Origin of the sequence: Rhodococcus sp. 06-221-2 (genome assembly GCF_002258365.1) — a bacterium.
Taxonomy (GTDB): Bacteria; Actinomycetota; Actinomycetes; order Mycobacteriales; family Mycobacteriaceae; genus Rhodococcoides; species Rhodococcoides fascians.
Window position 1 is genome coordinate 1 of the sequence record NZ_NOYJ01000020.1, and the last position, 115343, is coordinate 115343.

The window sequence follows — 115343 nt, forward strand, 5'->3', positions numbered from 1 at the left end:
CCGACCCACCCGACCCACCCGACAACCCGACCCCCGAGCCAGAACCGACCAACGAAGAAGACGAGGAGCCGCCATTCTGAGTATCGGTGCGCTCTTCGGTGCCTACTCATGGCAGCCTCGCGAATTCTGGTCGCTGCCGACCGGCATACTCGATCCATGAGGTATTCACGTGCGCACACCCGCCCGAGGGCGCTGTCGTTGCACGGACGGATTCGAGTGTTGACGATGAGCCTGGCCGCGCTCGCCGTTGCGGTCAGCGCTCTGGCGATCTACCTCGTCGCAGAGCAGTCGCTTCGCTCGCAGATCATCGACCGTGTCGGCCGAAACAGCGATGCACTGATCGCCAGCGCCGCGTCGGGAGTGCCTGCCGATCTCTTCGGGTTCGGGATCGAGGACACCGAAGGAACCGCGGTCAAAGTTGCGTTGATGACCACCGATGGCACCTTGGTGTCCTCGTCCAACGGCACCTACCCCTTCACCAACTCCGATGGTGGGCTCGACGATCCGGAGAAGGCGGTCACCGAGGGCCGCACCGATCGGTCACTGCGGGAGGTTCGCGGCTACTACATATCCGCCGAGCGCACCGATTCCGGTGAGACGATCATGGTGGCCGAAGCCCTGAGCGGTACGTCACCACTGCTCGGAAAACTCACGCTTGCCCTGATCCTCGTCGGGGCGTTCCTCGTCGCCCTCGCTGGTGTGGCCGGCGCAGCCGTCGCTCGCACCGGGCTTCGTCCGGTCAGACGGTTACGCGCCGGAACGGAACGAGTGGCCAGGACGGGTGCCTTCGAGCCCATCGACGTCAACGGAGACGACGAACTGGCGTCTCTCGCCAACAGTTTCAACGAGATGCTGGCTGCGCTCTCGCGGTCGCGGGCACGACAGGGACAGTTGATAGTCGACGCCGGTGCCGAACTGATGGAACCATTGACCGCTCTGCGCACCAACATCGATCTGTTGATGTCCCTCGACGGCCCGAATGCCCCGGTCATGCCCGACGAGCAACAGGACCGACTGCGCGTGGAGGTCATCGAACAGATGGACGTCATCATCGGACTGGTGCACGACTTGGTCGACCATGCCAGAGAGCCCGCACCGACCCAGCAGTGAGAACCCAGCAGTGGGCACCGAGCAGGGCCCGCGACTCAGGATCCGAGTCGTACACCGGTGAGAACCTCGGATGCGTCCCACAGACGTCGCGCATCGTCCATGCTGCGCAACGGCTTCCACATGGAGACCTCGGCCGGCGGACCACCGATCAGGCGTCTGGGTCCTACGAACTGGTCGCCTCGCGACAATGTTCCCGCTGCTGCCACCACAGCCGGCTGCGCGGCGCTGTCCACGCTCCCCGCAATCCCGACGCGAGCCAGAACGCTGATCAGCCCGCGGCCGGCCGAATCCTTGGGTCGTCCCAGGCCCGGTTGAGCCGCAAGCAGATTCGTCGGGGAGATTCCGGGATGCGCCATGTTGCTGGTGATTCCCCACCCGCCGGCCCTACTGCGCGCCTCGAGCTCACGGGCGAACAGCCCCACAGCGATCTTGGATTGGCTGTAGGCCTTCATGACGTCATAGGACTGCTCCCAATTCAAGTCGTCCCAGTTGATGGCCCCCACGCGTGCCGCGATGCTGGTCTGGTGAGTGACCCGTGCTGCGCCTTCTCGGAGCAGTGGGAGCAGGCCGAGGGTGAAGGCGAAGTGACCGAGGTGGTTCGTACCGAATTGCAGCTCGAACCCGTCCTGGGTGACCTGCCGCTGCGGCGGTTGCATGACACCGGCGTTGTTGACGAGAACGTCGATCGGTCGGCCTTCCGACAAGAACTCGTCGACCGATGCGCCAACGGAGGTCAGTGACGACAGATCGAGGAGCCGAGTGCTGACCTTCGCGTTCGGCACGGATGACCGAATCGATTCGACTACCCGCTCTCCCTTGGCGGCTGAGCGCACGGGCATGACGACCTCGGCTCCCGAACGAGCGAGAGAAGTCGCAATCACCGCGCCGAGACCGTCACTCGCTCCGGTGACGACGGCACGCTTTCCAGTGAGATTCCTGATCGATGTATCTGCGATGCGGACCATTGTGAGCTCCTCGGCTGTAGTGATCGAGCGATTTGGATGCGCTGACATCCATGGTCGTGCCACACGCCGCTCTGATCCAGGACTTGCCGATCCACTGATGAGCAGACCTCGTCAGGTCAGTACGTCAGTACCGACAACCGAGAGCAGTTCCAATCTTGCATAGCTCTCGCTGCCCGGCACGGCTGTGTACACCAGCAGTCGATGCGATTGCTCGGGGTCGAGCAGCGTCTGACAATGCAGCTCGATCTGGCCGACCGCCGGATGGATGAAGGTCTTGAACTCGGGGGGACGAACACCCACTTCGCGCCGCTCCCACAACACTCGGAATTCCTCGCTGGACGCTTGGAGTCGAGCGGCCAGTCGAGCCGCCTGCGAGTCCGGGCCGCGCAGGGTCGCGACTTCCCGTAAACCCGAGGCGTATGCCCTCGACAGCAAGGCGCGATCTTCGAGCGGATACGACTGCTGGACAGCAGGATCGGTGAACCAGCGATATCCGAGACTTCTATCCGGCCCGGTCCGGTGCGTTGCGTCTCCGGTCAAGGCTGCTGCCAGAGGCGTCTGTCGAAGGGTCTCTCCGATCTCGGAGATGATCTCGGCCGGCGTGTCGTGCAGGCGATCCATGATGCGCAACAGGCCAGGGCTGACGTGCTCGCTTGCCGCACCGCGTACCGGTGGACTCTGGCCGGCCAAGCGGAAGACGTGGTCGCGCTCGTCCAACGACAGGTGCAGACCCTGCGCTATCGACGCGATCATCTGCTCCGATGGAGCGGGGCCTGTTCCGCGCTCGAGGCGCGCGTAGTAATCGGTCGACATGTGGCACAGGCCGGCTACTTCTTCCCGGCGCAGACCCCGCGTTCGACGCCGTTGTCCACGCGGAAGTCCGACATCCTCGGGCTGTAGCGCCTCTCGGCGCTGCTTGAGAAAAGCGGCCAATTCCGGTCTGTCGATCAACAGAACCCTCCTCTGTCGTGCGTTGCCCGCCATTGTGCTCCTTCGGTACTCGCTATTGTCGAACGATGAATGCCCCTTTGACGATCGTGACCGGCGGCAGCCGTGGAATCGGAGCCGCAGTATCTCGGCGACTCGTGGCCGATGGGCACGACGTCGTGATCGCCTACCGCTCCGATTCTGCGGCCGCCGACGCAGTGGTGAACGAACTGTCGAGCGCCGACCGAACGGTCGTCGCGATACGTGCCGACACCACTGACGAGCGGTCGGTGATCGATCTGTTCGCTGCGGCTGCCGAGATCGGCACTGTCACCGGATTGGTGAACAACGCCGGATCGGCGCGTGCAGTAGGGACCCTGGCGAACAACGACATCGAGACGATCAGGGCAGACTTGGACGTCAACCTGCTCGGCGTCATGACCTGCTGCAAGTACGCCATACACGCGATGGCCGACCACGGCGGTGCCATCGTCAACATCTCCTCCGCGGCAGCCACCATCGGAAGTCCCGGCATGTACGTGCACTACGCCGCGGCCAAGGCAGCCGTCGACACCTTGACGGTCGGTCTGTCCAAAGAGCTTGCCGCGCAGAACATTCGTGTCAACGCCGTCGCGCCGGGGGTCATCGAGACCGAGTTTCACAAAGACCGTGAGCGACCACGGAAGATGGCGCCGAGCATCCCCCTCGGCCGCCCCGGAGTGCCCGACGAGATCGCCGGCGCGGTGTCGTGGCTGTTGTCCGAGGATTCGCGCTACGCCACCGGAACGGTCGTCAGAGTCGCAGGCGGAATGTGACGGACACTCGGCATGCCGATCAGCGAGGCGGAAGTCGATGCAGCTCGACGTCTGTCAGCTCGCCGCCATCGGCAACGGCGGTGAGGTAGGTACAGAACGGCTGCCGACGCCGGTCCGTCGGAGATCCGGGGTTGAGCAGCCGTAGACCGTTGTCGGCCGTCGTATCCCACGGAATGTGACTGTGTCCGAACACGAGGACGTCGGTATCGGGGTATGCGGTCGCCATCCGGCGCTCGCGTCCTGTCGCGGCTCCGGTCTCGTGGACGACGGTGAAGCGCACGCCGCCGAGTACCACGTCGGCACGTTCGGGCATGACCGCACGCAGCTCGTCGCCGTCGTTGTTTCCCCAGCAGGCGACCAGCGAACGAGATCGTTGCGAGAGTGCCTCGAACGTCGCGAGATTCACCCAATCGCCGGCATGGATCACCACATCGGCGTCGTCGACGGCGGCCCACACCTGATCGGGCAGCACTTTCGCTCGGGTGGGCAAGTGAGTGTCCGCAATGATCAGTAGCTTCACGCCTCGATTCTGCACCGGCGTCCTGCTCGATGACGCGCGGGCAGGCCGAGTTCATCAGCGAAAGTCTCTGGATCGGGACGCAACTCGCAGATCCATCAATTGCAGATGGTCTGCCACCACGGTCACCGCTCCCTCGGCATTCTGCACTTTGCCGCGAATGAGCAACGCCGGAGCGGTGATTGCGAGTTTGCGGTACTTCGCCCACAACCCCACCGAGCACACGACGTTGACCATGCCGGTTTCGTCTTCGAGGTTGATGAACGTGACGCCTCCCGCGGTCGCCGGACGTTGACGATGCGTCACTGCACCGCCGACGAGAACCCGGTCGCCATCGGGGATCTTCAGCAGCCGATTCGCGGGCACCACGCCGAGGGAATCCAGCCGATCCCGGAAGAACTGAGTGGGGTAGGAATTGGGTGACACTCCCGTGGCCCAGACATCGGCCGACGCCAGATCGAGGTCCGTCATACCCGGCAGCGCAGGCGCTTTCGTCGATGCGCCGACGCCGGGGAGCAGACCGGGCCGCTCCCCCGCGGCCGCTCCGGCAGCCCACAACGCCTCTCGACGAGTGATGCCGAAACACCCCAGAGCGCCGGCCGTGGCCAGTGCTTCCGCTTGCGCCACCGACAGTTCGACGCGTCCCGTCAGATCCAGAAACGAGGTGTACGGCCCGTGTGCATCTCGCGCGTCGACGATCTTCTGGGCAAGTGTCGTCCCGATGAACTTCACGTCCGCCAAACCCATGCGGATCTCGAGACCGTCTGCCTCGAGATTTGCATGACCGAGACTGGCGTTGACGTCGGCACCGTGCACGATCACGCCGTGCCGTCGGGCATCGGCCACCAGAGACTGAGGTGAGTAGAAGCCCATCGGCTGAGCACGAAGGAGACCAGCACAGAACGCCGCCGGATGGTGCAGCTTGAACCACGACGAGTAGAAGACCAACGAGGCGAAGCTCTGCGAATGGCTCTCGGGAAAGCCGAAGTTGGCGAACGCCGAGAGCTTTTCGTAGATTCGATCCGCGGCTGCACCGGTGATGCCGTGCAGATCACGCATTCCGTCGTAGAACCGTCCACGAAGCAATTCCATCTTCTCCGGAGACCGTTTCGATCCCATGGCTCGACGCAGCTGATCGGCATCGGCGGCGCTGAAGCCCGCGACGTCGATGGCCATCTGCATCAGCTGTTCCTGGAACAGCGGCACGCCGAGAGTTCGATCGAGAGCTTTCTTCAGCGACGGATGATCGAAGGTGACCGGTTCGAGTCCGTTGCGCCGCTTGACGTACGGGTGCACCGAGCCACCTTGGATGGGACCGGGACGAATCAAGGCGACCTCGACGACGAGATCGTAGAAATTACGCGGCTTGAGCCGCGGAAGAGTGGCCATCTGGGCCCGCGACTCGACCTGGAACACACCGACCGAATCGGCCCGTTGCAGCATCTCGTACACCGCATGTTCGGACAGGTCGATCGAGGCGAGGTCGATCTCGATGCCCTTGTGCTCGGCGACCAGGTCGATCATGTAGTGCAGAGCCGAGAGCATCCCGAGCCCGAGCATGTCGAACTTGACCAAACCCACTGCGGCACAATCGTCTTTGTCCCATTGCAGCACACTGCGATTCTCCATCGTCGCCCATTCCACCGGGCACACGTCGGCGATCGGTCGGTCGCAGATCACCATTCCTCCCGAATGGATGCCGAGGTGACGCGGAAAGCCCTCGATCTGACGCGCGAGGTCGAGAACGGAATCGGGGATCCCGTCGCCGTCCTGTTCGCCGATTCCGGACCACCGGGTGATCTGCTTGCTCCACGCGTCCTGTTGCCCCTGGGAGAACCCGAGAGCGCGGGCCATGTCTCGTACCGAGGACTTCCCGCGATAGGTGATGACGTTGGCGACCTGAGCGGCATGGGTACGGCCGTACTTGGCGTACACGTGCTGAATGGCCTCTTCCCGCCGATCCGACTCGATGTCGATGTCGATGTCGGGTGGTCCGTCGCGTTCGGGTGCGAGAAACCGCTCGAACAGCAACTTGTTGGCAACCGGATCGACATTCGTGATTCCGATGGCGTAGCAGACGGCCGAGTTCGCCGCCGAACCTCGCCCCTGGCACAGAATGTCGTGGGTCTTGCAGAAATGAACGATGTCGTGCACCACCAGGAAGTAGCCCGGAAATTCGAGCCGCTCGATGATGTCGAGCTCGTACTCCAACTGCGAATATGCAGCCGGGTTCGCCGACTGCGGGCCGTACCGCCGGGCAGCACCCTCGAACGTGAGCCGCCGCAGGTAACTGATCTCGGTGTAACCGTCGGGCACCTCGAACGGTGGGAGACGAGGCGCAATCAGTTTCAGATCGAACGTGCATTCTCGACCCAGTTCGACGGCACCGCGCACTGCACCGGGATAGTGCTCGAACAACTCCGCCATCTCCGCCCCCGACCGCAGATGTGCACCACCCGTCGGTGCCAGCCACCCTGCCGCCTCGTCCAGACTGCTCCGGGCACGTACCGCAGCCATCGCCATGGCCAACCTTCGGCTACGTGGACTGGCGTAGTGCGCCGCCGTGGTGGCGATCATCGGCAGACCGTACCGGCGAGCCAGCGCCGCGAGAGCGTCGTTGCGCTCGTCGTCGTCGGCAGTACCGTGCCTGGTGAGCTCGACGGTGACGCGCTCGGCCCCGAACCGATCGACCAGATCACGCAGCGCGAGATCGGCCGCCTCCGGCCCACCCCGCGAGAGTGCTTGGCGAACATGCCCTTTGCGACAACCGGTCAGGATCTGCCAGTGCCCTCCCGCCGATTCGGTGAGTTCGTCCACGTCGTACCGCGGCTCACCCTTGACTCCGCCGGCCAGATGCGCGGCCGCGATCCGACGCGACAGCCGCCGATACCCTTCCTGTCCACGAGCGAGCACCAGAAGATGCGTACCGTCGGGATCGGTCGCTCCGGCCCTGGACCGGTGGGTGTCGAGTGACAGCTCGGCACCGAACACTGTTCCGATGCCGAGGGCTCGTGCTGCCTCGGCGAAACGTACGACGCCGTAGAAGCCGTCGTGGTCGGTGATCGCAATGGATTCGAGTCCCAGACGCACCGCTTCCTCGACCATTTCCTCCGGCTGCGATGCTCCGTCGAGAAAGCTGAACGCAGAATGCGCATGCAGTTCTGCGTACGGTGTGGACGGCCCCACCGAATCGGGCCGGCGACCCTGGTAGGCGTCGCGTTTGCGCGACCACGCCGGGCTGTCGCCCCCATCGCCTTCGACGACCGGCTTGGGGCGCCCGGAGAGGACTCGCTCCATTTCCGACCAGGTGGGCGGCCCGTCGTTCCATCCCATCGAGACCACCTCCTTCACACCGTCACACACATCGTCGAACACTTGTTCTAATGAGAACACGAGGGTCCGACACGATCAACTACAGTCGAATCGCTACTCACCCCTTCCACAGAGCCGGAGCACAGTTGTGACGCGTTGGGCATCGTTCGTCGTATCGCACAAGCGATGGGTGCTCGCCGTCGTCGTCGCGGTCGTAGCCGTCGGCGGCGTGCTGGGACTGGGCGTCTTCTCGAAACTGAGCGAGGGCGGATACGCCGACGCAGGCAGCGAATCGTCACAGGTCGCGCGGCTGGTCCAGGGCATCGGCCAACCGACCCCCGACATCGTCGCGATCTACACCGCACCCGACGGACGAACGATCGACGACATCGGACCACAGGTGCAGTCGACACTCGACGAATTCCGCAGCCGCTACACCCTCGGAAACGTGAACTCCTACTGGACCGCAGACCCGGTGACCAAGGAATTCCTGGTCTCGAAAGACCGAACCAAAGCACTGGTGACGATCTCCCTCGGTGCGAAATCGGGAGTTACGTTCAACACGTTCGGTGAGCTACCTCCACAACTCGTCGTCCCCGGCATCGAGTCGCAATTCGCCGGCGCATCGGTCGTGGGAGTCTCGCTCAGCCAAACCCTCGAGCGAGACCTCGTGCGCTCGGAGATCATCGCCGTCCCCATCACACTTCTGCTTCTCGTCTTCATCTTCGGTGGCGTGATCGCCGCAGCGGTACCGGTATTCGTCGGGATTCTCAGTGTGCTCAGCTCGCTGGCAATCCTGCGGGTGCTCACCGAATTCACCGAGGTGAGCTCGTTCTCGATCAACGTCGCGTCGCTGCTCGGCCTCGGCTTGGCCATTGATTACGGACTGTTCATCGTCAGTCGATTCCGCGAGGAACTCCGCACTGGGTCGTCGTCGATGGAGGCGACCGTACGTACCGTGTCCACTGCAGGGCGCACCGTCGTCTTCTCCGGACTGCTCCTGATCTGCGCGTTCGCGGGCATGCTGGTCTTCCCGCAGGCGGTGATCCGATCCCTCGGTTTCGGTGCCATGGCCGCGGTGGCCAGCGCCGCCCTGCTGTCCCTGACCGCGGTGCCCGCCCTGCTCGCCCTTCTCGGCACTCGCATCAACTCCTGGACCTGGTCGCGTACCGCCTCGGACCGCAGCGACGCACGCGCACACAAGTTCTGGGGTGGTGTCGTCACCCGAGTGATGAAGAATCCAGGAATCGTCGCCGCCGTCATCGTCGCCGGCTTGTTGATTGTCGCCACCCCGATTCTGAAGGTCTCCCTGGGGGAGGTCGACTACACCGCACTACCGAAGAACGACCCGGCACGGGCAGCCTTCGAAACCCTCGCCACCGACTTCGAGTCCACCGGCGACGGTGCCACCGTGGTGCTGCGGGGTCTCGACGGCGTCAAGCCTCAGGGCCCGCCCGTTGCGGAACTGACCGCAGCGATGAACACCACCCCCGGCGTGGCCCGAGCCGAATTCCTCGGATCCAAGGACGATTTGGTGGCATTCCAGGCGTCCTACAGCGAACCCAGCGACGGAACGACCGAGGCTCGGTCCCAATCGAATGCGGTGACTGCCCTCCGAGCGATCACTCCACCGGACGGCACCGAAATCCTCGTCGGCGGCGGACGCGCGAACGTCGACGACGGTAATGCCGCGATAGCGAAATGGCTGCCGGTGATGATCGCGATCATGGTGATCTCGACGTTGGTCCTGCTGTTCCTGGCCTTCGGCTCGATAGTGCTGCCGATCAAAGCAGTTCTCATGGCCGGGCTGAGCCTGGCAGCGACCTTCGGAGCACTGACCTGGGTGTTCCAGGAAGGTCACGGTGCAAGCTTGCTGGGAGTGACGCCCGGTCCGCTCGAGTCGACCTTCGTCGTACTCATTCTCGCAGTCATCTTCGGCCTGTCGACCGACTACGAAGTGTTCTTGATGTCTCGGATGGTGGAAGCGCGCTCGGCAGGTGCTTCCACCGAGGAGGCCGTCATTTTCGGAGCCCAACGCACCGGACGCATCGTCACTGCCGCGGCCCTGATCCTGATCGTCGTCACCGGAGCGTTCACGATCTCGGGCCTGTCGATCATGAAGTTCCTCGGCTTCGGCGTGATTCTGGCGCTGATCATCGACGCCACCATCATCCGCATGCTGCTGGTGCCCTCCTTGGTCAAGCTCATGGGCGAAGCCAACTGGTGGGCCCCGGCGTGGATGAAGAAGGTGCACGAGAAGGCCGGTATGGGGCACTAGCCGTCAAACTTACCGAGGAGTAAGGTCGCCTCGCATGGCGAGCTACATCGTGACCGGCGGTACCGGGTTTCTGGGCAAGAACGTGCTGCCCCGACTTCTCGGACGTGATGCGGACGCCCTCGTCCATGTACTCGTTCGACCGCAATCGGTCGCTCGACTCGAGAAGCTGGCCGACGATCTGGACGGCGGCGACAGAATCCGCCCACTGATCGGCGATCTCGTCGAACCCGGGCTCGGTCTGAAAGACGTTCCGGCCGACGTCGATCACATTCTGCATCTCGGTGCCGTCTACGACCTCACGGCGGGAGACGAGCAAACCCCGACCAATGTCGCCGGAACAGCGTCGGTGGTCGAACTGGCAAAAAGGACCGGCGCTCGTCTGCACCACATCTCGTCGATCGCAGTGGCAGGTGACTACCGAGGGACGTTCTCCGAGAACGATTTCGACAAGGGGCAGAACTTTCCGACGGCGTATCACCGCACCAAGTTCGAGTCCGAGAAACTGGTTCGCGGCAGCTCCGCAGACTGGCGGGTGTACCGCCCCGCTGCCGTGGTCGGACACTCCGAGACCGGCGCGACAGACAAGATCGATGGCCCGTACTACTTCTTTCCACTGTTCGCCGAGCTGGCGAAACTGCCTCCGTTCCTGCCGATCACGGTACCCAAGATCGGACACACCAACCTGGTTCCGGTCGACTACGTCGCGGACGCCATCGTGGAACTGGTTCACCGAGACACCGCGTCCGGCAGCGTTTTTCACCTGGTGAATCCGGAGCCTCAGTCGATGGCCGAGGTGTACTCCGCATTCTCTTCGGCTGCCGGATCCCGCGCCAGAATCGTCGACATCCCAGGGAAGCTGGTTGCCCCCGTGGTGTCACCCACATCCGCAGCGGTTCGGAAACAACGCAACGCTGCGCTTCGCGATCTGGGCGTGCCGCCGGTGATGCTCGATCATCTAACTCTGCCGACCGTCTTCGAGTCCGCAACGACACAGAAAGCATTGCAGGGCAGCTCCATCGCACCGCCGCCGCTGCGGACGTACGCCGACCGCCTGTGGCAATACTGGATGGAGAATCTCGACCCCAAACGCAACCGCCGAGACGATCCACGCGGTCCGCTGTTCGGACGCCACATCGTCATCACCGGCGGGTCCTCCGGTATCGGCAGAGCCAGTGCGGAGGCCGCAGCGCGAAAAGGAGCGGTGGTCATCGTGCTCGCGCGCGGCCAAGATCAGTTGGACGAGGTCGTCGAGCAGATTCGCGCCGACGGCCATGTCGCTCATGGGTATTCGTGCGATGTCACCGACAGCGAGTCGGTCGAACGAACAGTGAAAGCAATACTGCACGACCACGGGCATGTGGACATGCTCGTCAACAGCGCGGGCCGATCCATTCGCCGCGCGCTCTACCGTTCCACCGACCGACTGCACGATTACGAACGCACCATGGCCGTCAACTACTTCGGAGCGATTCGTGTGGTGTTGGCGCTACTGCCGCACATGCGCGAACGCAGCTTCGGGCATGTGGTCAACATCTCCAGCGCTGCAGTGCTGGGGCACCCTCCTCGGTTCTCGGCGTACGTGGCGAGCAAGGCAGCACTCGACGGTTTCACCGATGTTGCTGCAGCAGAGACGCTCTCGGACGGAATCACCTACACGACCATTCACATGCCGCTGGTGGACACCCCGATGATCACCCCGACGGGCGACAAGAACGTCGGCACTGTCTTCTCACCGGAGAAGGCGGCCGCGATCGTCATCCGCGCGCTGAGCGACAAGCCGAAGCGAATCGACACCCCACTGGGAACACTCGGACAGTTCGGGGCCATCTTCAGCCCCAAGGGCAAAGATCGCACGATGCATCAGCACTACCGAAAATTCGCCGAGTCGGCCGCCGCCAAGGGCGAAACGCCGGTACCCGTCGAAGACGGGAAAGCGCCCTATCGGGTTCGGCCGTACGACCCGTCGACCCCCAGCGCGCGTATAGGCAAGGTCGTCCGCCGCATCGGCAGGTTGGTACCCGGCACCAGTTGGTGACGTGCACGTCAGGGGGCCACGGCAGTCCACAGGGTCCAGCGATCGCGTTCGATCAACTCACCTTCGGCCAGGCGAGCCCTCAGATGCTCGACCAACTCCGTAAGTTCGACGTCGGAGAGTTCGTGCAGGATCGAGCGGCCTGTTCTGCCCGCGATTTCGTCGAGGTATTCGTCACGGCCGGAGTAGCGGCGACGGGTTTCCCAGAATTGCTGCGTAGCGACATCGACGAATCCAGCTCGGGACAACGCGTCACGGACATCGTCGACGCCATGCCGTCGTCGAAGTTCGATGTCCATCAGCCGTGGAAAGGCGTCGAAAAAATAGCCGCGCGGGTTGGTTGCAGAGCCGGACAGCCCGGCGTCCTCGGCCGTGCGGTCCTGGATGATCACCGTCCCACCCGGTCGTAGAAGCCGAGCAGACTCGAGCGCCAGTGTGTAGGCGTCGGGCAGATGGTGAACGAGGGCGCGAGCGAACACGATGTCGGCTTGTCCGTTGGGCAAGCCGGTGTGCTCGGCACCAGCGCAGACGAATTCGATGTCTTCGGGCGACGAGCGTCGGGCCGATTCGAGGATCGGCGGACTCGAATCGATCGCCGTCACACTCGCCCCCATAGAACGCCATGCCCGCGCATAGGTTCCGCCGCCGCACCCGAGATCGACCACGTGCGCTCCGACCGGATCGACGATACGGACGACGGCGTCGCTCCAAGAGGAGTCGGCCTCACGGTTCGAGTAGGTGTTGTTGTTGCGCGGATCACGAAAGTCGATAGGCATGTGAACGAGTACAGCGAGCCACACCGAGGGCGTCCACCATTTAGTGTGGGGCTACATGTTGGCTCTGCATCTTCGGGCCGCCGACTTGGCGGACACGTCACTGACCGTCTCGCCTCTGTTCGAGACGGTCCTGAGCCTGCGCACATGGACCGCTCCGAACCGGCACCCGCTGCACGAGCCCTGGCGACGACGCGTCCGATCGGCATGGCAGCAGTGTGACACCGAGATGCTGACGGCGCTGGTCTCTCCCGATGGGAGAATCCCGGATTTCCTCGCACCCCGACCGCCCACTCAGTCGCCGGCTTTCGACGACGAGATCGCTGTTGTCGGGGCAACACCGGCAACGGAGATGCGACGCGATATCGCGGCCGCCTTCTCCGCTGACATTCCTGCGGTCCTCGTCGGTCCGGCCCGAGAGGTGCGCACCCGTGCAGTCCATGCGCTCTCGCACTACTGGGCAACGTGCCTCGAACCCGACTGGTCCAGGATCCGAGCAGTATTGGATGGCGATCTGGACTACCGCGCGCAACAGCTTTCGCACTTCGGGGCACGAAAGATGTTCGAGCATCTCGATTCTCGTGTCCGATGGGACGATGGCGTGCTGTGGGTCGACAGGCTAGAGGACCAGGTGTGGGTCGACGTCGACGGACGTGGACTTCCTCTCATTCCGTCGGTGTTCGTGCACGGCGCGATCACGCAGACGAGCCCGACGCGAGCTCCCTCCCTGGTGTATCCGGCCCGCGGGCGAGGCGCAGTGTGGGACATGGGGCGGACAGCTCCGAACCGGGCGCTGACCAATCTTCTCGGCACCCAACGTGCAACGATTCTCACGCTGCTCGATGCGCCCACCACCACCGGGGAACTCGCTGCGGCACTGGCCGTCTCACCCAGCGCAGCGAGCCAGCATCTTCGCGTTCTGCGCGAAGCAGCGGTGGTGCGACGCGTCAGACAGGGACGATCGGTGTTGTACGTACGCACTTCGCTGGGGGACGAGCTGCTCGGGCGGAGTCGATAGACCGCCCACCGTCACGCTGTCAGTCGGTGATTCACCGCGCTGACATCGCATCACTCGATCATGGAGTGGGCGGTCCGGGTGATGTTCCGTTACGGGTCCACGTCTGCGAAGCTGTCACGCGTGATCGCCGAGAAGCTGCCGTTGTTCGTGACCGATCGTGCGGCCGCTGCTGTTCTGGCGGCAGCATTCACCGGTTTCGTGTGGTCGGAATACAAGATGGGAATGCGGAAGCCGCGTGCCGGCTCTTCGAATCGAGACAATGGTTCCGGTCGCGCCGTCGGCCGCGGCCTGGTGCTCTCGTATGGCGGAGGCCTTCTCCTGAGCGTGATCTCGCCTGCCACTGTATGCACCCGCCACCGACGGGCGGTGTTCCTGACAGGGTTGGCCACCGCAACCCTCGGGCAGACACTTCGGGTCTCGGCAGCTCGCACACTCGGAGAGTCCTTCACCTTCGTGGTCCACACACACCCTGAGCAACTCGTGGTTCGGACGGGCCCGTATCGGTTCATTCGCCACCCGTCGTATACCGGCGCACTGATCTGTGCGCTCGGTTTCTGTATTGCGTACGGGAACTGGCTTTCTCCCGCCATGGTGGCATTTCTGGCCGGAGGATACGTACGCAGAATCCCATCGGAGGAGAAGGCCATGCTCGAGGGATTGGGAGACGCGTACGCCGACTACATGGCACGCTCGAAACGATTGGTGCCCTTCGTTTTCTAGCCTGGTTTTTCCTCAGCGCAACAGAGCTCTTGCCCACACTCGCAGAAATCCCTGACTCAGGTATGTCAATGAGCCGATGGCCAGTATCCATTTGACGGTGCTGACCACGGTGGTGGCCCGTACGACGGTGTCGGAGATCTGTTCTCGGTTGTCCACCAGTATCAGCCCGACGATGTTTTCGATGTAGTCACCGGCAGCGGAGGCCACGGGAGCGACGACCAATGCCGTCGTTACTGCAGGGCTCAGCGGAGTCTTCGCAGCCAAGCTCCTCGCACCCGCACGCAGTGCGATGGCATAGATGGCAGGGTGGACGAAGTCGGGCAGATAATGACTGCGGAAGCGGGCGATCTCCGTCTCGTCCATGCTCGCCAGAATCTGCCGGTACCGCTGTTCGGACCAGGCCGTCTGCACGGCAAGCACTTTCGGTGCCGCGGGCCCGAGCAACCGGGCGATATTGGCCTGGGAGACGACGAACAACGCCGACCATCCCAGTAGCTTCCGATCCAGCACAGTCAGCGACATGAGAGCAGATTACTGCGTCAGAAATGGACGAACTACCGCTTCGAAGGCTGAGTAGCCATCGCGGTGGATGCTGTGTCCGGTCCTGAATGCCTCCACTCGACAGTTCGGAATGCTCGCTACCATCGCGTCGAGCCGAACCGGATCGACCATGCCGCCCGGACCTCCACGAAGTACCAACGTCGGAGCAGTGATGTCGGCCAACGACTCCCACCACCGCGGGTTCGGCCGACGGAACTGCTCGAGAGCAGTGGCGGTCATCGATCGATCGAACGCGAGTACTGCACGGGGATGCAGAACAACGCTGGTCGCCGCATGCCAGAGTTCGGTGACCGACGGCATCCGCCCGGTCAGGGTCGGCGGGGCGTCCCCCGGCCTGATCGGTATCGGAAGTTCTTCGAGAACCAGGCGTCGGACGAGAGACGGGCGACGCTGCGCCACGAGCGAGACCGCGTATCCACCGAGTGAATGCCCGACGAGATCGACTTCGGTGAGCCCGAGGTGATCGATCAGGGCGAGAAGATCACCGCCGAACATGTCGAACTCGTACGTGGGCGTATGGGCACTCTTGCCGTGCCCTCGGAGGTCGACGGTGATCACCCGGCGACCGTGCGCGGTCAGAGCCCGAGCGAAGCGATCCCAGGTTCCGCTGTCTCCGCCCATGCCGTGCACCAGCATCACTGGCACCGCGCTCGTGTGTTCCAGCGGCGCGAACGAGCGATACGCGATGTCGACGCCATCGAGGTCGACCGTCTCGGACATCATCTGCATTTCCCCGACGGTAGCGGTTCCTACTCGTAGATTCCTTCCACCCGCCACAGACCGTCGTCGAACACCAGCAGCAACGCTCTCTCGTCGTCGAGCACCACCTGTGCCCGCGCCGTCGGCCCCGTCGATCCTTGCCCGCTGTCCCACCACCGTTCGTCGACGGGCCACGGCCCGGCCAGGCCCGTCAACTCCCATTCCTTGGTCCCCCACCGCAATCTCTTGGGCGGCGCATCGAACACACCGCGGTCGGTGACGCCGATTCCCGAACCCGCTCGATTCATCAGCGTCACTGCCGGGCGTGTCTCGATCACCGCCGCCGGTGCCGGCTCGGGTAGTCGGCCCGGCCACGGGGCCGATGGATCGGACAGCGGCACCAGCTCGTCTCCCAGGGGACGCAACGTGATCCGCTCTGCCGGCCCGCGTCCACCGCTGAGAACACCCCCGAGCACCGATTCGCCGCCGAGCAGACCCTGAACGCGTACCAACGCCCGACGCGCCCTGTCGTCCTCGTCACCGACACTGCCCCACAAACCCAGCTGCAACTCCCCTGCTGCCACCACTTCGATCGGCTCGAGGCGCAGGACGGTGATCGCCGACGTCGGCTTGTTCTCGCTGCGTCCGGTGATCCAGCCGTCGAGTTGCCACCGCACGCGATCGGCCGTGCCCTCCGGCGTCAACGGCTCGGCGCACCGCCAGATTCGCGACAGATTCTCACCGTTGCCGGTACTGGCGTGCACCAGCAACCGAGTGCACGCAACAGCAGCCGCGGCAAGCTTGGTGTGCAGCTGCTCGGCCAATGCGCGCCCGGCGAACGCGGCTGCATCCACCCGGTCGATCGGCGGATCGCACAGATACTCCACATCCAGGTCGGGAGGCAGAGCACGCGCAGACGGCGGCCTTTCGGGCTCACCGCGGGCACTGCGATGCGCCAGCACGGCATCGGTACCGAATCGCGATGCCACATCCGACGGAGACAGGGCAGCGAAGTCCCCGATTCTGCGTAAACCCAAGCGGTGCAACAGATCCACGAGTTCACCACGATCGGCTGCGGCCATACTGGGTTCCGCCGAGAGTTCGGCAATCGGTAACGGCGAAAGAAACCCGGCACCACCACCGCGCGGCACCACCTGTGCGTACCGTGCGGCGACGACTGCGGTGGACAACTCGTCGGCAATCCCGATCTGACATTCGACACCGGCAGCCGACGCTTCGTCGATCAACCGCTCCGCGGCGCGATGCTCGGTACCGAAGTACCGTCCGACACCACGCGCTGCAAGAACCAACAGGCCCGGCCGAAGCACTTCGACGCCGGGGGCGATGGCCGCGACAGCCGAGACCACGGGCTCGAACAGGCGTGCATCACGATCGGTATCGGCAACGGCCACATGCACGTCGGGGCACCGCGCCTGCGCCTCCCGGCGACGTAGGCCACGCTTGATGCCCGACGCCCGTGCCGTGGCCGAGCAGGCGACGACTCGGTTGGCCGACGTGACGACCACCGGGTGCGTCGCCGGTAGATCGGCCTGAGCTGCTGCGGCGACGGCAGGCCAGTCGGGACACCACAGCGCTAGAACACGGTTGGACTGGCCGGTACTCATGTCGAGACCGCGATCGACAACGGATTCGACTCCTGCTGTTCGGCATGCCATTCGATGCGGCCGTTCTCCGCACGCAAGTCGAATCGAACCGTACGAGGACGCATCGCTTTGCCCCGCGCGCACACCGACAATCGAACCCCACGCAGCCGGCCACGCCCCAGCTCACGGCCTGTGCCGAGGCCGTCGTAACCGTGCACCGACGCGTCGAGTCGTAGCTCGGCTCCGTCCCAGTGCCCGTCGGTCACCACCAACGTCGACCCTTTGCTGCGGGCGCGCGCCACTACTGCCCTGGCCCGAGTCGGTGGTACCGACAGGCCGCCGAGACCGAGGACGACGAGATCGACGCCGTCGAGCAGGATCGCCGCCACTTCCACCGGGTCGGGGCCGGGATCGGGAATCAGAGCCAACTTGCTCAGTTGCGCGCCCATCTCCACCGCAGCCAGCAGCCCGAAGCGGGGCTGACCTATGACGGCGACATGGCCACCGGCACCGGTCACCGCGGCCACCAACCCGATCAACAACGAACCGGCACCGGACACCGAGGCCACCGTTCCGCGCACCAGACCACCGTGCGGAAGAACCTCCATCAGCGCCGACGGCACCGGAAGAACAGGCCGCCTACGGGTCGGTATCGACACCTGCTCCGAGCCGTTGACGACGTCGGAATCGGGGTCGGAATCGGGGTCGGTAGGGCGGGGACGAACGGAAGCAGAACTCTCGATGCGCACCGAGGCCGTTTCACCGCGAGACGGTACGGCAGCCATCCGACTGCGTAGCAGCGCCACCCGCTCGGGAAGCGACAACCCGTCGAGCGCATCCGGCGGTACGGAAGCCTGTGCTGCAGCCTCGGAAACAGACATGTCACTCCCCTTCACTGCATGAAAAATCGAGCCGAAACACCGGTGTTCGACGGACGCGGGAAGTGACGTATTCGAACACAATTTCGATCTGCACCCAGTAAAGCCGTTCGGACGGCAACTCGTCAAGGCGATGCCGTAGCCCCTGGTAGAGGCGGTAGTACCGCTGCTGCGGGCACACCGCGGCATCGTCCACTAACCTGTGGACGTGACCGATCAGCAGCGTGTTCGACGGGGAGTCGGGCCCGACTACCTCCTCGCCGGCAGATACCGTCTCGCCGGCAAGCTCGGCGGTGGCGGCATGGGCGCGGTCTGGCTCGCCACCGACACCCTTCTGCACCGGCAGGTGGCCGTCAAACAGGTCACCTCCACCACCCGATTGACCCCGGAACAGGCAGTGGACGTGCGCAACCGGGCCATGCGCGAAGGACGGATCGCGGCCCGCCTGTCGAGCCCACACGCCATCGCGATGCACGACGTCGCTCTCGTCGACGGCGAGCCGTGGTTGATCATGGAATACCTGTCCTCACGCAGCCTCGCGCAGGCGCTCGGCGTCACCGACTCACTACCACCGTTCGAAGTCGCTCAGATCGGTGCGCAGATCGCCGACGCCCTGACCGAAGCACACGACGCCGGAATCGTGCATCGCGACATCAAGCCGGGCAACATTCTGATCGCCGACCGCGGCAAGGATCTGGGCATCGTCAAGATCAGCGATTTCGGCATCTCGCGAGCCAAGGGCGACGTGGAGGAAGCCGACGACAGCGTCATCACCGGCACCCCCGCATACTTCGCCCCCGAGGTCGCGCGCGGCCAGGACCCCACTGCGGCCAGCGATGTGTTCTCCCTCGGCGCCACGTTGTACACCGCAATGGAAGGTGCGCCGCCCTTCGGCATCGATCACGATTCGATTGCGCTCCTGCACCGAGTTGCCAAGGGGCAGATCATCTCTCCCACTCGCAGCGGAGACCTCACCGGCCCACTACTGCACATGCTCGAGCCCGATCCGGCTCGACGTCCCACCATGGCGCAGGCCCGTGACGAGATCATTCTTGCCGCAATAAGCAAGCGCGGCACCATCTCTCAGTTGCGCGGAGTACCTCTGACCTCAGCGGACGGCGTCGTCCCCGCCTGGGCGAGACGGTCGACACCCGTCTCGGAATCTCGCCGACCGTCCCGAGAATTCGGACGCACCATCGCCGGTCTGCCCGCCGTACAACCGGGAGAGAGCCGAACGGATCCGACTCCCTCCTCGTACTCACCGCCGCCGTTCGACCTGCCGAAGAAGAGAAAGAACCCGGTCCAGGACGCACTCATGCGCATCGAGGACGTCATCGGCGACCGGACGTCCATCCCGGCGACGGCCATCCTCGCCGGACTCGTCGTGGTCGTGATTCTTCTGATCCTGGCCGTCGTCCTGTTGCTGTAACAACTCCCGCGCAGTCCGTCCGTTCATCCGAGAACCGGCATCACCAACGTCGTCAGAGTGCCGTCGACCGCGGAACGCACCAGCATCGGTTGATCCGGTGCAGCGATATCGAGCATCAGATCCGGTCCGACGGCCGAGGCAACGGCGGCCTGCAGAACGGCCGCATCGAAGAACACAACGCTCTGTGAACCGGTCACCCGTGCAGGAACCGGAACACCATCGACCGAGAAACCGTCGTGCCCGGCCTCGATGCGCAGGGTACCGCCATCAACGGGAATGAAATCTCGTTGCAGTACAACCCTCGTCACAGTCGGAGCCAGACCGTCCATCATCGTGCGCCAGTCGGGGAATTCACCGTCGACCGTGTTCACCGGCACCCGAGAACCGTCGGAGTCGATCACCATCGACTCCTCGGTTCGCGTCAGCACGAGGGTGCCCGACGCGGGGACGGCCTCGAGAGATCCGACGGCTACGATTCGCGACCACGGTAGGCCGGGCGAGCACTGCGCGACGAGACTGCGCGTGGACAATCGATACCGATCCGTCGCGGTGAGGGTGACACTGCTTCCGTCCACCTCGATCAGTACGCCCTGCAGTACCGGAAATTCTTCGCTCGTCCCGGCCGCCGACGAGACCTGCGCCATCGCCGAGGCCAAATCCTCGGCTGATACCGTTGCCGTGCAGTCTTTCTGGTCGAACAGTCGGCGAATCGACACTGCTGCCTCGGCTGCCGCCCGCGCCTGTGCAGCCAGAGCTTCGACGTGTCGATCCACGATTTCGATGGCGGCAGTTCCATCGCCGTCGAGGGCAGCGGCAACCTTGTCGAGTGGCAGCCCGATCTCGCGCAGCTGGCGAATGATGTTCGCCCGCTGCGATTGTGCGCGGGTGTAGTAGCGATAACCCGATTGTGCATCGATGGACGTCGGGGCCAGCAAGCCGCAATCGTCGTAGAACCGCAGCGCGCTGGGGGTCAGCCCGCTCTCGCGCGCGAACACACCGATGGTCAGGAATTCTTCGTCCGAATCAGTCATGCCGAAATCCTGAAGCTTCGCGTCGGTCGAAGGTCAAGCCCAACGCAGACGGCCTAATCGATTCGACGCTTGTGCGCCCACCGCGTCAGTGCATTCCTGTTCGATTGCTGGGTCTTGCGAAGAACATTGGAGGCGTGCGTTTCGACGGTTTTGACCGAGATGAACAGATCCTCGGCGATCTCGCGATACGTGTAGCCGCGCGCCAGCAACCTCAGCACTTCGAGTTCACGGGGCGTCAAAGAATCCAATTCCGGATCCAACGGCGGCTCGGGAGCTGCGCTGCGGCCGGTGAACGAGTCGAGGACGAAGCCGGCAAGACGCGGGCTGAACACCGCATCTCCCCCGGCTACGCGTCGGACGGAATCGGCCAGTTCCGAGCCGGAGATGGTCTTGGTGACATACCCCCTCGCGCCGGCCCGGATGACGGCGATGACGTCCTCCGCTGCGTCGGACACGCTGAGCGCCAAGCACACCGGGCCCTCGGCGATTCGGTTGAGCACGGCCACTCCACCACCGTCGGGCATGTGCACGTCCAGCAGCACCACGTCGGGCTTGGTGGAATCGATCCCCGACACCGCCTCGGCGACTCCGCCTGCTTCCCCGACGACGTCGATGTCCACCTCACGGCCCAGTTCGGCGCGTACTCCCGAGCGAAACACCGCGTGGTCGTCGACCAGAAAAACGCGGAAAGGGTCGGTCACGTCGGCTGCTCCTGATGGTTGGATTCGGATTCGGTGGTCACTGCCCCGCCGTTGCGAGGCATGAAGATTCGTACTTCGGTTCCCTTACCGACTGTGGACCGCACCTGTACGGAACCGCCGCGGCGTTCGATTCGTCCACGGATGGACTTGGCCAGTCCCTGTCGATCCTCGGGCACCGCGGACTCGTCGAAGCCCGTACCGCGGTCGCGGACGAACACACTGACCTGCTCGGGTTCGGTTTCGGCGAACAGATCGATGTTGGTCTCACCGGAATGTTTGGCCGCGTTGACCAGAGCTTCACGAGTGGCCCCCAGCAGCGCGGTGAAGCTCTCTCGCGACAGCCCCGATTCGACGTCGTCCGGCAACAGATGCACGTCCCCGACCGTGATGGGACGGACCGTCACGCCGTGTTGATCCTCGACCTCGCCGGAGATGGTCTTGAGCGCATCGGCCAAGCTCGAATTGTCTGTGTCGCCGCCGTCGAACAACCACTTGCGCAGTTCTCGCTCCTGCCCACGCGCCAGCCGCATGACCTCCTGCGGCCGATCCGCCTGCTTCTGAATGAGCGCCAACGTCTGCAGCACCGAATCGTGCAGATGCGACGCAATCTCTTCACGTTCGTCGTTTCGGATACGCGCCGATCGCTCGGCCCCGAGCGCACGCCAGGTCCGCAACCAGATCGGCACCGTCAACAGACCGACTCCGACGAGGGTGACCACCACGGCCAACAGGGACGACCGAAGCGACGCGAGATCGACGCGGGCCAACACCACCACGGCCAGGCCCAGGACGATCAACGTCGCGCCGCCGACGACACGAGCCCAGCTGAGCACGGTCGGTTGTTTGGGCAGACCCAGCGCCGTCCGCGGCCCCTCGGCATCGAATTCTCGCCACACCAGGGCAGCACCGACGACGACCACGACGACCGGCACGACAACCGATGCCGCAGTACCGCTGAGCAACCAGGCCAGACCGACGGCGAGTCCGAGGCCGATGGCGGCCAGTCCCAATGCTCGTTGCCGCTCGGTAGCGCTCGGACGTGCCGTGTCGTCGCCGACCGGGGTGAACATCCAAATGAGTCCGTAGGCAACGATCCCTGCACCGGCCGACGCCGCGAGCAACGCGAATGCCACCCGGATCTTGAACACGTCGACACCCAGATGATCGGCGAGTCCGCCCGCGACGCCGCCGACGATACGACCGCCGCCGCGGCGTCGATACGGTGCGGGGGCCGAACGTTCCAACGCTGCACGAGAAGCCGAACCCGACGCAACGACAGGGTGCGTCGGGAGGGGACGGGTCGACGGCGCAGCACCGGGCGCGGCGGACGCGCCGACGGCGGCGTCAACGGCTGGATTGTCGACAGGGTGCACGCCCACGATCCTGGCACGGCCGGGGTCGGTACCGCATCAGGGTTCGCCCTGATCTTTCGGCCTGCAACAGACCCGGGTGCAAGTCCGGGGTACGAGATCAGGGGAATCCCTGATGTGTTCCGAGGTTCGAGCCGACACGATGGTCATCATGAACAACGTGACCGTCTCGGATCAGCTACAGCAGATGTGGCGCACCCGTCCGCACCGCTTGCCGCAACGCGGACACGTGGCGGGTGTAGCAGCCGGTATCGGCTACCGATACGACGTCGACCCCGTACTGATCCGGGTCGCATTCGTCGTGTCCACCCTCTTCGGCGGCACCGGAATCGTGCTGTACCTGGCGGCGTGGCTGGTCCTCAGCCGCGCCGGCGACTCCGCCTCGGGGGTCGAATCCATGGTGGGCCGCGGGCACAGCTCCGATTCGACGACGAAGACCGTCGTCGTGGCGGTCGCGTTGGTGATCGCACTGTCCACGCTCGGTCCGGCCGGTGTGGGACTCGGCGGATCCGGCGTGATCTCTCTCGCGGCGATGCTCGGCGGACTGTGGTTGCTTCACCAGCGCTGCCCCGAGCCGCCGCCCTACCTGCGAACAGCGGAATTCACCCGGCAGCAGTACGCACCGACGCCCTTCGGCTCGTCCACCACCTCCGCGGAGCAGTGGTCCGCCGCGCAATACCGGCCGCCGCAGTTCCAGTACGAGCAGTACACCCCGTACACGACGCTGCCCAAGAGCTACGAGCCGACACCGCAGACAACACAGCCGGTATCGGAATCCGGTACTGCACCGACCGTCGACCTCACCAAGAGCACACGTGCCGAAAGTATTTCTGCCACTGCCGTTCCGACCACACCCCAGGCCGTGACACCTCCGTCGTGGGACCCATTGGGAGTGGCACCGTTTGCGTGGGACCTCCCCGAACCGGCCGGCACCTTCCCACCGGCAGCGATCGAACGTAAGCGTCGATCGCGTTGGACGGCAAGCTTTCTCGGCCTAGCATTGCTCGGCGCTGCCGTCACCACCGGACTCGGAGCGCTGACAGGTTCCGACTGGATCACTCCGGGCCGCGTCGGTGCCGTCGCGTTGTCGATCATCGCAGTGGGTCTGATCCTGGGTGCATTTCTCCGAAAGGGCTACGGCCTGTTGGTCGTCGGCGCGCCGCTGGCCGGGTTCGTCGTTCTCGCATCGGTTGTCGGGCCGGTGAATCTGGACGACAGTGTGTCGGGCGCGCAACGGGTTGCCCCGCTCACCGCCGCCGCACTTGCCCCCGCCTACGACGTCGGCTTCGGTGAACTGGACCTCGACCTCACCGGCCTGACGCTCACCGAGAACAAGACTGTGGCGATCGATGTGACGTTCGGCAGTGCCGTGGTGACCGTACCGAGCACGATGAGCATCGAGACGAAATGCAACGCCGAATTCGGTTCGGCCGAGTGCGGTGATCCCGGCGTCCGCGCCGGAAAGGACGCACGACCCGACGCGCCGGTCTTGACGATCGAAGGCGATGCGACATTCGGAGAACTGAAAGTGGTGCAGCAATGAGCGACAACGGGATTCACACCGAATACGGCCACGGAGACAGTTCTTCGGACACCGCGGCACAGAGTTCGAGCAGGCAGGGCCCATCGGCTCCGTTGTTCCTCGCCGGACTCGCCGCGCTGATCGTGGCGATCGCCGCGCTGATCGGCCAGGACGCCGTCACCGCCCTGGCCGAGGTTCAGTTCCGCTGGGTGTTCGTCATCGCTGCGGTCGTGGTGGGTGCGGCCTTACTGCTGGGTCCCAGCAGAAAGCACTGAACCCGCTACTCCCACTCGATGGTGCCCGGCGGCTTGCTCGTGACGTCGAGTACGACTCGGTTGACCTCCGGAACCTCGTTGGTCACCCGAGTCGAAATCGTTTCCAGCACGTCGTACGGCAACCGGGTCCAGTCCGCGGTCATCGCATCCTCGCTCGACACCGGACGCAACACGATGGGGTGACCGTAGGTCCGACCGTCTCCCTGCACGCCGACGCTGCGCACGTCGGCCAACAGCACCACCGGGCACTGCCAGATCTGCTGATCCAGGCCCGCGACCGTAAGCTCTTCTCGGACAATCGAATCCGCATGACGCAACGTGGCCAGTCGGTCCGCGGTGATCTCTCCGACGATGCGAATGGCCAGTCCCGGTCCCGGGAACGGCTGTCTGCCGACGATGTCCTCGGGCAGGCCCAGCTCGCGTCCGACGGCGCGCACCTCGTCCTTGAACAGCGCACGCAACGGCTCGACCAACGCGAACTGCAGATCGTCGGGCAGTCCGCCGACGTTGTGATGGCTCTTGATGTTCGCGGTACCCGAACCGCCACCGGACTCCACGACGTCCGGGTACAGGGTGCCCTGCACCAGGAACTCGACGGAATCACCGTGCTCGGCGTTCTCGCCCAGCACCTCGGCAACGGCACCCTCGAAACTGCGAATGAACTCGCGGCCGATGATCTTGCGCTTCTCCTCCGGGTCCGACACCCCTTCGAGCGCGCCGAGGAAGGTGTCCACCGCGTCGACGGTGACGAGCTTGGCGCCGGTCGCGGCTACGAAGTCCTGCTGCACCTGCTCGCGCTCGCCTGCGCGCAGCAAGCCGTGGTCGACGAAGACACAGGTGAGCCGATCACCGATCGCACGCTGCACCAGAGCCGCGGCCACCGCGGAATCGACACCACCGGACAGGCCGCAGATCGCCTTGCCCGTCGGACCGACCTGCTCCTGGACGGCGTCGACCAGCGCGTCGGCAATGTTGGCGGCGGTCCAGTCCGGCTTGATTCCGGCGGTCTCGTGCAGGAATCGGCTCAGGACCTGCTGTCCGTGTGGTGAGTGAAGTACCTCGGGGTGGTACTGCACACCCGCCATCCGCTTCTCTTCGTTCTCGAAGGCAGCAACCGGAGCCCCGGCACTGGTCGCGGTGACAGTGAAGCCGTCGGGAGCAGCGGTGACAGCGTCACCGTGACTCATCCAGACCGGCTGGGTGGAAGGCAGACCGTCGTGCAGGCGGCCGCCGTCGACGCTGAGCTGAGTACGCCCGTACTCACGTGTTCCGGTGTGCTCGACGGTTCCGCCGAGCGCCTGCGCCATGGCCTGGAACCCGTAGCAGATACCGAACACCGGGACGCCCAGTTCGAGTAGGGCGGAGTCGAGTTCGGGTGCACCCTCGGCGTAGACGCTGGACGGCCCACCGGACAGCACGAGAGCAACGGGGTCTTTGGCGGCGATCTCCTCGGCGGTCGCGGTGTGCGAGATGACCTCGGAGTACACGCTGGCCTCGCGCACCCGGCGGGCGATCAGCTGTGCGTACTGGGCTCCGAAATCGACGACCAGAACCGGCCGTGCGTGTGCGGGATCGTGTGCAGAGGAGTCGGTCACCTGGTCAGTCTAGTGGGACGGATTCGGTGTGCTCGCAGCACCCGAATCGCTCACGCGACACCCGAATGTTCGACGGGCATGGCCGCCGAACCGGACCTGATCTGCACGATCGGCAGCCGCAGGCCGCCGGGTGCGTCGACGGGCACGACGGGCGAGTTCGGAGCGATCGGATCGAGTCGCTGGTAGGGCTGGCCCTGCGCCGGACGCAGGTCCGACTCGCCCTTGTTCGGCCACAGTGCAGCGGACCGCTCGGCCTGCGCGCTGATGGTCAGCGACGGGTTGACTCCGAGGTTGGCCGAGACTGCCGCACCGTCGACCACGCTGAGGGTCGGGTAGCCGTGGACGCGGTGGTACGGGTCGATGACGCCGTGCTGGGCGTCCTCTCCGATAGCGCACCCGCCGAGGAAGTGTGCGGTGAGCGGGATGTTGAACAGCTCGCCCCACGTCCCGCCCGCGACGCCGCCGATCTTCTTGGCAATTCGCCTGGTGGCGTCGTTGCCCTCGGGAATCCATGTCGGGTTGGGCTGTCCGTGTCCCTGGCGGCTCGAGATCTTGCGGCCGAAGGGGCCCCGCTTGGTGAACGTGGTGATCGAGTTGTCGAGGTTCTGCATCACCAGCGCGATGATGGTCCGCTCGCTCCAGTGCCGGACGTTGACGACGCGGACGAACTGGATCGGATGGGCGATGAGCGCGAAGACGAACTTGAGCCAACGCGGAATCTTCCCTCCGCCGTCGGTCATCAAGGTCTGCAGCATGCCCATCGCGTTGGAGCCCTTGCCGTAGCGGCACGGTTCGATGTGGGTGTTGGGGCTGGGGTGGAACGAGGACGTGATGGCGACGCCGCGCGTGAGATCCATGTTCGGATCGACCGCCAACTTCGCGGCTCCGACGATCGACTCCGAGTTGGTGCGGGTCAGCTCACCGAGAGTGTCCGACAACCGCGGCAACGTGCCCGTGTCCTTCATCTTGTGCAGGAGGTTCTGCGTGCCCCACGTACCGGCTGCCAGCACGACATTGGCAGCGCTGTACGTCTTGCGACCCTTGCGCAGACGCGCTCCGGTGCGCTCGGTGTCGACGTCCCAGGTTCCGTCGGACCGAGGATTCAGGCCGGTGACCGTGGTCATCGGCACGATCTCGGCTCCGGCACGTTCGGCCAGCCCGAGGTAGTTCTTCAGCAGGGTGTTCTTGGCACCGTGGCGGCACCCGGTCATGCACTCGCCGCATTCGATGCATCCGGTGCGCTCGGGGCCGGCACCACCGAAGTACGGGTCCGGGACGGTCTTACCTGGTTCGTCACCGAAGAACACGCCCACCGGTGTCTGAATGAACGTGTCGGCGACGCCCATGTCCTCGGCCACCGACTTCATCACCTCGTCGGCGGGGGTCATGTGCGGGTTGCGCACGACACCCAACATGCGGGTGGCCTGGTCGTAGAACGGGGAGAGCTCACTGCTCCAGTCGGTGATGTGCGCCCACTGCTTGTCCTCGAAGAACGGTGCCTGCGGCTTGTACAGCGTGTTCGCGTAGTTCAGCGATCCGCCGCCGACCCCTGCACCGGCGAGGATCAGGCAGTCGCGCAGCAGATGCACCCGCTGGATGCCGTAGAGACCCAGCTTGGGTGCCCACAGGAAGCGCTTGAGATCCCAGCTGTTCTTGGCGAAGTCCTTGTCCTCGAATCGCTGCCCGGCTTCCAGGATTCCGACGCGGTATCCCTTCTCCACCAGCCGAAGCGCGGTGACGCTTCCACCGAAGCCCGAACCGACGATGAGAACGTCGTAATCCGTTGCGCGTCCAGCTGAACCCATGGTGACCTCCGCTACGTCCGTTACCTGTCGAACAGTATGCACATCGCTGTGTGACTACCGCCACAAGCGATTCTAGCTGTTACGGAAGGTATCACCAACCGAGGGTCGGCTTACCGGTGCCTGCCCGACGAACGACACAGGGCGCGCACCCGAAGATCGAGTGCGCGCCCTGTCGTATGGGGGTTCTGTCAGGCCCGAACGTTCAGGCCGACCTTCTGAAATTCCTTCAGATCGGAGTAGCCCGACTTCGCCATCGAGCGACGCAATCCGCCGACGAGGTTGATCGAGCCGTACGACTCACGCGACGGTCCGTGCAGCACCTGATCGAGGCTCGGACGCTCCCCCGCGGACATCGGCAGCAACGCGCCACGCGGCATCGACGGATGCGCCGCGGCGGACGGCCAGTACCAGCCGCCACCGGGAGCCTCGGCGGCCACGGCCAACGGCGCACCGAGCACCGCAGCATCCGCGCCGCAGGCGATGGCTTTCGCCAGTGCGCCGGACGTGGTGATGTCACCGTCGGCGATGACGTGCACGTAGCGTCCACCGGTCTCGTCCAGGTAGTCCCGACGTGCGGCCGCCGCGTCGGCGATCGCAGTGGCCATCGGAACACCGATGCCGAGCACCTCACCGGTGGTGGTGCCGCCTTCGACCGAGCCGTAGCCCACGATGACGCCGGCCGCACCCGTGCGCATCAGGTGCAACGCGGTCCGGTGATCGCTGACGCCGCCGGCGATGACGGGGACGTCGAGCTCTGCGATGAACGTCTTGAGGTTGAGCGGCTCGTCGTCGCCGTGCGCAACGTGCTCGGCGGAGATGATCGTGCCCTGGATGACCAGCAGATCCAGACCCGATGCGATCAGCGCAGGCGTCAGAGCACGGGCGTTCTGCGGGCTCACTCGTACAGCGACAGTGACGCCTGCATCACGCACCTGGCCCACTGCGGCGGCCAACAGATCGGGCTGCAACGGCGCAGCGTGCAGTTCCTGCAGGAATGCGATCGGCGCGTCGGGATCGAGATCGGTCTCGGCGATGTGGATCAACTGGTCGAGCTTGGCCTGCACGTCGGCGTGCCGCGCCCACAGCCCTTCGCCGTTGATCACCCCGAGCCCGCCTTGCTTACCGAGCTCGATGGCGAACGCAGGCGAGACCAACGCATCGGTCGGATGGGCGAGCACCGGGATGTCGAACCGGTAGGCATCGAGCTGCCAGGCAGTCGACACCTCCTTGGACGACCGGGTGCGCCGAGACGGCACGATATCGACGTCGTCCAGCTGGTAGGTGCGGCGGGCTTCTCTGCCCATGCCGATTTCAACGAGGTCGCGCACGCGCGCACCTTTCTACTTCGAGAGCGAATCGTTCGGCCACCAGGGGCCGACGCGACTATCGGGTGGTGTAGTTCGGAGCCTCAGCGGTCATCGTGATGTCGTGCGGGTGGCTCTCCTTGAGACCGGCCGCGGTGATCTGCACGAACTGAGCCTGCTGCAGGTGCTCGATGGACGTCGACCCGGTGTACCCCATGGCAGCGCGCAACCCACCGGTGAGCTGGTGGATGACCTGGTTCAACGGACCCCGGTACGGGACGCGTCCCTCGATCCCCTCGGGAACCAGCTTGTCCTCGGCCAGCACGTCGTCCTGGAAGTAGCGGTCCTTCGAGAACGACTTCGCTCCCCCGCGTCCCTGCATCGCACCGAGTGAGCCCATGCCACGGTAGCTCTTGAACTGCTTGCCACCGACCAGGATCAGCTCCCCCGGAGACTCGGCGGTGCCGGCCAGCAACGATCCGAGCATCGCGGTCGACGCGCCTGCAGCGAGTGCCTTGGCGATGTCACCGGAGAACTGCATACCGCCGTCGGCGATGACCGGCACACCGTGCGGCTTGCACGCGGCCACGGCTTCGAGGATGGCGGTGATCTGCGGAGCGCCGACGCCGGCGACCACGCGGGTGGTGCAGATCGATCCGGGTCCGACGCCCACCTTCACCGCATCGGCACCGGCCTCGACGAGGGCGAGTGCGCCCGCGCGGGTGGCGACGTTTCCGCCGACGACCTGAACGCGCTCGCCCACCTCTGCTTTGAGCTTGCTGACCATCTCGAGCACCTGAGAATTGTGGCCGTGCGCGGTGTCGACGATGATGACGTCGACGCCGGCATCGGTCAGTGCCATCGACCTGGCCCAGGCATCCTGCCCGACGCCCACTGCTGCTCCGACCAGCAGACGACCGTCACGGTCCTTGGTGGCGTCCGGGTGCTGCTCGGTCTTGACGAAGTCCTTCACCGTGATCAGGCCGGTGAGTGCGCCTTTGCCGTCGACGATCGGTAGCTTCTCGATCTTGTGGCGACGCAGCAGGCCGAGGGCCGCTTCGGCGGTGACCCCCTCCTGCGCGGTGATCAACGGTGCCTTCGTCATGACGTCGGCGACGCGACGGTTCTGATCCACCTCGAACCGCATGTCGCGGTTGGTGATGATGCCGACCAGCGCACCGGTCTCGTCGGTGACCGGGAGCCCCGAGATACGGAAGCGCGCACACATCGCGTCGACCTCGGCCAGCGAGTCGGTGGGCTTGCAGGTGACCGGGTCGGTGACCATACCGGCCTCCGAGCGCTTGACGGTCTCGACCTGAGACGCCTGATCGTGCAGCGAGAGATTGCGGTGCAGCACACCCATGCCGCCTGCACGTGCCATCGCAATGGCCATCCGCGCCTCGGTGACGGTATCCATCGCAGAACTGACCAGCGGGACTCGCAGCCTGATCTCGCGGGTGATCTGACTGGACGTGTCCACGGCGCTGGGGATCAGATCCGAAGCGGCCGGCAGCAGCAGGACGTCGTCGAACGTGAGGCCGAGCATCGCGACCTTGTTGGGATCGTCGCCGCCTGTGCGGACGTGGGCTCCGGGACTACTCATACGAATCTGGCCCTCCCTAGAGCCTGGTTGCATCGTGGGCGCGGCATGCGGCCGGTGAGAGCTCGCAGGCGCACCGCGGTGCGGTGTTGGAGAACGGATGGAGTTTCGGCACTTGCACTCATCTGTTCAGCGCCGGGAACCATGGTATCGGCCTGCGGCACAATCAGTGCGCACGCCTCCCGCTGCGGACGCTCGGAGGCACCGAATCGAAGACCCGACGGGGTCCGGCGGTACGGATCGTCCGGCATGTCGCGCTCGAACGGCTGGCGCAGACCCACCAGTTCTGCGTACCGTGGAGGCGTGCGCGATCAACTGCCTCCCGGTCTACCCCCGGATCCGTTCGCCGGAGACCCCGCCGACCCGTCGGCCGCCCTCGATGCAATCGAGCCCGGCCAGCCTCTCGATCCCCAAGAACGGCTGGCCGTAGAAGAAGACTTGGCGGACCTCGCTGTCTACGAGGCACTCCTCGGCCACCGCGGTATCCGTGGACTCGTCGTGTGCTGCGAGGACTGCCAGCAGGACCACTACCACGACTGGGACATGCTGCGTGCGAATCTGCTGCAGCTGCTCGTCGACGGCACCGTGCGTCCGCACGAGCCGGCCTACGACCCGGTGCCCGACGCGTACGTCACGTGGGATTACTGCCGTGGTTTCGCCGATGCATCCATGAACGACGCTCTGCACGGAGACGGTTTCGAGAGCTGAGACCCCAGACAAACGAAGAAGCCCGACACGATCATCGTGTCGGGCTTCTTCGTTGTTTACGGTCTGCGTCGTCGAACAGTGCCTGTCGCTCAGCTTCCGCCGGACGGAACCGACATGCGGTCGCCGTTCTCGGACGAACTGCCACTGGCAGTGGCCGTCGGCTGATTCGGGTTGTCGAGCACCGTCGGTGTGACGTCGGTGGTCGTCGGACTCGGACTCGTGGTGACGGGCGGGCTAACCGGTGTCGTCGTTTCCGGATTCGGCGTGCTCGGAACCGCGGTGGATTCCGGTGCAACCGTCTCCACCGGAGCCGTCGGAACCAGAGTTGCTTGGCTGGGCACCGACAACGGGGCTGCCGGGGCCGCACCCATCGGAGGTACCACGGGCGGCACCGTCATGGCCTGCAACTCCTGCAGCAAACGGGCCAGCCACTGGTCGAGTTCGGCTCGCTGAGCATCGTCGATGACCGCGGAACTGCGGTTCGATGCGCCGTCGAGAAGAGCGCGGGCAGCGTCGGCATCGCCGGACGACAGAAGGTTCTCCGCCTCCTGCAGCTTCGATGTCGTATCTATCTGCGCGACAGTCGAATCGGCCTGCTCGGAGAACACGACCGACTTGACGCTCCACAGCGGATCCTCGGGCGTCGAGTTGTACGAGATGACCACCAGACCGCCCAACACGACGGCGATCGCGGCGGCGGCACCGGCGAGCGGACGCAACAGACGCATCCGGCCCCCGCGGTTCGCCGCGCTGGATCGCGCCATGTCGGCTGCCATCTTCTCGCGCTCGACGGCCGCCACAACGGTGTCGAGAGAAGGACCGGCCGGCATGGACGGTGTGATCACGTCCGCTCGCCAATTGGCGAGCAGGAGCGCGAGTTGGTAATCGTCCGCATCATCGGTTGCGATCGGTCCGTCACCACTGATCGCGTCGATGAAGGCATCGTCACGACGAACGGCGACGAGGTCCACGGGACCACCGTCTGCGCCGATGTCGGCATAGGGATCGTTCTGCTTCGGTCCAGTGGGTGTCACGTGCTCTCCGATACGCGAGATTCCGCGACGCGGGGTCTCACCGGGGCCACCGTGACCATTGTCCCTAGCCATACATTTCACCTGCTCTCACAACTTCGTTCTTCAGTTTTGCGATAGCTCGGTGCTGAGCCACGCGGATAGCGCCTGCAGTGCTGCCGACCGCAGCTGCCGTCTCCTCGGCCGACAATCCGACGATGAGTCGGAGCACCAGAATCTCTCGGTGCTTGGCGGGCAAGGTGTCCAGTAGTGCAGTCATCTGACGACTCGACTCGGATTCCAGAGCTCGCTGCTCCGGACCGTGTTCTGTCGACACGACATCTGGTACTTCGGCGGCCGGGTCCGATTTGTTACGCGAGGCACTGCGATGAGCATCTGCGACCTTGTGCGCCGCGATGCCGTACACGAATGCCATGAACGGACGACCTTGATCCTGGTAACGCGGCAAGGCGGTCATGACTGCCAAACAGACCTCCTGCGCCACGTCGTCGGCCGAAAGCTGACCACGCTCAGCCGAACCGACTCGAGCCCGGCAATACCGGACGACGAGTGGTCGGATGAATTCCAAGACCCGGGACAGAGCCAGTCGATCGCCTTGCGCTGCGGCAACGACGAAAGAGTCCAACTCCTCACCCGCACTGTTCATCGTCGACAAATTTCCCCGCGTTACAGGTACGCACCCGCCTGGGAGCGCTTCCACGTGGTGGTGGAACGAACCAAGGATAGCGACACCGACGGCCTGCAATCGAACCGCTCGGTCCGTGCCCGGCTGCGGTCCAGGTCAACCGACCGCGGATCCGCCCAGTCGTTGGAGTGCGGCTCCCAGCTCGCGTGCCGACACCATGTCCGAATCCGATCCCCCGGTTCCTTCGCACAGCATCGTCGCGGCCCAACGCAAGGGCAGTAAGCCGTGCATCGCCGCAGCACAGGCCACGTCGACGGCCCCTGCGCATGCACGCTCGGTCGCACCGGCGCAGCTCAGGGCCGCCGCCATCACCAGATCGGTTTTGATGCGGTGCCGTAACGAATCGGTGTCGGCGGCAAGTGCACGAGCGAACTCGGCGTGTCGGAGTGCTCCAGTGCCGTCTCCACGCATCATCGCCAGCTCGGCTGCCACCCACTGCGCGCGGAGTGCCGGACGCCACAGATCCGAGCCGCCACGCGCCGAGAGCAGCTCTGCGTTGCGCGCCAGAAACGCGTCCGCGAACCCGAATCGGCCGGTCCCCAGTGCATCCGCCGCCAATCCGACCAGTGCATCACTGCGCGCCTCCACCGCGTCCGTCGTTCTCGCCTCGCCGGTGAGCCCGATCAGGAACACCGCCCTCCCGTCGAACCCGCGGGCGAGCCGGTGCCGACCGATCTGGCGTAGCCATGACGCCCTGGTCGACTCGTACAGGGACTCGAGCGCCGGCGACGTCGGCCGGAACCGCCGGAGCTCGACCCGAGCAGCGTTGTACCGACCCTGGCCGGCCAGTGCGACGCCGCGGCACCAACTCTGCCGCGCATCGGTGGCCGCCGGAAGGTCGGTTCGACCGGGGTCTGCTCCGAACGCCGCCTTTTTCAGCTCGAGCCCGATGCAGTCGGACTCTCCGGTGACGGGCGAGGACTTCGAAACACTGTGCACGACGTCAGGGTATGGCCACAGCCGGACCGCAGGCACGCGAGTCGGCCGACCGAGAACGCCGGACACCGCAACGCACGAATGCGAATGTCGCGCCGGATAGCTGTCGCATTCACGACGACCTTTCGGGACGCCGCTGCAGTTTTCACAGAATTAACAATGTGAATAGGTGTTGTTTCGGAAACAGTTATCTGAACGCTGTGTGGCGAATGGGTTAAACGGCGGGTCGTTTATCGGAGCCGGACAAGAATGCGTCGGGCACATTCGACACCGCCGATCGGAATCGTTCGGCAACAACGACCGACTCCTCGCTCGATCCGCTCGGCCGCTCGTGCGTCGAGGCCGAACCCGGCCCGCCACTGCTCGACGCTCTGCGACAACACCTTCGAGCTGCAGGTCTTCGAGAAACGCGCGGTGGAATTCGGAGCGACACCGGCTCGCGCCGACACGTCACCGTCGATCCTGCGCCGCGTCGTGCCATGAGCATCGTCTCCCGACTCGGCCGATTTCTCAACCGGAAGCGCACACATGCGAGCGGTTCGAAGTAAATATCGAGCGTGTTAATTCTTCGCCCTCCCGCTATGCATTTGCCCACGATCGAGCTCTATTGACTCGATTTCGTCGACCCACATAACGTTGTCGCTGTTCGGATCACGAATCCGTCGAAGCCACACCACCCTAGGAGTTTCCATGCCGCAGCCGAATCACCTCCCTGGGCCGAACGCCGATATTTGGGATTGGCAGATGCACGGCCTGTGCCGTGGCGTCGACTCGTCCATGTTCTTCCACCCCGACGGCGAGCGGGGTCGGGCGCGAGCACAGCGAGAGATGCGCGCCAAAGAGATGTGCCGCAGCTGTCCGGTACTCGCTCAGTGCCGCACCCACGCACTCAACGTCAGCGAGCCGTACGGCATCTGGGGAGGGATGTCCGAGACGGAGCGCGAATTGCACGCCCGGCACAACCGCCGTCGCATCGCGGTCTGAGCACACGACATTCACAGCTGCACACACGACGAAGCCCCCAACCCGTTCGGGTTGGGGGCTTCGTCGTACTACCCGAAAATCAGTGAGCGTGTCCGTGGCCGGTTGCGGCCTCGGACTCCTCTTCGGGCTTCTCGACGATGGAGCTCTCCGTCGTCAGGATCATGCGCGCGACGGATGCGGCGTTGACCACGGCAGATCGGGTCACCTTCACCGGATCCACCACACCGTCGGCCAGCAGGTCGCCGTACGTCAGGGTCGCGGCGTTGAAACCGTGGCCCTTCGGCAACTCGGCCACCTTGCTGACGACGACGGAACCGTCGATGCCGGCGTTGGTAGCGATCCAGAACAGTGGTGCGTTCAGAGCAGTGCGCACCACTGCGACGCCGGTGGCTTCGTCACCGGTCAGGCCCAGATCGTCGGCAAGCGACAACGCGGCCTGAGTCAGAGCAGAGCCACCGCCGGGAACGATGCCTTCTTCCACCGCAGCCTTGGCCGCTGCAACTGCATCGTCGACGCGGAACTTGCGTTCCTTGAGCTCGGTCTCGGTTGCGGCACCGACCTTGATGACGGCGATGCCGCCGGAGAGCTTCGCGAGCCGCTCTTCGAGCTTTTCACGATCCCACTCGGAGTCGGTGTTCTCGATCTCGCGACGAAGCTGGCCGACGCGGGCATCGATGTCGTCCTGCGAGCCGGCACCGTCGACGATGGTCGTCTCGTCCTTGGTGACGACGACGCGACGCGCCCGGCCGAGCAGCTCGAGGCCGGCTTCCTTCAGGCTCAGGCCGACATCTGCAGTGATGACCTGGCCTGCGGTGACGACTGCGAGGTCGTCGAGGAACGCCTTGCGACGGTCGCCGAAGAACGGAGCCTTGACGGCAACGGCCTTGATCGTCTTGCGGATGGAGTTCACGACCAGAGTCGACAGAACCTCACCCTCGGTGTCCTCGGCGATGATCAGCAACGGCTTGCCGCTCTCGGCAACCTTCTCCAACAGCGGAAGGAAGTCGGGAAGCGAGGTGATCTTCTCGCGGTACAGCAGGACGTAGGCGTCCTCGAGCACAGCTTCCTGCGTGTCGACGTCGGTGACGAAGTACGGCGAGAGGTAGCCCTTGTCGAACTGGACGCCCTCGGTGACCGACAGCTCGGTGAGCAGAGTCGAGGACTCCTCGACGGTGACTACGCCGTCTGCACCGACGCGAGTGAGCGCCTCACCGACGAGTTCGCCGATCTCGGGGTCCCGCGAGGACACGGTGGCAACCTGAGCGATGGCCTGCTTGCCCTCGACCGGGGTGGCGGCGGCGAGCAGTGCCTCGGCAACCTTGTCCGCTGCCTTGGAGATACCGGTGCCCAGCGCGATGGGGTTGGCTCCGGCGGCGATGTTCTTCAGTCCGCCGCGGACGAGAGCCTGTGCGAGAACGGTCGCCGTGGTGGTGCCGTCGCCTGCGACGTCGTTCGTCTTGGTGGCGACGCTCTTGACCAACTGGGCGCCGAGGTTCTCGAACGGATCTTCCAGGTCGATTTCACGAGCGATCGACACACCGTCGTTGGTGACCGTGGGGCCACCGAAGGCCTTGGAGAGGACGACGTGGCGACCACGCGGTCCGAGAGTGACCTTGACTGCGTCGGCGAGCTTGTCGACGCCGCGCTCGAGAGAGCGGCGCGCTTCCTCGTTGAATTGGATTTGCTTTGCCATGTTTCGGTGTTACTCCTTCGAGTAAAGAAACTCGATCGAACGCACTCCGCCCCGGGACCGACACTGAAATCGGATTCCGGGGCGGGATGCGTTGTGGCCTACTTGGCGATGACTGCCAGCACGTCGCGTGCCGACAGAATCAGGTACTCCTCGCCGGCGTACTTGATCTCGGTGCCGCCGTACTTGCTGTAGATGACGGTGTCACCTTCTTTGACGTCGACCGGGATTCGGTTGCCCTTCTCGGTGACACGGCCTTCGCCAACGGCGACGACGGTGCCCTCCTGGGGCTTCTCCTTGGCTGTGTCGGGGATGACCAGACCGGAGGCGGTCGTCGTCTCGGCCTCGTTGGCCTGGACGAGGATCTTGTCCTCGAGCGGCTTGATTTTCACGCTCGCCACGTTGAGCCCTCCAAAGTTATGGGGTACGCGTCCGGGGTCGGATCCCCGGACAGCTGTGTGTAAGTACTTCTCGTGCGGTCCTGACAAACTCGGCACGAAACTCGGTCCCGTCGTCGCGGGTGCCGGGACTTCGCTCGGTGCCAACTAGCACTCTATACACGAGAGTGCCAGCACTCAAGGGCTGGGTTCGCCAGGCTTGCGTTCGGGAGACCGACTCGGCCGGATCGCACTTCCACCCGACCCGCACCGGTCGCCTCGGCACGCGACACGGGGATTCCCACACTTTTTTCTCGACGCCGCGACACTGCCGAAGGTGCAGGTGAGGCCGCACCCGAGCCTGCGAAGTAACCGACCGAGCAGATTATTACGGTCGCGCAACGGGATCGGTAACGTTACGATAACGGAGCTGTCCGAACGATAACGATCGACAGCCGTGCCACGACTCGACAGACGAGAGGCACTGCACGACATCGGCGGAACCGAACGGTTCCCACACACGGACAACGGGGCGGAGGTACACCATGCGGGTAGGAGTCGGTGTATCCACCGGATCCGAGGGCGTGTGCGCAGCCCTGGTCACCGTCGAATCCGACGGCAGCCATGCGGTCGAATACCGCACCGTCTCGGCGGATCGCCAGGCGAAGATCGATGTCGGTGATCTCGTGACGTCCGCGGTCGAGCTGATGGCGTCCCTCGTTCCCGGCGACCGGCAGCCCGATTCCATCGCAGTCACCTTCCGAACCGAAGAACATGCGGCGCGCATCCGCGCTGCACTCGCACACACCACGCGAGACGTTCGGCTCGTTCCGGAAGCCGCCGCCGCGTCGGCACATCTGGCCACCACCGGTCTGGTCGACGGGTACGACACCATCGCCCTGGTGGACCTGGGAGCCAGTGGACTGTCGGTGACCGTGGCCCGCCGTACCGACGGGGTCGTTCTGTCCTACGGCCGATCCGAGGCCATCGGCGGCGTCGTTCTCGACGCACTGGTCAAGGACCTTGTTCAGAACATGACGCTCGACAATCTGCGAGACGACATTCGCGACGACCGCGGAATCGGATCGGCGCGGTACCGGGCGATCAAAGAACTGCTCTCACACGAGAACGAAGCACGCATCGAGCGATACAGCGGTGTACCGCTCACCGTGAGCCGCGCTGCTTTCGAGACCGCTGCGTCGCCCCTCTTCGACGAGGCAGCGCAGTTCGTGCGCAGCGTGTTCGACGAAAGCACCCACGAACCCGAGGCCATCGTGCTGATCGGCGGCGGTGCCCACATCCCGCTGCTGGCTAAGTCTCTGACCGACACGTTCCATGCACGCATCGTTCGCCTCCCCGAGCCGGATGCCGTGCTCGCCGTGGGCGCGGCCGTCGTCGCCGCGTCGGTGACCGACAACGATTACCCCCTGGTCTCGGCCGCACGCCGGACTGCGGGCCGGATGGGTCGCTACTCGGGTGCGATCGCGGCGGCCGTCGTCGCAGGCGGGCTGGTCCTCGCCTACGGGCTGCAGACGATGACCCCGGCAGACGACCCCAGCGTGTCCCCTGCCGGTAGCGCCACCGAACCCGTCGCAGCCGGGGACGCAGGACGACCCGCAGCCGAGGGCTACTCGCCGAGCGATACGCCGACTTCGACCCGTTACTCGGCTGACCCGATCGGCCCCGCAGCGACCACAGCCAATTCCTCGCGTCCGACGTCCCGACTCCCCGCGTCCTCCGCACCGACCACCACGCCGACGTTGCGACCTGCTCCCGACCTCCCGCGGATCGACTGGCCCATGGATCCGGCACCGGAGTCGTCGTCCCCCGACGCGGGCACCAGCGTCACCGTCAAGCCGTCGACGCCGGTCTCGCCCGAGCCCACGACGACGCCCGCGCCGACCACCAGCTCGCCCGTCGAGCCGACCCCGGCCCCGGGTGAGACTTCCGAACCCACCACGCCGTCCGGCCCGATCGAGCTCAGCCCAGGACCGACACCTCGACCCTCGGCAGGGTCGGTTCCGGAAAGCTCGGAAGTCCCGACCGGATCGATCACCGTCCCCACGACGGTCGTCCGTGGCTCGGATTCCACTCCGGAATTGACCGCTCCGCCGACGGTCTGGTCACCACCACCTGCTGTGTCCGGTCAGAGCGTCGAACCCCGGACGTCACCGGACACGGCAGCGCCGCGAACCTCCGAGCCCCCTCAGGACGCTCAGCCGGGAACCTGACTGGTCGCGACCGACAGGCCGGGGTCCGTCACCGCTGTCAGAGCCGACGGTGCCGCGCCCCCGGCAACCAGGTGAGCACCGAGGGCGGCAATCATGACACCGTTGTCGGTACACAGCCGCGGCTTCGGAATTCTCAGCGTCAAACCGTTTTCGGCGCACCGTGATTCGATCAACGAGCGGATCCGCGAGTTGGCCGTTGCACCGCCACCGAGAACGACGGTGTCGACGTTCACGTCGGTCGCGGCGCGTACCGCCTTCATCGTCAACACATCCGCAACGGACTCCTGGAACGACGCCGCGATGTCGGCGACCGGAATCGGATCTCCGGCCTGCTGACGGGCCTCGACGAAGCGGGCGACGGCCGTCTTGACCCCCGAGAACGAGAAGTCGTAGCGCGCGTCCCGTGGGCCGGTCATTCCGCGCGGAAAAGCAATTGCAGTCGGATCGCCTTCGCGCGCCGCATCGTCGAGCGCCGGACCGCCCGGGTAGCCCAGACCGAGCAGGCGGGCCACCTTGTCGAACGCCTCACCGGCCGCGTCGTCGACAGTGGTACCCAGTTCCGCGATGGGCCTGGACAGATCGTCGACGTGCAACAGATGAGTGTGGCCACCGGAGACCAGAAGTGCCACGCACGACGGCATCGGACCGTGCTCGAGGGTGTCGACCGCGACGTGGCCGCCCAGATGATTGACGGCGTAGAAGGGGACGTCCCACGCCGCTGCGTAGGCCTTGGCAGCGGCAACTCCGACCAGCAAGGCGCCGGCCAGTCCTGGTCCGATGGTCACTGCGACCGCGTCGGGACGATCGATGTCGGCGGCGGCGAGAGCGCGGCGCATCGTCGGAACCATGGCCTCGAGGTGGGCCCTCGACGCCACCTCGGGCACCACTCCGCCGTACCGGGCGTGCTCGTCGACACTGGATGCCACCTCGTCGGCCAGCAACTCGCACACACCCGAGTCGCGCCAGCGAACGATGCCGACTCCTGTTTCGTCGCAGGAGCTTTCGATACCCATGACGATCATCGGGCAGCCTCCGTCTTCTCCGGCCGACGCATGGTGAACGCATCGGCTCCGCTGGGCTGGTAGTACTTCGCCCTGGTACCCACGATCTCGAAGCCCTCACGTCGGTACAACTCGATGGCCGGGTCGTTGTCGGTGCGCACCTCGAGAAACACCGGCCCACCGTGATCGTCGGCGACGCGCAACAATTCGCTCAACAGTCGTCCGCCGATCCCCCGGCGATGGTGCGCGGGATCGACTCCGATGGTGTGCACCTCGGCCTCACCGGCGACGAATGCGCCGCGGCTCGGTTGCCCCAGCAGAGAGATTCCCGCATAACCGACGATCTCGCCGGCCTCCTTCGCCGTGACGTAATGATTGTGCGGCGCAGCCAGTTCCGCGACGAATGCGTCTGCCGACCACGGGTCGTCACCCTCGAAGAGCACCGTCTCCAGATACGCGCATCGTGCGCAGTCGTGCACCGTCATCGGTTCGATCGTCACCGTCATCGAGCGGCCTTCTCCGCAGCCCGTTCGGCGAGTGTCTTCGCGTCCGGCCGCCGCAGATAGAGCGGAACGAGCGGTCCCGGTACAGTCCCGCTGCCGATGTCGGTGGCAGCCACCCGGACCAGACCTGCCGGGGACGGGGCCTGCACGTCACGCACCGGCAACCCGAACAGTGCGGCATGCGGCGCGGAACCGGCAACGGCGTCGACACCTCCGTGCTCCAGTTCGGCCGGAGCGATCACGTGGGGGCCCGCTACCCGAACCCCGGCTTCGTAACGTGCCCAATAGATTTCGCGACGACGTGCGTCCGTGACCACCAACAGCGATCCGGATTCGTCGACGTCTGCCGCGATCGCGTCGAGACTGCAGACACCGTGGACCGGCAGTCCGAGCGCATCACCGAATGCAGCCGCGGTCGCCATCCCCACCCGCAGGCCGGTGTACGGACCGGGGCCCACCCCCACGACGACGGCCGCGAGATCGGCAGCCACGATTCCGGCCTCGGCCAGGCACTCGAGGATGTGAGGAGTCAGAACATCGGCGTGCGATCGCGCGTCGACCTTGATGCGGGTGGCGACGGTGGTGACATCGGCTCCGTCGGCAGCGGAGTCGGACAACCGCACCACACCTGCGGTGACGGCAGGGGTAGAGGTGTCCACGGCAAGTACGAGCACGAGGATCAAGGCTACCCGCCCGGTGGCCGCACCCAGCACTCCCGTAGCCGCGGCACCACGAACCCGGGATACCCGCATCGCACGCTTCGTCGAGTGCCGTTACGGGCGCGCCGGGCTTCGGTGCTCACGCGGGTGGGCGGCCGAGCGCATCGCCATTCACCCGTCGAGCACTCACCCTTCGGACGTCCGATTCCGGATCGCGTGACAAGCGCACGGAGACATGCTGATCCGTCAGGGTCTCCACCACGCCCTCGCCCCACTCGACGACGACGACGGCGTGCTCGAGATCGGTATCGAGGTCCAACGCGTCCAGCTCGTCGAACGCGGACTGTCCCGTCATACCCAGACGGTAGGCGTCGACGTGCACGAGGGCGACAGGCGGTAAACCGTTGGGGCGCACGCCTGGTCGATGCTCGCGGGCGATGACGAACGTCGGTGAGGTGACGCGACCGTGCACTCCGAGACCCGCCGCGATCCCCTTGGTCATCGCGGTCTTCCCCGCACCGAGCGGACCGTCGAGTACGACGAGATCGCCGGCGACCAGAATGTCCGCGAGCCGAGCACCGAACTCGGCAGTGTCCGTCGCCGTCGCCAGTTCGGCCTCGACGGGCAGGTCGAGCCGCGAGTTCGGTGGACTCTCGGAATCAGACAACGCCCCACCGCTTCTTCTTGGGCTCCGATGCTCGCGCCACCAGGCGAAGGATCGCACCGTTGACCTGTTCGGGGAACTCCAACTGCACCAGGTGCCCACCTTGACGCACCCGCACCATCTCCGATTTCGGCAGGGCGTCGGTGAGTGCTTCCGAACTCGCGAAGGGAATGATCCAATCCTCGTCGCCGCACACCACCGACACCGGAATGTTCTCGAATTCCGCCAGAGCCGCCGACTCGTCGTGCAGTTCGAGGGTCTCGAGAAAATTCACGATGGTGACAACGGAGGTGTCGTCGATCATCGACTGCGAGAATGCCACCAGCCGAGGAGACACCCGCGTTCCGTACGAGGCCGCGCGCAGCACCGGTGAAATGATGGCGCGCACCGCTCCTCGCCCGAATTGCACCAGGCCGGGTGACGTGCGTACAGCCAGTCGAAAAGCATCGACCGCCGGATTCTGCAGGCTGCGGCCGACTCCCGTCTGTGCGAGGCCGGCAGCCGTAGTGGAGATCAGCACGGCACCGATCACTCGCTGCCGGACGACGGACGACCGCTGGCGCGCCATGGAAAGAATCGACATGCCGCCCATCGAGTGCCCGACCAGGACGATGCGTCCCTTGGGCACGACCGAACGGATGACCGCGTCGAGGTCGAGGCCGAGCTGACCGATGGTGCAACTGCTTGCACTCGGCACCCCGGAGCGGCCATGACCGCGCTGGTCGTAGAACACCATGCGCACGCTCGAACCCCACTGCTGTTCGAGCGCACGTCGTTGGAAATGCCACGACGACATGCGCAGGCAGTATCCATGCACGAACACGACGGTCAGTTGTGCATCCGCCGGCCCCACCTCGCGGACCGCCAGCGGAACACCGTCGTCCGCCGTGACGATACTGCCTCGATCGGCGTCCATCAGGTCGAGATTCTCGGTCGCCAGCGGATCCTTGTTGGATCGAAACGCCGTCTCCCGCACCACTATCGCAAGACTCTCCAGCAATCCCAGCATGGCCTACTTCGTCGCCTCCCCTGAGCGCGTGCCGACGAAACGACGTCGAACACGTCCACGAACGCCGGTGACGACCTCGTAGCCGATGGTGTCGAGCGCATCCGCCCAATCCTGAGCGTGCGGCTCTCCGCTGTCCCCCGGCCCGAACAGTATCGCCTCGTCGCCGATGGCGACACCCGAGCTGTCGCCGCCGAGATCGACGACGAATTGGTCCATGCACACGCGCCCCACCGACGGGTAGCGACGACCGTCGATGGTCACCTCGAAACGACCGCTGAGTCGGCGCACGACCCCGTCGGCGTAACCCAGCGCCACCAGTGCGACCACCGTGTCGGTCGGAGCTGTCCAGGTGTATCCGTACGACACCGATTCACCTCGGTTCACCTTCTTGATGTGGGCCACCTGCGCGGACAATGTCATGACTGGACGCAAGCCGAAATCTCCCATATCGGGCACCGGCGACAGGCCGTACAGCGCAATACCCGGACGCACCATGTCGAAACCGAGGTCCGGCCTGGTCAGCGTTGCCGCCGAGTTGGACAGATGCACGACGGCCGGCGAGATACCGCGCCGGCCGGCGCGGGCAACCGCGTCGCGGAGCCGCTCTGCCTGGGCGTCGTTGGCCGGGTGATTCGGTTCGTCGGCACAGGCGAGATGCGAGAACATCCCCGTCAATCGCACGGACCCCTCGGCGACGGCGGACGCGGTGGCATCCAGGACGACGTCGAGGTCCGCCCGCGCAACGCCGTTGCGATTGAGGCCGGTATCGATCTTGAGCGAGAGGTCGGCGGTGAGACCGGTCCGCCTGGCTGCGGCGATCACCGAGTTCAGCTGGCCGGCCGTGGAGACCCCGACTCCGATGTTCTCGGCGATCGCAGCACCGAAGTCCGAATCGGCCCGGTGCAGCCACGCCAGCACCGGCACGGTGATTCCGGCTGCGCGCAATTCGAGGGCCTCGCCGATGGTCGTGACCCCGAATTCATGCACGCCGGCCGCGACGGCAGCGTGTGCCACGGGGCCTGCCCCGTGGTTGTAGGCGTCGGATTTCAGGACGGCCATCACGGCGGCGTCGCCTGCGAATTCCTGCAGAACCCGGACATTGTGGGCCACGGCATCGAGATCGACGGTTGCCAGAGCACCCGAATCCGTCCGCGGATCGGTCTCCACGTCGCCGTTACCGATAGTCACAACATTCGATAGTGCCATCCCTGCCGCACACACCACGGATCAGGTGGCACAACTCATGACACACCGTCAGGTCGGCCGGCGAGCCCAGTGCAGCTCAGACAGCGACCGAGCGGACCGTCCGGATGGCTTCTCGCAGGCTGTTCGACAACGGTGTCGCCGAGATCGGGGCGGCGAATTCGCCATCGGCTCCGTGCGCGGCATGGGCTGCGGCCAGTGCGTGCACTTTGGCCCCGCACGCGGCCGCGGTCGACGGTGCCATTCCGGTTGCGAGTAGGGCACCGAGGACGCCGGACAGCACGTCCCCGGATCCGGCGGTGGACGCGGCGGATCCGCCCGCGTCACTGACGAACGCGGTGCCGTCCGAGTCGGCGACGACCGTCGCGCGGCCCTTGAGCAGCACGGTGACGCCCCACCGAGCGGCGAGGCCTCGTACGGCCGCTACGCGGTCGGGACCGGGTTCCGATCCGGTCAGGCGGGCGAACTCCCCGGCGTGCGGGGTCAACAGCGTCGGTGCAGTGCGATCGACGACCCACTGCTCGTTGTCCGCGAGGATCGTCAATGCATCGGCGTCGACGACCACCGGCAGATTCGATTCGAGAACTCGACGCACGATGTCCGCCGAGGATTCGTCAGTGCCGAAGCCGGGGCCGACGACCCACGACTGCACCCTCCCCGCTGCATCCAGATCCGGTGCGACGACGACCTCCGGGTGGTGCGAGACCACTTCTGCGCCGGCACTTCCCACGTACCGAACCATCCCGGACGTGGCGGCGACGGCTGCGCCGACACACAGCAACGCGGCCCCGGGATACGTGGCGCTGCCGGCCAACACGCCGACGACTCCCTGCGAGTACTTGTCGTCCGACGCGGTGGGAATCGGCCAGATTCGGCCTACATCGGCCGGCTCGAAGGACTCGATCTCGGGCGTCGGCAGGGTCAGCCCGATGTCGACCACGTCGATTCGGCCGCAACGAGGTACGGCCAACACGTGCACCGGTTTGCGAGCGCCGAACGTGACGGTGACGTCGGCGGTCACCGCCGGTCCCGACACCTCACCGGTTTCTGCATCGACGCCACTGGGAATGTCCACGGAGACAACGGGCGCGGTGATCCGGTCGACCATCCCGGCAGCGTGGGGACGCAGCGGACCCTTCCCGGATATCCCGACGATGGCGTCGATGACGAGGTCCGGATCGTCCGGCTCCGTGACGACCCGTCCCCCCGAGGCTCGCAGGGCCGCAAGACCTTCGGTGTGCACACGGTCCGGATCGAGCAGCAGCGCGGACACCGCGACGCCGCGCCTGCGCAGGAACGCACCTGACCACAGGCCGTCTCCGCCGTTGTCTCCCGATCCGACCAGTATCAGTACTCGTCGCCCCGCGACGCCGCCGGTTCGCGAGAAGAGCTCGCGCGCCACCACCGAGGCCAAGCCGTACGCAGCGCGGCGCATCAACGTGCCGTCGGGCAACGATCGCAGCAGCGGAGCCTCGGCGTTCCTGATCTGCTCGGGTGTGTAGTAGCCGCGCATGCCGAGGTCCTCCCGCTCGTGCCGTCGTGTGTGTCGAGCCCCGCCGGTCCTACTACTCGACCGTGACGGACTTGGCCAGATTTCGCGGCTTGTCCACGTCGTAGCCGCGCGCCTGAGCGACCTCGGCTGCGAAGACCTGCAGCGGAATCGTCGAGAGCAAAGGCTGCAGCAGTGTCGACGCCGCCGGGATCTCGATGAGGCTGTCCGCGAAAGGCCGGACCGCTTCGTCGCCCTCCTCCGCGATGACGACCGTCCGAGCGCCGCGGGCCTGGATCTCGCGGATGTTGCTGAGCATCTTCGAGTGCAGCACCGCACGGCCCTTGGGCGACGGCATGACGATGATGACCGGAACGCCGTCCTCGATCAGCGCGATCGGACCGTGCTTGAGCTCACCGGCGGCGAAGCCCTCCGCATGCATGTAGGCGAGCTCCTTGAGCTTGAGCGCGCCTTCGAGAGCGACGGGGTAACCGACGTGTCGACCGAGGAACAGGATCGTCGACGACGTCGACAGCTCGCGCGCGAGCGCACGCACCGGCTCGACCGTCTCGAGCACCCGCTGCACCAACTCCGGCATCGCTTCGAGTTCGGCGAACTCGCGCGCCACCTCGTCCGGGTACTTGGTGCCGCGCGCCTGAGCAAGAGCCAAGCCGACGAGGTAGTTCGCGGTCACCTGGGCGAGAAACGCCTTGGTCGACGCGACGCCGATCTCCGGACCTGCACGCGTGTACAGAACTGCGTCGGCCTCGCGGGGAATCTGCGAGCCGTTGGTGTTGCACACCGCAAGAACGCGCGCCTTCTGGTCCTTGGCGTGCCGCACTGCTTCGAGGGTGTCGGCGGTCTCGCCGGACTGCGAGATCGCAACGACCAGGGTCGACCGATCCAGTACCGGGTCGCGATAGCGGAACTCGCTGGCCAGTTCCACTTCCACCGGCAGCCGCGTCCAGTGCTCGATGGCGTACTTGGCGAGCAGACCGGAGTGGTAGGCACTGCCACAGGCGACGACGAACACCTTGTCGACGTCACGCAGTTCCTGATCGGAGAGACGCTGCTCGTCGAGCACGATCCGGCCCTTGTCGAAGTGGCCGAGCAACGTGTCGGCCACGGCGGCGGGCTGCTCCTGGATTTCCTTGAGCATGAAGTAGTCGTGGCCGCCCTTCTCGGCGGCCGCGAGGTCCCAATCGATCCGGAACGGACGCCCCTGCGCGTCGTTGCCGTCGAAATCGCTGATGTCGTAGCCATCGGCCGTGATGACTACGACCTGGTCCTGCCCGAGTTCGACGGCGTCGCGCGTGTGCTCGATGAATGCTGCGACATCGGACCCGAGGAACATCTCGCCCTCGCCGACTCCGAGCACCAGAGGGGTGGACCTACGCGCAGCGACGATCGTGTCCGCGTGATCGGAATGAGTGAAGACCAGCGTGAACGCACCTTCGAGGCGACGCAGCACCGCCTTCGCACTGGCGACGAAATCGCCCGCGGTGGGCCCGTCCGCGTATGCCCGAGCGACGAGGTGGACAGCGACCTCGGTATCGGTGTCGGACAGGAACTCCACACCCGCCGTTTCGAGTTCGGCACGCAGCGGACCGAAGTTCTCGATGATGCCGTTGTGCACCACCGCCACCGTTCCGGACGCGTCGCGATGTGGGTGAGCGTTGCGGTCGGTCGGACGCCCGTGGGTCGCCCACCGCGTGTGTCCCATGCCGGTGGTCCCGACGAACGTATCGGTGCCGATGTCGTCCAGTTCGGCCTCGAGGTTTGCCAGACGCCCGGCCTTGCGCTCCACCGCGGTAGAGCCCGCGCCGTCCAGTATCGCGATTCCTGCGGAGTCGTAGCCCCGATATTCCATACGCCGAAGCGCCTCGACCACCACACCCAAAGCTGGGCGGTGGCCGACATATCCAACGATTCCGCACATGGTGCATCAGGGTACTCGGCACGACGCGCACGACCCATTCGCTCAGGTCGCCGTGTCCGGCGTCCCCATACCCGAGCACATTCGGTAGCGTCATCTCTCGTGGCGAAACCGAAGAAGCTGGCATCTGCTCTCTCCAAGCGTGGCCCGCACAAGGTACTCAGAGGGAACCTGGCCCTGGCCGGGCAACCTGGCGTCGTCTACACCCCGGCCGAAGGCTTCGGCCTGCCCGGTGTGGCGTTCGCGCACGGTTGGATGCTGCGCCCCGGCAGTTACACCGACACCCTGAAGCACCTGGCGTCGTGGGGGTTCGTCGTGGCAGCACCCGACACCGAGCGTGGCCTCGTGCCCTCGCACCGCGGACTCGCCACCGACCTGGGCACTGTGCTCGACATCATGACCGGCGTTCGCCTGGGCTCGGGCAACATCAGTGTGCATCCCGAGAATCTGGCCACAGTCGGTCACGCGATGGGCGCCGGGACCGCCGTACTCGCTGCCTCCCGACGACCGGACGTCAAAGCGGTCGCCGCCCTGTTTCCAGCACCGACGGCACCGTCGTCCGAGGACGCCGCCGCAGGCCTCGACGTGCCCGGACTGGTCGTCGGCGACAGCTCGAACACAGATTCGCTCAACGACAATTCACTGGCTCTCGCCCAGGCCTGGCACGGACCATCCGTCCTCCGACGGATCGACGGCTCGACGGCAGACGGATTCGTCGAAGGCCGGCGAATGCTCCGCGCACTGGGAGTCAACAGCTCCGACCGCAAGACCCAGCAACGCACCCGCGCTGCACTGACCGCATTTCTGCTCTACCACCTGACCGGCGACTCAGACTACGAGGAATTGGCCGGAACGAACGGCGACATCGCCGGCACCCGTGCTGTCGATCCTCACGCGCCGCTGACCGAGCAGCCCAAGCCGAAGGCGACCGCCTCGATCAAGGCACTGCTGGGTCGCGGCTGACCCACCGGGCTCGGCGTCGTCACACCAGCCACGATCGGGGTTGCTCGTCGGGGTCCGGTTCGACGTGTGGTGCGCCGTGCCGTCGATCCAGGTGAGCCGGGCGCAGGACCGAGCCCGCCGCCGACCGAGTGTCGCCTCCGCTCGACGGGTCCGAAACCCCCTGCCCCACATCGGTTCTCGCCGGTTCTCTTGGATTTCGTAGCCGTTCGGCGGCATCCGCCATCGCCGACCGATGCGCGTCGCGAATACGGTGCAGTTCACGACGCCACGCGGGGTCCGGATTCACAGTGCACCCGCCTCGCTCAAGCCCGCGCCGGACCCCGCCGAGCTGGGCTGAGGTTCGGTGACCGGAGGGGCCACGGGAGCTGCAGGTACCTCATGAGTCTCGTTCGAGCCCTGCCGGACGGAGCGCTCCTCGCCCGAAGTTTCCGGAACGCATACCTCCGGAGTGTCCGCGGTCGATGCGGGCTGCAAGTCCGTCGGTTCACTACCCACCTGCGGCTCGTCGGCCGGTGCGACATCCACCGGCGGTGAGGTCGCTGTGTTCGGCTCGGGAGCGCCGGACTCGGCAGAAGGAGGTGCCGGTTCGATCTCGGGTTCTGCATCGGGTGTGGTTCGATCCCCCGCGGCGGGCTCCGGCGGTTCCACGGTCGCCGAAGACCGGTTCGACACCCCGACACCGCTCGGATCGACGGTCCCGGGAACTTCGACGATCTCCGGCAACCCGAAGGGACCGACGCGCAACTCGAACGTGCGCACCCCGAGGCCCGGTGTCTCGAGTCGAAGCGTTACGGCCCCATCGTGTTCGAGCGCGATACGGGCACGATGGCCGTCGAGTTCGGCCTCGAGATGTCCGCGCTCGCCGACGACCTTCGATGCATCACCGAATTCCGGCGACGGGATCGAAGCGGGCGGATCATCGAGCGTTGCAGTCGGATTGGGTTCTGCGGTGGGGTTGGGTTCTGAGGCGGGGTTGGGTTCTGCGGTGGGTCCGGATTCTGCAGTGGGGTCGGCATCGGTCTCGTCGCTGACACTCCCGTCGCCGGTCGTGTCACCGAGCGCCTCGACAACCCGGTCCACGATGTCGTCCACAATGCCGTCCACAATGCCGTCGACGAGTCCGGCGACTGCGTCGACCCGACTGTCTTCACGACCATTGTCGTTCTCGGTTTCGCCCCACGCTTTGGGACCGGTGGCACGTGCATCCGGAGCAGGTGCCGGTTGCGCCGGCGGAGCCGAGGCCGGCACCTCGGACGGAGGGTGGGCTGCCGATGCGGGTCCGGTGACGGCTGCCTCTCCCCCAGCTCCGGCCGTGACCGCCGCAGGGCAGTTCTCGGGCGACGACCGCTCACTCGATTTCTCAGCAACAGCCAGTGGCACCCAACTGCGCTCGTCGAGCTCGTCGAACACGGGGTGGACGACTTCCTCGATGACCTTCACCACCAGGGCCAGGCACTCTCGAACGGCCGTGTCCGTGGCCATGCAGGCAGACGACATTGCGGCACACGTGCGTTGCACATGTGGCACGAACTCGCCCTCGATCCATTCTCGAGACCGGTCGGCGACCTCGGCCGCGAACTCGTCCGATACGTCTGCTCGCGCGAATCGCTCGGCCCATTCCGGAAACGCCGGTGCCAGGCGGGCGAACACGGTTGCCCGGTCGACCGGGACGCACTCGATGCCCGAGGCCAGCAGAAGCGCATCGATTCGGTCGGGATCGTGTCCTTCCACGGCGTCGGTATCGAGGCTTCCGACGAGCTCGGCCTTGTCGGTCACAGCCTCACGCAGTACGTCCACAGCCGCGTACATCGTTTGCAGCGCATCCTCGACCGAGTCGAGAAGCACTCCTGCTCTCTCCTGCTCGGTGGCCACATATCGCTGGGCCGTCTCACCGGCGTCACCGTGCCACCGCAGTCGAAGAACGATCAGGAGCTGCGTCTGCTCGTCCAATTGTTCACCCAGCGCCGCAGCCATAGCCCCGACCGCATCTGCGTCGGACGCCAGAGCCTCCAGGTTCAGGCCGCGCTGCTCGTCGTACCGTGCACACACCTCGTCGTAGCGCGGGACTTCGCTGCCGGGAACGCGCTCGGCCAACGGCAGGAAACGCTCGAAATACAGCAGCCCGACGGCATTGGCGTCGAGAATCTCGTCGACCGATGCTGCCTCGGCGGGCGAGGTGGAAGAAACAGTCACCGCAACGAGTCGATCGCGTGGGCACCGGCGTCGTCCTGTATTTCGTACGCGCTCATCGCGGCGACGAGGGCATCCGCGATGTCGTCGACCGACGATCGCCACACCCCGACGGCTCGCCCGAGCCCGGAGTGGGCGTCGAGATAGGCCGCGCCCAGGTCTCCGTAGTTCCGTCCTGCGGCGGCGGTACCGAATCCCGGTGATGCGATCGAATCGGCTGCCGTGCCCAGGGCCTCCGCCGACGCCGTCATCGAGTTCGCCACCTCGCGCACGCGGACCGCGTCCACCCAGAATCCGTCGCTCATCGCCCGCCCGTTCCCGCTCGAAGTGCCCCTTTCCCACTATGACGTGCGCCGACTCCCATCGGTTCCCCGGCGAGCGGTAACGTCCCGATACGAAACGTCGGTAACAGACAACCGAGCAGCTCCACCAGCTACTCGAGAACGAGGAGTCCCATGCACATCGGAACGATGCTGAACTACAGCGGTGGTTTCACCGAGACCGTTGCCGAGGTAGCCGAACTCGAGAAGGCGGGCCTCGACATCATCTTCGTGCCCGAGGCCTATTCTTTCGACGCCGTCAGTCAACTCGGGTTCCTTGCGGCCAAGACGAGCACGATCAAGATCGCGTCGGGCATCTTCCAGATCTACACGAGAACGCCGTCGCTGACGGCCATGACGGCCGCCGGCCTCGACTACGTTTCCGACGGGCGCTTCGTTCTCGGACTCGGCGCATCCGGGCCACAGGTCGTCGAGGGTTTCCACGGCGTCAAGTACGACGCACCCATCGCCAGAACCCGTGAGGTCATCGAGATCTGCCGCCAGGTGTGGCGTCGAGAAAAAGTGCAGTATCAGGGCAAGCACTACCAGATCCCGTTGCCGGCGGACAAGGGAACCGGCTTGGGCAAGCCACTGAAGCTGATCAATCACCCTGTGCGCGAACGCATTCCGGTCGTCATCGCCGCTCTCGGACCGAAGAACGTCGAGCTCACCGCGGAGATCGCAGAGGGCTGGCAGCCCATCTTCTACTTCCCGGAGAAGGCAGCCGACGTGTGGGGCGAATCGCTGGCCGCAGGCAAGGCCAAACGCGATCCGTCACTCGGCGAACTCGAGGTGTTCGCCAGTCCCACCCTCGCCATCGGCGAGGACGCCGACAAGTACCTCCCCTGGGTCAAGCCGCACCTGGCGCTCTACATCGGCGGCATGGGGGCCAAGGGAAAGAACTTCTACAACTCCCTCGCTCAGCGCTACGGCTACGAAGCCGAGGCCGAGAAGATTCAGGATCTGTACCTCGCCGGCAAGAAAGAGGAAGCAGCAGCGGCGGTTCCGGACGAGCTCGCGCGTTCGGTGAATCTCATCGGACCGGAGAGCTACGTCAAGGAGCGCGTGGCAGCCTTCGCCGAAGCCGGCGTGACGACACTCAACGTCGCACCGTTGGCCGAGGACACCGCAGGACGCGTCGCGCAGCTCACTGCGTTGCGAGAACTCACCGCCTGACGATCGGACACCGCCTGACGATCAGACCGCCGCGACCCGGCCCGCCAACTCCTCGGCGAGCCGGGTCGCGACGTCGAGTTCCGACGCTTCCACCATCACTCGCACGAGCTGTTCGGTCCCGCTGGGACGCAACAGAACTCGCCCCGATTGGCCGAGCTCGAGCTCGGCGACGGCCACGGCGTCCGACACCGACGGTGCCGACGCCACCGCAGCTTTGTCCGAGACACGTACGTTGATCAACACCTGGGGCAGCGTGCGCATCGGCGACGCCAGATCCGCCAGGGTGCGTCCGGTCCGGGCCATCCGCTCCATCAGGCGCAGCGCGGTGGCGATCCCGTCGCCGGTCGTCCCGATCGCAGGGAGTACGACGTGTCCGCTCTGCTCACCACCGAGTGCGTACCCTCCGCGGCGCAACTCCTCGAGGACGTATCGATCACCGACTGCGGTGGTACGCAACGTGATTCCCGCTTCGCGCATCGCGATGTGGAGCCCGAGGTTGCTCATGACGGTGGCGACCAACGTGTTGTCGGTCAGCGTGCCGGCCTCGCTCATCGCGATGGCCAGCACAGCCATGATCGCGTCCCCGTCCACCACCGCACCGGAGGCATCGACCGCGAGGCAGCGGTCGGCGTCGCCGTCGTGCGCGATCCCGAGGTCGGCCCCGTGCTCGACGACAGCCTTCTGCAGCCCTTCCAGGTGCGTCGAACCACACCCGTCGTTGATATTCAGCCCGTCGGGCTCGGCGTTGATCGCCACGACCGTCGCACCGGCCCGGCGGTAGATTTCCGGTCCGACCGTCGAGGCTGCACCGTGCGAGCAATCCACCACGACGGTGACACCGTCGAGTCGGTGCGAGAGCGGTGCCACGAGGTGCGCGGCATAGAGCTCGGCAGCGTCCGGCGCGACGTCGATACGACCGATGGCAGCGCCCGTCACATCGACCGGCTTCTCGGTACGACCGTCCACCCCGAGTAGCGCCTCGATGCGATCTTCCATGTCGTCGTCGAGCTTGTGCCCGCCTGCGGCGAAAATTTTGATTCCGTTGTCGGGCATCGCATTGTGCGAGGCGGAGATCATCACGCCCAGCGCCGCGCCGTATTCGCCGGTGAGGTAGGCGACCGCGGGGGTCGGCAGCACGCCCACGTCGATCACGTCGACACCCGAGGCAGTGAGCCCGGCCGACACTGCGGCACCGAGCATCGAACCGCTGATTCTGGGGTCACGGCCGACGACCGCTGTCCGTCGACCACCGTCGACATCCGGTGCCAGCACGGCGGCGGCAGCCCGGGCGATGGTCATCGCGAGCTCTGCCGTCAGGACCCCGCCTGCGAGTCCCCTCACTCCGTCGGTGCCGAACAATCGCGCCATGAATGAAGACCCCTTCGAACAGAGAGAACATCGTCGGAAAATGCCTCGAGGGCAGGCATCCGATCTTGCTGGAGCCTGCCCTCGAGGATGGAACGGGTAAGACGCGTCAGCGCTTGGAGTACTGCGACGCCTTACGGGCCTTCTTCAGGCCGTACTTCTTGCGCTCGACCGCACGCGCGTCACGCGTGAGGTAGCCGGCGGCCTTGAGAGCCGGGCGATCGTCCGGGGTGAGCTCGATCAGCGCACGCGAGATGGCCAGACGCAGCGCGCCTGCCTGTCCCGACGGTCCGCCACCGTGCAGCAGTGCCACGATGTCGAAGGACTCTGCGCGGTCGACCAGCACCAGAGGAGCCTTGATCAGCTGCTGGTGCACCTTGTTCGGGAAGTAATCCTCGAGGGTGCGGCCGTTGAGCTTGAATCCACCGGTGCCCGAGGACAACCGAACACGAGCGACGGCTTCCTTGCGGCGGCCGACGGTCTGGATCGGGCGATCGAACACGATGGGGGCCGGAGCTGCAGCAGCTTCGATTTCCGTGGCCACCTCGGGATCTTCCACTGCCACGAACTCGTCGGCGGCGATCTCTTCGATGTTCTCCTGCGACGTCACGTCATTTCCCTCCGGCGCCGTCACTGGGACACCTGCTTGATCTCGAACGGAACGGGCTGCTGAGCGGCATGCGGGTGGTTCGGTCCCGCGTAGACCTTCAGCTTGCTCGCGATGGCATTTCCGAGCTTGTTCTTCGGGATCATGCCGACAACGGCCTTCTCCACGAGACGGTCGGGGTTGTTCTCGAGCACCTGACGCGTCGAGCGCGACTTCAGACCGCCCGGATGGCCGGAGTGGTGGTGGTGGAACTTGCCATCGAGCTTGTTGCCACTGATGGCAACTTTCTCGGCGTTGATGATGACGACGAAGTCGCCACCGTCGACGTTGGGTGCGTAGGTGGGCTTGTGCTTACCGCGGAGCAGTGTCGCGGCCTGGACGGCGAGGCGTCCGAGCACGACGTCCGTGGCGTCGATCACATGCCACGTCCGGGTGGTGTCCCCGGCCTTCGGGGCGTAAGTAGACACAGAAAATTCCTGTCTTCATGATGTCGCTGCTGGCCAAGACGTGTGGATGCCCTCGGCGGCCAGTTGAGACCCGAGGACAAGAGCTCTGCACATCGAAGAAATGCGGCGAGCCCATACACGCCAACGGGGAACGATACCGGGAGCCGGCACCCAGGTCAAAACGCCTCCGACGCGGAAGACCGGCTCAGGACAGGCGAACGCACCGCACACAGCGGCGGGCCGCAGGCAATGCCTCGAGCCTGATCGCCGGTATCGACTCTCCGCACCGCTCACACGTGCCGTACGTACCGAGATCCCACCGCGTGGACGCAGCGTCGAGCTCGCGCATCTCGGACTCGGTGTCGGAGATCAGGGCTGCGATCTTGGCACGCTCGAAGGCGATGGTGGAACCCTCCGGGTCGTGTTCGTCGTCGTCGGTGGTCCACCGGCTGCCTTCGATGACCGACGCGAGCTCGTCGCGAAGGGAGTGCAGGCGGTGTTCGGCGCGAGAACGCTCGGCATCGATCGCCGTCCCGAAATCCGTCATCCGTCCAGTACACACCGCCACCACAACCCGCGCCAGGTGCCGCGCCCCTCGACAGTCGTATGCCCCGACCGACAAGTGCCGATCGGGGCATACGACGCTCGTGGTCGACGGTCAGCGCGCCATGCGCGCCTTGTTCGCCATCTCCACCCCGTGCATGGCCTCGCCGCCGGTGCGGGCGGCCGCGACGAGGCTCGACAGAATGAGATTGAGCTCGTCGGATGCGGAGTTCCACTGACGCTGGAGTTCGTAGTAGGACGTCATCGCGTCGCCCTCCCACGATTCGTAGAGTCTCTTCGCAGTGCCGTCCACGTCGGCGAGAAGGTCTTTGGTCACGTTCGCCTGCTTGTTCATCGCCTCGGTCAACACCGCGATCTGAGCGAAGTCGTACTTCATGTCGAATCAGTCTCCTAAATAGAGCTCGGTCGTGTGGTCGGTCGTTCGGTGGCCGGTCGTGCCGTCAGTTGAACGTGGCCAGTCCCGAACCGAGCGATCCCGCCACCTGGTTCACAGCCGCCACGTTGTCGTCGTCCGCATCGGAGTAGCCGTGGCCGTTCGTCTTGATGTCCGCCGAGATCTGCTCGAGCGCGCTGCGCATCTTCCGGGCACTGGTGTCCCACTGCGACATGACATCCTGAAACGACTTGCCGGCCTTGCCCACCCACGCCTCGGCGGTCTGCTCGACGATGGAACGCACGGCCGAGTTGGACGCATCGATCGACACGCTCAGGCCCTCGATCGTCGCCCCGGCAGCAACGAGCTCCTGCGGTGTGACGGTGACGCCGTTCGACGAACCCGTAGATTCCGGTCCTCCTGGATATCCCACTTCGACTCCTCTGCTTCGATTTTCGTATTCACGTACGCCCGCGGCGCACATGACGCTCGACCGAGGGACCGCGTGCGGCCCGCTCACTCCCCTACATCTCCTTGGACGCAGCCACCCCTTGGTTCGGTTCCGGCATACGGCGAAAATCTGCGCGGCGGCCTCAACTCATCGGCACGATCTCCAGAGTCTGGGTGGCCAGATCACATTCGGTGTCGATCGCGGACGAGTCCGGTCCCTCGAACTGGCAGCCGATGCTCACCTGCACATCCGATTCGACCAGCACACGCCACAACACAGTGGACGCATCGGCCGGCCGCTCGACGTACGAGATCCCCACCCGACCTCCGAAATCACGGGCAGGCTCCAGCGATCCGATCGGGGAGTCGGGTCCACGCGCGTCGACTGCCGCACCGAGCTCGGACGCAACCTGTTCGAGCGTCGAGCCGGGCACCAGTTCCTGCACTGTGACGACGATGCGACGCTCGGGTGCTGTCGGCGGAATCAACACCATCCGGGCCGGGTCCTCCATCCTGGTCCAGGTCGCCGGTAGTCGCAGCGACGCCCGGCCCGAGACGAACGTCGCCGACGGGATCACCGACGGTGACTCGCTCGTCGCCGATACTGCTGTCGCCGAGGTCGTTTCGGTCGCGGGGGTCGTTTCGGTCGCCGATGCCGCCGGGGTGGCAGGCACCGCGAACGGCGGCGAGGTCGCGACGGCCACCTCTTGCGGAGACCGAAGGACGAACGTCAGTGCAACGACACCACCGGCAACGATGACCGATGCGGCCACCGCACCGAACACTCGAACCGGCAATGCGCTTCTTCGGGGAGGTGGCACCGCGACGGTCACTTCGTCGAGCCATGCCGCCGAGCGCCCTGCCGCGGCTCGCCCTGACGGGGCAGTTTCCACCTCCGCTCCCGCACGTCGATACAGAGACCTGGCGACGTCGAGTCCGGTCAGCCATCGTGCCGGATCTTCCGCAGCGGGGCTCGAGCTCGAACCCGACTCCGCCACGATGAAAATGTCCTCGGGACATTGCGACACCGACGATCGAAGGTAGTCGTCGGCTCGTCGTCGCCAGCTGTCGTCTCGTTCTCCGACAGCAAGTACTGCACCGATGTCGCCGCCGTGAGTTCTTGCCTCGTCCACCAGGACGACCGTCGTGTCGAGGGTGCCCACTTCGATCACCACCGCAGCAGCCGGTGCGCGTTCTCCCGCCGACGCGACCGCGGCGATCGCCGTCTCCACGACGACGACCTCGCTCGCCGACGTGGCGAACACGGCTCGGAGGAGCTCTCGACGCTCGTCGCCCCACGTCGAGGGATACGCGATCTCGAGCAGATCGAGTCGTTCGTGTATCCCGGCTCCCTGCAGCGCCGACCACACGATCCCGTGCAGGACTTCGCCGCGATCCCACACTGCGCCGCCCACGAGGATCGATCGATCGTCGAGACACAGCAGCGGAGGGACCTCGGTGTCCGCGCCCGCCCGCCCGAAGACGAGACGACCACCCTCCGATACCGCGTATGCGGATCCGACGTGTTCGCGTGGACCCTGCAGCGTCGCACCGGACGCGACGACAGAAATCTCCGAATGACTCAAATGCACAGCCGCGTAACGCCACTGCGCCCTCGTCAACTCGAGTGTCCGAGCTGCACGAGCGCGGGGCCGGACCGATCGACGAACACTCCACGTCCGGGCGGCATCGGGCTCGGACGCACGGTGCCGATCAAGCTCCCCTCGTCTCGGCTCCCGCTCATGACCAATCCCGGAGTCACCAGGTCGCGTAGCCGCCCGATCACCGGGTCGAACAGTGCCCGCGCCGCCCCGCCCGAGCGACGCGCCACGATGAGGTGCAGTCCGATGTCCCGGGCGTGTGGCAGATGCTCGACCAAGGGCGACAACGGGTTTCCGGACGCCGTGGCCACCAGGTCGTAATCGTCGACGACGACGAACACCTCGGGCCCGTCCCACCACGACCGCTCTCGGAGCTGCTGCTGGGTCACGTCCGATCCCGGCATGCGCCTGCTCATTCTGCCTGCGAGATCGACGATCATCGCCGTCAACGTCGCCTGCGCGGCCGCATAGCCGGCCAGATGCTCGGAATCGACTGTGCCCAAGAGAGTTCGACGGTAGTCCGCCACGATCAGTTTCACCCGATCGGGTGGGTTCGCATCGACCAAAGATCGACAGATCCCCCGCAGCAGGGACGTCTTCCCGCATTCGCTGTCGCCGAAGACGACGAAGTGTGGGTTCTCGGCGAAGTCGACCGTCACCGGAGCCAGCTCGGCCTCGTCGATGCCGATCGGAACCCTCAGTTCCGCAACGGTGCCACGGTCGCGGGGCCAGGCGCCGGCGAGTCGATCGAGCACCTCCGACCGTTCGAGCATCTCCGGCAACATGCGGACCGGCGGGGCAGGCGACCCCGTGGACGCTGCGGCGATCGCGCTGACGGACTCTGCGACAGCTCGAGACAGGTCGGCCACCGATCGACGGTCGTCGACCCGAGGCAGTGCGATCTGCAGGTGGAGACCGTCCTTGGTCATGCCCCGGCCCGGTCGGCCCTGCGGCACACTGGCGGCTTTCGTTCGGCCGATGTCCGAGTCCGACGGATCTCCGAGTCGCAGCTCGAGCCGGGTCCCGATCAGATCCTTCGTCGCGGGCCTCACTTCTGCCCAGCGAGAGGCCGTCAGAACGAGGTGCAGACCGAATGCCAGTCCCTGGGTCGTCAGCGTCGCGATCTGTTGTTCGAGACTCTCGAAGTCGGATCTGATGGATTGCCATCCGTCGATCACCAGGAAGACGTCGCCGAACCTGTCGTTCGCATCGACCGGTTGCATCGCCCGCAGCCGCCGGAACTCGACCATGGAATCGATGCCGCGATCTCGAAAAGTCTTCTCCCGCTGACGAACGACAGCCGCGACCTCGGCCACGGTCCGGCGTACTCGGTCGACGTCCAATCTGTTGGCCACCGATCCGACGTGCGGTAGTTCGGCCAACCCGGCCAGCGTTCCACCCCCGAAGTCCAAGCAGTAGAACTGAACCTGAGCGGGTGTGTGCGTCATCGCCAGAGCCATGATCAGCGACCGAAGGGCCGTCGATTTCCCCGACTGCGGAGCCCCCACGATCGCCACGTGCCCGGCTGCACCGGACAGGTCGACGGTGAGCAGATCCCGCCGCTGATCGAACGGCCGGTCGATGATGCCGATCGGAGCACGAAGTGTGCTCAGCGCATCGACGCCGCCGCTCAGTACCGACCGAGGCAGTAAGCGGGTCAGTGTCGGTGCCTTGTCCAACGGCGGTAGCCATACCTCGTGGGCCGGCATACCGCGACCTGCGATTCGGCCGACGACGACGTCGAGAACGGTCGCGCCGGTGTCGTCGTTCTCGACCGGATCCGGTTCGACCACCGGCTCGACACGGACGTCGTTCTCGACGGGATCGACCACGACGGGATATGCGGTGAACGGCCTCGGACGGATATCGACGCCCTGCGCCGCGGGTGCCCCCGCACTCGAACGTGGCGGAACGTACGGTCCGGACACGTAGGCCGCAGCGAAGCGGACGATCTCGGCCGAATCGCACTTGAGATAGCCGGCACCGGGCTGAGCAGGTAGGTGGTACGCGTCGGGAACACCGAGAACAGAACGTGACTCGTTGGCCGAGAACGTTTTCAGACCGATTCGATAGGACAGATGACTGTCGAGTCCGCGCAGCTTGCCTTCTTCCAGACGCTGACTGGCCAACAACAGATGCATGTGCAACGAACGTCCGAGCCGCCCGATAGCCACGAACAATTCCGCGAATTCCGGTTGCTGACTGAGCAATTCCGAGAACTCGTCGACCACCACGAACAGAGCGGGCAACGGTGCCAGAGCAGCTCCCGCTGCGCGCGCCTTCTCGTAGTCGGACACATTGGCGAAGTTTCCGGCCGAGCGCAGCAACTCCTGCCGACGGTTCATCTCGCCGGCGAGGGCATCACGCATCCGGTCGACCAGAGCCAGGTCCTCGGACAGGTTGGTGATCACGGCCGCAACGTGCGGCGCGGCCTCGAGCCCCGCGAAGGTCGCCCCGCCCTTGAAGTCGACCAGTACCAGGTTCAACTGCTGCGGGGCGTGGGTGGACACCAATCCGAGAACGAGCGTACGCAGAAACTCCGACTTACCCGAACCCGTTGCGCCGATGCACAATCCGTGTGGACCCATGCCGTTCTCGGCAGACTCCTTCAAATCGATCTCGACCGCGCTGCCGTCGGGTGCGACGCCGATGGGTACCCGCAACCGGTCTCGACCGCGACGCACTGTCCACGCTCGATCCGTATCGAGCGTGGCGACGTCGGCTATTCCGACGAGGCTGTTCCATCCCGACACTGCGGCCCCGTCGTCGGTGACGGTATCGACAGCGGAGGGCGACGACGGCGCGCGATACGGAGAAAGGCGTCGAGCAACGGCGTGTGCCTCGGTGGTGCTCATCGCGTCCGCCACGGCGAAGACCTCGACTGCCGTGCCGCTGACCGCACCGATCGAGCCGTTCTCGACCACCAGCTGGAGCCCGCGACTTGCCGCCAGTCGCGTGCACAACCCGGACAGGTCGACGATGGTGACGGAATCGAGGCCGGTGTCGGTGAGGTCGGTCGAACGGTTGGCGACCAGTCCGCCGTCCACCACGATCACCAACTGCGTGACCCCACTGTTCACCGCCCCACGTGCGAAGCGATTCCGCATCGACAGGACGTCCCCCAGCGCGCTCTCGAGCTCGAGGACACTGCCGAAGATCATTCGCGCAGAACCGGCACCGTCTCGCAACACGTCGTGTTGTGTGTGCGGCAGCCACTTGGTCCATTCCCACTGCTCCACGGTGTCGGGGCCGCAGACGACGGCCACCGCGAGGTGGTCCGGTCCGTGGAAGGTACAGAGATAGGCGACCATCGAGCGCACCATCGCGCGAGCGGCATCGCGATCCCCGGCTACCGACAGAGCGGCGAATCCCCTCAGCGACACGGCAATCGGCAACTCGGCCACCACCGAGTGTGCTCGCACGAATCGGCGCAGCGACACCGCGGACACCGGTTCCAGCTCTTCCACAGGTCCGGTCTCGGGAGGCACGAGTCGGGTCGCCAAACGCTGATCGCCGAGCCCGACCCGCACGTGGGCGAAGTCGGCGTCCTGAGGCCGACGTTCCCACATACGGTGCGTTCCGGCCGTCGACCACAGAGTGCCCGGATCCGGGTGGCTCCACTCGAGTGCCCTGCGCTGATCTCGCTCGGTGTCGGCGACGTCTCGTCGAAGCTGGTCGAGATACCGCAGATAGTCCTTACGGTCCTCGTTCGCCTCGGCGGTACGTGCTCCCCCGGACTTGCCCCCGCCTGCCAACATGCCCACCATCGACATCAGCATCATGGCTGGGAACATCAACATCATCGGGTTCGCTGCCGCACCGGAAGTGAACATGAGCGCAACCATTCCGACCATGGCGGCGACCATCACCAGCGGCATCAGCTTCATCAGGAGATTGCCGGGTACCGCGCGCGGCACGGGAGGCGGCGGTTGAAGTACGACCTCGCCGCCCGGTGACCGAGGTACTTCCCGGCGCGCGCTGCGAACGAAGCGCACGGTACTCATCGATCAGCCCCCACGGCCGCGCCCCCACAACTGCATTCGCGGCGACCTCCCCCCGAGGCCGCGTGGACGACAGGCTAACGCATGCACAACCGGAGGGTCCACCGTTGCGTCGAAGCATCGGGATACAGAAATAGAACGGCACCGCATTCGGTTGAACGAAGAATGCGGCTCCGAGGCCGCACATGTTCGACGAACGAAAGGTCGGCTTCCGTGTCCGTACCCCTGTCCATCCTCGATCTCGCACACGTGGGCGAGGGCGAAACAATCCGAGACAGTTTCGACGCCAGCGTGACGCTCGCCCAGCACGCCGAGAACTGGGGTTACCAGCGCATCTGGTACGCCGAACATCACAACATGAAGACGATCGCATCGTCGGCGACGTCGGTGTTGATCGGGCACGTGGCCGCACACACGAAGCGAATTCGACTCGGCTCCGGCGGGATCATGCTTCCCAACCACGCGCCGCTCACCATCGCCGAGCAATTCGGCACGTTGGCCACGTTGTTCCCGGACAGGATCGATCTCGGACTGGGCCGCGCCCCCGGCAGCGACCAGGTGACCATGCGCGCCATGCGCCGCGACCCCGCGTCCTCGGACCGATTCCCCCAGGACGTCCAGGAGCTGCAGGGGTACCTGTCCCAGCAGTCCCTCGTCCCCGGGGTCAGTGCCACGCCGGGTGCCGGCACCGAGGTGCCGCTGTACATCCTCGGATCGTCTCTCTTCGGCGCACAGCTCGCGGCAGCCCTCGGCCTGCCGTACGCATTCGCGTCGCATTTCGCACCCGACGCACTCGAACAGGCCGTGGAGATCTATCGCCGCGACTTCCGTCCGTCGGCGCAGCTGTCCGAACCTCACCTCATCGTGGGCGTCAACGTGATCGCTGCGGACACCGTCGCCGAGGCTCAGGCCCAGTTCCTCCGAACCAAGAGAAGCCGCGTTAGCCTGCTGCTCGGACGGGGTCGCACCTTCACCGACGAGGAAGCCGACATGGTGCTGGAAGCACCCGCGGGGCAACAGATCTCGAAGATGACGAAGTACTCGGCCGTCGGGACGCCCGACATGGTCAGGGAGTACCTCGACCGATTCGCCGAACGCACGGGAGCAGACGAGTTGATCGTCGCCTCGGGCGTCTCCGATCGTCGATCCTGGCTCAGGTCGTTCGAGCTGCTGGCCCAGGTGAGCGAGCTGGTTCCTGCCTGACTGCTGCGAGCAGGTCTCGGCGGAGGCGACGAGCGGTCGAGTGTCGGCGTGATGTCGTAGGGTGTGGACGCACGATGCCCGGGGGGCGGGCATCGACAGTGCACTGCACGCATCCGGGGGGATATCCATGACACGCGCCGACAGCCGTCCCGCAACGACGAACACACCGTCCGACGCAGCCGAACCGACCATCGCATCGGACCCGGCCCGACGTGCGCAGGGGCTGCGTGCCGTCTTCGCCCAGGACGTGTGCCGGGTGACGGTGTCGGCGAGGTCGACCCAGGTTGATATGGCACTGCCCGTGGACGTTCCGGTGTCGCTGTTGATTCCGGGGATCGTCGACATGATCGCGTCACGAGCGGAGCCTGCGGAAGGACCGGGTCCGGTCGGGAGCCGGACCGCGGACTCCGGATCCGACGGGTTGTCGGGGGCCTGGACGCTGTCCCGTATCGGACGTCCGCCGCTACCGTCGACGTCCACGCTGTCGGAACTGGGCGTACGTGACGGCGACCTGCTGGTGTGGGGTATCGCCGAGCGTCCGGCACCGACTCCGTTGTTCGACGATCTCATGGATGCCGTGGCCCGTTCCGGCACCGACGACGTCGCTCAGTGGACCGCGCGTACTGCACGCACGGTCGGTTCGATCATCACGGGCTCAATGGTGCTGCTCGCCTGCGGAATCGTTCTGAGTGACCCGGTTCGATCCGGTGCCGAGAACACGAGCAGCCCGGTCGAGGCAGTCGCCGCGGTCACGGCCGCGGTCCTGTTCGCCGTTGCGGGGATGATCCTCGTCCGGCTGTACGAGCAGGTGGCCGTCGCGGTGCTTTTCGGGGGATGCGCTTCGGCGCTGATGTTCACCGGTGGAACTCTGTTCGTGCCCGGCCAGTTCGGGGCAGCTCACGTGATGTTGGGTTCGGCCATGGCCGGCTCGATGGCGCTGTTGTCTCTGCGAATCGGCGGTGCCGGGCTCGCCGTGTTCACCGGGTCGATCGTGCTGGCAGTGTCGGCGTTCGCCGCGGCGGCCTGCGCGTTGTTCACCGTGATGACGCCGGCGGCCATCGGTACCGTCGCAGCACTGGTAGGTCTGACCGGAATCGCCGTGTCGGCCCGACTGTCGATGATGCAGGCGCGGCTTCCGTTGCCTCCGGTCCCCACCGCCGGTGCCCCACTGGACACCGCCCAGGAGGCAGAGCTCGATTCGATGTCGTTCGCAGATCTGCAGGTGGCAGCCACGCGCGCACGGAGCTACCTGACGGGATTGCTCACGGCGTTCACGATCGTGGTGGTGATGGGAGTACTCGCTGCGGCGGCGAGCGACACCGCGACCGGTTCCGGGTGGCCCGGCATCGCCCTCGCCGCACTGTGCGCGCTGGTGCTACTTCTGCGCGGACGCACGTATGCCGTTGTGACACATGCCGTCCCACTCGTCGGTGGTGGTGCGGTCGTCCTGTTCTCGCTCTCGGTCGGGGCAGTGATCACATTTCCGGACCGTGCACTCGAGTTGTTCGGCGCGGCGTTGGCCGCCGCCGTCGTCGCATCCGTGTTCGGAGCCCTGGTTCCGACCCGCAACTATTCGCCGGTGATGCGGCGATCGGCCGAACTGGCGGAATACGCCGCGATCGCCCTCGTCATTCCGATCGCAGTATGGGTGTGCGGTCTGTACAGCGTCGTCCGCGGACTGTGACCGCGCGCCGGCGTCGAGCGAACACCGTTGCCGCGCTCACCGTCCTGACCCTCACCTACGAAGCCCTGATGGGACCGTCCTTCGCGCACGCCGAACGCCCGCTCATCGATCCGGTGCAACTGCCACCGCCCAGCCCTCCCGCCCCTTTGGAACCGACCGAGCAGAAGAACGCGTGCGCCGTCCCCTCCGAAACGATCGACGCCCAGGAAATTCCGACGGCGCAACAGGCACTCGACTTCGCGTCCGTGTGGCCGATCACTCGTGGAGCCGGTCAACTGATTGCCGTCATCGATACGGGCGTCACGCCTCACCCACGTCTGCCGGGTCTGATTCCTGGGGGCGACTACGTCGGCACCGCCGACGGATTGTTCGACTGTGACGCGCACGGCACGATGGTGGCCGGTCTCATCGCCGCGCAGACAGCCTCGGGCAGCGGTTTCGCCGGCGGCGCTCCGGACGCCCGCATCCTGTCGATCCGTCAGTCCAGCAACGTGTTTCAAGTCGTGGACAACAGGACCGACCAGGAGAAGTCGACCGAACCCGAGAACGCTGCCGGGTACGGAAACGTACGGACGATGGCCATGGCAATCCGGACGGCGGCCGACGCAGGCGCATCGGTCATCAACATCTCCGAAGTGGCGTGCGTACCGGCCGGCGCAGGCGTCGCCGACGGCCCACTCGGCGCAGCAGTGGAGTACGCCGTTCGCGAGAGAAACGTCGTCGTCGTGGCCGCGGCGGGCAACTTCGGAAGCGACGCGTGCAGGGCACAGAACCCCATGCCCGACCCGGTCCGGCCCGAGGCGGACCCGTGGGAAGGGTTTGCGACCATCGCGACACCTGCCTGGTTCGACGACGTGTTGACCGTCGGTTCGGTCGAGTTGGACGGTTCGCCGTCGTCGTTCAGCCTGGCCGGACCATGGGTGGACGTGGCTGCTCCGGGCTCCAACATGACGTCGCTGTCGCCGGCGGGCAACGGCCTGGCCAACGGCATTCGGGGCACCGACGGCGTAGTACCGATGACCGGAACCAGTTTCGCCGCACCGCTCGTCGCTGCGACAGCGGCACTGGTGCGGGCGTACAGGCCCGATCTGTCCGCTCTCCAAGTGATCGACCGCATCGAGCGAACAGCTCATGCGCCGGCCGACGGATGGAATCCGTCGGTCGGCCACGGTGTCGTCGATCCACTCGCTGCAGTAACCGACGTCGTGACACCGACGCAGCGAACCGTCCCCGCAGATGCGGTCGCGATCGGTGCGCCGCTCCCACCGCTCGCCGTCGATCATCGGCCCCGCGATGCGGCGGTGGCCGGGTCGGTAGTGGTCGCGGTGATTCTGGGCCTCGGAACGGCAGTCTCCATTCCCCTGCGCCGACGACTGTGATCGGCTCGCCCACTCACCGGGACTACTTGGACGGAAGCGCAGCTGCCTGCGGGTCCGCCGCGACCCCGTCGTGCATGGTCAGCGCCTGACCACGCCCCAGAGTCGGCCCGCTGCCCAGCAACTGCAGAATCTGCCACGGTGCAGGAGCCGGAAGTCCGAAGCCCAATGCCGACGCTGCATCCGCACCCTCGACTCCGTAGCGAACTCCCGTGTCGGCGACGAAGAAGACGCTGTCCTGACGGGTACTGGCCGTCGAGATACCGGTGCTTCGAACGAATCCGCCGCTACCCGGCGACAGATGGACCTGGTCGACCGAATCACCGCCGCCGTCCGCCTGAGCCAGTTCCACCGGTGAAGCGGTGGTATCGAGTGGCAACGACCGTCCTGCGGATTCGACCAGCTGCGCAGTCGGACCACCGTCGGCGACATCGAGTGGTGACCAGGTCAGACACCCGACGGGCCTCCGGCCCGAGTCGACGATGTCGGGAGTCGTCGGCGGGAAGGTCGATACGTCGAGCCCGGACATCGTCTTGGGAGCGTCGGCCAGGACGTCGGGATTGACGGCCGCGATGTCGGGGCTGCCCTGCGAGTCGGCGAACTTGACGAGTAGGGCTGCGGTTTCGCTGATGGCTTGGATGCCGTCCTCGAGCACGACGTAGTACCGAACGTCGCGGCCGGCAACCTTGACCACGGAGCCGATAGGCCGGTTGTCGAACGGGTAGGCGGGGATCTCACCCGCTCGCGCTATGAACGGAGCCGTCACCGCAGGCGACTGCGGTACCGCGTTGAGCAGACCGGCACTGACCGGCGTCGGCGTCGCATCCTCGAGGCCCAACGCACGAACGACAGCTCTGTCCGCCAGATCGACCGGCGACTTGGTGCCGTCGTGGACGAGATACGCCGCACCGCCCGAAGTCCACAGGAATGCCTCGGATGGGCCGAGCGCAGCCGCGTTCTCGCCGTAGCGGGGCTCCCCCACGATCACTGTCGTGGACGTGACGCCGGCGATCGGATCGACGGTGTCGCACACGGTCCACGACTCGGCCTCGCCGTCCGGGTCGTGCGGCAACGCCGACGGGGCACCGGGAATTCCGACCAGCGCACCGCGAGGTCGCGACGCCAGTTCCGACTCCTTCACCGTCACAGGGTTGTCGGGCCTTCCCACGATCAACCGCGCCGAAGCCAGGTTCAGCACCGGATGGAACACGCCGTCGACGCTGACGAACATGGCGGCCGACTCCTTACCGACCACGATCGACGCGTCGCCGATCTTGTCCTGAGGCCGAAACAGCGCCAGGGCAGCGCAGCCCGCCAGACCCACGCATGCGACGACGACACCCACCATGAGCGCGCGCGACTGCGACTTCATCGGGTCGTGCAACATCCGCGCGTCGCGCCTGATGAGGGCATGTTCCATTCGTCGGACGAGAAAGCGGTATCCGCCGACCTGCCATTTCGTCGTCGGAGTAGATGCCACGATTCCTCCCCAGGATTGTGCCGACCCGATCCCCCATCGGGTCACGCGACACAGTACAGTTCGTCCGCACCCATCGGCGACCGCGTCGGCGACGATCGATCGGGCTGCAACCTTCGGGGGGAGGGTATGTGATGACGCGTTCGAGGAGACGACGGCGCACGTCGGTCGTGTCGTTCGCCGTGCCAACTGTTCGAGGGTTGCTCGCGGCCGAAATAACTACTGTGACAACAACTCTCGCACTACTCGCGACCGACATGCCCGTCGAGTGGACGCTCACCGCCGCAGCGACGGTGTCGCTCGTACCGTTCGTCGCCTTTCGGCGAACGTCGATCGCCGGCTGGCTGGTCGTCGCTCTACGCTTCGGATCCGGCCGAGTCCCTGCCGTCGGGGTGACAACAGAACATGTCGACCCCGACGGCCGGCCCGTCGGTGTGCACTGGCAGCGCGATACCGTCACGTGCACCGTGGAGATCATTGCACCGGAACACGACACGACGGTGCTGGCGCGAACGCGAGCCGACACACGACACACGCTGCCCATCGAGGCGTTGACGTCGTGCTTTCGGCAGCACGACGTCGAGGTTGCCGCAATCGACATCGTCGCGCTCGGGTTTCGAACCGCCGACGGTTCGGTGGCCACCGACGTGTACGAGGGCCTCATCGGCCCGTTGCCCGCCGTCGCGCAGCGGACGGTGTGGGTGTCCGTCACTCTGGACGTACGGGCCAACGCCCGGGCGATGGCAGCGAGGGGCACGGGCCGGACGGGGGCGGCCCGAACCGCGGTCGTTGCAGCCCTCCGCATTGCACGCGCCTTGGAATCTCATGGACTGTCCACACGGCTGTCGACGGCCACAGAACTCCGAGCCGCGGCATTGCACCTGAGCCGCGGTGTCGACACCGACGACCTGACTCAGGTGTGGTCCTACGCTCCATTGCCCGGCGTCGCGAGTACGGGTTACGGAATCGATTGCAGCACAATCACTGTCGAGGATCTTTCGGCCTTGTGGGCGACACCGTCGCTGGGTACGACCATGTCCGTTCACCTGCGCCCCACCGACGAGCCGAGCCGCGTCCGCGTTCGTGCGTCGTGCAGATTCGCTGCGCGAGAGGCAATCTCGAGGCCCGATGTTGCTTCACTGACCTCGATGGCCGGACGTCAACGAGACGGCATTTTCGCTCAATTGCCACTGGCTGTGGCAACACACTCGGCAGTGATGCCGGTCGGAACCCTCTCGACCTCCGCACTGCAGGCCTGGGCGTTCCCGGTGAGTGGTTGCGGCCAACTACTGGGATCGGATACGAACGGAAACGGTGTGGCAGTGCGAATCTTCGGGGCGAACCTGCCGCGGGTCAGCATCGTGGGCGAGCTCTACCTCGCCCAACAGCTTCTGTTCCGAGCCGTGGCGATCGGAGCGCGAGTTGTCGTCAGAACGGACAGACCGCACGCCTGGGGAGCCCTCCGCGACGCCATCGGGGAGCCCGAGCGGTTTCTGGTCGACAGCGACCACACACGGGTGCGGCCCTCGTACGACGTCGTCGTGGTCGACTTCGCAGACGGCTCCATCTCGCTCGATCACCAATCTGTCCCCGGCGTCACTGTGATCTCGCTGACCGAGCACGAACCGCCGCATGATCCGGCGGCACCCGGGCCGACCCGACAGAGATTCGCCGCGACACTGTCGATCGTTCAGCCGCGTGCGTCCGGTGACCGTATTCGGGTGCGTTCGGGTCCCATCGACATCGAACTGACGCTGGTCACCATTCCGCAGGAAACGGCGTTCATCGGTCGACCGAGAAGTCTTCGACCCGCCGTCCGAGTCTGACAGTGTCAGCCGGGGTACCGGACGCGCGCCCGCGCGCTCGACACTGCGCCGGCCCACCACTCGAGTTGGTCGAGCAATCGCCCCAAGGAGTCGACAGCAGCGGGATCGTCGACACCACCGGCCTCGTCGAAACGCCGACGCACGCGATGGAGTGATACCGAATCCCGTACCGACACCATGTGTAGCTCTGCGGCGATGAGGCGCAGTTGCTCGGTCGCTCGCACACCACCCGCCAGACCGCCATAGGAAACGAATCCCACTGGCTTGGAACGCCATTCGTACTTCACCGTGTCGAGCGCGGTCTTCAGCGAGCCGGGCACAGCGTGGTTGTACTCGGGAGTGACGAGGACGAACGCGTCGGCCTCGCCCACGATGCGGGTGAAACGTTCGGAGCCCTCGCTCGACGTCAAGCTGTTCGGGAGATCGAAGTCCGCGAGATCGACATCCACAACCGTGAGAGAGTCGCGCGCCGACGCCACGCTGCGTACCCAGGCTGCGACGGTGGGGCCCACCCGCCCCTCCCGAACGCTGCCGGTGACCACCGCTAGACGTATCGGCTGGATCGTGTCGGCACCGGACCCGGCGCAATCGTCGCTCATCCTTCTCCTCCACAGCATTCGTCGCCGACGATTGCCGGTCGAGTCTCCCGGGTGGCAGCATTGCGCGCGGCCAACATGTCGGCGGGTGGATAGTCGACCCGCACCAGGGCAAGTCCGTGAGCCGGGGCCACTGCCACCTCGCTCGCGCGTTCTCGACGACCGAGCAGGGAACGTGCCCAGTCGGGGGTTCGTCGTCCTTCACCGACGGCCTGCATCGCCCCGACCAGACTGCGCACCATCGACCAGCAGAACGCATCGGCGCTGACGTACGCGGTCAGTCGATCCCCCTCGCGTTCCCAGTCGAAGCGCTGCAGTTCTCGCACTGTCGTGGCACCGTCTCGCCTCTTGCAGAACGCTGCGAAATCGTGCAGTCCGATCAGTGCCTGCGACGCCTCGCGTACCGCGTCCAGATCGATCGGCCGCGGCCAGGACACGACTCCGGCGACGTCCAGAGGATCGACGCCGTAGAGCGCTGTCCCGAATCGGTACTCGTAGTGACGGCGATATGCCGAGAACCGAGCGTCGAAGTCGGGCGAGACCTCCGTGATCGCACGAACCCGGACGTCGGCGGGAAGGAAGCGCGCCATTCTTCGAATCAACCGGTCGTGCTCGTCCGGCACACCCACGGCGTCGAAATGTGCAACCTGACCGGTCGCGTGCACTCCGGCGTCGGTTCGACCGGCCACCGTCAGCTCGACCGGTTGACGGAGCACAGTGGAGAAAGCCTCCTCGAGCACGCCACACACGGTTCGGATACCGGGTTGCCGAGCCCAGCCGGAGAAGTTCGTGCCGTCGTACGAGATGTCGAGCCGGTATCTGGTGGGGACCGACAAAGCGGGCCCGCCATCTCCTGAGGAAATGGCGGGCCCGCTTCGGTCGTGCTCGGAGCTCACAAGGACTAGTCCTTCTTCGCATCCTCGGCCTCGGGGGCGTCCGACGCGTGGGCGTCGTTGTCCTCGATGCCTTCGATGACTGCGTCGGCGTTGGCCACCTCGGCGTCGGTCGCGTCGGCTTCGACAGCCTCGACGACGTTGTCGTCTGCCGTGTCCTCGGCCGGAGCCTCGGTTGCGGCGGGAGCAGCCTTCGATGCCTTCACGCGGCGTGCGCGGTCGGCTTCGTTGGACACCGTCTGCTCGTTGACGAGCTCGATGATGGCCATCGGCGAGTTGTCACCCTTACGGGGGACGGTCTTGATGATGCGCGTGTAGCCACCGTCGCGATCGGCGAAGAAAGGCCCGATCTCGGCGAAGAGCTTGTGCACGACATCTTTGTTGTTGATCGTCTTCAGAACCTCACGACGATGGGCCAGATCACCCTTCTTGGCATGGGTGACGAGCTTCTCGGCGTGGGGACGAAGGCGCTTGGCCTTCGACTCGGTGGTGGTGATGCGGCCGTGCTCGAAGAGTGACGTCGCCAGGTTGGCCAGGATGGCCTTCTGGTGTGACGCCGACCCGCCGAGACGGCGGCCCTTGGTGGGCTTGGGCATGATGAATCTCCTAGTAAGAGCTCCAGCGAGCTGATTACAGCTGTTCTGTCTCGGCGTAGTCCTGCTCGGCGCCTTCGGTATCGCCGAAGGAGCCTGCGTCGGTGTCACTCCACGTGCCCGTGGTGGCGTCGTAGCCAGGCACGGTGCTCGGATCGAACGACGCGGGGCTGTCCTTGAGGGAAAGGCCGAGCGAGTGCAGCTTGACCTTCACCTCGTCGATGGACTTCTGCCCGAAGTTACGGATGTCGAGCAGATCGGACTCGGTACGACCAACCAGCTCACCGACGGTGTGAACACCTTCGCGCTTGAGGCAGTTGTAGGAACGAACCGTCAGGTCCAGATCCTCGATGGGGAGTCCGAAGGATGCGATGTGATCGGCCTCGGCGGGCGAGGGTCCGATCTCGATGCCTTCTGCTTCGACGTTCAGCTCACGGGCGAGGCCGAAGAGCTCAACCAGGGTCTTGCCCGCCGAAGCGAGCGCGTCCCGCGCGGTGATGGAATTCTTGGTCTCCACGTCGAGAACGAGCCGATCGAAGTCGGTGCGCTGTTCGACGCGGGTGGCCTCCACCTTGTAGGTGACCTTGAGCACGGGCGAGTAGATCGAGTCGACCGGAATACGGCCGATCTCGGCACCCGATGCCTTGTTCTGAACGGCGGGGACGTAGCCGCGACCGCGCTCGACGACGAGCTCGATCTCCAACTTGCCCTTGTCGTTCAGGGTCGCGATGTGCAGATCCGGATTGTTCACCGTGACGCCGGCCGGAGGCACGATGTCGCCTGCGGTGACAGCGCCGGGGCCCTGCTTGCGGACGTACATGGTGACCGGTTCGTCTTCTTCGGAGCTCACCACGAGTCCCTTGAGGTTCAGGATGATGTCGGTGACATCTTCCTTGACTCCGGGAACGGTGGTGAATTCGTGGAGGACGCCGTCGATACGGATGCTGGTGACAGCAGCGCCGGGGATCGACGACAGCAGGGTGCGGCGGAGCGAGTTGCCGAGTGTGTAACCGAAGCCGGGCTCGAGCGGCTCGATGACGAATTTCGAGCGGTTGTCGGCGATGACCTCTTCGGTCAGCGTCGGGCGCTGTGAAATGAGCATTCTGTGTTCCTCCTGTACGGGCGTCCGCTATTTGACGCCCACGTGTGGAGGCGAAGACGCATGTGAGCCTCGCGGGGAGACTCACATGCGTGCTGCGCCTTACTTCGAGTAGTACTCGACGATGAGCTGCTCCTGGAGCGGCACATCGATCTGTGCGCGCTCCGGCACCCGGTGAACCAGGATGCGAAGACGGTTGGGGACGACCTGCAGCCACGGAGCCACCGGACGATCGCCGTAGCTCTCACGGGCGATCTGGATCGGCAGGGTCTGCGCGGACTTCTCGCGGACATCGATGATGTCGTACTGCGAGACGCGGTAGCTGGGGATGTCCACTCGCTTGTTGTTCACGAGGAAGTGGCCATGGGTGACCAGCTGGCGTGCCTGACGACGCGTACGTGCGAGACCCGCACGGTAGACGACGTTGTCGAGGCGAGTCTCGAGGATGGTCAGCAGGTTCTCACCGGTCTTGCCGGCGGCCCTGTTGGCTTCCTTGTAGTACAGACGGAACTGCTTCTCCATGACGCCGTAGGTGAAGCGAGCCTTCTGCTTCTCCTGCAGCTGGAGCAGGTACTCGCTCTCCTTGATCCGCGCGCGGCCGTGCTGGCCGGGCGGGTAGGGACGACGCTCGAACGCCTGGTCGCCTCCGACGAGGTCGACGCGCAGACGACGCGACTTGCGGGTGATAGGACCGGTATAACGTGCCATTTTCTAAACCTTTCCTTCCCGCTAGACCCGACGCCGCTTGGGCGGACGGCAGCCGTTGTGCGGCTGAGGGGTGACATCGGAGATGGTGCCGACCTCGAGGCCTGCGGCCTGAAGTGAGCGGATCGCGGTCTCACGGCCGGAGCCGGGACCCTTGACGAACACGTCGACCTTCTTGACGCCGTGCTCCTGAGCCTTGCGCGCAGCGTTCTCGGCTGCGAGCTGTGCGGCGAACGGAGTCGACTTGCGCGAGCCCTTGAAGCCCACGTGTCCCGAGGACGCCCACGAGATGACGTTTCCGGCGGGGTCGGTGATCGACACGATCGTGTTGTTGAACGTGCTCTTGATGTGCGCAGATCCGTGCGGGACGTTCTTCTTGTCCCTGCGACGCGTCTTCTGCGCCTTCTTCGGACCGGTACCGCGTGCTTTGGGGGGCATTACTTCGCCTTCTTCTTGCCGGCAATGGTGCGCTTGGGTCCCTTACGGGTACGCGCATTGGTCTTGGTGCGCTGTCCACGGACGGGCAGACCACGACGGTGGCGAAGACCCTGGTAGCAGCCGATTTCGATCTTGCGTCGGATGTCGGCCTGCACCTCGCGGCGCAGATCGCCCTCGACCTTGAGGGACTCGTTGATGTAATCGCTGAGCTTGCGCAGATCGTCGTCGCCGAGATCCTTGCTGCGCAGGTCGGGGCTGACGCCCGTTGCTGCGAGAATTTCCTTGGAGCGGGTACGGCCGACGCCGTAGATGTAAGTCAGTGCGATCTCCATGCGCTTTTCGCGCGGCAGATCCACACCTGCGAGACGTGCCATGTGGCATTTCCTTTTCTTGTCCGGAGGTCTGCTCCCAGTCCGTCCCCTGTGTCCTTCTCACCGCTGGGGTGGGAAGCGTCTTTCAACAAACTCAGTGGGGCCCCGGCCTCCGTGCCGGGGGTCTGCCGCAACGCGTGTGTTGCGGTTGGTGCTGGGAGGTCATCTTCTAGCTGTTGCCAAGCCGACGTGCGTGATGCTCGGTGGTTATCCCTGACGCTGCTTGTGACGCAGGTTGTCGCAGATCACCATGACGCGTCCGTTACGACGAATCACCTTGCACTTCTCGCAGATCTTCTTGACGCTCGGCTGAACCTTCACGTCGTTGATCTCCTGTGTGTAGCTCGGACGCGCTGCGAGCAGCGGACCGAGCATGGTTCTCCCCGACCGGACATGGCCGAGGAAGCTCTTACTTGTAGCGGTAAACGATGCGTCCACGCGTGAGGTCGTAGGGCGAAAGCTCTACCACGACGCGATCCTCGGGAAGGATGCGGATGTAGTGCTGACGCATCTTTCCGCTGATGTGGGCGAGTACCTTGTGGCCGTTTTCGAGCTCAATGCGAAACATCGCATTGGGCAGCGGTTCGACAACTCGGCCCTCTACCTCGATAGCACCGTCTTTCTTGGCCATATCCTCCGCGATCCTGGCTCTCACACCTGGTTGATTGCATCTGTTTCCGTTACCGTGATGCCCACTGACCGACTCCTCGGAACCGAGTCGGAGTATCGCCGGAGGGCCGCACAGCCCTCGAGGCATGCGGACATCCGGTACGCAGGGCGCACCGTCGATCTATGTTACCGGCAAAGGCACATCTGGCCAAATGCGCGCGAAGCGGGCACGAAACGCGTCGGATGGCGACGTTAGATTAACTGAGCTAACCTTTCGTCCGCCCGCCATCGTTCAGCCACCGAGCCCGCAAGGTGCCCTCTTGAGTTCCAACCCGTCCGGCCCAGCCGTCTCCGTGATCATTCCCGTACACAACGCCAGAGATGTGCTCGACGAGCAACTACGCGCGCTCGCCCACCAGGACTACGACGGCCCGTTCGAGGTCGTCGTCAGCGACAACGGCTCGACCGACGGAGTGCGCGAGTTCGTGCAGGACCACGCACTACGGGCCCGCTTGAATCTGAAGTACGTCGATTCGTCCGGCACCCCGGGCGCGTCGCATGCCCGCAATCGCGGTGCGGAAGCAGCCGAGGGCCCGCTGCTGGCCTTCTGCGATGCCGACGACGTCGTACACCCGACATGGCTGCGGCGCATCACCGCCGAACTGAACAGCTACGACCTCGTGGGAACCGGCCTGAGCACCGAGGCGCTGAACTCCGAAGCGACGCGCGCCGCAGTTCCGTTCGCCCCACCTTCGAATCAGGGCAAGTCGCCCTTTCGCCCGTTCGTCATCGGGGCGAGTATGGCGTGCCGCGCGTCGACCTACCGAGATCTCGGCGGGATGTTCGAATTCGTTCATGCCAGCGAGGACATGGAATTCTCCTGGCGCGCACAGCAATCGGGTGCCCGCCTGCACTTCATAGCCGAGCCGCTGGTCGAATATCGTCTGCGTACCGGCTACCGGGACAATTGGAAACAGGCGGGGGCACTCGGATACGGATCGGCCCACGTCCGCGGAATGTATCGGGCTGCCGGATGCCCGCCGTTCCGAATCCGCACAATTTCCGTAGCGCTCCTCGCGCTCGCGGTACGAAACCCATTGCTGCCGACCGCACTGACTCGGATGCCGACTCGCCTCTGGCTGCGCCTGACGGCAGCCCACCTCGGACTCATCCGAGGGGGCCGCCGGTACTCGTCACTCACCTGGTGAGCGTTGACCTGGTAGTTCTAGCGAGGCCGAACCGTCAGGATTCGCGGGCCGTCCTCGGTCACCGCGACCGTGTGTTCCCAGTGCGCCGCGCGTGAACCATCGGTGGTCACCACGGTCCACCCGTCGTCGAGAATGTCGGTCTCGTAGGTACCGAGCGTCAACATCGGTTCGATGGCCAGCGTGGAACCCACCACGAGTTCCGGGCCTTTGCCCGGCGCGCCCTCGTTCGCGAGGAACGGGTCCATATGCATTTCGCGGCCGATTCCGTGGCCGCCGTAACCGTCGACGATTCCGTATTTACGACCGTGAGCATCCTCGGCCGCGTGCGTACCGGACTCGATGGCGTGGGAGATGTCGGTCAGACGATTGCCGGGGATCATCGCTGCGATCCCGGCCTCCATGGAAAGCCTCGTCGCATCGCTCAGCAACGCATCGGCCTCGATGATGTCGCCGACGCCGAACGTCCACGCCGAATCTCCGTGCCAACCGTCCAGAACGGCACCGCAGTCGATGGACACGAGATCCCCGGCGACCAACAACTCGTCCGCCGACGGAATGCCGTGCACCACGCGGTCGTTCACCGAGGAGCAGATGCTGCCGGTGAAACCGTGGTACCCCAGGAAAGAGGGCACCGCACCGGCATCACGGATGACCGCCTCGGCAACTCGGTCGAGTTCGAGCGTCGAGACCCCGGGCTTGGCTGCATCCCGTACGGCGACGAGAGCGGCACCTACCACGGCACCGGCTGCCGCCATCGCGTCGAGCTCACCGGCGCTCTTGAACGGGACAACTTTTCGTTTACGGCCGAACGCCATTACTTGCCGTGGTCCTCGATGGACTTCAGCGCGCGGGCGTTGACTTCGTCCACCTCACCGATCGCATCGACGGTGACCAGCTTGTCGGAGTAGTAGTCCAACAGCGGTGCCGTCTCGTCGCGGTATACCTTGAGCCGATTACGGATGACGTCCTCTTTGTCGTCCTCACGGCCGCGCGCCAGCATGCGGTCCACGACGACGTCCTCGTCGACGACAAAGGACAGCACTGCATCGAGATGCGCGTTCAGGTCGGAGAGGATGTCGACCAGAGCTTCGGCCTGGCCGACCGAACGCGGGAAACCGTCGAGAAGGAATCCGTTGACGGCGTCGGGCTCGGCGAGTCGACTGCGCACCATGTCCACGGTGAGTTCGCTCGGCACGAGGTCGCCCGCGTCGAGGTACTTCTTCGCTTCCAATCCGAGCGGGGTCTTCTCGCCGATGTTGGCGCGAAAGAGATCGCCTGTCGAAATGTGTGGCACGCCCAGCTTCTCGGAGAGGAGGACGGCCTGAGTGCCTTTGCCGGCACCGGGGGGACCGAGCAGAACAAGTCTCACTTGAGGAACCCTTCGTAGTTACGCTGCATCAGCTGGCTTTCGATCTGCTTGACGGTGTCGAGGCCCACGCTGACCATGATCAACACGGCGGTACCACCGAACGGAAGGTTTTGAGCTCCGCCCGAACTGCCGATGTCGAGGAACAGGTTGGGAAGCACCGCAATGGTGCCCAGGTACACCGCACCGGGCAGCGTGATGCGACTGAGAACGTAGTTGAGGTAATCGGCTGTCGGCTTACCCGGTCGGATGCCCGGGATGAATCCACCGAACTTCTTCATCTCGTCGGCCCGCTCTTCGGGGTTGAACGTGATCGCCACGTAGAAGTACGTGAAGAAGACGATCAGCCCGAAGAAGATAGCGATGTACACCGGGTTCGCCGGGTTCACCAGATACTCGTTGATGATCCGCTGCCACCAGCTCGGATCGGTTGCGGTGCTGGCGGACGTGAGCTGGGCGATGAGATTTGGTAGGTAGAGGAGCGAGGACGCGAAGATCACCGGGATGACGCCGGCCTGGTTGACCTTGAGCGGCAGATACGTGGACGAGCCGCCGTACATCTTCCGGCCGACCATGCGCTTGGCGTACTGGACCGGGATTCGGCGCTGACCCTGCTCGACGAAGACCACACCGGTGATGATGAGGAACGCTGCGAAGCAGACGAACCCGAAGACCAACCCGCCGCGGCTCTCCAGAATCGAGTTGCCCTCGGACGGGATGCGCGAGGCAATTCCGGCGAAGATCAGCAGCGACATTCCGTTGCCGACACCGCGCTCGGTGATGACCTCGCCGAACCACATCACGACGGCTGCGCCTGCAGTCATGACCAGCACGATGATGACGAGCCCGAAGATGGACTGGTCGGCGATGATGTCCTGCTGACATCCCTGGAGCAACTGGCCGCGCGAAGCGAGGGCCACCAGGCCGGTCGCCTGCAGGATGGCCAGTGCGATCGACAGGTAACGCGTGTACTGCGTCATCTTGGCCTGGCCCGACTGTCCCTCCTTGCGGAGTTCCTCGAACTTGGGGATGACGACGGTGAGCAGCTGCACGATGATGCTGGCGGTGATGTACGGCATGATGCCGATCGCGAACACCGAGAGCTGGAGGAGCGCTCCACCGGAGAACAAGTTGATCAACGAGTAGATGCCCGCCGAATCTCCACCGGAGACCTGGTCGATGCATGCTCGGACATTGGCGTAGTCGACACCCGGCGACGGCAGTGTTGCACCGAAGCGATACAGGGCCACCAGACCGAGCGTGAAGAGGATCTTCCGTCTCAGGTCAGGAGTCCTGAGGGCCGACACGAAGGCGGAAAGCAAAGATCCTCCTGGCACGACTGCGTTGACGCCGCGAGTGCTTCGTCGGGAGCGACTGATGCTCCCGTGAGCCTCACGAGCATGGACTGCGGACGACATGCGTCGACCGCATCGATACGAACTTCTCTGAACTCTAGAACTCTAACAGTGCGCATCGAACGGACCGACGGTCAGTGTTGGACCCTGGCCGATCGGTCGACACACACGACATTCCGTGTAGGCAACGATGGCCGCAGCTCAGCTACGAGAGCTGTGGCTGCGGCCATCGTCACGAACTGCTGCTCGACGCGCTGCTACTCAGCACATCGAAGCAATGCTCATACCTCGGTTGCAGAACCGCCGGCAGCGGCGATCTTTTCCTTGGCGGAGCCCGTGAACTTGTTGGCCGAGATATCGACCTTCACGGTGAGGTTTCCGTCTCCGAGAACCTTGACGAGCTCGTTCTTGCGAACAGCTCCCTTGGCGATCAGCTCGGGGATACCGATCTGACCACCCTCGGGGAACAGGCGCTCGATGTCGCGCAGGTTCACGACCTGGAACACGACACGGTTGCGGTTGGTGAAGCCCTTGAGCTTCGGGAGCCGCATGTGGAGGGGCATCTGGCCACCCTCGAAGCGTGCCGGCACGTTCTTGCGTGCGCCGGTTCCCTTGGTACCGCGACCTGCGGTCTTGCCGCGCTTGCCACCTTCACCACGGCCGACGCGAATCTTCGTCGACTTGGATCCGGCTGCGGGGCGCAGGTGGTGCAGTTTGATGGTCATGGTTAGACCTCCTCAACAGTTACGAGGTGGCGCACCGTGTTGACCAGTCCGCGGTTCTGCGGGTTGTCCTCGCGGACGACCGTCTGGCGGATGCCCTTGAGCCCGAGAGTACGCAGGCTGTCACGCTGGTTCGCCTTCTGGCCGATGGTGCTCTTGATCTGAGTGACCTTCAGCTGAGCCATTACTTCACCGCTCCTGCCTGTGCGCGTGCGCGCAGCATTCCGGCGGGTGCAACCTCTTCGAGGGTCAGGCCGCGGCGAGCCGCAACTTCCTCGGGACGCTGCAGACCCTTGAGGGCTGCGACGGTCGCGTGCACGACGTTGATGGCGTTGTCGCTACCGAGCGACTTCGACAGCACGTCGTGGACACCGGCGCACTCCAACACTGCGCGAACAGCACCACCGGCGATGACGCCGGTACCGGCGCTGGCCGGACGCAACATGACGACGCCGGCAGCGGCTTCGCCCTGGATGGGGTGGGTGATGGTGCCGGCGATCATCGGGACGCGGAAGAAGCTCTTGCGAGCCTCCTCGACACCCTTCTGGATGGCCGCGGGAACTTCCTTGGCCTTGCCGTAGCCGACGCCGACCAGTCCGTTGCCGTCACCGACGATGACGAGGGCGGTGAAGCTGAAGCGTCGACCACCCTTGACCACCTTGGAGACGCGGTTGATCGTGACGACCTTCTCGATGAAGTTCGACTTGTCCGCAGCGTTGCCGCCACGGCCGTTGTCACGACGATCGCGACCGCCACCACCGCGGTTGTCGCCGCGCTGGTTGTTGTCGCCACCTGCGTTGGGGCCACTGTTCTGTCCGGCGGGGCCGCTTCCGCCGTCACGCCGTTGACGTCCCGGCATCAGGCTGTCCTTCCGTTGTCAGTCATTGTCATCATCAGAACGTCAACCCGCCTTCGCGGGCAGCGTCTGCGAGTGCCGCGATGCGGCCGCTGTAGTTGTTGCCGCCGCGGTCGAACACGACTGCCTCGACGCCGGCTGCCTTCGCACGGCTGGCGATGAGCTCGCCGACCTTCGCGCTGACGGCCTTCTTGTCGCCCTCGAGTGCGCGCACATCGGCTTCGATGCTCGACGCGCTGGCCAGCGTGTGGCCCGCCAGGTCGTCGATCAACTGCACGTGGATGTGACGCGAGGACCGGTTGACGACCAAGCGCGGACGCTCGGGCGTTCCGGAGATCTTCTTGCGAAGGCGGAAGTGACGACGTGCCTTCGACAGGCGACGCTTCGTCGAGACGTCGGTGCCGCGCGGTGTGCGCTTGACGACGTTCGCCTTGTCTGCTGTTTGCTGGCTCATATCACTTACCCGTCTTTCCGACCTTGCGGCGGATCACTTCACCCTCGTAGCGGATGCCCTTACCCTTGTACGGGTCCGGACGCCGCAGACGACGAATGTTGGCAGAGATCTGACCGACCTTCTGCTTGTCGATGCCGACAACGGTGAATCGCGTGGGCGACTCGACCGTGAACGTGATGCCCTCGGGTGCTTCGATCAGCACGGGATGGCTGTAACCGAGTGCGAACTCGAGGTCCTTGCCCTTGAGTACGACGCGGTAACCGACGCCGTGAATCTCCATCTTGGTGGTGTAACCGTTGGTGACACCGGTGATGAGGTTCGCGACGAGAGTGCGCGAGAGACCATGCAGCGAGCGGCTCTTACGCTCGTCGTCGGGCCGAGTGACGGCGATGGTGCCGTCGCCGGCGCGGGCGATCTTGATGGGCTCGGCGACTGTCAGGCTCAGGGCACCCTTGGGGCCCTTGACCGCAACGTCCTGGCCGTCGATGGTGATATCGACGCCAGCGGGGACTGCGACCGGCAATTTTCCAATACGTGACATGGTGTGGCCTCCCCTACCAGACGTAGGCGAGGACTTCTCCGCCCACACCCTGCTTGGCAGCCTGACGCTCCGTGAGCAGACCGGTGGACGTGGAGATGATCGCCACGCCCAGGCCGCCGAGAACCTTGGGCAGATTGGTGGATTTTGCGTACACCCGGAGACCGGGCTTGGAGACGCGTCGCACGCCGGCGAGGCTGCGCTCACGGCTCGGGCCGTACTTCAGATCGACGATGAGGGTCTTGCCCACCTCGGCGTCTTCCGTGCGGTAATCGGAGATGTAGCCCTCGCGCTTGAGGATCTCGGCGATGTTCGCCTTGAGCTTCGAGTGGGGAAGCTTCACCTCGTCGTGGTACGCCGAGTTGGCGTTGCGCAGACGGGTCAAGAAGTCTGCAATTGGATCGGTCATCGTCATGGTGTGACCTGTGCACCTTTCTCGCAGCGGTTCCCATGCAGCACGCGCGGGCTGGTGCCTTCCGGTTCCGGAGAACCCATCGGGCCTGGCTCGTCACATCGTGGGCCTACAGCGAAGTGAACATGTCCTGACCGACTGTTGCCGGTCAGGGGTTGCGCTCCAAGCAATGCATCGCTGCACTGCCAGGTGTTACGAGCTTCCGCATGTTCAATGCTGACGTGCGGAGAACTCGAGGTTGCGTTTGTTGTATTGCAAGGACTCGCGTGCAGGCACGACGAAGCCCGGGCAACCGCTCTAGTGTAGGCATCGCGCACCCGAAGACCAAATCGCCTTACCATTGCGGGACAGCTCGGGTCCAGTCGGACACCCCGACGAGTACTTCTTCGCTAACGTCGGACCATGACGGACTCGAAGGCAGTCGACATCGACCACCTCACCCACACTCTGCGTGACCGCAACATCGCAGGGGTGACGATCGGCTGGGTCGACAACAACGGCATCGTCCGATCACGCACCGTGCCCACCGCAGAATTGACTGCAGTCGCACGGCGTGGAGTGGGAGTCACCGCGGTGTTCGCGGTATTCGATTCGCATGACGGGATCACATTCGCCCACGAAGGACTGTCGACGCCGTCCGGCGATGTGCGGTTGATTCCGATGATCGAGAGCGCGTCGAGCGTGGTCGCCCTGTCCGGACAGCCGGGGCTGGCCTGGGCGCACGGACAACAGGTCTCGGCAGACGGCACACCGTCGCCCTACGATCAGCGCTCAGTTCTCGAGCGGCAGGTGCAGAAGGCGTCCGATGCCGGTTTCGAGGTACGGGCCGGATTCGAGATCGAGTTCGCCCTGACTCGCGAGTCGGACGGACTGTCCGCTCATCGCGGACCTGCCTACTCGGCGAACGCACTCCGCGATGTCGATCAATTCGTCGTTCTATTGCTCGAGGCGCTGTCTGCGAATGGCCTCGACATCGGGCAGATTCATGCCGAGTACGGCGGCTCCCAGCTGGAGATCGCATTGAGTCCACTCGATCCACTTGCTGCGGCCGACGCGCAGGTACTCGCGCGGCAGACCATCCACTCAGCGGCCAAAGCCCAGGGCCTGAGGGCAAGCTTCGCTCCCCTGCCCTCGTCGAGCAGTGCGGGTAACGGATGGCACCTACACACATCACTGGTTCGCGACGGTCACAACGCTCTGACCGGCGACGGAGAGTACGGACTGTCCGACACCGGGCAGGCGTACATCGCGGGCCTCGTTCGAGAACTCCCGGGACTCACTGCCATCACGGCACCGAGTTCGGGGTCACTGCTGCGTCGTCGACCGGGGTACTGGGCAGGTGCCTTCGGATTCTGGGGCGTCGAGAACCGCGAAGCTGCAGTGCGACTCGTACCGGCCACGCCCCTTCTCGGCCCGGAACACACCACCGTCGAGTTGAAGGCGTGCGACGCGTCCGCCAATCCGTACCTGGCGCTGGCCGTCACGATCGCGGCCGGTCTGGCGGGAGTGGCGGATTCGGCGCAATTGCCGCCTCCGGTCCAGGAGGACGTAGGAGGTTGGGACGATGCTCGTCGGGATGCCGCGGGAATCTCGCCTCTCGCAACGACCCACGCGCAGCAGCGCGAAGACCTCCTGTCGTCCGCACTGGTCCGAGACGTGTTGGGCATGGAACTTCTGGGCGCGTTCGTCGCCTGCCGGGACGCCGATGCCACGTGGGCGGAGAGTCATACCGAGGACGAACTGCTCGAATCGTTGCGTTGGATCTACTGAGATGCTGCGCAGGTTCGCCGGGGCAACCACCATCGTCTCGGCCCTCGATCATGCTCTGCCGCAACCGGATCAACTCTGCGGACCGTTCTCGGCATCGGTTGCGCTGACGGCCGTCATGGGCGACGACGCACCGGGCGTGACGGCACTCGCGGTCGCGTCGAGGTCCGCGATCTGGCCGGGTGCAATCGACTCGGCCCGTCCTCCCGGAACCCCCCGAATCACCGACGGGTGGGATCTACTGCCGAGAGCCGCATCGATCGACGCAGCCGGGACCACGGCAGCAGGTCTCACGGAGGGCATCGAGACCGCGACCGATCACCGCGTCGCCGTGGTTCCCATCGTGGGGCCCTCCGTCGAGCGATTGCGTCTGCTACTCGACCGTCTTGCCGACGGGCCTTTCCGCTTCGCATCGTTGGCGAATGTACATACTGCAGAGTTGACCGACTTCGACTGGAACGTAGGACATTTCGTGACCGTCTGGGGATTCGATCCAGTCGAGGACGTAGTGGCGATTGCCGACACCTACCGGGAACTCGGAGACCCGGACATGCCGCCTGGATGTAGAACCGTCTCCACCGATGCCCTCGCGTCGGCGATGTCCGAGCGTGGCCTGCTGCTGATCGTCGACAGCCAGGATCATCATGCGGCGGTGGATCTGGTCCGCTCTCTGGATCTAAGACACGACGTGTGGTCGGTGTGAAAGTCAGGACCTGAGCAACGCAAAATGGGCGTGGGTTCCTTTCGGAACCCACGCCCATCAGCGTGGTGTGGTGAAGCCCGGAGGCCTCAGATCACCAGGAGCTCTTGCGAACTCCGGGAAGCTCTCCGGCGTGTGCCATCTCGCGCACGCAGATACGGCAGAGGCCGAACTTGCGGAACACGGAATGGGGACGGCCGCAGCGGTTGCAGCGAGTGTATGCACGCACCGCGAACTTCGGCTTCTTGTTGGCCTTGTTGACCAATGCCTTCTTCGCCATGGACTCAGTTCTCCTTGAACGGGAAGCCGAGGTGCTTGAGCAGCGCGCGGCCTTCTTCGTTGTTGGTTGCGGTGGTTACTACGGTGATGTCCATGCCGCGCGGACGGTCGATCTTGTCCACGTCGATCTCGTGGAACATCGACTGCTCGTTGAGGCCGAACGTGTAGTTTCCGTTGCCGTCGAACTGCGTGCCCGAGAGGCCGCGGAAGTCCCTGATTCGGGGAAGGGCAATGGAGACCAGACGGTCGAGGAACTCCCACATGCGGTCGCCACGGAGGGTGACGCGTGCGCCGATGGGCATTCCTTCGCGCAGCTTGAACTGTGCGATGGACTTGCGCGCCTTGCGGATCTCCGGCTTCTGGCCGGTGATGGCAGCGAGGTCTGCAACTGCGCCGTTGATCAGCTTGGCGTCACGGGCGGCGTCGCCGACACCCATGTTGACGACGACCTTGACGATGCCGGGGATCTGCATGACGTTCTCGTATGCAAACTCGGTGTTCAGGGCGTCTTTGATCTCAGCGCGGTAGCGCGCCTTGAGGCGGGGCTGTTCGCCCGCGATGTTCTCGGTGGTAGTCATCTCAGATGTCCTTCCCGTTCTTGCGGGAAACACGAACGCGCTTGCCGGATTCTTCGTCGGTCCGGTAGCCCACGCGAGTGGGGTTTCCGTCCGAGTCGACAACTGCGACGTTCGATACGTGGATCGGGGCTTCCTGAGTGACGATGCCACCCGAGGATGCGCCGCGCTGGTTGGCAGAGACCGCGGTGTGCTTCTTGATGCGGTTCACGCCTTCGACCAGAACCTTGGAGTCAGCGGGGTAGGCCTGAATGACCTTGCCCTTGGCACCCTTGTCCTTGCCTGCGATCACGAGAACGGTGTCGCCCTTGTGCACCTTCATTTACAGCACCTCCGGGGCGAGCGAGACGATCTTCATGAACTTCTTCTCACGCAGCTCGCGGCCGACCGGGCCGAAGATGCGGGTTCCACGGGGGTCGTGGTCCGGCTTGATCAGCACCGCAGCGTTCTCGTCGAAACGGATGTACGAGCCATCCGGACGGCGACGCTCCTTGACGGTGCGGACGATGACGGCCTTGACGACCTCACCCTTCTTGATGTTTCCACCGGGAATGGCGTCTTTCACCGTAGCTACGATGATGTCGCCGATTCCGGCGTAGCGACGTGACGAACCACCGAGAACGCGGATGCAAAGGATTTCCTTCGCGCCCGTGTTATCAGCGACGCGTACTCGCGACTCCTGCTGAATCACTAACTTCTCCTTGACCTGGATGTACGTACGTGCCGGATTTCCGTCCCGACACGCGCGGTCGGCTGCCTAGAGCGGGCGCACGAAGACACACCGCTGCCACAGGCAACCGGTCAAGTGTAGGGGAACGCCGATGCCAGAGCCAAATCGCCGTCACGGAGACGTGCTCGCCCCCTACGTGTCGGACCTTGTCGGTACGGTTCGGAGATGGGGCAACAGGGGTGGGCGGGGAGCAGCTGTGACCGGGAACGGTGAGTCCGCAGGCTGGTGGTCGAGTCTTCCCGCAGATCGAGTGACTCGACTTCGCGGGGCGTCCGAACGCGAGCTCGCCGAATCCGCGAACCCGCTCCCCGCCGACGCACCTGCGATCGTCTTCTTCACTGTCGACGAGTCGGCATCTCATCGTTCGGCAGACCTGGTCGAGATGGTGGTCACGTCGCTGGAGACCGCAGCGGTCGACTCGACCGCGCTGTGGCTCCCCGAGTTCGAGCACAACGCAGGGACCTCCACGTTGGAGCGGCGTGCCGCTCGCACGTCCGCCGTTCGCCTGGCTGCCGACTCGGCACACTTCGGCCCCTACATAGCGGCTCTGGCCGAGTCGGCCTCCTCGGGGCGGCCGATACGCCGGGCGGTGTTCACCGTCGAGACCCGCGCGGCAGGTTCGGCGCGAGCTCTCGCGGCAGCTCACGGCCGCAACATTGTCGCTCTTGTGCTGGTCGTACCCGACGCCGTGGACGCCGACTTCGTGTCGACCGCAGCGGAATGGCTGTGTGCTCACGCACGGGCGGGCGTGTGGCTCACCGGCGGTGGCTCGTCGAGGATGGACAGATTCCCGTCCGTATCGGTGCGCGCACCCGAAGTGCCTGCCGGCGTCAGCACTGTCCTCGATCGCTTCCGGCCGTTGAGCTATCCGCCGATCGCCGGACACCCACACCCGGCGAGCGATCCGGAGAAGCGCCTGTACAGAGCGCTGGACCAGCACGAATGGGCCACCGGTCGAGAGCACAATCGCTCGATTCGGCTCGGCGAACTCAGCCGTCCGTTCACAGTCGACGTACTGTGGCGCACCGAGAGAGTCATCGTGGAAATCGACGGCGACGAGCACCGTGCCGCCCAGCGCTTCGCCGAGGACCGCGTGCGCGACAACCAGCTGCAGACACACGGGTACATGGTGTTGCGGTTCACCAACGCTCAGGTGATGGACGACCCGCACCGCGCTGTGGCTACCATCCGCGAGGCAGTATCGAGAAGACGATCGAAGGGGGATCCTCGATGAGTACCGAAGACCTGAACGGCACCGAAGCAGCAGTACTGCTCGTTCTGATGGCCGAAGCGAGTCCGGTGAAGAACAGCGCCCTCAAGGCACTCGGCCCCGAACTACCGAAGGCTTCCCGCGACAAACTGAAGAATGCGGGATTGATCGAGGTCGATTCTTCGGTGCGCCCGATGACCCTGGAGCTGACCGACAGAGGGTGGCGCACCTGCGGTGAGCTCATCGGCGGTGAACCACCGGCTCGGTCGACAGGCGCAGGCAAGGCCATGTTCACCGTGTTGGCAGGGTTACGTCGCTGGCTGGATCGCACCGACAGCCGTCCGGCCGATGTGTTTTCGCCCCGCGGGGACGAGACCGCACCCCTCGACAGCTCCGAGAAGGCCGACAAGACCGTCGACATCGAAGCCTCGATTCGCGCGGCCTACGCACGGCTCGCACGTGAAACCGGTAGCACCGTTCGGCTGTCTCGCTTGCGAAACGAGTTGCGAGACATCCCTCGTGGCGATCTCGACGATGCACTCGCACGGCTGCGCCGCGCCGCGGACGTCTCGCTGATACCCGAGGAAAACCAGAAGACGCTGACCGACGAGGAACGCGCTGCGGCCGTCGTCGTCGGTAATCAGCATAACCACCTTCTCTCGATCGAATCATGATGGGCGTGAACTCCACGATGACGGACAACGAGCAGATCCGGGCTCTGGAATCGGTACGGCTGAGCTGGGCCCCGACCCCCGACGACGTGTGGCGTTCGCAGTCCAACGTGCACGTTCCCGGTATGCACGAGCGGGTGTTCCTCGAGGTGATGAACGCCTACGACGACGCGGAGACGTCGGATGACGCCAGTCCGCTCGGAGTCGTCGTACGCGGGCCGGCCGGATCCGGCAAGACGCATCTGCTGGGGCAGGTGCGCGAGGAGGTGCAGCAGAAGGGCGGGTACTTCTTCCTGATCAGGCTGCTCGACGCCGCGGGCTTCTGGCGGTCGACTCTCATGGGGATGCTCGACGACCTGATGCGGCCCTCCGGCCAAGGATCCGACAGCCAACTCGCACTTCTGCTGCGTCGCTTGTGCACGATCGGTGACATTCCCGACGAACAACGCGCAAAGATCATGGGCGAGAACATGATCGACGCCGAGACGCTGAACGACTTCGTCACCGCCGTATACAAGGTCCACCCTCGACATCGGCGTACCTCGCAGCACACGCTGCGCGCCTTGGTGCTGTCCATCGCCCCCGATTCGGCCGTCCAGGATCTCGGTGACGCATACCTGCAGTCGATCGACGACGTCGATGCCGAAGAATTCTCGCCCTGGGGAATCCGCCGGGCCGAGCTCGGTCACCAAGGCATTGCCGAGAACATCTCACGACTGCTGGCCATCACCGGTCCGACAATTCTCGCGATAGACCAGATCGACACGTTGGTCGCGCAATCCCGAACGGGATCGGATCAGGAGTTCGCCGACGCACAGGAAGACAAGGTCGTCGAGCAACTGGCGCACGGTCTGATGTCGCTGCGCGAAACGCTTCCTCGCACCGCGTCGGTACTCTCGGCTCTGTCGAGCGCGTGGGAGTTGATCGCCGCCCGCGGCGTGGCACCGACGCGCGACCGCTTCCGAGTGACGCAGCCTCTCAAGCCGATTCCGTCGTCCGACATCGGACGCCTGTTACTGGGACGACGTCTGGCGGCGTGCTTTCTCGAGGCAGGCTTCACCCCGCCGCATCCGACGTGGCCGGTGGCACCCGACGCATTCGAGCAGGCCCCGGACTTCACTCCGCGGCAGCTGCTGATCGCGGTCGACCGTCACATCAGGCACTGCCTAGACACCGGCGTGGCGTCGGAGTTGGAGAGTTTCACGGACAAGTCCGGGCCCGCGGATGCGCAGGACCTCCCCAAAGCACGGGTCGACGAACTCGACATACTCGACGATCGCTACGCAGAACTGCGCAAACAGGTCGACGTCTCCATTCCGCTGAAGCCCGACAGTGAGGACTCGATCGTCCCCGCACTCCTGTCTGCGGGCCTGACCGCGTGGATCCACGAGCATCAGTCCTCGGACGACAGCCTTGCCCAGGACCCACCTCCGAGCGGCAAGCCTGCCCTGCATGCCAGGCTGCGACATACCGTCGACACCGATACGGACGACGAGGAGCACTGGTGCTTCCGCGCGGTCACCTCCGGCAACGCCAGGGCCGCGCTGGCCCGTGTGGAGCGTGCAGTGACCACGGCCGGCCTCAGGGCAGACATGCCGAAACGGCGACTGATCCTCATCAGAAACGACCCGTGGCCCAATGGCGCGAAGACCGAGCAGACCGTCGCCGCTCTGCGACGTGCCGGCGGCATTGTCGTTCCGTTCGGCGACGAGGATCGCAGGGCCTTGGCGGCTCTGTCGGTCCTGCTCGCCGAGAACTCCCCCGCTCTCACGTCGTGGTTGCTCGCACGCAAGCCCGCACACGAGGTCGAACTGTTCTCCTCCGTGTTGCCTGCAGTTAGCGTCGTCGACGACGACACCGCATTGATCGAACCCGAGAACACCGTCGCGGCCGAACCGATTGCGAGCCGCCGGCCGTCGATCGTCGCCGGGTCGGAAGTGAGCACCGGTGCGGACGTCGCAATCCAACTCGAGGCGCTCCGTAAGCACACAGCGATCTTCGCGGGTTCCGGATCAGGGAAGACGGTACTGATTCGCCGACTGGTGGAAGAATGTGCGCTGCAAGGTGTTTCGGCGATCGTGTTGGACGTCAACAACGACCTGGCTCGCCTCGGCACCGCGTGGCCCGAGGACGAACGGACGTGGCCGCCGGGCGACGAGGCCAAGGCGGCGGCGTATCTACGCGACACCGACGTCGTGGTGTGGACGCCCCGCAAGTCGGCGGGCCGACCGCTGAGCTTTCAGCCACTGCCCGATTTCGTCAGCGTTCTCGGTGATGCCGACGAGTTCGATTCCTCCGTCGAATCCGCATTGGCGTCGCTCGAGCCCGCCGCCGGCGTCCTGGGTACTTCCCAGAAGGCGAAACACGGCCGCGCAGTGCTGAAGTCGGCGCTCGATCTCTTCGGTCGACGCCCACAGGGCGGCACGCTGGCGGACTTCATCGACCTGCTCGAAGAATTGCCCGAGGACACCAGCGATCTGCGCGATGCCGTACGGATCGCGCAGGGACTGGCCGAAAATCTGAAGGCTGCCGTGGCCAACGACCCCATGTTCGCAGGGGCGGGCACCCCGGTCGACCCGGCAGTGCTGCTGACTCCGGCCGACGGAAAGAAGGCCCGAGTATCGGTGATCAATCTTGCGGGCCTGACCACCGACGAGCAGAAGCAGAGCTTCGTCAATCAGCTGCAGATGGGCCTGTTCTCCTGGATCAAGAAGAACCCGGCGGGTGACCGGCCGCTCGGCGGACTGTTCGTGATGGACGAGGCGCAGAACTTCGCCCCCTCCGATCGCACGACCGCAGCGACACACAGCACACTTGCGCTGGCGTCGCAGGCGCGTAAGTACGGTCTCGGTCTCGTGTTTGCCACGCAGGCACCGAAGGGGTTGCACAACCGCATCGCCGGAAACGCGTCGACGCAGTTCTACGGACTGCTCAACAGCCCGTCCCAGGTCGAGGCGGCCAAGGAGATGGCCCGCGTCAAAGGCGGCTCGGTACCCGATGTCGGCCGTTTGCCCGCGGGGCAGTTCTACGCTGCCGTCGAGGGCGCAGAGTTCCGGCGAACCGCCACTCCCCTGTGCCTGTCCTACCACCCGAAGAGCCCGCCGACCGAGGAAGAAGTCATCGAACTCGCGCGTTCCTGACAGCACGCGTCGACACTGGCACACTGGATCCGATGAAAAACCTCGCTCGCGGGGAGAACTGCCCCGCTCCGACCGGCCGGCTGACGGTGACACTTGCCGCCTCGACGTCGGTCGACGTGTCCGCGCTGCTGTTGGGGCCGGACGGACGGGTGCGTTCGGACGCGGATCTGGTGTTCTACAACCAACCCGAGGGCGCGGGCCTCGAGTACCAGCGCGGGCCGTCCGGCCATCTCGTCCTGATCGATCCCTCCGCGATTCCAGCCGATATCGAGACCGTTGCCATCGCGGCATCGCTGGACGGTACCGGTCCGGCAACGTTCGCTGCCGCCGGACCGACATCGGCGACCGTCTCCGACACGTCGGGCGGTGCGATCGTCGGATTCACCGCCGACGCACTCGGCGACGAGAGTGCTCTCGTCATCCTGGAGTTCTATCGCCGCAACCAGCAATGGAAAATCCGGGCGGTGGGCCAGGGGTACGCCGATGGGTTGGCGGGCCTGGCCACCGCGTTCGGTATCAGCGTCGAGGACGACGATCCGCCCACACCCGAGGCACCGACGGCACCACCCTCGCACCGAAGCGAAGCGATCGTGAATTCACCTGTCCCACAAGGAGTCCTGACCATGAGAAGTGAACTGTTCGCGCCCGCCCACGCCGAAGTTCCCGGATCGGGGATTCAGAAACAGGGCAGCAAGATGTGCCGGGTCGGCATGAACGGCGAGATCATGGCTCGGGCCGGCTCGATGGTCGCGTACCAGGGCACTCTGCAGTTCGAGGCCAAGGGCTCCGGGGGTATAGGTCGAGCCCTCAAACAAGCCCTGTCCGGCGAAGGCGTCCCTCTGATGAAGGTCACGGGCCAGGGCGACCTGTTCCTCGCCAACGCCGCACAGGACGTCCATCTGATCGATCTCGACGGTACGGACGGGCTCACCATCAACGGGGCCAACGTTCTCGCGTTCGACTCCTCGCTGAGTTACGACATCAAGCGTGTCCAGGGTGCCGCTGCGGGTGGAAACGCGGGGTTCTTCAACTGTGTGTTCACCGGTCGGGGCCGTATCGCCATCACCACCGACGGAGTGCCGGTCGTCCTGAACGTCGACCAGCCGACGTTCGCCGACCCGCAGGCAGCAGTTGCGTGGTCGTCGTCTCTGCAGACGAGAGTGAAGAAGAACGACTCGTTCGGGCTCGGAACGTTGATCGGCCGCTCGACCGGAGAGAGGTTCACGCTGGAATTCGCCGGCCAGGGGTTCGTGGTGGTGCAGCCGTCGGAACAGCCGCCGGGTGGACTGGTCGGCGGTACCGGTGGCGGTGAGCAAGCAGGCGTCGGCGGAGCACTGGGCGGCTTGCTGGGCAGGTAAGCCGCATGCTTCGGAAAGCACAAATGCCCGCCCCCGGGAAGGGAGCGGGCATTTTTGTGCAGGTACTACTTGGCCTTTTCGAGAACCTCGACCAGTCGCCAGTGCTTCGTGGCGGACAGCGGACGGGTCTCCATGAGCTGAACGCGATCGCCTACGCCGGCGTCGCCCTTCTCGTCATGTGCCTTGACCTTGGTGGTGCGACGAATGATCTTGCTGTAGAGGGGGTGCTTGACCCTGTCCTCGAGCTCGACGACGATCGTCTTCTCCATCTTGTCGGATACGACGTAGCCGATCCGAGTCTTGCGGTTGTTGCGCTCTTCAGTCACAGTCTTTTCCTCGCTCATGCCGCGTCACCTGCAGTGTCCTCGGAAGGACCAGATGCCAAGCCGAGCTCACGCTCGCGCAGGACGGTGTAGATGCGCGCGATCTCGTGACGGACGGTGCGCAGTCGACGGTTGTTGTCCAACTGGCCGGTAGCCATCTGGAAACGAAGGTTGAACAGCTCTTCCTTCGACTCACGCAGCTTGGTGACCAGCTCTTCACCGGTGAGCTCGCGGAGCTCTGCGGCTGGGGTTCCGGTAGCCATCAGAACTGCTCCTCCCTGGTGATGATGCGTGCCTTGATGGGCAGCTTGTGGATGGCGCGAGTCAGTGCCTCACGCGCAATGGTCTCGTCGGGGTACGACAGCTCGAAGAGCACGCGACCCGGCTTGACGTTCGCGATCCACCACTCGGGCGAACCCTTACCGGAACCCATGCGGGTCTCGGCAGGCTTCTTGGTGAGCGGGCGGTCCGGGAAGATGTTGATCCAGACCTTGCCGCCACGCTTGATGTGGCGAGTGATCGCGATACGAGCGGACTCGATCTGACGGTTGGTGATGTAGGCGGGCTCGAGAGCCTGAATGCCGTAGTCACCGAATGTCACCTGAGTTCCGCCCTTGGCGGCACCCGAACGCTTCGGGTGGTGCTGCTTGCGGTGCTTGACCCGGCGGGGGATCAACATGCGTCAGCCCTCCTGAGTGGGCTCGGTCGAGGCCGGAGCCTCGGTTGCGGATGCCGCGCGGCCGGCCTCGGTGCTGGTCGCCGTGGTGCCCGAGGCACCGCTGCGACGCGGACGAGTGGGACGCTCACGACGGGGACGGTCTGCACCGGCGGCCGGAGCCGCAGCGGCAGCGAGTTCACGCCGTCCGCCGACGATGTCGCCCTTGTAGATCCAGACCTTGACGCCGATGCGGCCGAAGGTGGTCTTGGCCTCGTACAGCCCGTAGTCGATGTCGGCACGGAGCGTGTGCAGGGGAACGCGTCCCTCGCGGTAGAACTCCGAGCGAGACATTTCAGCGCCACCGAGACGGCCGGAGCACTGAACACGAATGCCCTTGACATTCGGCTGACGCATGGCCGACTGGATGGCCTTACGCATCGCGCGACGGAATGCGACGCGATTGCTGAGCTGCTCGGCAACACCCTGGGCCACGAGCTGAGCTTCGGACTCGGCGTTCTTGACCTCGAGGATGTTGAGCTGAACCTGCTTGCCGGTCAGCTTCTCGAGCGCTCCGCGGATGCGGTCGGCCTCGGCACCACGGCGACCGATGACGATGCCCGGACGTGCCGTGTGGATGTCCACGCGAACACGGTCACGAGTGCGCTCGATCTCGACCTTGGCGATACCCGCGCGCTCCATGCCGGTGGCGAGGAGCTTGCGGATCTCGACGTCTTCCTTGACGTACTCCGAGTACTGCTTGTCTGCGTACCAACGCGACTTCCAGTCAGTGGTGATACCCAAGCGGAAGCCGTGCGGGTTGATTTTCTGACCCACTACTGAGCCCCTTCCTTGGACGCCTGGCCCTTACGACGGTTACGAGACGTTCCGCCGGTCTTGGGCAGGCTTTCGACGATCACCGTGATGTGGCTGGTGCGCTTGCGGATCCGGAATGCCCGGCCCTGAGCACGCGGCTGGAATCGCTTGAGGGTCGTGCCCTCGTCGACGAATGCAGTAGCGACGATCAGCGTGCTGGGATCGAGATCCAGGTTGTTCTCGGCGTTGGCGGCTGCGGACGCGATCACCTTGGCGACCGGCTCGCTCGCTGCCTGCGGCGCGAACTTGAGGATGTTGAGCGCGTCCTCGACGGAGCGCCCACGAACCAGATCCACGACGCGACGTGCCTTCATCGGCGTGACGCGAACGTGCTTCGCTACGGCCTTGGCAGTCGGATTGGCGGTGGGGGTGAAGTTGGTCATCGCCTCTTCGCCTTCCGGTCGTCCTTGATGTGACCCTTGAACGTGCGGGTCGGTGCGAACTCTCCGAGCTTGTGGCCGACCATCGAGTCGGACACGAACACCGGTACGTGCTTGCGACCGTCGTGGACGGCGAAAGTGTGACCGATGAAGTCGGGGAGGATTGTCGATCGACGGGACCAGGTCTTGATGACCTGCTTGGTTCCCTTGTCGTTCTGGACGTCAACCTTCGCGAGGAGGTGATCGTCTACGAACGGGCCTTTCTTCAGGCTGCGTGGCATTCTGAACTCCCTCCTAGCGCTTGTTCTTGCCGGTACGACGACGACGGACGATGAGCTTGTCGCTCGCCTTGTTCTTGCGGGTACGGCCTTCAGGCTGTCCCCAGGGGCTGACCGGGTGGCGTCCACCGGAGGTCTTGCCCTCGCCGCCACCGTGCGGGTGGTCGACCGGGTTCATCACGACACCACGAACGGTCGGGCGCTTGCCCTTCCAGCGCATGCGGCCGGCCTTACCCCAGTTGATGTTCGACTGCTCGGCGTTGCCGACCTCGCCGACGGTTGCGCGGCAGCGCACGTCGACGCGACGGATTTCACCGGACGGCATACGCAGCGTGGCGTAGGGGCCTTCCTTACCGAGGAGCTGGATGCTCGCTCCGGCGGAGCGGGCCATCTTCGCGCCACCACCCGGACGGAGCTCGACCGCGTGAATGGTCGTACCCGTCGGGATGTTGCGCAGGGGCAGGTTGTTGCCGGGCTTGATGTCGGCATTGGCACCCTGCTCGATCGGCGAGCCCTGGGCGATGCCCTTGGGTGCGACGATGTAGCGCTTCTCGCCGTCTGCGAAGTGCAGCAGTGCGATGTTCGCGGTGCGGTTGGGGTCGTACTCGATGTGAGCGACCTTGGCCGGCACGCCGTCCTTGTCGTTGCGACGGAAATCGATGAGACGGTACGCACGCTTGTGACCGCCACCCTTGTGCCGGGTGGTGATACGACCGTGTGCGTTACGTCCACCGCGACCGTGCAGCGGGCGGATCAGCGACTTCTCGGGGGTCGAACGCGTGATCTCAGCGAAGTCGGACACGCTGGAGCCACGACGGCCCGGGGTTGTCGGCTTGTATTTACGGATTGCCATGAGTCTTCTCGTCCTCTATATCCGAAGAGTCCCAGTCGCTTACGCGACCGGACCTCCGAAGATCTCGATGGGCTTGCTGTCGGCGGAGAGCGTTACGAGCGCGCGCTTGGTGTCCTTGCGCTTGCCGTAACCGAACCGGGTCCGCTTACGCTTGCCCTGACGGTTCATCGTGTTGACGCTGGTCACGGTGACGTCGAAGATCTTCTCGACGGCAATCTTGATCTGCGTCTTGTTCGAGTCCGGGTGCACCAGGAACGTGTACGTGCCTTCTTCGATCAGTCCGTAGGACTTCTCGGAGATGACCGGTGCCAGCAAGATGTCGCGGGGATCGGCGATCGTGGTCACTTGCTTGCCTCCTCGTTCTTTGCAGGCCCAGCGATGAAGGTGTTCAGCGCTTCCACGCTGAAAACGACATCATCGGCGTTGAGCACGTCGTACGTGTTGAGCTGGTCGGGTGCGATGGGGTGCACGCCGTCCAGGTTCTGAACGCTCTTCCAGGCTGCGATGTCCTCGCGGCCGACGACGAGCAGGACCTTCTTGCGGTCCGAGATCTCGGCGAGGAACGTCTTCGCACCCTTGGTGGACGGAACCTGTCCGGCAACCAATTCGGTGATGACGTGCAGGCGCTCGCTGCGGGCCCGATCGGAGAGGGCTCCGCGCAGTGCGGCGGCCTTCATCTTCTTGGGGGTCCGCTGGCTGTAGTCGCGCGGCTGCGGTCCGTGGACCGTGCCACCGCCGACGAACTGAGGAGCGCGGGTCGAGCCCTGACGGGCGCGGCCGGTGCCCTTCTGCCGGTACGGCTTCTTGCCGCCGCCGCGAACCTCGCCACGAGTCTTCGTGGAGTGGGTTCCCTGACGAGCAGCTGCCAGCTGTGCGATGACGACCTGGTGCAGCAGCGCGATGTTCGCCGGTGCGTCGAAGATCTCCGCGGGGAGATCGACGGTGCCGTTGGTCTTGCCGCCGGCTTCCTTGACATCGAGCGTCAGCTTGGTCTCGGTGTTCTTCTCGAGGCTGGTCATGCCCGTGCACCACCCTTCAATGCAGACTTGACGATCACGACGTTGCCGCGACGGCCCGGGATCGCTCCCTTGATCAGCAGCAGACCGTTCTCGCTGTCCACCTTGTGGACCGAGAGGTTCTGCGTCGTGACGCGGTCGCCACCCATACGTCCGGACATGCGCATTCCCTTGAACACGCGACCCGGCGTTGCACAGCCACCGATGGATCCGGGACGACGGTGCACAGCCTGTGCACCGTGGCTCGCGCCCTGTCCCTTGAAGCCGTGACGCTTCATGGTTCCGGCGAAGCCCTTGCCCTTGCTGGTGCCGGTGACGTCGACGTATGCGCCGTCCTCGAACACTGCAGCCGTGAGCTCCTGGCCGACCTCGAACTGCGAGGCGTCGGCAACGCGAATCTCCACGATGTGGCGACGCGGCGTGACACCTGCCTTCTCGAACTGGCCGGTGGTGGGCTTGTTCACCTTGCGCGGGTCGATCGCACCGAATGCGACCTGGACGGCGCTGTAGCCGTCACGTTCCTGGGTGCGGATCTGGGTGACCACGTTGGGGCCTGCCTTGATCACGGTCACCGGAACGACGCGGTTGTTCTCGTCGAAGACCTGGGTCATTCCGAGCTTGGTGCCCAGAATTCCTGTCGCAGGCCGGTTCTTGTTATCAGTCATCGTTGTCTCCGCGCTCACTGGATGTTGACGTCGACACTGGCCGGGAGGTCGATGCGCATGAGCGCGTCCACCGTCTTCGGTGTCGGGTCGAGGATGTCAATGAGCCGCTTGTGAGTACGCATCTCGAAGTGTTCGCGCGAGTCCTTGTACTTGTGCGGCGAACGGATGACGCAGTACACGTTCTTTTCTGTCGGCAACGGCACCGGTCCGACGACGCGGGCACCCGTACGGGTGACCGTTTCGACGATCTTGCGCGCTGACGCGTCGATCGCCTCATGGTCGTAGGCCTTGAGCCTGATGCGGATCTTTTGTCCCGCCACGCTTAGTGTCCTTTTCTTGCCGCTTGGTCGTAGAACGGGCCGTTCGGCCTGCTCCACCTCGTCTGCACAGTCCCCGAGCCGGGGGAATCCCTCCGACTCGAACTGCCTTCGTGCACACACGACAGTGAAAAACGTTGACGACCAGGCGTGACCTGTATCCGTTGCCGCTCTTCATCTGTCATGGTTCTCCGGTCCACGCGGTCGGGCGTGTCGCGATTCCGCTCATTCTTCTGCGCTGAAACTTTCGCTTCAACCATCCGAGGGAGGAAACCCACACCGATCGAGCTGGTGGTCCGGACGCGCTCACGTGGAGCGCTGGTCTCATGTTCTGCTCAGCCGATCTCTCGATCGACTCACCTGGTTCAGGCCGCACGCAAGCGCGTCCCGTGTCCAGGCAACCCGACCAGTATGCCGCAGTGTGCGCGACAGATCAACTCGGGGTCGATCCATACGCTCCGCACGACCTTACTCAGCAGTAAGGTAAGCCCATGAACACAGTCGCAACCACCACCGGGGCCACGTATCGAGCCTGGTCGAAGCTCCCGAACAACACTATCGGATCCACCGTGTTCTCGATCGGCATGTGTCTTCGTGTGCCCTACTTCGCGTCCGTGCTGCCGCGGGTGGTTGCGCTGGAACCGGGGCGCTGCGAGGTCACGGCCCCGAAATGGCTGGGGATCCGCAACCACCTCGGCACGTTCCACGCGATCGCCGCGTGCAACCTCGCCGAGGTTGCGATGGGGATGCTCGCCGAGGCCACCGTTCCGACGTCGCACCGCTGGATCCCCAAGTCGATGACCGTCCAGTACCTGACGAAGGCGACCACGTCACTGCGCGCGGTGGCAGAACTCGAGACCATTCCCGACTTCGCGACCATCACCGACGGATGCGAGATCGTCGTGCCGGTTGCCATCCATGACACCGCGGGCGTCGAGGTGGTGCACGCCGACATCACGATCTGGGTATCTGCAGCCTCTCGTTGACATACTCGACCGATGGACACGGTGACGCGGTCGGAGCAGCAGAACTCGGTAGTGGTGGTCGGGGGCTCCGGAGCCGTCGGCCGGCTACTGGTCGACCTCCTGCGCAGCGACGGCGTGCAGGTCACCGTCGTCGACGCTCGAGCCGCTTCGACATCGGTCGACGCCGCGACGCTGGTCGGCGACATCACCGCACCCGACCACCGCGTCACAGCTGCACTGTCGACTGCGTCGACGATCGTGCTCGCTGTGCCCGAGTCCGTGGCACTGTCGGCCGATCTGAGCGCGGTACGCCCCGATGCACTGCTGGTGGAGACGCTGTCGGTCAAGTCCGGCTACTCGCAGTACGCCGGCCGCGGCGGACACCTCGGCCCGACGCTGGGCATCAACCCGATGTTCGCACCGTCCCTGGGCATGAACGGACGCCCCGTTGCCGTCGTCGTGCACCGACCCGGCACCTCGGCCGACGCGTTCGTCGACAGACTGCAGCACTGGGGTGGCCGGACCGTTCTCCTCGACGCCGAGCGTCACGACCGACTCGCTGCGGCGACCCAAGCGCTCACCCACGCCAGTGTTCTCGCGTTCGGGCTCGCCCTGGCCGAGCTCGATCTGCCGTTCGCCGACATCGACGCCGTCGCTCCTCCCCCACACACGACGATGCTCGCCCTCCTCGCACGCATCACCGGTGGGGAGCCCGAGGTGTACTGGGACGTTCAGGCAGGTAACCCACACGCCGCCGACGCGCGGGCGGCGCTGCACCGCGCGACGCAACTGCTCGGCGAGACCGTCGAATCCGGCTCGGAGCCCGAGTTCGCCGAACTGATGAACCGAGCAGGCAGCGCCCTCGGCAGCTCCGCCGATCGCTATCGATCCGTCTGTGCCGAGTTGTTCGGTATCGTTCGAGGTTCCGGCGACAATTCGTGATCGCCGGTCCGGACGCGGAGGCGGGGCACACGATGTTGGAACAGCCGACCTTGCCGGAGCACGACCCCCACGATGTCGTCGAGAGCGCGGTCGTAGCGCGGTTGGCGAAGAACTGGTCGCAGCGTGCCACCGTCAAGAAGCCCGAACCCCAGTTGGACGATTTGTTCGACACGACCAAGCGAGATTTTCCCGACGCCTTGATCCCGTTCGGAGAACACGACACATTCCTCGGTGCCGAACCGGAACAGCAGGATCGGCTGCGCGCCTGGGGCTGGATCGCGTTCAACAAGAACGTGATGGATGTCGAGCAGCACGTCGTTCACCCGGGGTTTTCGCTGCTCGCCCAGGATGTGTTCGAGACCGGGATGGGCGACACCCTTGCGGTCGCGGTGACTCAGGCCATGGTGGACGAGCAGTACCACACGCTGATGCACCTCAACGCCAGTGCGGCGACCCGTCGCGGTCGCGGTTGGGCGTTGTCCGAACGATCCCTGCCGTTCAGTTCCACCGTCCGTCGCCAGCGGACCGCTCAGGCGACCAGCGACGACCCCTGGTCTGCGGCGATCAGCTCGCTCGCCTTCATGACGGTCGCAGAGATCTCCATCACGTCGTACCTCGATCTGATCGAGGACGACGACGTCATTCAGCCGATCAATCGGGCGACGGTCAAACTCCACAATCGCGACGAGTACTGCCACGCATCGATTGCCGACGACATGGCGGCGATCGTCTTCGACAGGCTCGGATCCAACGATCGACAGAAGTTTCTCGACGGCCTCGTCGACGGCATGGATGCGTTCTCGAGCAGCGACTTCTCGACGTGGGCCCGCATTCTCGAACTCGAAGGTGTCCGCGGAGCCGAGGCCATGATCGCCGACGTCGAGGCCGACAGGAGCCGTCGAGCGCTGGTTCAGGACTACAGCGGACTGCGATCCCTGTGCCGAAAGCTGGACGTCGAGGACAGTATCGATATCGATTGGGGCTGACGGCAGAACATCTGCGACTGCAATCCACAGGTAACATTTCCCGGCAGTTCCCCTATCAAGTAGTGGCCCTCCCCTCCACGGGCCCCGGCACTGCCCCGGCCCCATTCACCCCACAGCTCGGAGATCCGATGTCGTCAGCTCAGCACGCAGCCGTACACGTGGAGGACGTACACAAGTCCTTCGGCGATGTGCATGCGCTGCGCGGCATCAGCTTCTCGGCCGAGCGGGGAACCGTACTCGGCATCCTCGGCCCCAACGGCGCGGGCAAGACCACGACTGTCAAAGTGCTGTCGACGCTGATCGCGCCCGACAGCGGCCGAGCCTTCGTCGCCGGCCACGATGTTGCTGCCGACGCTCCCGCGGTGCGGCGGTCGATCATGATGACGGGCCAGTACGCCGCCCTCGACGACACTCTTTCGGGGCGCGAGAACATCGAATTGTTCGGCCGCCTCATGGGTCTGGACAAGAAGGCTGCCAAGGCTCGCGCCAAGGCCCTGCTCGACGAATTCGACCTGTCCGATACCGGCAAGCGTCCGGTCCGCGGTTACTCCGGTGGCATGCGCCGTCGTATCGACATCGCATGTGGCCTGGTCGTGCGTCCCGAAGTCGTGTTCCTGGACGAGCCGACCACCGGACTCGACCCTCGAAGCCGACAGGGTGTGTGGTCGTTGGTCGAGGCACTGAAGGCGCAGGGCATCACCGTGTTGCTGACGACGCAATATCTCGAAGAGGCAGACGTACTGAGCGACAACATCATCGTCATCGACAAGGGCACAGTTATCGCCGAAGGTACGTCCGATCAGCTCAAAGCCATGACCGGCGGTAGCTACTGCGAAGTGGTGCCTCTCGATCCAGGTCAGCTACGAGCAGCGGCCGAGGCGCTGGGCGAGATGGTGCCTCCGGCGGTGCACGCCGAGATCACTGCCGCATCCGACCGCCTGTCCGTGCCGGCCCCCGACGGTGCCGCAACGCTGTCCGAGATCCTCCGCCGTATCGACGCCCGTGGCATCGTGCTGGCCGACATCGCGTTGCGCCGACCCTCGCTCGACGACGTCTTCCTCACCCTCACCGGCCATTCGCAAGCGAGCCCCACGCCGTGACGGCCACGACGCGAGGCGTCTCGAATACGCGTGCGGTCACCGCTCCTCGGACAACCACCGGGTCGACGACGCAGCAGCCCAAACGCCGGTCACGAACGCGGCCGTCCGGCTTCGTGCAGTGGCAGGCACTGACCGGACGTGCACTGTGGACGATGCTCACCCAGGGTGAGCTGCTGATCGCGGTGATCGCTCCGCTGATCTTCACTATCGGCTTCTACCTTCCGCTCAAGTTCGTGATGGGCCTGCAGGGCATCGACTACGCACAGTTTCTGATGCCGATCATCGTGCTGCAGGCAATGGCGTTCACCGCCATCTCCGCCGCGCAGAGGGCATCGACGGAGGCGATGAGCGGACTCAACTCTCGGTTGAAGACGATGCCCGTCGTACGCGGCGTCCCGCTGGTGTCGCGAATCTCGAGCGGTGTCGTCCGTTCACTGGTATCGCTCGTATCCGCACTCGGTTTCGGCTACGTCATCGGCTTTCGCTTCTCTGCAGGATTCGGTCAGGCCCTGTTGTTCTGCGCGCTCGCCATGCTGATCAGCACCACGTTGTCGATCGGTGCCGACGCAATCGGAACGCTGTCGAAGAGCCCCGAAGCGACCAGCCAGGTGTTGACCCTGCCCCAGCTGATCCTCGGCATGGCCTCGTGCGGATTCGTTCCCGAAAGCGGCTTCCCGGAACTCATCCGACCGTTCGTTCGCAATCAACCGATTTCGCAGTTCTCTTTCGCTATGCGCGACATGGCCGAGGGCGGAGTCAGCTTCCAGGTGTTGTGGCCATCCCTCGCCTGGGTGGCCGGCCTGCTCCTGTTCTTCGTCCCGCTCGCCATCTGGGCGAGCTCGAGACCAGAATGACGAGTCCGAGATGACGATGACAGAAGCGTCGGTGAACGCTGCACGCGTATCCAACCTGACCTTTCCCGAACCCAACATGGCCCTGCGAGAAGGGTCGATTCGTGCGCTCGGGACACACAGCCTGATCCAGGCCAAACGACTTCTGATGCGATGGATGCGCGATCCGTCGACGATGATTCAGGCGTTGCTGTACCCCGCGTTGATGCTGGTCATGTTCCGTGTCGTGCTCGGAAACTCGATTTCCGCGGCCACCGGATCGCCGGCGATCTACGGCCAGGTGCCGATGATCGCTCTGGTCGGAGCCATGTTCGGGTCCATCGTCAGCGCTGTCGGACTCAAGGGCGAACGAAAGTCGGGTCTGTTGGCCCGGTTCTGGACAACGCCCACTCACCGTGCGGCCGGCCTACTGGGCAGGATGATCGCCGAAGCAGTTCGGGTGCTCGTGACCACCGTGGTCATCATCTGTGCCGGTGTAGCGCTGGGGTTCAGGTTCACCCAGGGAATTCAGGCCGGCATCCTGTTGCTCCTGATTCCTGTCGTGTTCGGTATCGGGTTCGCAGTCATGGTCACGTTCCTCGCCACGGTGGCCGGCGACGCACCACTGGTCGAAGTGGTGTCGATCTTCTGCACGTTGTTGATGTTCTTCAATGCGGGATTCGTCCCCGTCCTCGCGTATCCGCTCTGGCTGCAGCCGTTGGTTGCAGCGCAGCCGATGTCGGTTGCGGTCTCCGCGATGCGCGCGCTGGCACTCGGAGGGCCCGTCATGACTCCGATTCTCCAAACTCTCGCGTGGTCTCTGGGAATGGTCGTGATCTTCCTCTACCCTGCGATCCGGGGGTACAAGAAGGCATCTGCGTCGGGCTGATCGCGTAGTCCGGGCCGACATTTCTACGTTGGGGGATTCGTTGTGGTCGACCGGGCACGACCTGAGCATCCGTCGGTATCGGTGATCATTCCTGTCGGCGGCCTCGATCCGCACTTGGACGCACAGTTGCAGGCTCTGGCCGATCAGGATGTCGGGTTTCCGTTCGAGGTGCTCGTTGCGGACAACACGCGAGACGGGGACCTCGGCGAATACGTACTCACTCATCCTTTGCGAGAGCGGCTGCGGCTCAGGTCGGTCGATGCTTCCCGCGAGACCGGAGCGGGTTACGCACGCAACTGCGGCGCCCGGGAGGCGTCCGGCGATCTGTTGGCGTTCTGCGACTCGGACGATGTCGTGCACTCGTCGTGGCTCACCACGCTCGTACAGGAGGCGTCGTCGTTCGATGTTGTCGGTACTGCGGTCGAAACCGACACGCTGAACAGCGTCCGGGCGCTGTCGTGGACGCCCACGACAGCGCCGGAGAACCAGGGCCGCACCGACTTCCTGCCGTTCGCGATCGGCGCGAGTATGGCCTGCTGGGCATCGGTCTACAGCGATCTCGGCGGCATGGACAACCGCTACCGAGCAAGCCAGGATGTCGAGTTCAGTTGGCGGGCGCAACTGGCGGGTTACACCTTGGGGTTCAGTACCGAGGCAGAAGTGGCGTATCGACTGCGTGACGAGCTACGCCCTCTCCTGCGCCAGTCTTTCCGCCTCGGGTTCGGCTTCGCCAAGCTTCGCGGAATCTACCGGCTCCAAGGGTGCCCGGCACTGAAAGTGCGCCGAGTCGCGTCCTGGTGGATGGCGCTGCTGCTGCGCAATCCCCTGCTGCCGACGTCGCTGACCGGGATGTCACGCGGCCATTGGCTGCGTGCGTTCGTCATCCGGGTCGGCGAGCTTCGCGCAGGAATCAGATACGGAGCCATCGGTTGGTGATGTCCACCACGCGGGCTCGCCGATCGGCCTGCCCGACCGGCACCCTTGACCTGCACGCCTGTTACGCCTGTGTGTCCGGCTGTTACGGTCGGTGACGCAGATGCAGGTGACAGCGGCGGATTCCCACGCCCCGGACGAGATAGAGGCCATGCCGAAGAAGTTCACGAGAGTATTGCCCACGGCGATTGCTGTCGCGGTGGCCGGTGCCCTGTCCTTCACCGGGACGGGCACAGCGGTCGCTGCGCCCTCGCCCACCGGAACCTCGGTTTCTGCCACGCCTACCCTCGAGGGTGCCAACGACTTCGGCTGTGTTCCCAGCGCGGCCCATCCCCGTCCGGTCGTGCTCGTCCACGGAACCAAGATGGATGCGTCCACGTGGAAGATCCTGGCACCGCAGCTGAAGAGCGAGGGCTACTGCGTCTTCGCACCCAACTACGGCGGAGTATCGCTGCTGCTCGACCCGGGCACGACCATCTGGGGCTCCGGCGACATCGCTGAGTCGGGCCGTCAGATCGGCCGTTTCGTCGACGAAGTTCTCGCGGCGACCGGTGCCGAGCAAGTCGACATGGTCGGCCATTCGCAGGGCGGCACCGCCACTCGGCAGTACATGAAGTTCGATGGCGGCACCGATGCGCAGGACCCCGCCCGCAACAAGGTGCACACACTGGTCACACTGGGTGCCACCAACCACGGCACGACCTTCGGTGGTTTGCAGCAGCTCTCCGAACTGCTCACCTCTCTCGGCCTGCCCGGCGACGCACTCACCCCCCTGACATACAACATGGCGGGTGCCCAGCAACTCGTCGGTTCGACGACGCTGACGAGCTTGAACGAAGGCGGAGACGTCGAACCAGGGGTCGAGTACACCGTCATCGCCACGCGCAACGACACCGTCTCGACACCGCCCGCGAACACCTTCCTCAAGTCCGGCGACCCTGCGATGGTGCACAACGTCTGGGTTCAGGACGTGTGCCCCACGGCGACGACGTCCCACGTCGGTCTCGTCGCCGATCCTGCTCCCCTGTACATGGTGAAGACCGCACTCGATCCCGATTACGCAACCACCACGCCCGCACCCTGCTGAACATTCTCCACACGCAACGACGAAGGCCTCACGACACGGTGTCGTGAGGCCTTCGTCGTTGCCGAACGGATTACCGGTGCAATTCCGCGTCCAGCACGGGCCCGATCTCGGTCGATGCCGGCGACGACGCCATCTGCCAGTGGGTCGAATGGACCGGGACGACCGTCATGCCCTCGCTCAGCGCACCGCGCCATGTCGCCGCCGCCACGTTGCCCGTGGGATCGTCGGTGACCGATGCGAACAGCAGCGCTCGTCCTGTGAAGGTCTGTGGCACATAGGTTTCGATGAGCTCTGCCGATTGTGCGATCCCGTCGAGTATCCCGGCGACCCGTTCGCGGGAAATCGAGTCGAAAGGTGCCGGCATCGACTTCAACAGTTCGGCCACGGAGTCGACCGTGAGTTCAGCGATCTCGAGGTGGTCGTCCGCACCGACACCCAGCCCGCCGAGAATCTCGTCCGCCGATACCGGCCTGTCGACGAGGTGGTCCGACCCACCCGCAACGAACGAGTCCATCATGGCCAACGTCGAGACCTCGTAGCCCTCACGTTGCAGTTGCACGGCCATCGCATGCGCGATCAGTCCGCCCATGGACCACCCCAGCAGGTGATACGGGCCCGACGGTTGCACGGCGCGAATCTTGTCCACGAATACCGCAGCCCACTGTTCTATCGACTGCGGCACAGGTTCTGCACCGGACAGCGCGGGCGACTGCAATCCGTAGATCGGACGGTCGTCGCCGATGTGTGACGCCAGGGCACCGAAGGCCCAAGACAGACCCACGATGGGGTGGATACAGAACAGCGGGGCCGAAGAACCGCCTACCCGTAGAGGTATCAGGACCTCGAGCCCGCTTGCTTCCGCTCCGTCGACTCCCGATGCCGTGGCAGCAGTGATCCGTGCCGCAAGGGAGGCAACGGACGCGTCCACGAACAACCAATTCAGAGGAACAGGCCGACCACCGAGGGCCCCCTTCAGCGCGGAGACCAACTTGACGGCCAGCAGAGAGTTGCCGCCGAGCGAGAAGAAGTCGTCGTCGAGTCCCACGCGTTCGACTCCCAGAACGTCCGCGAACACACCGGCAACAGCTTCCTCCACCGGTGTCTGCGGCGCCCTGAACTCGCGGGTCTCGAACTCCGGACTCGGCAGCGCACGACGATCCAGCTTTCCCGCAGCGTTGAGCGGTAGAGCGTCGAGCACCACGAAGGCCGACGGAACCATGTAGGACGGCAGCGTAGAAATTGCCTCCGCCCGAACGAGCTCGACATCGATGTCGGTACCGGGTGTAGGAACCAGGTACGCCACCAACGACTCACCGACCGCCGAGTGCGACACCACGACGACAGCCTGACTCACCGACGACCGCGCCGTCAGCGCAGTCTCGATCTCTCCCAACTCGATTCGCTGCCCACGGAACTTGACCTGAAAATCGGTGCGACCGATGTACTCGAGCCGATCGGCATCCATCGACCACCGCACCAGATCACCGGTCCGGTACATCCGCGTCCCCACGCCGTCGAACGGGTTCGCCACGAACCGCTCCGCCGACAGGTCCGGCCGCGCAACGTAACCCCGCGCCAACTGCACACCCGCCAAGTACAACTCCCCCGGAACGCCCGCCGGTACCGGATGCAGACGCGAATCCAGCACGTGCACCGAGGTGTTCCACTCGGGCACACCGATGGACACCGATCCGGACCCCGCCCCGTCCTCGGAGACATCGCGATAAGTGACGCTGACCGCCGCCTCGGTAGGCCCGTACAGGTTGTGCACCCGCGCATCCGACACTGCCCGACAGGCATCGACGGTACCCGCGGGCAGCGCCTCACCGATGACGAAAACATGACGCAGCGACGCGATCGACTGCGCCGACACCGCTTCGACGAACACCGTCAGCATCGACGGCACGAAGTCCGTCACGGTCACCCCGTGCCGCGCGATATCAGCGGCGACCGCCTCGACGTCACGCTGCGCGCCCGGGGCAGCAACGATCAACCGACCGCCGGTTCGCAGCGGCAGGAAGAAGCCCCACAGCGAGACATCGAACGTCGTCGCCGTTTTCTGCAAGTACACATCCGACGCATCGAGGCCGTATTCCTGCGCCATCCAGGCCATCTGGTTGACGATGGCCCGGTGTTCGATCGCCACGCCCTTCGGACGACCGGTCGACCCGGACGTGAACAACACGTACGCCAGGTCGTCCCCGGCGGCGCGCGGAAACACCACCGACCCGGACGGCTCCGGTGGATCGGTGATGTCGACGACCGGAACAGCGGTCGCCGTGACGAAACCATCTCTGGCCGTGGACAACACGACCACCGGGGCGGCCGTGTCGAGAATGTAGTCGTTACGTTCGGTCGGCTGATCCGGGTCCACCGGAACGTACGCCGCGCCCGATCGCAGCACCGCATACATGCCGACGACCAACTCGACGGACCGCCGCATCGCGAGCCCCACCAGAACACCTGGCCCGGCACCGTGCTCCTGCAACAGCTGCGCAGTCGCGTCCACCCGAGCCGAGAACTCCCGATACGTCAGCGACCGTTCGCCGAACACCACCGCGACCGCGTCGGGCGTGTCGGCCACCACCCGATCGAAGCCGTCCAACAACACCTCAGCGGATTCGATGGCCACCTCGTCGCCGTTGCCGCGCACCATGATTCGTTCACGCTCGGCCGAATCGAGAACGTCGATATCACCGACCACGCCATCCGGACGAGCGGTCACCGCCTCGAGTACAGCCACCAACCGTCGCCCGAACGACGCCACCGTCGACTCGTCGAACAGATCCGTCGCGTACATCAGCTCGCCGGCCAGACCTGCGCCGTCTCCGAGTTCGGTGAGCGTCACCTGGAGATCGAACTTTGCCGACGCCGCCCCGGACCCGAATGCCTCGACGCCCAGATCGGGGAGCTCGAACGATCCCTGGGAGAAGTTCTGGAAGAACAGCGCTACCTGGACCAGCGGGTGCCGCCCTTGCGATCGCACCGGATCGAGTACCTCGACAAGACGCTCGAAGGGTACGTCCACATTGTCGAATGCCTCCAGGTCGGAGGTACGTACGGCATCGAGTACCGCACCGAACGAGGCGTCTCGAGCGATCTGCGTTCGCAGGACCACCGTGTTGACGAACATGCCCACCAGGTCGTCCAACCGTGCGTCGCCGCGACCACCCACCGGTGCTCCCACGGCGATGTCGGACGTCCCGGACAACGTGGCCAGCAGCACCGCCAACGCTGCGTGCACCACCATGAACGCGGTGGCGTCGTGCTCGCGTGCACACTCGAGTACGCGGGTGTGCAGTGCAGCGTCGATCTCGAACGCCGTCACCGCCCCCTGTCCCGATGCGACCCGCGGGCGCGGCCGGTCGGAGGGCAGATTCAACTGCTCGGGGAGGCCGTCGAGCGTGCGACGCCAATAGTCGATCTGCTTGCGGGCCAACGACTTCGGGTCCGATTCGGAGCCGAGCATGTCGAGTTGCCAGAGTGTGTAGTCGACGTACTGGACCGGCAGCGGTGCCCACTGCGGTGCCGATCCGCCGTGCCGCGCGAGGTACGCAGTCATGACGTCGCGGGACAGCGGGGCCATCGAGAGCCCGTCCGCCGAGATGTGGTGTGCAACGAAGGCCAGCACGTACTCCGGTGCTGCACCGGCGGGGTCCGTGATGTGGAACAGCCGGACACGAAACGGGATCTCGACGGTGACGTCGAATCCCCGGGTGAAGAACTGTGTGACCGCAGCGAGCGCGTCGTCACGAGCGATGCGGACCACGTCCATCCCGACGTGCGTCTCGGCCTCGTCCCGCACCTGTTGATACCCGACACCGTCGATCTCCGGGTACACGGTGCGCAACGATTCGTGTCGACCGACCACGTCCCCCACGGCAGCCTGCAGCGCGTCGACATCGAGTTCTCCGCGCAGCAACAGAGCGACCGGCACGTTGTTGAGGGCGGAGTCGGTGTCGAGGCGGTTGAGAAACCACATTCGCTGCTGTGCGGACGAGAGCGGGATGCGCTCGGGCCGCTGCCTCGACGTGTCCAGCGCAGCTCGAACCGGACCGTCCGCCGAATCGGCGGCCTGCGCCAAGGCCTCGACGGTGGAGGACTCGAACACCGAGCGCGCCGGAACATGGACGCCCAGAGCCGAACCCAATCGAGCCGCAAGCTGTGTGGCGATCAGGGAGTTACCCCCGAGCGCGAAGAAGTCGTCGTCCAGGCCGACCCGTTCGACCCCGAGCAGCTCGACGAAGATATCGGCCACCACATGTTCGGTAGTGGTCGACGGGGACCGGAACTCCGCGGCCTCGAACACCGGTTCCGGCAGTGCGTCTCGGTCCAGCTTGCCGGTGGGAGTCAGCGGGATCGAATCGATCCGTGTGATCACCGAGGGCACCATGTGCGCAGGCAGACTCCGCCCGGCCTCGTCCAGCACCCGGTCCAGGTCGACGTCCGTCCCTGCCACCGGCAGTACGTACGCTGCGAGAACGGTTGCGCCGGTGGGACTGCGGTGACCGAGGGTCACCGCGAAATCGACCCCGTCCTGCGCGGTGAGAACGGCGTCGATTTCACCGAGTTCGATTCTGAAGCCTCGGATCTGGACCTGAAAGTCGTTGCGGCCCAGGTATTCGATGGCCCGTCCGGACGCCACTTCCCGCCAGCGCACCAGGTCACCGGTGCGGTACAGTCGGCTCTGTTCCGAGTTTCCTTCGGCTGCATACGGATTGGCGACGAAACGCGCAGCGGTCAGCGCGAAGCGTCGATGGTAACCCCGCGCAAGGCCGGCACCGGTCAGATACAACTCCCCCGGCACCCCGGCGGGCACCTGCCGCAACCGGTCGTCGAGCACGTGGTAGCCCATGTCCTTGGTGGACGGCCCGAGCAGCACGGCTTCGCCCGCGTTCAAGGGTGGCGAGATGTTGCACACCATCGACGCTTCGGTGGGGCCGTAGACGTTGTGAAAACGTCTGCCCGGTGCCCACTTCGACATCAGTTCCGAGGTGAAGGCCTCGCCGCCGATCGCGAGCACTCGCATGTCGGGCACCTCTGCCGGATCGAGTGAGGCCAGCGCCGCCGGGGTGATGAACGCATGGCTGACGCGGTGGTGGCGGAGCATGTCACCCAGATCGGAACCGCCGTAGACGCCGGGCGGGACGATGACCATCGTCGAACCAGCGCCCACAGCCATCAGTAGCTCCAGCACGGACGCATCGAAGCTGGGGGACGCGAAATGCAGTGTGCGCGAATCGGAGTCCAGCCCGTAGATCTCGACCTGAGTGGAGGTCAGCGGTGCCAGCCCGGCGTGGGAGACGGCGACGCCCTTCGGCAGACCGGTCGAGCCGGAGGTGTAGATGACGTACGCGAGCGTGGACGGGCGAATCGGTGCCCGTCGGTCGTCCGCCACGACGGGATCGTCGGACAACCCCTGGAGTGCGCCTTCGGTGTCGGACGAGTCGAGGCTGATCCACGACACCGACGTCGGCATCGCATCTTCGAATTGTGTTGCAGTGACACCCATTCGCACGCCGGAATCGTTCACCATGTGCGTGATGCGGGCGGCTGGGTAGTTGGGGTCGATGGGCACGAATGCAGCACCGGTCTTCGCCACGGCCCACTCGGCCGTGACAGATTCGATCGAACGGGTCAGTGCCAGAGCCACGAAATCCTCGGGGCCGACCCCGCGTTCGATGAGCAGCCGGGCCAGCCTGGACGACCGGGAGTCGATCTCCCGATAGGTGAGCGACCGGGTGCCGCACTCCACCGCTATACCGTCCGGGTTCTTTTCCACCGCCGCGGCGAGCAGAGTCGGCAGCGCGACCGTACGGGCCGGTCGCTGTCGGGTGGGTCGTGCACGGGTAGGCCTGGGGCGGCTCGACCGTCCACCCACTCGGCCGCCCGACTCGGACGGTGTGCCGGTCGATCCATCCGAACTCATCTGAACTATGACTCCTCACCAGTGTTGCCCCGCGCTCGGTCGTGGACGACGCGTCGGCCGATCCGACCGTTCATCGTCCACGACGCGGCGAGCGTTGCAGTTCGCCTCACCTTATCGGGCGGCGGTTCCTATCGACCCGGGCAGACGATGCACCGGAATGTCGACACCGCTCATCTCGGCACCGTCACCTTCGACCGACACGATCGCAACGAGGTCCTCGATGTCCTCGGGTTGCAGTCGATCGACCGCGGCGGCATCTGCTGCGGAGAGGAACGCATGGGTGACCCATTCTGCGGACACGATGTCGGCGGCGTCCTCGGCGGACTCCGCCCGATCGGTCACCAGGGCTGCACCTGCCGTCACGGCGACCACACCGGCCAGAACTGCTGCACCGGAATCGAACCGGGTGGGGACGGCCAGCCGTGAATCGAAGGCCACGGCCCACTCCGCCACTGCGCCCGTCGCCAGTGCAGCGAGTGTTCCGTGGTCGATCGCAATGCCGTTTTCGACCACCACCAACGCTGGGCTGTCGGGTCCCAGAACCGCCGTTCTGTCCGAATACGTGACCGGCCGCCCAGAACTCGCGGCAATGGCGTCGACGACGTCCGGATGTCCGAGGTGGATGGTCGTGGCGGACCCGGCCCAGCTCGGCGCGTCGTCACCGTCCAGGACGAGGACGGACGCGCCTGCCCGCTCCAGAACGTCGGAGGAGTTCGACGGGGCGACCGGAGCCACAGCTCCGCCTGCCTTGGCCACCGCCCACTGCGTCACGACTGCTGCAACAGCGTCGGTGACGAAGACGGCGACGACGACTCCGGTTCGGACGCCACGTTCGATCAGTACCCGAGCCATCCGTGAGGACTGTTCGTCGAGCTGACGGTAGGTGGTCTCGACACCGTCCGACGACAATGCGGGCGCGTCGGGATCTGCGTCCACCGTCGAGGTGAGTACCTGCGGCAGGGTCAGGTCCGACCGAACCGGTGCCGCAGTGGAGTCAGCGGTCTGCGGGGTCTCGGTCAGTGCCGCCCGCTCGGCGGCGTCGAGCACGTCGATGTCGCCGACGACGACCGCTGGTGTTGCCGCCACAGCACCGGCGATGCGTGCGAATCGCTCCGCCAGCGACGCGACCGTGGACTCGTCGAACAGATCGGCGGCATACACCCATTCGACGTTCAGGGTTCCGGTGCCGCTGTTCCCGTCGGCGTGCTGGGTCTCCACCGTGACCTGCAGGTCGAATTTCGCCGTCGGCTCGAAGCCGCTGACGGGTTCGACCACCAGGTTCGGCAGCTCGAAGCGCGCCTCGCCGTGGGGCTCCACCGACAGAACCGTCTGGAACAGCGGGGTGTACCCGGCGTTCCGGTCCGGTGCGATGGTGTCGACGACCCGCTCGAACGGGACGTCCGAATTCGCGAAGGCCCGCAGGTCGGTCTCGCGTAGAGCGGTCAGCAGCTCTGCGAACGTCGCATCCGGGTCCACGTCCGTGCGCAGCGCCAACGTGTTGACGAACATGCCCACCAGTCCGTCGAGCGCCTCGTGCCCGCGCCCGGCGATGGGCGTGCCGACGGCGAAGCTGCGGGAGCCGCTCATCCGCGACAACAGCACCCCGAGGACCGCGTGCAACACCATGAACAGAGTCGCGTTGTTCTCGCGCGCGATCGCGGCAAGCCCGGTGTGTACCGACTCGTCCAGCTCGACACTCACACTGGCTCCACGCAGGTTCGCGGTAGCCGCTCGCGGCCGATCCCACGGCAACGACACGACCGGGGTGATCCCGCTGAGCTCGTCCGCCCAGAAGGCCAACTGCTGCGACAGAATCGACGTGGGGTCGCTGTCCGAGCCCAGCACCTGCCGCTGCCATACCGCAAAGTCCGCGTACTGCACCGTCAGCGGTTCGGGCGTGTAGTCGGTCCCCGACGCGGCAGCGAGGTACGCAGTCATGACGTCACGGGCCAGTGGTGCCATCGATGCGCCGTCTCCGCTGATGTGGTGCATCACGATGACGAAGACGTACTCGTCCGGGCCGAAGCGGAACAGTGCTCCCCGGACCGGGGGTGCGACGGTGACGTCGAAGCCCTCGTAGACGAGTGCGCGAATCCGTCCGGCGGTGTCGGAGTCGTCGGTCGCGTCGATCGGAGTCAGATCGGGTACGACCGATCCGGCGTCGACGAACTCCTGGTACGGCGAACCGTTCGCATCTTCCGGGTAGCGCGTGCGCAGTGCCTCGTGGCGTTCCACGGTGCTGGACACGGCGCTCTGCAGTGCCGCGACATCCAGCTCGCCTCGCAGACGGAGCGCCAGCGGCATGTTGTAGGCCCCGGACTCGGGGTCGAGTCGGTTCAGTACCCACATGCGCTGTTGCGCGAGCGACAACGGAACGGTCTGGCCGGCCGGTCGGCGACGCAGCGGCACATCGTTCGCGTCGTCGATGCGTGATTCGGCGCGCGCGGCGAGTGCCGAGACCGTCGAGGCCTCGAACAGGTCTCGGACGCCGACCTTCTTCCTGAGCGCAGCCGACACCCGTGCCGCCACTCTTGTGGCGATCAGCGAGTTACCACCGAGATCGAAGAAGTCGTCGTCCGATCCGACCCGCTGCACGCCGAGCAGCTCCGCGTAGATCTCCGCCACGATCTCCTCGACCGGCGTTGCGGGAGCACGGAACTCGCGAACCTCGAACACCGGCTCCGGCAGTGCTTTTCGATCCAGCTTGCCGCTGGTGTTCAGCGGGAATTCCGCGAGCACCATCACCGTCGCCGGCACCATGTACTTCGGCAGCGCGCCGCCGACGAAGGTGCGTACCTCGGCCGGGTCCAGCGTTCTACCCGGCGCGGGCACCACGTATCCGACGAGCTGGTCGCCGGCACCGGTGGTCGCCACCACGGCCGTGGCCTGGTTGACGTCGGGATGGGCCAACAGTGCGGTCTCGATCTCACCGAGCTCGATCCGCTGGCCACGGAACTTGACCTGGAAATCGGTGCGGCCGATGTACTCCAGGACGCCTGAAGCGCCCGGCCCCGATCGCCATCGGACGAGGTCTCCGGTGCGATACATGCGCTCGCCGGCAGCCGAGAACGGGTTCGCGACGAAGCGGTCCATCGTCAGGTCGACGCGCCCGAGGTATCCGTCGGCGAGCTGCGTTCCCGCGAGATACAGCTCACCCGCGGTCCCTGCGGCAACCGGATGCAGCCTGCCGTCGAGAACGTAGGCCTGGGTGTTCCATTCCGGCGCCCCGATCGGGACGGTCGCGCCCTCGTCGGCAGACGTCTCCCAGTACGTCACACTCACTGCGGCTTCGGTGGGGCCGTACAGGTTGTGGATCCCGGCAGAGGTGATCGCGCGGAAGTCCGTCACCGTCTCCGGGGGCAGTGCCTCACCCACCACGTAGACGTGTCGCAACGACCGGCACTGCTCCTCGGTGGCGTACGCGGCGAACACCGTGAGCATCGACGGCACGAAGTCCGTGACGGTGACGCCGTGCCGGGCGATGCGCTCCGCGACGTACGCCGGGTCGCGGTGGCCGTCGGGGGTCGCGAGAACGACGCTCGCACCGACCTGGAGTGGGAGGAAGAAGCCCCACAGTGACACGTCGAACGTCGTCGCCGTCTTCTGCAGGTAGACGTCGTTCTCGTCGAGCGAGTACTGGTCGATCATCCACGCCATCTCGTTGACGATCGCGCGGTGCGGCACCGCGACGCCCTTGGGTCGCCCGGTCGACCCGGACGTGAAGATGACGTAGGCGGTGTTCTCCGGGCGTACCGGTGCCAGTCGGTCGGCGTCGGCCACGGCGTCTGCCGGGTAGGACGCGAGATCGAGGGTGTCCAGTTCGAGAATCGGGAACCGGTCCGGCAGTCCCGTCCGATCGTGGCTGGTCGAGAGAACGGCGACCGGCACCGCGGTGTCGAGGATGTACTCGATGCGCTCGGCCGGGTGGTCCGGATCGATGGGTACGTAGGCGCCGCCGGCTTCGAGGACGGCGTACATGCCGACCATCAGGTCGATGCCTCGCCTCATGCCGAGAGCCACGAGCGACTGCGGGCCGACGCCGAGCGAAATCAGGTGTCGGGAAAGACGGTTGACCCGCTCCGAGAACTCGGCGTAGGTCACTGCG

Annotated in this window: 108 protein-coding genes (1 of these 108 running past the window's edge); 33 read left to right on the forward strand and 75 right to left on the reverse strand. The window is 65.2% G+C overall.

The genetic code is table 11. From position 1 onward, the window contains the following. The first annotated feature begins 156 nt into the window (after positions 1–156). A complete protein-coding gene (locus tag CH281_RS10745; protein WP_032365671.1) occupies positions 157–1110 on the forward strand; it encodes a methyl-accepting chemotaxis protein in 954 nt (317 codons plus the stop codon). A gap of 35 nt (positions 1111–1145) precedes the next feature. Here CH281_RS10745 and CH281_RS10750 read toward each other — a convergent pair whose 3' ends face one another. Then, positions 1146–2075 (reverse strand): SDR family oxidoreductase, encoded by a 930-nt coding sequence (locus CH281_RS10750; protein WP_032365672.1) that lies wholly within the window; start codon positions 2073–2075, stop codon positions 1146–1148. A gap of 111 nt (positions 2076–2186) precedes the next feature. Then, positions 2187–3026 carry a helix-turn-helix transcriptional regulator gene (locus CH281_RS10755; RefSeq protein WP_032384021.1) on the reverse strand — a complete coding sequence of 280 codons (840 nt, stop codon included), beginning with the start codon at positions 3024–3026 and terminating at the stop codon, positions 2187–2189. A gap of 65 nt (positions 3027–3091) precedes the next feature. Here CH281_RS10755 and CH281_RS10760 point away from each other — a divergent pair, with 65 nt between their 5' ends. After that, positions 3092–3817: an SDR family NAD(P)-dependent oxidoreductase gene (locus CH281_RS10760; protein ID WP_094694129.1), complete on the forward strand. Its 726-nt coding sequence runs from the start codon at positions 3092–3094 to the stop codon at positions 3815–3817. 19 nt (positions 3818–3836) lie between these two features. Here CH281_RS10760 and CH281_RS10765 read toward each other — a convergent pair whose 3' ends face one another. Next, positions 3837–4337, reverse strand: coding sequence for a metallophosphoesterase family protein (locus CH281_RS10765; protein WP_032374686.1), 501 nt, complete (start codon positions 4335–4337; stop codon positions 3837–3839). 54 nt (positions 4338–4391) lie between these two features. Continuing rightward, positions 4392–7667, reverse strand: coding sequence for an error-prone DNA polymerase (locus CH281_RS10770; protein WP_032365675.1), 3276 nt, complete (start codon positions 7665–7667; stop codon positions 4392–4394). A 127-nt stretch (positions 7668–7794) separates the two neighbouring features. Here CH281_RS10770 and CH281_RS10775 point away from each other — a divergent pair, with 127 nt between their 5' ends. After that, positions 7795–9924, forward strand: a complete 2130-nt coding sequence (locus CH281_RS10775) for an MMPL family transporter (RefSeq protein WP_032365595.1) — start codon at positions 7795–7797, stop codon at positions 9922–9924. A gap of 34 nt (positions 9925–9958) precedes the next feature. Then, positions 9959–11959, forward strand: a complete 2001-nt coding sequence (locus CH281_RS10780; RefSeq protein ID WP_057474256.1) for an SDR family oxidoreductase — start codon at positions 9959–9961, stop codon at positions 11957–11959. A gap of 8 nt (positions 11960–11967) precedes the next feature. On the opposite strand, the gene CH281_RS10785 is transcribed toward CH281_RS10780, so the two are convergent. Further along, positions 11968–12732 (reverse strand): class I SAM-dependent methyltransferase, encoded by a 765-nt coding sequence (locus CH281_RS10785; RefSeq protein WP_057474255.1) that lies wholly within the window; start codon positions 12730–12732, stop codon positions 11968–11970. Between the two features lie 55 nt (positions 12733–12787). Between CH281_RS10785 and CH281_RS10790 the strand changes: the two genes are divergently transcribed. After that, positions 12788–13747 (forward strand): ArsR/SmtB family transcription factor, encoded by a 960-nt coding sequence (locus tag CH281_RS10790; RefSeq protein WP_032365676.1) that lies wholly within the window; start codon positions 12788–12790, stop codon positions 13745–13747. 120 nt (positions 13748–13867) lie between these two features. Further along, positions 13868–14467, forward strand: coding sequence for a methyltransferase family protein (locus tag CH281_RS10795; RefSeq protein ID WP_230591929.1), 600 nt, complete (start codon positions 13868–13870; stop codon positions 14465–14467). 12 nt (positions 14468–14479) lie between these two features. Here the strand turns inward: CH281_RS10795 and CH281_RS10800 are convergent, their stop codons facing one another. From CH281_RS10800 to CH281_RS10815, 4 genes are read right to left on the reverse strand one after another with little or no spacing between them, the layout of a single operon-like run. After that, positions 14480–14989, reverse strand: coding sequence for a hypothetical protein (locus CH281_RS10800; RefSeq protein WP_057474254.1), 510 nt, complete (start codon positions 14987–14989; stop codon positions 14480–14482). A gap of 9 nt (positions 14990–14998) precedes the next feature. Continuing rightward, entirely contained in the window at positions 14999–15757 is a 759-nt protein-coding gene (locus CH281_RS10805) for an alpha/beta fold hydrolase (RefSeq protein WP_032365599.1), read from the reverse strand. 20 nt (positions 15758–15777) lie between these two features. Beyond that, positions 15778–17352 (reverse strand): DNA polymerase Y family protein, encoded by a 1575-nt coding sequence (locus CH281_RS10810; protein WP_027496378.1) that lies wholly within the window; start codon positions 17350–17352, stop codon positions 15778–15780. Next, a complete protein-coding gene (locus CH281_RS10815) occupies positions 17349–18212 on the reverse strand; it encodes a hypothetical protein (protein WP_032400129.1) in 864 nt (287 codons plus the stop codon). Before CH281_RS10815 ends, CH281_RS10810 begins: the two co-directional genes overlap by 4 nt. A gap of 205 nt (positions 18213–18417) precedes the next feature. On the opposite strand from CH281_RS10815, the gene CH281_RS10825 reads away from it, so the two are divergent. Continuing rightward, entirely contained in the window at positions 18418–19638 is a 1221-nt protein-coding gene (locus CH281_RS10825; RefSeq protein WP_179274168.1) for a serine/threonine-protein kinase, read from the forward strand. A 23-nt stretch (positions 19639–19661) separates the two neighbouring features. On the opposite strand, the gene CH281_RS10830 is transcribed toward CH281_RS10825, so the two are convergent. The 3 genes from CH281_RS10830 to CH281_RS10840 are packed head-to-tail and all read right to left on the reverse strand — an operon-like array spanning position 19662 to position 22614. Continuing rightward, positions 19662–20669, reverse strand: a complete 1008-nt coding sequence (locus tag CH281_RS10830; RefSeq protein WP_032365603.1) for a MerR family transcriptional regulator — start codon at positions 20667–20669, stop codon at positions 19662–19664. Positions 20670–20722: 53 nt separating this feature from the next. Further along, positions 20723–21370: a response regulator gene (locus CH281_RS10835; protein WP_032365604.1), complete on the reverse strand. Its 648-nt coding sequence runs from the start codon at positions 21368–21370 to the stop codon at positions 20723–20725. Beyond that, a complete protein-coding gene (locus tag CH281_RS10840) occupies positions 21367–22614 on the reverse strand; it encodes a sensor histidine kinase (RefSeq protein WP_045842100.1) in 1248 nt (415 codons plus the stop codon). The genes CH281_RS10835 and CH281_RS10840 overlap by 4 nt, the downstream gene beginning before the upstream one ends. 277 nt (positions 22615–22891) lie before the next feature. Here CH281_RS10840 and CH281_RS10845 point away from each other — a divergent pair, with 277 nt between their 5' ends. Together CH281_RS10845 and CH281_RS10850 are read left to right on the forward strand one after the other, a co-directional pair. Further along, a complete protein-coding gene (locus CH281_RS10845) occupies positions 22892–24283 on the forward strand; it encodes a PspC domain-containing protein (RefSeq protein WP_032393424.1) in 1392 nt (463 codons plus the stop codon). After that, on the forward strand, positions 24280–24537 hold the full coding sequence (locus CH281_RS10850) for a hypothetical protein (RefSeq protein WP_027496370.1): 258 nt from the start codon (positions 24280–24282) through the stop codon (positions 24535–24537). The genes CH281_RS10845 and CH281_RS10850 overlap by 4 nt, the downstream gene beginning before the upstream one ends. A gap of 5 nt (positions 24538–24542) precedes the next feature. Here CH281_RS10850 and guaA read toward each other — a convergent pair whose 3' ends face one another. The 4 genes from guaA to guaB all read right to left on the reverse strand — a co-directional run bounded on the left by guaA (position 24543) and on the right by guaB (position 30844). Beyond that, positions 24543–26132 carry a glutamine-hydrolyzing GMP synthase gene (gene guaA, locus CH281_RS10855; RefSeq protein WP_032365606.1) on the reverse strand — a complete coding sequence of 530 codons (1590 nt, stop codon included), beginning with the start codon at positions 26130–26132 and terminating at the stop codon, positions 24543–24545. A 50-nt stretch (positions 26133–26182) separates the two neighbouring features. Further along, a complete protein-coding gene (locus CH281_RS10860; protein ID WP_027496368.1) occupies positions 26183–27937 on the reverse strand; it encodes an FAD-dependent oxidoreductase in 1755 nt (584 codons plus the stop codon). Positions 27938–28125: 188 nt separating this feature from the next. Continuing rightward, positions 28126–29265, reverse strand: coding sequence for a GuaB3 family IMP dehydrogenase-related protein (locus CH281_RS10865; RefSeq protein ID WP_027496367.1), 1140 nt, complete (start codon positions 29263–29265; stop codon positions 28126–28128). Positions 29266–29320: 55 nt separating this feature from the next. Beyond that, positions 29321–30844, reverse strand: a complete 1524-nt coding sequence (guaB, locus tag CH281_RS10870) for an IMP dehydrogenase (RefSeq protein WP_032365609.1) — start codon at positions 30842–30844, stop codon at positions 29321–29323. A 300-nt stretch (positions 30845–31144) separates the two neighbouring features. Between guaB and CH281_RS10880 the strand changes: the two genes are divergently transcribed. Continuing rightward, positions 31145–31549, forward strand: a complete 405-nt coding sequence (locus CH281_RS10880) for a DUF5319 domain-containing protein (RefSeq protein ID WP_027496364.1) — start codon at positions 31145–31147, stop codon at positions 31547–31549. An 89-nt stretch (positions 31550–31638) separates the two neighbouring features. On the opposite strand, the gene CH281_RS10885 is transcribed toward CH281_RS10880, so the two are convergent. The 3 genes from CH281_RS10885 to CH281_RS10895 form a co-directional block, all read right to left on the reverse strand. Beyond that, the gene (locus CH281_RS10885; RefSeq protein WP_052073694.1) at positions 31639–32655 is read right to left on the reverse strand and encodes an anti-sigma-D factor RsdA; all 1017 of its coding nucleotides are present in this window, start codon (positions 32653–32655) and stop codon (positions 31639–31641) included. Further along, positions 32648–33226 carry a sigma-70 family RNA polymerase sigma factor gene (locus tag CH281_RS10890; RefSeq protein ID WP_027496363.1) on the reverse strand — a complete coding sequence of 193 codons (579 nt, stop codon included), beginning with the start codon at positions 33224–33226 and terminating at the stop codon, positions 32648–32650. The genes CH281_RS10885 and CH281_RS10890 overlap by 8 nt, the downstream gene beginning before the upstream one ends. Before the next feature lie 135 nt (positions 33227–33361). Next, entirely contained in the window at positions 33362–34204 is an 843-nt protein-coding gene (locus CH281_RS10895; protein WP_032365681.1) for a hypothetical protein, read from the reverse strand. 687 nt (positions 34205–34891) lie between these two features. Between CH281_RS10895 and CH281_RS10905 the strand changes: the two genes are divergently transcribed. Then, positions 34892–35185 (forward strand): WhiB family transcriptional regulator, encoded by a 294-nt coding sequence (locus CH281_RS10905; protein ID WP_027496361.1) that lies wholly within the window; start codon positions 34892–34894, stop codon positions 35183–35185. Between the two features lie 79 nt (positions 35186–35264). Here the strand turns inward: CH281_RS10905 and groL are convergent, their stop codons facing one another. Both groL and groES read right to left on the reverse strand, forming a co-directional pair. After that, on the reverse strand, positions 35265–36878 hold the full coding sequence (gene groL / locus CH281_RS10910) for a chaperonin GroEL (protein ID WP_027496360.1): 1614 nt from the start codon (positions 36876–36878) through the stop codon (positions 35265–35267). Between the two features lie 98 nt (positions 36879–36976). After that, positions 36977–37276, reverse strand: coding sequence for a co-chaperone GroES (groES, locus tag CH281_RS10915; RefSeq protein ID WP_008718149.1), 300 nt, complete (start codon positions 37274–37276; stop codon positions 36977–36979). 521 nt (positions 37277–37797) lie between these two features. Here groES and CH281_RS10920 point away from each other — a divergent pair. Beyond that, on the forward strand, positions 37798–39483 hold the full coding sequence (locus CH281_RS10920) for an Hsp70 family protein (RefSeq protein WP_052718698.1): 1686 nt from the start codon (positions 37798–37800) through the stop codon (positions 39481–39483). Here the strand turns inward: CH281_RS10920 and tsaD are convergent. The 8 genes from tsaD to glmS all read right to left on the reverse strand — a co-directional run bounded on the left by tsaD (position 39468) and on the right by glmS (position 47950). After that, entirely contained in the window at positions 39468–40505 is a 1038-nt protein-coding gene (tsaD, locus tag CH281_RS10925) for a tRNA (adenosine(37)-N6)-threonylcarbamoyltransferase complex transferase subunit TsaD (RefSeq protein ID WP_032374669.1), read from the reverse strand. The two genes, CH281_RS10920 and tsaD, sit on opposite strands and share 16 nt — an antisense overlap. Next, complete coding sequence (gene rimI / locus CH281_RS10930) at positions 40502–40990, reverse strand: ribosomal protein S18-alanine N-acetyltransferase (RefSeq protein ID WP_027496358.1); 489 nt, start codon at positions 40988–40990, stop codon at positions 40502–40504. The genes tsaD and rimI overlap by 4 nt, the downstream gene beginning before the upstream one ends. Next, entirely contained in the window at positions 40987–41661 is a 675-nt protein-coding gene (gene tsaB, locus CH281_RS10935) for a tRNA (adenosine(37)-N6)-threonylcarbamoyltransferase complex dimerization subunit type 1 TsaB (protein WP_032374695.1), read from the reverse strand. The genes rimI and tsaB overlap by 4 nt, the downstream gene beginning before the upstream one ends. Before the next feature lie 124 nt (positions 41662–41785). Further along, positions 41786–42313 carry a tRNA (adenosine(37)-N6)-threonylcarbamoyltransferase complex ATPase subunit type 1 TsaE gene (gene tsaE / locus CH281_RS10940; protein ID WP_032374670.1) on the reverse strand — a complete coding sequence of 176 codons (528 nt, stop codon included), beginning with the start codon at positions 42311–42313 and terminating at the stop codon, positions 41786–41788. Further along, positions 42306–43319 (reverse strand): alpha/beta fold hydrolase, encoded by a 1014-nt coding sequence (locus tag CH281_RS10945; RefSeq protein WP_027496355.1) that lies wholly within the window; start codon positions 43317–43319, stop codon positions 42306–42308. The genes tsaE and CH281_RS10945 overlap by 8 nt, the downstream gene beginning before the upstream one ends. A 3-nt stretch (positions 43320–43322) precedes the next feature. Further along, the gene (gene alr, locus CH281_RS10950; protein ID WP_080731003.1) at positions 43323–44525 is read right to left on the reverse strand and encodes an alanine racemase; all 1203 of its coding nucleotides are present in this window, start codon (positions 44523–44525) and stop codon (positions 43323–43325) included. A 76-nt stretch (positions 44526–44601) separates the two neighbouring features. Then, entirely contained in the window at positions 44602–46035 is a 1434-nt protein-coding gene (locus CH281_RS10955) for a bifunctional ADP-dependent NAD(P)H-hydrate dehydratase/NAD(P)H-hydrate epimerase (RefSeq protein ID WP_032374671.1), read from the reverse strand. Between the two features lie 52 nt (positions 46036–46087). Beyond that, positions 46088–47950: a glutamine--fructose-6-phosphate transaminase (isomerizing) gene (gene glmS, locus CH281_RS10960; RefSeq protein ID WP_032374672.1), complete on the reverse strand. Its 1863-nt coding sequence runs from the start codon at positions 47948–47950 to the stop codon at positions 46088–46090. A gap of 99 nt (positions 47951–48049) precedes the next feature. On the opposite strand from glmS, the gene CH281_RS10965 reads away from it, so the two are divergent. Continuing rightward, positions 48050–48910 (forward strand): dienelactone hydrolase family protein, encoded by an 861-nt coding sequence (locus tag CH281_RS10965; protein ID WP_032374673.1) that lies wholly within the window; start codon positions 48050–48052, stop codon positions 48908–48910. 282 nt (positions 48911–49192) lie between these two features. On the opposite strand, the gene CH281_RS10975 is transcribed toward CH281_RS10965, so the two are convergent. Both CH281_RS10975 and CH281_RS10980 read right to left on the reverse strand, forming a co-directional pair. After that, positions 49193–51103 carry a hypothetical protein gene (locus CH281_RS10975; RefSeq protein WP_094694131.1) on the reverse strand — a complete coding sequence of 637 codons (1911 nt, stop codon included), beginning with the start codon at positions 51101–51103 and terminating at the stop codon, positions 49193–49195. Next, positions 51100–51405 (reverse strand): type VII secretion target, encoded by a 306-nt coding sequence (locus CH281_RS10980; RefSeq protein ID WP_027496348.1) that lies wholly within the window; start codon positions 51403–51405, stop codon positions 51100–51102. Before CH281_RS10980 ends, CH281_RS10975 begins: the two co-directional genes overlap by 4 nt. 150 nt (positions 51406–51555) lie before the next feature. Here CH281_RS10980 and CH281_RS10985 point away from each other — a divergent pair, with 150 nt between their 5' ends. Beyond that, entirely contained in the window at positions 51556–52596 is a 1041-nt protein-coding gene (locus tag CH281_RS10985) for an LLM class F420-dependent oxidoreductase (RefSeq protein ID WP_027496347.1), read from the forward strand. Positions 52597–52617: 21 nt separating this feature from the next. Here CH281_RS10985 and glmM read toward each other — a convergent pair whose 3' ends face one another. From glmM to eccCa, 8 genes are all read right to left on the reverse strand, one after another. Next, entirely contained in the window at positions 52618–53964 is a 1347-nt protein-coding gene (gene glmM, locus CH281_RS10990) for a phosphoglucosamine mutase (protein WP_094694133.1), read from the reverse strand. Between the two features lie 106 nt (positions 53965–54070). Beyond that, complete coding sequence (rpsI, locus tag CH281_RS10995; protein ID WP_027496345.1) at positions 54071–54595, reverse strand: 30S ribosomal protein S9; 525 nt, start codon at positions 54593–54595, stop codon at positions 54071–54073. Further along, complete coding sequence (rplM, locus tag CH281_RS11000; protein WP_027496344.1) at positions 54592–55035, reverse strand: 50S ribosomal protein L13; 444 nt, start codon at positions 55033–55035, stop codon at positions 54592–54594. The genes rpsI and rplM overlap by 4 nt, the downstream gene beginning before the upstream one ends. Positions 55036–55219: 184 nt before the next feature. Further along, positions 55220–55561: a TraR/DksA family transcriptional regulator gene (locus CH281_RS11005; RefSeq protein ID WP_027496343.1), complete on the reverse strand. Its 342-nt coding sequence runs from the start codon at positions 55559–55561 to the stop codon at positions 55220–55222. A gap of 111 nt (positions 55562–55672) precedes the next feature. Continuing rightward, on the reverse strand, positions 55673–55954 hold the full coding sequence (locus tag CH281_RS11010; protein WP_094694135.1) for a WXG100 family type VII secretion target: 282 nt from the start codon (positions 55952–55954) through the stop codon (positions 55673–55675). Positions 55955–56018: 64 nt separating this feature from the next. Further along, positions 56019–56384, reverse strand: coding sequence for a WXG100 family type VII secretion target (locus CH281_RS11015; RefSeq protein ID WP_179274169.1), 366 nt, complete (start codon positions 56382–56384; stop codon positions 56019–56021). Between the two features lie 160 nt (positions 56385–56544). After that, positions 56545–57987 (reverse strand): type VII secretion-associated protein, encoded by a 1443-nt coding sequence (locus CH281_RS11020; RefSeq protein ID WP_179274170.1) that lies wholly within the window; start codon positions 57985–57987, stop codon positions 56545–56547. A gap of 32 nt (positions 57988–58019) precedes the next feature. Further along, on the reverse strand, positions 58020–62006 hold the full coding sequence (gene eccCa / locus CH281_RS11025; protein ID WP_094694141.1) for a type VII secretion protein EccCa: 3987 nt from the start codon (positions 62004–62006) through the stop codon (positions 58020–58022). 210 nt (positions 62007–62216) lie between these two features. Here eccCa and CH281_RS11030 point away from each other — a divergent pair, with 210 nt between their 5' ends. The 3 genes from CH281_RS11030 (at position 62217) to mycP (ending at position 66269) form a co-directional block, all read left to right on the forward strand. Then, positions 62217–63206: an LLM class flavin-dependent oxidoreductase gene (locus CH281_RS11030; RefSeq protein ID WP_027496339.1), complete on the forward strand. Its 990-nt coding sequence runs from the start codon at positions 62217–62219 to the stop codon at positions 63204–63206. A 127-nt stretch (positions 63207–63333) separates the two neighbouring features. Beyond that, a complete protein-coding gene (gene eccD / locus CH281_RS11035) occupies positions 63334–64890 on the forward strand; it encodes a type VII secretion integral membrane protein EccD (RefSeq protein ID WP_057474240.1) in 1557 nt (518 codons plus the stop codon). Next, the gene (mycP, locus tag CH281_RS11040) at positions 64851–66269 is read left to right on the forward strand and encodes a type VII secretion-associated serine protease mycosin (protein ID WP_052061448.1); all 1419 of its coding nucleotides are present in this window, start codon (positions 64851–64853) and stop codon (positions 66267–66269) included. The genes eccD and mycP overlap by 40 nt, the downstream gene beginning before the upstream one ends. Before the next feature lie 22 nt (positions 66270–66291). Here mycP and eccB read toward each other — a convergent pair whose 3' ends face one another. After that, the gene (gene eccB, locus CH281_RS11045) at positions 66292–67746 is read right to left on the reverse strand and encodes a type VII secretion protein EccB (protein ID WP_057474304.1); all 1455 of its coding nucleotides are present in this window, start codon (positions 67744–67746) and stop codon (positions 66292–66294) included. A gap of 131 nt (positions 67747–67877) precedes the next feature. Between eccB and eccE the strand changes: the two genes are divergently transcribed. Next, positions 67878–69569 carry a type VII secretion protein EccE gene (eccE, locus tag CH281_RS11050; RefSeq protein WP_032408025.1) on the forward strand — a complete coding sequence of 564 codons (1692 nt, stop codon included), beginning with the start codon at positions 67878–67880 and terminating at the stop codon, positions 69567–69569. A 5-nt stretch (positions 69570–69574) separates the two neighbouring features. On the opposite strand, the gene CH281_RS11055 is transcribed toward eccE, so the two are convergent. The 9 genes from CH281_RS11055 to infA all read right to left on the reverse strand — a co-directional run bounded on the left by CH281_RS11055 (position 69575) and on the right by infA (position 74895). Beyond that, entirely contained in the window at positions 69575–70168 is a 594-nt protein-coding gene (locus CH281_RS11055; protein WP_052053792.1) for an NADPH-dependent FMN reductase, read from the reverse strand. Next, positions 70165–71061 (reverse strand): tRNA pseudouridine(38-40) synthase TruA, encoded by an 897-nt coding sequence (gene truA, locus CH281_RS11060; RefSeq protein WP_027496334.1) that lies wholly within the window; start codon positions 71059–71061, stop codon positions 70165–70167. The genes CH281_RS11055 and truA overlap by 4 nt, the downstream gene beginning before the upstream one ends. A gap of 5 nt (positions 71062–71066) precedes the next feature. Next, positions 71067–71654 carry a 50S ribosomal protein L17 gene (rplQ, locus tag CH281_RS11065; protein ID WP_027496333.1) on the reverse strand — a complete coding sequence of 196 codons (588 nt, stop codon included), beginning with the start codon at positions 71652–71654 and terminating at the stop codon, positions 71067–71069. A 34-nt stretch (positions 71655–71688) separates the two neighbouring features. Further along, complete coding sequence (locus CH281_RS11070) at positions 71689–72753, reverse strand: DNA-directed RNA polymerase subunit alpha (RefSeq protein WP_027496332.1); 1065 nt, start codon at positions 72751–72753, stop codon at positions 71689–71691. 99 nt (positions 72754–72852) lie between these two features. Beyond that, on the reverse strand, positions 72853–73458 hold the full coding sequence (gene rpsD / locus CH281_RS11075) for a 30S ribosomal protein S4 (protein ID WP_008718223.1): 606 nt from the start codon (positions 73456–73458) through the stop codon (positions 72853–72855). A gap of 21 nt (positions 73459–73479) precedes the next feature. Beyond that, complete coding sequence (rpsK, locus tag CH281_RS11080; protein ID WP_027496331.1) at positions 73480–73893, reverse strand: 30S ribosomal protein S11; 414 nt, start codon at positions 73891–73893, stop codon at positions 73480–73482. Further along, positions 73893–74267, reverse strand: coding sequence for a 30S ribosomal protein S13 (rpsM, locus tag CH281_RS11085; RefSeq protein WP_027496330.1), 375 nt, complete (start codon positions 74265–74267; stop codon positions 73893–73895). Before rpsM ends, rpsK begins: the two co-directional genes overlap by 1 nt. Before the next feature lie 204 nt (positions 74268–74471). Further along, positions 74472–74585, reverse strand: a complete 114-nt coding sequence (rpmJ, locus tag CH281_RS11090; RefSeq protein WP_025347279.1) for a 50S ribosomal protein L36 — start codon at positions 74583–74585, stop codon at positions 74472–74474. A gap of 88 nt (positions 74586–74673) precedes the next feature. Continuing rightward, entirely contained in the window at positions 74674–74895 is a 222-nt protein-coding gene (gene infA / locus CH281_RS11095; protein ID WP_005140011.1) for a translation initiation factor IF-1, read from the reverse strand. A 298-nt stretch (positions 74896–75193) separates the two neighbouring features. Here infA and CH281_RS11100 point away from each other — a divergent pair, with 298 nt between their 5' ends. Then, positions 75194–76081 (forward strand): glycosyltransferase, encoded by an 888-nt coding sequence (locus CH281_RS11100; protein WP_032373892.1) that lies wholly within the window; start codon positions 75194–75196, stop codon positions 76079–76081. Positions 76082–76098: 17 nt separating this feature from the next. Here the strand turns inward: CH281_RS11100 and map are convergent, their stop codons facing one another. The 9 genes from map to rpsH all read right to left on the reverse strand — a co-directional run bounded on the left by map (position 76099) and on the right by rpsH (position 81787). Further along, complete coding sequence (gene map, locus CH281_RS11105) at positions 76099–76896, reverse strand: type I methionyl aminopeptidase (protein ID WP_027496329.1); 798 nt, start codon at positions 76894–76896, stop codon at positions 76099–76101. After that, entirely contained in the window at positions 76896–77450 is a 555-nt protein-coding gene (locus CH281_RS11110; protein WP_027496328.1) for an adenylate kinase, read from the reverse strand. The genes map and CH281_RS11110 overlap by 1 nt, the downstream gene beginning before the upstream one ends. Then, a complete protein-coding gene (secY, locus tag CH281_RS11115; protein WP_027496327.1) occupies positions 77447–78769 on the reverse strand; it encodes a preprotein translocase subunit SecY in 1323 nt (440 codons plus the stop codon). Before secY ends, CH281_RS11110 begins: the two co-directional genes overlap by 4 nt. Before the next feature lie 314 nt (positions 78770–79083). After that, complete coding sequence (gene rplO / locus CH281_RS11120; protein WP_027496326.1) at positions 79084–79527, reverse strand: 50S ribosomal protein L15; 444 nt, start codon at positions 79525–79527, stop codon at positions 79084–79086. Positions 79528–79529: 2 nt separating this feature from the next. Then, positions 79530–79709: a 50S ribosomal protein L30 gene (rpmD, locus tag CH281_RS11125; RefSeq protein WP_008718256.1), complete on the reverse strand. Its 180-nt coding sequence runs from the start codon at positions 79707–79709 to the stop codon at positions 79530–79532. Beyond that, the gene (gene rpsE, locus CH281_RS11130) at positions 79709–80383 is read right to left on the reverse strand and encodes a 30S ribosomal protein S5 (RefSeq protein ID WP_032365630.1); all 675 of its coding nucleotides are present in this window, start codon (positions 80381–80383) and stop codon (positions 79709–79711) included. Before rpsE ends, rpmD begins: the two co-directional genes overlap by 1 nt. 34 nt (positions 80384–80417) lie before the next feature. Further along, the gene (gene rplR / locus CH281_RS11135) at positions 80418–80834 is read right to left on the reverse strand and encodes a 50S ribosomal protein L18 (protein ID WP_032365631.1); all 417 of its coding nucleotides are present in this window, start codon (positions 80832–80834) and stop codon (positions 80418–80420) included. A 1-nt stretch (position 80835) separates the two neighbouring features. Continuing rightward, a complete protein-coding gene (rplF, locus tag CH281_RS11140) occupies positions 80836–81375 on the reverse strand; it encodes a 50S ribosomal protein L6 (protein WP_094694143.1) in 540 nt (179 codons plus the stop codon). A 13-nt stretch (positions 81376–81388) separates the two neighbouring features. Then, on the reverse strand, positions 81389–81787 hold the full coding sequence (rpsH, locus tag CH281_RS11145) for a 30S ribosomal protein S8 (RefSeq protein ID WP_008718266.1): 399 nt from the start codon (positions 81785–81787) through the stop codon (positions 81389–81391). Between the two features lie 399 nt (positions 81788–82186). Between rpsH and CH281_RS11150 the strand changes: the two genes are divergently transcribed. Together CH281_RS11150 and CH281_RS11155 are read left to right on the forward strand one after the other, a co-directional pair. After that, positions 82187–83554 carry a glutamine synthetase family protein gene (locus CH281_RS11150; protein ID WP_094694145.1) on the forward strand — a complete coding sequence of 456 codons (1368 nt, stop codon included), beginning with the start codon at positions 82187–82189 and terminating at the stop codon, positions 83552–83554. Position 83555: 1 nt separating this feature from the next. Continuing rightward, entirely contained in the window at positions 83556–84254 is a 699-nt protein-coding gene (locus tag CH281_RS11155) for a DUF6885 family protein (RefSeq protein WP_027496321.1), read from the forward strand. Between the two features lie 91 nt (positions 84255–84345). Here CH281_RS11155 and CH281_RS11160 read toward each other — a convergent pair whose 3' ends face one another. The 4 genes from CH281_RS11160 to rplN are packed head-to-tail and all read right to left on the reverse strand — an operon-like array spanning position 84346 to position 85796. Beyond that, on the reverse strand, positions 84346–84531 hold the full coding sequence (locus CH281_RS11160) for a type Z 30S ribosomal protein S14 (protein WP_008718273.1): 186 nt from the start codon (positions 84529–84531) through the stop codon (positions 84346–84348). 4 nt (positions 84532–84535) lie between these two features. After that, positions 84536–85108 (reverse strand): 50S ribosomal protein L5, encoded by a 573-nt coding sequence (rplE, locus tag CH281_RS11165; protein WP_008718275.1) that lies wholly within the window; start codon positions 85106–85108, stop codon positions 84536–84538. Between the two features lies 1 nt (position 85109). Further along, complete coding sequence (gene rplX, locus CH281_RS11170) at positions 85110–85427, reverse strand: 50S ribosomal protein L24 (RefSeq protein WP_008718278.1); 318 nt, start codon at positions 85425–85427, stop codon at positions 85110–85112. Further along, positions 85428–85796, reverse strand: coding sequence for a 50S ribosomal protein L14 (rplN, locus tag CH281_RS11175; RefSeq protein ID WP_027496320.1), 369 nt, complete (start codon positions 85794–85796; stop codon positions 85428–85430). Between the two features lie 235 nt (positions 85797–86031). On the opposite strand from rplN, the gene CH281_RS11180 reads away from it, so the two are divergent. The 4 genes from CH281_RS11180 to CH281_RS11195 are packed head-to-tail and all read left to right on the forward strand — an operon-like array spanning position 86032 to position 92214. Next, a complete protein-coding gene (locus tag CH281_RS11180) occupies positions 86032–87069 on the forward strand; it encodes an endonuclease domain-containing protein (protein WP_027496319.1) in 1038 nt (345 codons plus the stop codon). Continuing rightward, positions 87066–87719 (forward strand): hypothetical protein, encoded by a 654-nt coding sequence (locus CH281_RS11185; protein WP_032393353.1) that lies wholly within the window; start codon positions 87066–87068, stop codon positions 87717–87719. Before CH281_RS11180 ends, CH281_RS11185 begins: the two co-directional genes overlap by 4 nt. A 17-nt stretch (positions 87720–87736) precedes the next feature. Next, positions 87737–90856 (forward strand): helicase HerA domain-containing protein, encoded by a 3120-nt coding sequence (locus CH281_RS11190; RefSeq protein WP_094694173.1) that lies wholly within the window; start codon positions 87737–87739, stop codon positions 90854–90856. Positions 90857–90888: 32 nt separating this feature from the next. After that, positions 90889–92214 (forward strand): AIM24 family protein, encoded by a 1326-nt coding sequence (locus tag CH281_RS11195; RefSeq protein WP_094694147.1) that lies wholly within the window; start codon positions 90889–90891, stop codon positions 92212–92214. 65 nt (positions 92215–92279) lie between these two features. Here CH281_RS11195 and rpsQ read toward each other — a convergent pair whose 3' ends face one another. From rpsQ to rpsJ, 11 genes are read right to left on the reverse strand one after another with little or no spacing between them, the layout of a single operon-like run. Then, a complete protein-coding gene (rpsQ, locus tag CH281_RS11200) occupies positions 92280–92558 on the reverse strand; it encodes a 30S ribosomal protein S17 (RefSeq protein WP_027496315.1) in 279 nt (92 codons plus the stop codon). Beyond that, the gene (gene rpmC / locus CH281_RS11205) at positions 92555–92800 is read right to left on the reverse strand and encodes a 50S ribosomal protein L29 (protein WP_027496314.1); all 246 of its coding nucleotides are present in this window, start codon (positions 92798–92800) and stop codon (positions 92555–92557) included. The genes rpsQ and rpmC overlap by 4 nt, the downstream gene beginning before the upstream one ends. Next, a complete protein-coding gene (rplP, locus tag CH281_RS11210; RefSeq protein ID WP_027496313.1) occupies positions 92800–93216 on the reverse strand; it encodes a 50S ribosomal protein L16 in 417 nt (138 codons plus the stop codon). The genes rpmC and rplP overlap by 1 nt, the downstream gene beginning before the upstream one ends. Positions 93217–93219: 3 nt before the next feature. Then, the gene (gene rpsC, locus CH281_RS11215) at positions 93220–94029 is read right to left on the reverse strand and encodes a 30S ribosomal protein S3 (RefSeq protein ID WP_027496312.1); all 810 of its coding nucleotides are present in this window, start codon (positions 94027–94029) and stop codon (positions 93220–93222) included. Further along, entirely contained in the window at positions 94029–94451 is a 423-nt protein-coding gene (rplV, locus tag CH281_RS11220; RefSeq protein WP_027496311.1) for a 50S ribosomal protein L22, read from the reverse strand. Before rplV ends, rpsC begins: the two co-directional genes overlap by 1 nt. Continuing rightward, entirely contained in the window at positions 94448–94729 is a 282-nt protein-coding gene (rpsS, locus tag CH281_RS11225; protein WP_008718309.1) for a 30S ribosomal protein S19, read from the reverse strand. Before rpsS ends, rplV begins: the two co-directional genes overlap by 4 nt. Positions 94730–94742: 13 nt before the next feature. Beyond that, entirely contained in the window at positions 94743–95579 is an 837-nt protein-coding gene (gene rplB, locus CH281_RS11230; RefSeq protein WP_008718311.1) for a 50S ribosomal protein L2, read from the reverse strand. A gap of 39 nt (positions 95580–95618) precedes the next feature. Beyond that, on the reverse strand, positions 95619–95924 hold the full coding sequence (gene rplW, locus CH281_RS11235) for a 50S ribosomal protein L23 (RefSeq protein ID WP_027496310.1): 306 nt from the start codon (positions 95922–95924) through the stop codon (positions 95619–95621). Beyond that, positions 95921–96598 (reverse strand): 50S ribosomal protein L4, encoded by a 678-nt coding sequence (gene rplD / locus CH281_RS11240; protein WP_008718317.1) that lies wholly within the window; start codon positions 96596–96598, stop codon positions 95921–95923. Before rplD ends, rplW begins: the two co-directional genes overlap by 4 nt. Continuing rightward, a complete protein-coding gene (gene rplC / locus CH281_RS11245) occupies positions 96595–97260 on the reverse strand; it encodes a 50S ribosomal protein L3 (RefSeq protein WP_027496309.1) in 666 nt (221 codons plus the stop codon). The genes rplD and rplC overlap by 4 nt, the downstream gene beginning before the upstream one ends. Positions 97261–97274: 14 nt before the next feature. Next, positions 97275–97580 (reverse strand): 30S ribosomal protein S10, encoded by a 306-nt coding sequence (gene rpsJ, locus CH281_RS11250; protein ID WP_003938093.1) that lies wholly within the window; start codon positions 97578–97580, stop codon positions 97275–97277. A gap of 488 nt (positions 97581–98068) precedes the next feature. Here rpsJ and CH281_RS11255 point away from each other — a divergent pair, with 488 nt between their 5' ends. The 8 genes from CH281_RS11255 (at position 98069) to CH281_RS11290 (ending at position 105309) form a co-directional block, all read left to right on the forward strand. Further along, positions 98069–98563 (forward strand): hotdog fold domain-containing protein, encoded by a 495-nt coding sequence (locus tag CH281_RS11255; protein ID WP_094694149.1) that lies wholly within the window; start codon positions 98069–98071, stop codon positions 98561–98563. A 12-nt stretch (positions 98564–98575) separates the two neighbouring features. Then, positions 98576–99484: a prephenate dehydrogenase dimerization domain-containing protein gene (locus tag CH281_RS11260; RefSeq protein WP_032393354.1), complete on the forward strand. Its 909-nt coding sequence runs from the start codon at positions 98576–98578 to the stop codon at positions 99482–99484. Between the two features lie 32 nt (positions 99485–99516). Then, positions 99517–100470 (forward strand): AurF N-oxygenase family protein, encoded by a 954-nt coding sequence (locus CH281_RS11265; protein ID WP_032365692.1) that lies wholly within the window; start codon positions 99517–99519, stop codon positions 100468–100470. A gap of 128 nt (positions 100471–100598) precedes the next feature. After that, a complete protein-coding gene (locus CH281_RS11270; RefSeq protein WP_027496305.1) occupies positions 100599–101570 on the forward strand; it encodes a daunorubicin resistance protein DrrA family ABC transporter ATP-binding protein in 972 nt (323 codons plus the stop codon). Next, positions 101567–102424 (forward strand): ABC transporter permease, encoded by an 858-nt coding sequence (locus CH281_RS11275; protein ID WP_032365639.1) that lies wholly within the window; start codon positions 101567–101569, stop codon positions 102422–102424. The genes CH281_RS11270 and CH281_RS11275 overlap by 4 nt, the downstream gene beginning before the upstream one ends. Positions 102425–102434: 10 nt before the next feature. Further along, positions 102435–103289, forward strand: coding sequence for an ABC transporter permease (locus CH281_RS11280; RefSeq protein ID WP_094694151.1), 855 nt, complete (start codon positions 102435–102437; stop codon positions 103287–103289). An 81-nt stretch (positions 103290–103370) separates the two neighbouring features. Continuing rightward, positions 103371–104225: a glycosyltransferase gene (locus CH281_RS11285; protein WP_179274171.1), complete on the forward strand. Its 855-nt coding sequence runs from the start codon at positions 103371–103373 to the stop codon at positions 104223–104225. Positions 104226–104373: 148 nt separating this feature from the next. Further along, entirely contained in the window at positions 104374–105309 is a 936-nt protein-coding gene (locus CH281_RS11290) for an esterase/lipase family protein (protein WP_032365693.1), read from the forward strand. 70 nt (positions 105310–105379) lie between these two features. Here the strand turns inward: CH281_RS11290 and CH281_RS11295 are convergent, their stop codons facing one another. Together CH281_RS11295 and CH281_RS11300 are read right to left on the reverse strand one after the other, a co-directional pair. After that, entirely contained in the window at positions 105380–111238 is a 5859-nt protein-coding gene (locus tag CH281_RS11295) for an amino acid adenylation domain-containing protein (protein WP_094694155.1), read from the reverse strand. Between the two features lie 111 nt (positions 111239–111349). Then, on the reverse strand, positions 111350–115343 hold the 3' end of the coding sequence (locus CH281_RS11300; protein WP_094694157.1) for a non-ribosomal peptide synthetase. The gene runs 17762 nt beyond the window's last position; the window shows 3994 of its 21756 coding nt (coding positions 17763–21756); the start codon falls outside the window, past its right edge — the gene reads right to left on this strand; it ends in the stop codon at positions 111350–111352.

Excerpts from the sequence above, each read along its gene's own strand:
- eccE (WP_032408025.1), top strand. The coding sequence starts at position 67,878 with ATGACGCGTTCGAGGAGACGACGGCGCACGTCGGTCGTGTCGTTCGCC.
- rimI (WP_027496358.1), bottom strand. The coding sequence starts at position 40,990 with ATGACGGTGACGATCGAACCGATGACGGTGCACGACTGCGCACGATGC.
- CH281_RS10790 (WP_032365676.1), top strand. The coding sequence starts at position 12,788 with ATGTTGGCTCTGCATCTTCGGGCCGCCGACTTGGCGGACACGTCACTG.
- rpsM (WP_027496330.1), bottom strand. The coding sequence starts at position 74,267 with ATGGCACGTCTCGCAGGTGTGGATCTGCCGCGCGAAAAGCGCATGGAG.
- rpsH (WP_008718266.1), bottom strand. The coding sequence starts at position 81,787 with ATGACGATGACCGATCCAATTGCAGACTTCTTGACCCGTCTGCGCAAC.
- CH281_RS10770 (WP_032365675.1), bottom strand. The coding sequence starts at position 7,667 with ATGGGATGGAACGACGGGCCGCCCACCTGGTCGGAAATGGAGCGAGTC.
- CH281_RS11005 (WP_027496343.1), bottom strand. The coding sequence starts at position 55,561 with ATGACGGATTTCGGGACGGCGATCGATGCCGAGCGTTCTCGCGCCGAA.
- CH281_RS11270 (WP_027496305.1), top strand. The coding sequence starts at position 100,599 with ATGTCGTCAGCTCAGCACGCAGCCGTACACGTGGAGGACGTACACAAG.
- guaB (WP_032365609.1), bottom strand. The coding sequence starts at position 30,844 with ATGAGTAGTCCCGGAGCCCACGTCCGCACAGGCGGCGACGATCCCAAC.
- rplB (WP_008718311.1), bottom strand. The coding sequence starts at position 95,579 with ATGGCAATCCGTAAATACAAGCCGACAACCCCGGGCCGTCGTGGCTCC.
- CH281_RS11280 (WP_094694151.1), top strand. The coding sequence starts at position 102,435 with ATGACGATGACAGAAGCGTCGGTGAACGCTGCACGCGTATCCAACCTG.
- CH281_RS10815 (WP_032400129.1), bottom strand. The coding sequence starts at position 18,212 with ATGTCTGTTTCCGAGGCTGCAGCACAGGCTTCCGTACCGCCGGATGCG.
- rplQ (WP_027496333.1), bottom strand. The coding sequence starts at position 71,654 with ATGCCCAAGCCCACCAAGGGCCGCCGTCTCGGCGGGTCGGCGTCACAC.
- rpsE (WP_032365630.1), bottom strand. The coding sequence starts at position 80,383 with ATGCCGGGACGTCAACGGCGTGACGGCGGAAGCGGCCCCGCCGGACAG.
- CH281_RS10850 (WP_027496370.1), top strand. The coding sequence starts at position 24,280 with ATGAGCGACAACGGGATTCACACCGAATACGGCCACGGAGACAGTTCT.
- CH281_RS11160 (WP_008718273.1), bottom strand. The coding sequence starts at position 84,531 with ATGGCGAAGAAGGCATTGGTCAACAAGGCCAACAAGAAGCCGAAGTTC.
- rpmC (WP_027496314.1), bottom strand. The coding sequence starts at position 92,800 with ATGGCTACCGGAACCCCAGCCGCAGAGCTCCGCGAGCTCACCGGTGAA.
- groL (WP_027496360.1), bottom strand. The coding sequence starts at position 36,878 with ATGGCAAAGCAAATCCAATTCAACGAGGAAGCGCGCCGCTCTCTCGAG.
- CH281_RS10760 (WP_094694129.1), top strand. The coding sequence starts at position 3,092 with ATGAATGCCCCTTTGACGATCGTGACCGGCGGCAGCCGTGGAATCGGA.
- CH281_RS11290 (WP_032365693.1), top strand. The coding sequence starts at position 104,374 with ATGCCGAAGAAGTTCACGAGAGTATTGCCCACGGCGATTGCTGTCGCG.
- CH281_RS11010 (WP_094694135.1), bottom strand. The coding sequence starts at position 55,954 with ATGAAGTACGACTTCGCTCAGATCGCGGTGTTGACCGAGGCGATGAAC.
- CH281_RS11195 (WP_094694147.1), top strand. The coding sequence starts at position 90,889 with ATGAAAAACCTCGCTCGCGGGGAGAACTGCCCCGCTCCGACCGGCCGG.
- CH281_RS11190 (WP_094694173.1), top strand. The coding sequence starts at position 87,737 with ATGACGGACAACGAGCAGATCCGGGCTCTGGAATCGGTACGGCTGAGC.
- tsaD (WP_032374669.1), bottom strand. The coding sequence starts at position 40,505 with ATGATCGTCATGGGTATCGAAAGCTCCTGCGACGAAACAGGAGTCGGC.
- CH281_RS10780 (WP_057474256.1), top strand. The coding sequence starts at position 9,959 with ATGGCGAGCTACATCGTGACCGGCGGTACCGGGTTTCTGGGCAAGAAC.
- glmM (WP_094694133.1), bottom strand. The coding sequence starts at position 53,964 with ATGGCGCGATTGTTCGGCACCGACGGAGTGAGGGGACTCGCAGGCGGG.
- CH281_RS11070 (WP_027496332.1), bottom strand. The coding sequence starts at position 72,753 with ATGCTCATTTCACAGCGCCCGACGCTGACCGAAGAGGTCATCGCCGAC.
- CH281_RS10750 (WP_032365672.1), bottom strand. The coding sequence starts at position 2,075 with ATGGTCCGCATCGCAGATACATCGATCAGGAATCTCACTGGAAAGCGT.
- CH281_RS10845 (WP_032393424.1), top strand. The coding sequence starts at position 22,892 with ATGAACAACGTGACCGTCTCGGATCAGCTACAGCAGATGTGGCGCACC.
- rplD (WP_008718317.1), bottom strand. The coding sequence starts at position 96,598 with ATGACCAGCCTCGAGAAGAACACCGAGACCAAGCTGACGCTCGATGTC.
- rpmD (WP_008718256.1), bottom strand. The coding sequence starts at position 79,709 with ATGGCTCAGCTGAAGGTCACTCAGATCAAGAGCACCATCGGCCAGAAG.
- CH281_RS10985 (WP_027496347.1), top strand. The coding sequence starts at position 51,556 with ATGCACATCGGAACGATGCTGAACTACAGCGGTGGTTTCACCGAGACC.
- CH281_RS11185 (WP_032393353.1), top strand. The coding sequence starts at position 87,066 with ATGAGTACCGAAGACCTGAACGGCACCGAAGCAGCAGTACTGCTCGTT.
- CH281_RS11260 (WP_032393354.1), top strand. The coding sequence starts at position 98,576 with ATGGACACGGTGACGCGGTCGGAGCAGCAGAACTCGGTAGTGGTGGTC.
- rpsS (WP_008718309.1), bottom strand. The coding sequence starts at position 94,729 with ATGCCACGCAGCCTGAAGAAAGGCCCGTTCGTAGACGATCACCTCCTC.
- map (WP_027496329.1), bottom strand. The coding sequence starts at position 76,896 with ATGGCGTTCGGCCGTAAACGAAAAGTTGTCCCGTTCAAGAGCGCCGGT.
- CH281_RS10980 (WP_027496348.1), bottom strand. The coding sequence starts at position 51,405 with ATGAGCGACGGATTCTGGGTGGACGCGGTCCGCGTGCGCGAGGTGGCG.
- CH281_RS10800 (WP_057474254.1), bottom strand. The coding sequence starts at position 14,989 with ATGTCGCTGACTGTGCTGGATCGGAAGCTACTGGGATGGTCGGCGTTG.
- CH281_RS11150 (WP_094694145.1), top strand. The coding sequence starts at position 82,187 with ATGACGGACTCGAAGGCAGTCGACATCGACCACCTCACCCACACTCTG.
- CH281_RS11055 (WP_052053792.1), bottom strand. The coding sequence starts at position 70,168 with ATGAGCGACGATTGCGCCGGGTCCGGTGCCGACACGATCCAGCCGATA.
- rplV (WP_027496311.1), bottom strand. The coding sequence starts at position 94,451 with ATGACCAACTTCACCCCCACCGCCAATCCGACTGCCAAGGCCGTAGCG.
- CH281_RS10860 (WP_027496368.1), bottom strand. The coding sequence starts at position 27,937 with ATGGGTTCAGCTGGACGCGCAACGGATTACGACGTTCTCATCGTCGGT.
- infA (WP_005140011.1), bottom strand. The coding sequence starts at position 74,895 with ATGGCCAAGAAAGACGGTGCTATCGAGGTAGAGGGCCGAGTTGTCGAA.
- CH281_RS10745 (WP_032365671.1), top strand. The coding sequence starts at position 157 with ATGAGGTATTCACGTGCGCACACCCGCCCGAGGGCGCTGTCGTTGCAC.
- glmS (WP_032374672.1), bottom strand. The coding sequence starts at position 47,950 with ATGTGCGGAATCGTTGGATATGTCGGCCACCGCCCAGCTTTGGGTGTG.
- CH281_RS11265 (WP_032365692.1), top strand. The coding sequence starts at position 99,517 with ATGTTGGAACAGCCGACCTTGCCGGAGCACGACCCCCACGATGTCGTC.
- rplC (WP_027496309.1), bottom strand. The coding sequence starts at position 97,260 with ATGACTGATAACAAGAACCGGCCTGCGACAGGAATTCTGGGCACCAAG.
- rpsK (WP_027496331.1), bottom strand. The coding sequence starts at position 73,893 with ATGCCCCCCAAAGCACGCGGTACCGGTCCGAAGAAGGCGCAGAAGACG.
- CH281_RS10885 (WP_052073694.1), bottom strand. The coding sequence starts at position 32,655 with ATGGCTAGGGACAATGGTCACGGTGGCCCCGGTGAGACCCCGCGTCGC.
- rplX (WP_008718278.1), bottom strand. The coding sequence starts at position 85,427 with ATGAAGGTGCACAAGGGCGACACCGTTCTCGTGATCGCAGGCAAGGAC.
- rplP (WP_027496313.1), bottom strand. The coding sequence starts at position 93,216 with ATGTTGATCCCCCGCCGGGTCAAGCACCGCAAGCAGCACCACCCGAAG.
- CH281_RS10945 (WP_027496355.1), bottom strand. The coding sequence starts at position 43,319 with ATGCTGGGATTGCTGGAGAGTCTTGCGATAGTGGTGCGGGAGACGGCG.
- CH281_RS11255 (WP_094694149.1), top strand. The coding sequence starts at position 98,069 with ATGAACACAGTCGCAACCACCACCGGGGCCACGTATCGAGCCTGGTCG.
- CH281_RS10805 (WP_032365599.1), bottom strand. The coding sequence starts at position 15,757 with ATGCAGATGATGTCCGAGACGGTCGACCTCGATGGCGTCGACATCGCG.
- alr (WP_080731003.1), bottom strand. The coding sequence starts at position 44,525 with ATGGCACTATCGAATGTTGTGACTATCGGTAACGGCGACGTGGAGACC.
- CH281_RS10920 (WP_052718698.1), top strand. The coding sequence starts at position 37,798 with ATGCGGGTAGGAGTCGGTGTATCCACCGGATCCGAGGGCGTGTGCGCA.
- CH281_RS11295 (WP_094694155.1), bottom strand. The coding sequence starts at position 111,238 with ATGAGTTCGGATGGATCGACCGGCACACCGTCCGAGTCGGGCGGCCGA.
- CH281_RS10810 (WP_027496378.1), bottom strand. The coding sequence starts at position 17,352 with ATGAGTACCGGCCAGTCCAACCGTGTTCTAGCGCTGTGGTGTCCCGAC.
- CH281_RS10890 (WP_027496363.1), bottom strand. The coding sequence starts at position 33,226 with ATGAACAGTGCGGGTGAGGAGTTGGACTCTTTCGTCGTTGCCGCAGCG.
- rpsQ (WP_027496315.1), bottom strand. The coding sequence starts at position 92,558 with ATGAGCGAGGAAAAGACTGTGACTGAAGAGCGCAACAACCGCAAGACT.
- CH281_RS10830 (WP_032365603.1), bottom strand. The coding sequence starts at position 20,669 with ATGACTGATTCGGACGAAGAATTCCTGACCATCGGTGTGTTCGCGCGC.
- CH281_RS11155 (WP_027496321.1), top strand. The coding sequence starts at position 83,556 with ATGCTGCGCAGGTTCGCCGGGGCAACCACCATCGTCTCGGCCCTCGAT.
- CH281_RS10905 (WP_027496361.1), top strand. The coding sequence starts at position 34,892 with ATGCCGCAGCCGAATCACCTCCCTGGGCCGAACGCCGATATTTGGGAT.
- rplO (WP_027496326.1), bottom strand. The coding sequence starts at position 79,527 with ATGACCATCAAACTGCACCACCTGCGCCCCGCAGCCGGATCCAAGTCG.
- CH281_RS10955 (WP_032374671.1), bottom strand. The coding sequence starts at position 46,035 with ATGCGCGGCTACTACACACCCGAGCAGATCAGGAACGCCGAGGCTCCG.
- CH281_RS10785 (WP_057474255.1), bottom strand. The coding sequence starts at position 12,732 with ATGCCTATCGACTTTCGTGATCCGCGCAACAACAACACCTACTCGAAC.
- eccD (WP_057474240.1), top strand. The coding sequence starts at position 63,334 with ATGACACGCGCCGACAGCCGTCCCGCAACGACGAACACACCGTCCGAC.
- rplE (WP_008718275.1), bottom strand. The coding sequence starts at position 85,108 with ATGACTACCACCGAGAACATCGCGGGCGAACAGCCCCGCCTCAAGGCG.
- rplF (WP_094694143.1), bottom strand. The coding sequence starts at position 81,375 with ATGTCACGTATTGGAAAATTGCCGGTCGCAGTCCCCGCTGGCGTCGAT.
- mycP (WP_052061448.1), top strand. The coding sequence starts at position 64,851 with ATGGGTGTGCGGTCTGTACAGCGTCGTCCGCGGACTGTGACCGCGCGC.
- rpsD (WP_008718223.1), bottom strand. The coding sequence starts at position 73,458 with ATGGCACGTTATACCGGTCCTATCACCCGCAAGTCGCGTCGTCTGCGC.
- eccCa (WP_094694141.1), bottom strand. The coding sequence starts at position 62,006 with ATGAGTACCGTGCGCTTCGTTCGCAGCGCGCGCCGGGAAGTACCTCGG.
- rplR (WP_032365631.1), bottom strand. The coding sequence starts at position 80,834 with ATGAGCCAGCAAACAGCAGACAAGGCGAACGTCGTCAAGCGCACACCG.